Raw genomic sequence first — 86942 nt, 5'->3', positions numbered from 1 at the left:
CGCTCCGCGTGAGCGCTGCTGCTCGCTGCGCGAGCAGCTCACCCGCCTTGCTGCGCAAGGCGGGTGATACTCCGTTCGCTGCGCTCCCGGAGCTGCGGGGCCTGCGGCCCCGCGAGGGTGGCTTACGCTGCGCTCCGGCCACCCCAGGCCGCTGCGCGGCCAAGAGGCCGGCCCCGCTGCGCGGTGCGGCCAACGGGCCTTCGGCCCGGGCAGCGAGGAGGGGGTGGGTCGGTCTTGAGATACCTGGCTTGGCATCAGGTGATGCAGGGTCAGGGTTTCCGGAAGGTGGACCCTGCTCTTTGCTTCAAATATTCCTTCAGATGGACTCTGGAGTCAGGCCGTACTCCTGGTGTGGGGTGCCGCATGCTCAAGTGCGTCCGAAAATGCACCGTGAATCTGCGCCTATTTGATTTTCCTCTACACTCACAACTGTTAGAATTAGAGTGTCGGGAAGGGCGGCAACCCTTCCCGGAATCACTGGTGGAACGAAGGAGAAGAAGAATGCACCTCAAGCCGGTTGCTTTAGATGTCATCGCGGAGGCCCGCGATGAGGCGCACGCGGTCATGGCCACCCTCATGGCGCGGCTGGCGCCGGGTGAGCATGTGGTGCGGCTCGGAGTCGACATGGAAGGCCAGGAACGCCCCCTGAGTGCCACGGTGGCACTGACGGTGGAGGGTGACGGCGGTGCTGATGACCTGGTCGGTGCGGAGGCGAAGTACTTCGACAACTTCGTGTTCCTGCTGACCTGCGGGCTGGCACAGACGCTGTGCTCGGGGGTGCTGTATGTGCGCTCTGAGGGGGTGGGCGGGCAGGTCACGGTACGGGCATGGCATCTGTGCTGGGGTGCTTTGAACGAGTGCCCGTCGGCTGAGGCGGCTGAGCTGCTCGACGGCCGTGAGTCGGGCGTCTATGTAGACGCGTTCGGTCTGCATGCCGCTGATGACGGTGAAGAAGACGGGTGTGAGGCGGTGTTCCCGCCGGTCGCCTACACCGTCCTGTAGGGCCCTGCGTGGGCCCAGGTGGCTCCGGCTGCCCGGGCCCACGTTTCCCGCCCCGGTTGGCCCGCACGGGGCGCGGCAGGGTGCTGCGGATGGCGACCCGGCACCCTGCCGCACACCGCTCTCCTCCCCTGGCCATTGATGCCGGGAGGGGAGCGCAGCGGACCGTGCTGCACCGGGCGAGGAGCGCAGCGTCTCGCCCATGGCCTGGCGGGCGGCGCAGCCGCCCGCTTTTCCCTTGCCCGGCGCGCAGCGCCCCAGGGACACCCGCTCCGCGGGGGAAGAGAAGGCCTGGTATCGCTGTATTGCTGCGCCATTATGGGTTACTGCGCCTGGCTGGCTCTTTTTTGTGGTGAGCTGGGTTCTTGGGGCGTGGAAAATGTGAACTGGCGGGGAATGTGGATACGAGCGGGTCGGCAAACCCTCTCCGGCATTCCCCGCCAGCTGTTCACTGGTGGAACTGCTCTATTGTAAGGGAGTTGGTGGTCGGGATCTGCGTTGCGTGCAGCGTGAGGGAGTGTCGGTGATGAGCGGGGACGAGGCGTGGCGTCGGGTCCATGACGGTCGGTGGGTGGTGAGCCGGGCGTGGGTCATGGAGCGCACTGGGGCGTCGGCGGCCACGGTGAACCGCTGGTACGTCCAGCGTGAGCGCTATCCCGAGGAGCGCCGGTTCCCTCAGGTGGTGTGCACGGTGAACCGCACCCACTACTACGACCAGGAGGCCGTGGAGGCGTTCTGGGTGGCCTGGCAGGAAGACGTGGGCACCGGGCGGCTCGGGGCCGCGGGTCGGCGTCCGGGAGACGGTCGGGGCAACCAGGGCGGGGGCACCGGCCGCGCCCAGCGGGACCGGGCCGTGGCCCTCGCTCTCGCCGAGCTCCGCCAAGCCGGCGGGTACCGGCGCGGCATGGCCGCCCAGCTGGCGCGTGAACACGGTGGGGGTGAGCGTGCCTGGCAGCGCGCCATGACCGAAGCCCGGGCGCTGTACGAGCAAGAGCAGGCCTAGGAACAGGCCGAGCCGGCCCCACACGCTGCGCGCTGACATCCCCGCCCGAGCCGTCCCCGCCGTTACTGCCTCTTCGGCGCGCACGCCCCCACGGGCGTGCAGCGCGCAGGCCCCGCCGACGCGCAACCGGGACACACAGAGCGTTTTCATCCCCCGCCGCTCACCGCCCCGCCCTTCCCTTCCCTTCTTTTCTTCGGCCGGGACCAGCGCAAGGGGGTGTGCACAGGGGGATGTCGGGGTTCCCGACCACGGACGAAGCCATGTAGTGACCTGCGCTGATGCAGATCCTGGTGCGCAGGGACGCAGACCGTTGTCGGCGGGGTTGTGCGTGGGGTTACGGGCCAGGTCGGGGGCGGTGTTGTCGCATCGTGTCCGTGGTCGGGCCTCGGTGGTCGGGAGAGTGGTCGTGGCTGGCTGATGGCCTGCTTCGTGGGAGCGGCACTCAGCGGGTGGTGCCGCATGTACGGCGAGGGAGCCGGACCATGACGGACGTCAACGTGGGCAGTGGGGACCGGCTGGCTGTGGCGGTGCTGGTCCAGTACCGGATGGCCACCACCGAACAGATGCACCGCATCCTCTCCCCCGACGTGCGCATCGAGCAAACCCGGCGCCGGCTGACGAAATTGCGAGGTGAGGGCCTCATCGACCGCATCACGCTCCCCCAGGCCGGGCGGATGCGGGTGTGGCACCCCACCCAGTACGGAGCGCAGGTGGCGGTCGGCTGGCCCGAACTGCGCGGCCGACGCCCCCCACGCGCCTCCTACGACCAGACCGCGGTACGCCTGGGTGTCGCACACGGGCTCACCGTCACCGAAACCGGCCTCGCCTTTATGCAAGACGCCCGCCGCCGCGGCGACCTGTGCCAGCCCCTGGACTGGATACCGGAAGTCCACCACCCCCTCGGCGGCGGCGAAGCCGTCATCCCCGACGCCCTCCTCTACTACCGGCAAGGAGACGACGCCCCGGGCGGTGGGGCGATGCTACGCGCCTTCATCGAGATCGACCGCGCCACCATGGGCCCCGAACGCCTCGCCGCGAAACTCACCGCATACGCCCGCCTCCACGCCTACGCCCCAACACCGGCCGGGCGGCGCACGACGCTCGAACCGACACAGGAAGAATGGCGGCGACGCTACCCCCTCTTCCCCAGACTGCTGTTCGTCCTGGACGGCACCGGCCCCACCGGCATCACCACACGCATCAACGCCCTCCACACCGCCTCCAAGAACCCAGCAGTACTCGACCTGCTGCGCACCGTCCCCGCCCTCGCCGTGTCCATGACCGACCTAACGCGCCACAGACCAAGCGCACCGGTCTGGCATCCCATCACCAACCCCGACCAACACGTCAGCTGGACGCATCCTGCACATTCCTAACAATCTTGCGCAGCCAGGGGATGCGCACCCCAACCACGACCGGCACGACACCGCCCGCAGCAGTGCGCAGCCGACTGCGCCACACACCTGCGCAGCGCAATGCGCAAGGGATCGCAGCGTGCGCAATGGCCGCGGCGTACCCACGGGACATGAGCTGGCGCAACGGTGCGCCGACCCTCAGGCGCATGTCGTGAGGGATGCGAAACCCGGGCGCTGCGGCAGTATGCGTTCGTATCACGCAGGCGGTTTGTTGCGGCGTGTGTGCGCGGGCTCGTCAGGTGTCATCCTGATCGCTCGCGGTCAGCGCTTGACTCGGCTACGGACAGCGAGGACGGCCAGGACGGGCTCGGCTAGTCGGGAGGTCATCTCGGTGTAGGTGCCAGCGCAGGACCAGGAGCAGCGGGAGCTCCGGCTCGGTGCATGGATCAGCAACCAGCGCAGCCGAGCCGCGACCCTGACCGCGGAACGAGTCGAACTACTGTCCACCATTGGCATGCGGTGGGCCTGATGGTGGGCAGTACCGGCCACTAGTTCGGTCCTGCTGAACGCGTCTGCCGACCGTACAGGGAGCGTATCCCGGCAAGGAGCGAGCGGTGGTGGGTCCGTGAGTCGTTTTGCGCTGCCGCAACGAGTCGTTGTGCCTCGGCGTGAGGCACTCATGATGGGTCTGCCTATAGGGCTGCTCCCGTATCTAACGAGCTCGTGCACGGTAGGCGGTGAGGCGTCGGGCTCGTGATCGTCAATCATGGGTGTGTGGTGGGGAACGCGTCTCGTGCAGCGATCATCAGCGACCGGAGAATCACGGGCCTGTCGGCTGATGTGATCGCTGGACTCGTTGATGAAGTAGGCCCGTTGTGGCATTAACGGCACCAGACCAAGCTCGCGTCCAGGCCGCGGAAGCGGGCTGTGGGCGCTGGCGCCAAGCACCGGCTGGTGTTCGTCGACCGGCTCCTGGCCACGCTCGTGCATCTCCGCCACGGGGTCACGCACGACGTGCTGGCCTGCTGGTTCGAGGTGGATCGCTCCACCGTCACCCGCGCCATCGGCGAGGTGCGGCCGCTGCTCGCCGAGCGCGGCTGCACCGTCAGTCCCGGGGGGCGGTTGCGGACCCTGGCCGAGGTCGTCGACCACCTCGGCGCCGGCGGGAGGACCGGCATCATCGACGGCACCGAGATCCGGGTCCGCCGACAGGTCGCCGGACGCATGGACGGGGCAGGTTCATGTCCGGCAAGAGCAAGCAGAACGCGGTCAAGACCATGGTGCTCACGGACGAGGACGCCCGGGTGCTCTTCTGCAGCCCGACCAGGCCCGGCAGTTGCGTGGATATCACCCATGCCCGCCAGTCAGGGCTGGTCAGGCTTCTGGCTGAGGGACCTGCAGTAGAGATCCTCGCGGATGCGGGCTACCAGGGACTGGGTGCCCAGACCGGGGGTCGGGTGATCACACCGCCACACCGCCACACCGCAAGTTCAAGAAGAACGCCCCGGACTGGTACGAGGAGATGCACGAGCGACAGCGCAAGGCCCACTCCTCACGCCGTATCCGCGTCGAACACGGCATCGCCCACCTGAAGAACTGGCGTGCTCTGACCCGCCACCTCGGCCGCCGTGAGCACACCAGCGACATCGTCCAGGCCATCGCCGGACTGTTGTCCCATCAGCAGACCGCGGACCTGACATCAGCACGACCGATGTGAACGCCGATCCCCGCCGAGATTCTCGACGCCTCACCGCCTACCGTGCACGAACTTGTCTGGTGTACCGCTCGGATAATGGCAGTAATCCTGTGGGAGGCCCGCCAACTCGCAAAGTTTCACTCAGCCGAAGCACCGCGAAGCGGCCCCGGCTGCGTCGCGGGAGACGCCGCCGGGGCCGCGGGGATCGTCATCGGCGCCGGCTGCGCCGCGCTGGTAGCGGAGGCTCGGAGTTACAAGCGTCGGCCGACGGCCAGGTCCTCGTTGCCCGCCATGCGCAGGATCGCGCGCAGCATGATGGGCAGGCGGCGGTCGTCGAGGTCCTCCATGGAAGCCAGGGTGGTGATGCCCAGGCCGACCATCGACATGACCAGAGAGAGGAAGCAGCGCTGCCTTTCGTCCAGGCCGAGGCCGTAGAGGAGCCCGGACAGCTGCGGGAAGTCGGCGGCTCGGCCCTTGCGGCTGTCGACGACCAGGATCCGCTGGACCGCCGGCACCGACAGGACCGTCCGCTCCTCGACCAGGGCCTGCACGGCTGCCCGGTGGCGCCGGTGCCGGGTATTCCGCAGCAGCTCCGTGCAGAGCTGCTCGTACTCCGCCTCCGGGTCGGGAGCCTCAGCCGCGGCGGTCTCGGGCTCGCTGCTGGTCATACCGTGTCCTCCGCCCTGCGCTGGGCGAGGCGTGCCGCGGCCGCGCGAGCCCGAGCTACTCGGTACGCCTTATGCAGGCGGTTCTCCTCGTCGCATGGCAGGCCAGCGTGCGCGCCCTGCTCGTCGACGGTGCGGCACGTCGGGCAGCGCAGGCAGTGCTCCGCCAGCTGGTCGAACGCGGTCTGCACGGGCGTCCGCACGATGCCCGTACTGACGGTCTCGTAGTGGTCGCACAGGGCGGCCAGGACGCGGGCGAGGCGCCGGGCGTACATGACGCCGCCGCCCAGCCCGGCGAAGGTGAGCTCCGGGGCGCGTAGCTTGCCGCGTGCTTCACCGACGCAGGCCAGGGCAGCGGCACGGGTGGGTGCGTCCTCGGAGAGCCGTTCGGCCACCTGCTCGACCTCGGGCGCCAGCAGTTCGATGTGGCTGCGCAGCGCGGTGGTGAGGGTCTCCAGCTCATCACCTGCCGGCGTCGTCGTCTCCGGGGCGTCGTCCGGCCCCAGCACGCTGTGCGCGGTCTCGCGCATCGTGGCGACGTCCGGCCGGGCTTGGTGCTCTGCCGCCGAGGGGGGTGGGGCTGTAGCTTGTCGCACGTCGACTCCTTAACCAGTCGGCCAAGCCCCGGGGCCGTTCGCGCGGTCGCCGGGGCACGTGTCCGGCTATGGAATCGCCGAGCTACACAGAGTGACAGGGACGGTGCGTCCCACTTTTTCGACGCTAATCGTTGACCCCGAGGAACTCCGCCAACGAACCGAGCCCCGGGGGGTGGTTGGGGAGTGCCCACAGGTCCCGCACGATCGCCACCGCCAACGTGTGGTGTTGCATCCAGGTCGGCGCCACACGGCGCAGAGACTCCAGCGTCTTCACTGCCCCAGCCGCGTCCCCGATATCCGTGTAAGCACGGGCGACGTCCAGCAGCAGCCACGTCCGCCAGGACGGAGGGGTTTCCTTGCTGAGCCGCATCCCCTTGGCGAGCGCGAGCGCATCGTGAGGATGCCCATACTGGACAGCGAGCCGGACGCGCTCGATCCGGACAGAGGAAGGGCTGAACACGCTGACCATGCGGTTGTCGCTGCCCTCGGGGAGCTTGGAGACGCGAGCGGCCTCCTTCTCCGCTGCCTCCATCATCGCGGCTGCCCGGTCGTAGTCGCCGCTTCGTGCGGCCGACGTGGCGGCACTCATGGTGAGCGCACCCCAGACCTTCAGCCCGTCGGCGGTTGCGTCGTGGCCCAGGGCCTTCACGTCGGCGGCAGCGCGGATCGCGATGTGCAGCGCGTCCTCGAGGCGGCCCTGCCTCTGGTAAGTCCACGCCATGGAGTTGACGATCATCGGCAGCAGCAAGGGGTCAGACGACTGCCCAGCGGCGTCTATCGCCCGTTCCAGACTCGTCAGCGCGAGGTCGGTCTTCCCCATCCGTACCGCGACGTGTCCGGCGAGCTGGAGGGCTTTGCCCAGGGCGGCGAAGCCCGCGCGGCGGTCTTTGTCTTTGCCCCATGCTGTGGCGGTGCGGGCGTCAGAGATCAGGTCCGGGAGGGCCTTCATTACGGCGTCGAATTCAGCGGCGTGGTACTGCGTCCAGCCGTCGGCGATCTGCCCGCGCAACTTGTCCAGGGTGAAGTCCGCCTCGGGCGGCTCCGGTTCCGGCCCCCAAAGCACGGGCATAATCGCCCGCCGCACAGCCACGAAGCGCGGTCCGTCGTTCTCACCGGTTGAGGAGACTGCAGGTGGATCGCCCAGAAGCGTGGTCAGTTCCACGCCTAGCCCGTTGGCCAAGGCGTGCAGCGTGGGCAGCCGCGCCGAGTGTTTGCGGCGTTGCTCAAGCTGGCGGATTACGTCGACAGATACGCCGGAACGGGCGGCCAGTTCCTCCTGGGTCAGGGAGGCCAGCCGGCGCAGGCGTCGGAGAATGCGCCCGAGGTCGTCATTTGCCACGGTGTCACGGTACGCCGCCAAACCGGCGAGGGAGCAGGGGCCGGCAGGTTGGCCCGGACGCGACGAAGCGGCCCCGCCCTCCCGAAAGAGAGCGGGCCGCTTGATTCACACGCCGGTTCGGTAGTAGTCCTCCACGTCCTGCGGCGGCGAAGCCGCGCATCTGCTCCTCAGTGAGGCCGTCGAGGCTGGGGAGCTCCAGGAGCGCCAGCGCCTGGTCGGCGGGCGTGGTCTCGGTCTGTGTGCTACTCATCTGCTGTCCCTCGTGGCGTGCTGGTCGTCTGCTGTCCCTCGTGGCGTCTGGTCGGCGATGGCGGTGTTCGGGGCGCCTCGTCACCGGCCCATTTCCTAACTGCGCCCACAGTGGCTTGCGTGGAAGGAGGCCAGACTCCCCTTCCAACACCCCCGCGTCGGCGGGAAGGACGTCCGCCGCTGGTGGTGGAGATCGGCGCGGACGGAACACCCCCGCGTCGGCGGGGAGGACTTTGTCGGTCTCGACAAGCTGCCCGCCGTGAAGGGAACACCCCCGCGTCGGCGGGGAGGACCAGATCGTGCGGCCGTCGGCGTCCGGGCTGTGCGGAGCCGTCGAAGTCGTCGGGGATCCGGCGTCGGGTTCCTGCGGTGCGGATGGCGTAGCCCTGTTCCGTGGTGGCGGGGTGGACTACTGAGTTTTTCGTTAGTTCTGTGGTGTTTGAGAATGAATGGTCAGGCCGGTGTGGGCGAGGAAGGACCATGGGAGTTGCTCGCTGGAGCAGACGCGGTGGATGCCGCGTTCGGCTGCGTCGACGACATCGGCGAGGTGGTCGCCACCGAGGTTGGCCAACTCGCGGGTCTTGATGGCCGACCACAGGAGTTCGACCGGGTTGAGTTCGGGTGCGTAGGCCGGCAGCCGCTCGAGGGTGAGCCAGTCCTGCTCGGCCACCCAGGCCCGCATGCCCCGGCTCCAGTGGGCGGACAGTCCGTCCCATACCAACACCACCGGCTCGCCGGCGTAGAAGGTCCTGATCTGTTCCAGCACCTCGATCAGGGAAGTTGTGTCATAGCTGCCCGGCTTGAGGTGGAAGCACAGCCGCGGGCCGCATTCGGGGTCGGCGGCGTGGTAACCCAGCGCGGCGGCCATTCCAGCTCGTTTCCAGTTCAGCCGGTGCCGCAAGAGCGGAGTGCGGCCGCGGGGTGCGTAGGTGCGACGCACCTCGGGCAGCAGCGATACGCCTGATTCGTCGAAGAACACGATCCAGGCACGTTTCTTCACCGCCCCTTTTTGATGCGCGGCCACTCCTGGGCGACCCATCGGGCGATCTCGGACTCGTCCCGCTCGACGGCCTGGCGCCTGGGCCGCTGCAGACTCCATCCCAGCCGCCCGGTCAGCAGGCGCCATACCGAGGCGCGGGCCAACGTCACCCCCGTCACCCGCTCAACCACCACGCCGACCCGTTCCAGCGTCCACAGGTCCGCCTCGAACCCATGCGCCTGGGCGCCCTGCTCCAGCGCAGTCCGAACCGCTTCGAGCTGGGCGTCGTCCAGCTTGGGCGGCCGACACCGGTGGCCGGGCGCCGCCGCAATGCCTGAACCCCGCCCTGCTCCCACAGTCGTTTCCACCGGCGCACACTCTCCGGATGCACCCCCACTGCCCGGGCAACCTCGGATGATGGAAGTCTCTGCTCGAACAACTCGGCCGCGCGCATGCGACGGGCTTCGGCCAACTGCGGCCGCGTTCCAGGCAGAAAGGGAACATCAGCAACAGCATCCTGCGGCTTGGAAGACACACCATCATGCTCACACTGCTGAAGCCCCTGCACCCACGGAACTAACGAAAAACTCAGTAAGGCCGTGTTGGGGCTCGGGAGCAGAAGGCGCTCTGGTGCCTGACGGATGCGCAGCGGACAATCGGTGCACATTCTGTTGACCGAGGGGGCCGGCATGGGTGTTCTGTGGCCGCTTGAGCCTGCTACGGCAGCCAAGCATCGCCTCTACCAGCGGTATCTCGATGCGTGGTGGCCGATCCTGCTGCAGACGTCGCAGCGCACCGGATACAGCCGGCCCCGGGTGACACTGCTGGACGCGTTCGCCGGACCGGGCCGATACGAGGGCGGAGAGCCCGGTTCCCCGTTGTTCATCCTGGACCGGCTGCTGAACCACACCGCCGTTGACCGGATGAACCTCACTCCTCAGCGGGTGCACCTGGTTTTCATCGAGAAGGACCGGGCCCGTCACGAGCACCTTGTGTCCGAACTGACCGGCCGGTTCGGCAACTTGTCGGAGCTTCCGGTGCGGGTGGAGGTCCGGCGCGGGGAGGCGGGACGGGACAGCGTTGCGGTGCTGAGTGAACTGCATGCGTGGGGCCATCCCATTCTCGGGATCTTCGACAGTTGGGGCAGCGTGAACGTTCCGCTGGAGGTGACGCGCCGGATAGCCCGCAACCGTTCCAGCGAGGTCATCACCACTTTCGGGCCCAACTGGTTCAGCCGCCGGGAAGAGCTGAACGCCGATATCCTCGACACGGTGTTCGGCGGCCGTCAGCACTGGGTGCCTGCCGCGGACGAGGCTCGGCCCGATGAACGGTGGCGGGCGTGGCTGGGCACTTACCGCAGCGCGCTGCGGCGCGCGGGCTTCGCCTACCAACTGCAGTTCCGGCTGGTGCCGCGCACCGGACAGCCGCTGTACCTGGTGTTCGGCACTGGCAGCGACGCGGGCCTGAAGGCGATGAAGGAAGCAATGTGGAAGGTCGACGACCGCGACGGCGAAAGCTTCCAGGATCCCCGCACTCGCGGCGCCCAGCCCATCGGGCAGCTCGACCTCTTCCAGGCATTCGAGACGTGCGACCCGGAGCTGCTGGAGCTGGTCGCGCAACGGCTCGCGTCCGGTCCCGCCACGGTGGAGACGGTCGGGCAGTGGCTGCTGACCGAGACCTCCCGCTGGATGCCCACGCACGCGTTGAAGGCGGTGCGGCAGATGCGTCAGGACGGCTCCGTGGTGGTCCTGTCGTCGGGCAAGCTCACCAGCAAGAGCCAGGTGAGTTTGCCTGCTGCCGCCTGATGTCCGGCTGTCAAGCCGGGGCGCAGTCCCGGGCTTGTGGATACTCCCGCACCTGCAGGTCGGTGGGGAAGAGGGCGATGTCCTTGTGATGGGTCTTGTTCCAGCACGAGCCGAGCTGCTTGACGAACGGCGCCGTCCCGGACCGCCTGCACTGCTCGACAATGTCGCCAGCCCAGGCCAGGTCCATCGGCCGGGCTCCCGGGCCAGACTCACCTCCGACGATCACCCAATCGATGCCGTCAAGGTCCAGACCCGTGAGCGGGCCGAGCAGGGGCTCACACGACAGGAATCGCACCGCCGCTGGCACCAGCCGTAGATCGTCCACGCGCGGCAGTTCCTTCGCGCTCTCCACCGACACGCCCATCCACAGATTCCCCGGCCACTGGAGTCGGTCCGCCACCTGTCGTAGCCGCCGCGCCCGCTTGGTCAGGACCTGATAGGTGTGCTGCGGCGTCGACGCCATCACATCGAACACGCGCTGCACGTAGTCCAGGGGGACCCGGGCGTGGAAGAGATCGCTCATGGAGTTCACGAACACCGTGCGCGGAGTGCGCCAACCCAACGGCACCCGCAACGCCTGAGGATGCACGGTCAGCCCGAAACCCGGACCAGAGGTACGGGGATCACCGTCGCTTTGGTACTTCGCCGACCCCATCGCCTTCAGCCGCTTGGCGAGTGTGAGCGCGTAGCAGTTGTCGCACCCGGCCGACACCCGGTCGCAACCTGTCGTCGGATTCCAGGTCGCCTCGGTCCACTCGATAGAACTGCGGTCACTCACCGGTCCCCCTCCACCCTCACATCCAAGCCGCCTCGGCACCTGTCGTCGTCACGGTGCGCTGCCTAACGATGCCGTCCCAGCCGCAGTAGCGGGATGCGTACACGGGTATGCGACTGCTTCTGATACCTTTCCGAACTCTCTTTAATCGAACCTGAGTTTGAAATGGATGTCGAGGCGGTTCTACGACTGAGTCATCCGGTCGCCCGCAGTGCGGGCGAAGCAGTCTCAGTCAGGACAGCATCAGCAGCCTTCGATGAACGAGACATCGCAGATCGGGCTAGGCACGGTGGCGCGGAGTGGGGGCCGCCCATCATCTGTTGTCTTGGGAAGACGGGGGCGGAGCCGTGGGGGGATGCACCGGCCCAGGCCTGATGGGAGCTTCGGCGGGCATACGCCAAGCCTGGATCAGCTGACCGAGTCGGCGGGCTGGGGTCTCGCTGGGAATGAACAGGACAATCGCGACCAGGACGAGGGCGCCTGCCGTGAGAGTTCCGGTCATCCAGGCAGGCAGGCCGCCACGGGCCGCGGCGATGGCGAAACCGGCCGCCGCACCCAGCACACTGCCGATACGGGCCGCGGTGCTCACCATCGCCGCTCCCGGAAGGCTGTTCGGCGCAGCGTCCACGACAGCCTGGGGGTGGCGAGCAGGACTCGCAGGGTGAAGCGAGCACGGATGCGGCGGGTGGGGAGGGTGGCAATTTCGGCGTGCCATTCCTCGCGCCACCGTGCGCGTGTCGGGAGGGGAAGCAGCAGGGTGAGCATGGACAGCGTGCGTGTGGTGACTGCGGCGGTGGATGCGGGCTGGAGGACACCGGAGGAGAGGTCGTGCAGTTCGCGGCTCACGTCGGTCAAGCCTGCCGCGCGGGCCAGCGGTGCGATGACGTCGAGGGTTTCCCGGGCGACGTGATAGCGCCTGGTCGGGGCGACGAACGCGATGGTGCGCATGTTGTGCAGCCGGTCGGCGAGGCGGATGGCCAGCACGGCCTCCTCACGCGTGGGCTGGAGCCCCGTCGGCCTCGCCGTGCCGAAGTGGAGGGCGGCGAGGGGGATTGCGTTGAGCTTGGCACTGCGGACAGCCGAGATCAGATCGGCGACCTCCTGTCCGAAGTGCTCACTCACACGGCCCGGCGGGCAGGGACTGTCGTCAATGTCGTGCAGCAGAGCCGCGCAGATCACGAGGGCCGGCATGCCGATGTCGGCGACGATGGCGGCGACGGCGAGGCAGTGAGTGAGGAACGGGTCGCCGCTGCGGCGGGTCTGGCCCGCATGCCAGCGGGCGGCCTCATCGTGGGCGTGCTTGATGAGCGAGGTGTCGGCGTCCGGGTGGTGCTCACGGACGACGGCGAGGATGCCGCCCAGGGACGGGGTGACGGAGCGGCGCCTGCCCGGCCGGGGCGCTAACCGGCGCCCGGCCCTCATGACACTCCCCCGTCGGCGACCGGGCGGGCGGCCCAGCCCGGCAGGGGCTGCTTGCGGGCGCGGTAGACACGGGCGAGGGCATCCCGCGCCCGCTCGGCACCGCCCTCGGTGATCCGGTAGAAGCGGCGGCGCGGGCGGCCGGCTTCCTCGTGTACGGCAGGGTCTTCCCAGGTGCTGTCCACCCAGCCGACTTGTTCCAGGCGGGCAAGGATCGGATAGATCGTGCCCGACGGCAGCCCCGCCAGCTCACACAGCTCCAGGCCATAGCGCTCTTTGGCGGGGTCTTCCAGCAAGGCCCGCAGCACCAGTTGGGTCTGCAGGGTCATACGCGGACTACCCATACTCGTATTCTACATAGCCTGTATAAAGTCTGTCTAGAGGTGGGGATCGTGAACCCCAGCCAACCAGTGCAAGCCAAGCAACGCGGCACCCCGCGCTTCAGAGACGCTTCCTGCCGTTGTTGCGCGTCCTATGCTGGGCGGCTCCGCAGGCGCGCCGGTGATGCCAGCGTTGACACTGTAAAGATGATTGAGAGGAGGGTGTCATGACGGAAGAAGGGGCGTCAGGCATGCTGGCAGGCGCGGCGGTTGAGGCCTCCGGAGACCGGGGTATCGCCGCCGGCGGCGATATCGGCGTCGCAGTGACGGGCGATCACAACATCGTCCATCAGTATGTGATCTTTGGGGGCGGACGTACGGCGCCCCCGATAGGCGAGGACGGCGGCGCCACGTTCCCTGTCGGCGCCAAGGTTGTCGTGCCAGTGCTGATCGCTCTGGTCAACTGGGTGGGCCAGGCCGTTTCGGTGCACCCCGGCCGCCGTCTGGTGCAGTCCTATGTGGAACAGGCACTGAAGCAGCTCGGTGCGCCGGACGTGGTGGCTTACGGTGAGGAACAGGACGACGGGGACACGCTGCTTCTGTTCGCCGGAGCGGGGGATTTGCGGGAGGTGGGTGCCCTCCTGCTGTCGGTACTGGACCGGATGATGGGCGAGGACTGGGCCGGCACGGTTCCCCGGCCCGGCTATCTGCTGCCGCAGCTGCGCCTGCTTTTGCACGCGGGGTTTGGTGAATACGACGGTTCGCGTATCTCCAGCCCCTCCTTCGTCCGGACCCTGCGGGCACACGCCCAGACCACGGCCCTCAAGGACGCGTACGCGGGCGACGCTGCCGGTGTAGTGGCGCTGGTGACGGACGAGGCCTACGAAGCGGAGATCTATGGCCGTCGCTGCGGGCGTGGCCAGCGCTGGATTTGCTTCTCGCAGGACGTGGCGGGCGCGAGTCCGCTGCGCTTTTGGTCCCGTGGCGCGCTGGGCACCGGGTCGCCTGCGTAGGGCTGAGACCGGGTGGCGCTGGGAAATCAGCACGCAGCCATGCGACTACGCCTACTCCGAGGCCACCGTGCTGCTCGATGACGTGGCTGACCACGGCAGAAGCATGCTCCAGGCCGCCGCCGTGCTGGCCGACGAACTCCTTCACGCCTACGGCATCCCGGAGACGGGGCTGATCACCGCGGACGGGCAGCTGCGGACCATGGGCTTCACTGACCGCAACCGAGGTGCCCTCACGGTCTGGGCGAGGGAGCACGGCCTGATTGACGCAACGTAACGGCCCTTCGGCGGGACTGGAGCTGGGTGGCTCTTCCGTCCCCAGCCCCCTGCACCGTTGCGCGGCCCAACAGCTCGCCGAATGAGTGGCTTCCCGCCCTGTGTTGCCTCCTCTACACGGGGAGTTGGTCCGTCATCAGGTCCGGCTCTTCGGGCGCAACGGCAGCAGGTTGCAGCCCGGTGGCCTGCCGCCAGCCGCCGCCGATGTACCAGGAGTCAGCAGCGAGCGCTCTGTACAACGCGCTCTCCCAGCTGTTGGGGTTGGTGTGCGTCCATCCCTCGGCATGCGATGCAAGGAGGCGGCCAACTCCGTCCTCGTCGCTGCCGCCGGGCAGGGCGGCGAACATGAAAGAGAGGGTGGAGAGGTGGCTGCCGACCTGGAGGGCGTAGCGCTCGCTGAGGTTGAACAGGTCAAGGTGGGCTTGCAGCCGGGCGACGAACGCCGGGTCCCATGCAGAGGGAGCGTCGACGAAGAACCGCGCCGTCATCGGCGTGGTCGCGGTCTTCCTGACGAGACGTGCGGCGAGCCAGGGGGTGCCGGAGAACTCGTCAAAGTAGGGGTGCAGTGCCTGTGCGTCGGCGGCTGCCGGTGATGCGTCCGCCTTTCCGGTGTTGCAATCGCGGCAGGCGGGCACGAGGTTGGCGGGGACCACCGCGAGCAGGGGGTAGCTGCCCTTGGGGAGCTGGTGGTCGAGGGTCTCGACCTTGCCAATGCCGCACAGGGGGCAGAGGTCTTCGGCCGCGTTCTTGATGGCGTTGTAGATCTCGTGGCCGGGGGTGCCCTTTTTGGCCATGCGGTCGGTGTAGACCTTCTTGAGCTGCTTGCGGTCCGTAAGGTCGCTGGGGCGGGCTGCTATGTCGGTGAGGTCGTGCAGGGTGTGGTTCTTCGCTGCCGTCTCGTACTCCTCGCCGGCTTTGACGACGGCGTCCTCAAGGTTCTTCAGGCGGGACTTGGCCGCGGGCCGGGCGATGCTGATGCATGTGGTGTAGGTGGTGCGCACATCGAATGCGGGCAGTTCCATGCGGCGCATCAGTCGGTTCCCTCCGGTGCGTCGTCCATGCCATCGACTGTGGTGAGCAAGGCGCTCAGAACAAGCCGCGCCTCGCTGCCCAGCCGGTCCCCGAAGTGGGCGAGTACATCGTCGTAGGTGTAGCCCTGCCTGGTCAGGCGGCGCAGTTCCTGCAGGAAGCCTGCTTCTGCGACCTCAAGGCCGAAGACCTCGTGGGTGAGCATGCCGACGTTCTCGCCGTAGGTCTGGATGCGAGGTCTGGAGGCCCCGATGTGCCGGCCGTGGCGGCGCAGGATCCACACACAGTGGGCTGGAATCTCCTGAAGGACCACGGGAGAGTGCGTGGCAACGATGGCGAGGCCGTTGCGCTGCGCCAGCAGGTTCGACAGGGCCCGCATGAACGCGGCGAGCAGCGGCGGGTGGAGGTGGGCTTCGGGTTCATCGATGATCACCAGGGTGCGCTCGTCGACGTGCTCGATCAGCCGGGTCATCGTCAGCAGGACGATCTTGTGTCCGGAGCTGAGTCCGCGGAACAAGTTCTGCGCCCTGCGGGCGCGACCGTTCGGGCTGGTGGCGCGCTGGAAGTCCGCCAGCCACCCTTCCTCGAGGAAGCCGCTGCCCGAGTAGTTGAGCGTCTTGAGGGCCTCGATCCATCGAAGGGACCGTTCGCGGGTCATGCAGGCGTCAAAGCTCTTACGGAAGTCCCGGCGCAGGGCGTGGGGTGTCTTGAAACGGGGTGAGCGGGCGTTGTTGACGCGCAGGCCCACGTAGGACGCCGTGAACATGTCGTCGCCCTCGACCAGGGGGAATTCATCAAAAGCGCTGAACGAGACGGTGACGAGGTTGGCGAACGAGCGGCCGTCACGGCCGTATTCGATGACACGGCCCAGGTCGGGCTGGGGCTCTGCCGCGGCGACGGCTCGGGCCAGGCGGGACAGGAGGAAGGACTTTCCCACGCCGTTGCGGCCGGTCAGAGCGTGCACGTTGGTCGGGGGCTGGGAAGCGGGCTGGACCCGGAACCGCAGAAGCACCGGCTCAGTGCCAGGGGGTGTGGGAGGCTCGTAGGCGATGTCGAAGGAGACCCTGCGAAGGCCGCCATGAGCGATGCGGCGCCATTGGCCACGGACGGTGGCCAGCTTGATGCCACGCAGCAGCGACGTACGGGTGACGTCCGAAGGGGCCGTGCGCAGGATGTTCTCGTCGAAGGCCATGTCCCTCAGCGCGACGAGGACACCGTCGCTGGTGGAGGCGGAGGCCTCCTGGAGCCGCTCGTAGTAACTGTCGTCCTGGCCGAGCGAGAAGAAGCGGTGGTCCAGTGCGGTGAACCGGTCCGGCAGGGGAACCGTCAGATCCCCATCTGGGCCCATGGAGGTGTGACCGATCTTCACGGTACCGATCTCACGGGCCGCGCCGTCTTCCACCACGAACAGGGTGAAGGTGGTGCGGTAGCCGTAGTCATCCCACCTGTCGCGAACCAGCAGAGCGTCGGCGTTCCCACGCCATCGGTCCAGGGCCCCGTAGTTGATCACTTCGAACCGCACGCGTCGCTCCGCCCCCGTTTCATCCCACTGGCTGCCCCGATGCTAGACAGAGTCTGCACCAAGCCGGATCCCGGGGAGCCGTCGCGCTGGGCACCTCCCCACCCCGAAGGCCCCCAAGTCGCCCTCGCCGACGCGTGCCCGCACGTGGCCAACAGCTGGACGAGTAGCGCGCTTCATCGGCGAGCAGCTGGTGAATCTGCAGGCGGAGCGTGATGCGCTCGCGGCTGCGGCACAGGACCGGCGCTCCGCTCAGGCCCGCCAGGTCACGCTGCGCACCCGGTTGGTGATCGATCTCGACGGGCTGGACGGAGCCGACGGCTGCTATCCCAGGCCGTCGTGAGCAACAGCAGTGACCGCCCCATCATCGATGTCGACGTCGAGTCCGGTGATTTTACCGCGGAATAGGGCAGGCGACCCGTGTGCCGGATCACCGCACCGTCCACGCGCCGTGTGGTCTTGGCCCGCGGCAGCCCTACCAGTTCGCCTCCAATGACTCCTCGATGGACCGCGTCGAGAAGATCGCCGTCACTGCCGTCTTCACCGACGCGACCGGCGTGACATGGCTGACCGACGACAACTTCCTGTCGGAAATCTGACTGCCAACCCGGCGTATCAGCACGTTGATTGTGCCTCTGGGACCTGGCTCTCGCTCAACGTGAGGGGTGCGTTCGCTCCCCGTGACGTCAGGCCAAAGCCGATTCGAAGGTGAAGTCCTTTCGAGGGGCAGCCGGCCCAACGGGCTCCTCCCGTCCCGTCAGCTTCCCCGGGCCCGGCTTCGGCAGCATCGGTCAGGGCAGGGTGCAGTCGAGGGTGAAGGCTGCGACGGGGATCCCTTTGAGGTCTCTTTGTATCTGGGCCTGTTGTTGTTGGTGGCGGTCAACGGACTCGAGTGTGTGATGGGTGGCAGGGCATGATCGTCGCTTGGTGTCCGTCCAGCGGTCGCAGTCGAAGTAGCCGGTCAGCAGGATGCCCGCGGTTCGGGGGGTGTGCAGGTAGCGGTCGACGAGCTGGTGTTCCAAGGCCGTAGGCAGGCTGTTGTTCCAGCAGCCTTTGCACTCGATCACCAGCTTGACGGGATCGTGTCCGCTGCCCGGCGGAGCGGGGACCTCGATCTGGATGTCGGTGCGCCGGCCGGCAAGGCCCGGCCGGTCGAGCTGGACTTCACGGTTGACCACCACGCGGTGGCCACCGATGTCCTGTACGAGGAACACGGCGAGGATGTCGCTCAGATCCTCCTCCCAGCAGGGCCACCACTCGGCTTTGGTCGGGGATGCCTCCGATCGGTTCCACAGGGCGATGCTCAAGCCGTTGGGGCGGTGCAGGGCCTGCTGGAAGCGGTCGAGTGCCTCCAGCACGAGCGCCAGGAGGTGCCCTTCGTCCGTGACCCAGCGCCGTTGATGGGACTGCTCGGCAAGTGCCCGCAGTTGAGGCGGCGTTACGGGGGTGTGCCGGGCTTGTGCGGCTGCCAGGGCAGTGCGCCGGGCTTGGTGGCGCAGGCGCCACAGGTCTGTCTGGGTGGCCATCCGGCGCAGCAGGTGCGCTGCCTGCGGTGTGTTCTTGGCCTCCAGAAGCGGCGGTACGGACCGGATCAGCTCGCCGAAGTGGTCATCACCTCTCCAGCCGGAGCGCAGGGGCGGGTCCAGTGTTTCTGCCGTCGCATGTCGGGCGAGCGAGAGGTAGAGCTCGGCGAGGGCTTCCTCGTTCAGGCTGGCCAGCTGGTGTGGCTGCGTGTGGTGGAAGGCGGGGCGCTGGCCGAGCCGGTCGATATATGCCTGGGCGAGAGCGTCGTCGGTCAGACGCTGATGGACGAGCGGCCACAGGCTAGGCAGAGCCGGGCAGTGCAGAAGAATCCGGGCCGCCATGAGCCATCGGTTCCGGGTGTCGGGTGTCGCCGTCGGCCCCGACGGATTGCTCTCGAGGACCGATTGCAGGCGTGCGGGGGCGCTGGGGTGCCCGGTGAAGGCGAGGGCGCTGGTGATGCTCTGCCAGTGTTCGAGGTTGCGGTCGGGGTGGTCGGCCCAGGCGATGAGGGCGTCGACAATGTCTGGCTGCGCGTGGGCGCCGAGAGAGCGGGCCAGGTCGTGCGTGGTGGCGGGATCGGTATGGGGGTCGCGCAGCACGTCGTCGAGCAGCGGGAGCAGTGCCGGGCCGGCGTGTTCGGCGCAGACGGGCATGAAGGCGTCCCGGATGGCTTGGGCAGCAGAGTTGTAGGCGTGTGTGATGGCCAGGGCAAGGCTCCAGCCGGCCCAGCGATCGAGACGGTTCGGGGGGAGTTCGGCCGGGGTGCCCAGGACGGCGAAAGCGCTCAGTTCCAGCATCCGCACCGGATGGGCGTTCCGGCCGTGGGCCAGCAGCTCAGTCGGCAAGGGCGGCACGGTCGCAAGGACGTGCCGGGCGGCGGCCTTCAGCTCCGCATCGAGGCTGCTGCCCTGGGCCGGGCGGGAGGGTGTGTGCTGCGCCGCCAGCAGTAGCGGCTCTGCCCATAGGTGAGGGGGCTCGGTCCCGTCCTGGGTGCATCGCATCTGGTCGATGACAGCGCCCCATGCGCGGCGGATGGTCTCGGGGCTAGCGGTGTGGACGGCCCCCAGTGCTTCGCGCAGCCGTGCCTCACTGTAGGTGCGGCTGTCGTCCGGAGCGGTGTCGGTGTGCTGCTGTGGCTGCGGATCGGGGTCTTGGTCCCATCTTGCCGTGAGTTCTCGGAGGGTGGGATGGGCGGAGCGTGCTGCTTCGGCCCGGGCCTGCAGCTCAGGGTCGGCCGGTGGGGCGATGGATACGACGAGCCGGGCGAGTACGGGGGGCACGCCTGCGAGTTCGTCCCAGTGCTCCATCCAGTAGAAGGCGTCGTCATATGTGGTCAGGCAGCCGTGCGGGATGGCAGCCAGGATGCCGATGAACTGCCCTTCGCTGGTGTGGGTGAGTAGGTGATGCGTCACGGCGCGGCGCAGGGTGTGCTGTGCGCGCAGGGCGTCGCCCAGGGCTCTTTGCTCGGTGTGGCCTTCGAGGCTGTGCAGGACAGCGCTGTGGTGGGCCAGTGCGATGAGGGCCTCGCCGATGATGGTCTCAGGATGGGGCAGTCCGGGAAGGCTGTGGGTGCCCGCGAGGGTGACCGCGCGGCCGATCAGGGTGGTGGCCAGGACGATGCTGCGCCCGGGCGGCGGCTGTTGCAGCGTGTCGCGGGCCCACAGCAGGGCTTGGGCGGTCTGGGCGGCGGTCAGTTGATCGGGGATCTGCGAGCGCAGCATCCACGCGTGGCCGTAGTAGTCGGGGTCCGGATCGCGCAGGAAGTTGAGCAGTTCGCGCAGGGGCAGGTGGGTGGGCCACAGCCGGTCGAGGGCGGCCGCGACGACTTCCGCAGAGGGGTCATGGGCGGCCAGTTGTCTGATCCGGTCCACCGTCCGGGGATCCGAGGGACGGAAGTCGGCGACGGCCTGCAGGGCAAGGACGCGTTGCTCCTGAGACAGGCTGGCGGTCTCGGCGGCCTGGAGCAGGGCGTTGGTCAGCTCCGGGCGGCGGCAGCGTCGGGCTATGTGCAGCGCGATGGTCGTGGCGAGTCTGTCCGCGTCTGGTTGCAGGCGGGGCAGGAGTTGCTGGGGCAGTGTGGGGTGGTCGAGGCGGTGCAGGTTGGTGTCGTCGAAGTCGAGGGTGTCGTCTCGCTCTGCCAGGCTGAAGAGGGCGTCGACGACCCGGGCCCGGTCGGCGGCGGGCCGTGCGGGCAGGTCGGCCAGCAGCAGCACCAGCGGGTCATCACGCAGCAGGTCTTCGAAGAGGGTGCTGTCGCTGCCGCTGCGCCAGGCGGCCACTTCGCGGTGGGCGGGGTAGATGTGCCGGGCCGCTCCGTCTCCGACCCACAGCAGGCCGGCCTGGGCGCGCGGGTCGACCTGGTGGGTACGCAGGTAATGGGCGGCCAGGAATTCCTGGTAGCTACGGTGTGTGAAGGTCCATCGCAACAGGCCTACAGGTTCGAGCAGATGGGACTCGGTCAGCCGGCGCAGTTCGTCGGTCGTGCACGGGACCTGGTCGCCTTGCAGGCCGGGCTCCTGCCCGCCCTCCAGTTCGGCCAGGGTGATCTCCCCGCTGCCGGGGAGCTGCCGGGATTCATCGCTGAGCACGTTCTGGGCGCCGAACTGCATGGCCGCCGCGACGCGGGCGGCGATCGGCAGCAGGCGCTGGCCGGTGGGCTGGGCCCGCAGTTCGCGGATGTCGGTCGGACGCCTGCTCTCGGAACACAGCAGCCGGCAGGCTTGCTCGTAGGCATCGGCCGCCGTAGCGGGCAACGATCCATAAACACGGTGGTAGTCGAGCAGTTGCAGCAGCGTGACCGGAGCGATGGCCAACTGCATGAGGCTGCGTTCGCGCAGCACCGTGGTGAAGACTTCGGGATCCAGACCGTGGTCTTCAGCGGCGACCGCAACGTCGCTGGCGCTGAGGGGGGTCAGGATCATGTGCTGCACCTGAAGCCGCTCGGGCCAGTGCCGCGTGAGCGTGTCCTGCAGAAGGTCGGGCCAGCGCCCTGTACGGCAACTGAACCGCAACCTCACGCGACCTCGCTGGTCGGCTGGGAGCGAGTCGATCCAGTCGGCGATCAACCCGCCCACGGCAGGCAGGACGTTCAAGCCCTCATCGACGCTGTCCAGAAAGACCCACCACTCCCCCGGCCCCCGGGCCGCGGCGGCATCAGCCAGCGCCGACCTGACTTGGGACTCGGTCTGGCACCGCCCCAAGTTCACCCATCGCGGCGCAGCCTGCGCCGCCTCCAATGCCTGGCACTCCTGCAGGAGGGCCACTGACTTGCCAGCGCCCCGCTCCCCGAACAGCGCCAGCACCGGCACATCCCGCAGTTCCTCCAGCCGCCGGCCCTGGCCGCCCTCCCCCGCGGCGGGCAGGCTGGTCCAATCCCGTCGGAGTGCGGAATCCGCGAGCGGCACCGTCTTCCGCGCCCAGGGATAGACCACGCCGGGCATTGCTGCTGTCGTCACAGCCACCGAGCGTAGAGGGCAGCACTGACAGCGCAGGTGCGGGAGCGGACCCGGTCGTCATCCGTAGGCCAGCATGTACGGCCTTGAGCGGCCGTGGTCGGCCGCGCCCGCTCGGGCAAGTGGCTTTGGCCAGGTGCGCGTTCCAGAGCACCGACACGCTTCCGTTTGCCGCGGAACGGGAGCGCTCTCCCCCGCCTCCGGCGGGTCGAGGCAGTTGCCTCCTCGACTGCTAGTCGTGGTCGGTCTGTACGCCGGGGGGCCGGCAGTCGAGGACTTCGACGCGGACTTCGGCAGCTTGTTGTGCGGCCTGGTGCACCTGTTCTCGCTCGATCTGGTGCTGGGTGTGGCGGGGCGAGCAGCGTGGCCGTTCTTCGGAGTGCCACTGGTCGCAGTCGAAGAAGCCGATGAGGAAGATGCCGGCGGTGCGGGGGCGGCGTAGGTAGCGGGCGACCAATTGCTCGGCGAGGGCGGTGGGCAGGCTGCGGTTCCAGCAGCCTTTGGCCTCGATGATCACGGTGAACGGTTCCGTGTTGTGGGAGGGGTCGGCTGCCTGGATGTGTATGTCGGTGCGGCCTCCTCCGGCACCCGGGCGGTCGACCTGGACTTCGCGGTTGAGGATGATGCGCCGTCCGCCGAGGTGGTTCTTGAGCAGGCCCATGACGAGGTCGCTGAAGTCTTCCTCCCATGTCGGCCACATCGCGTTGTAGGCGGTTGCGGCGCGGCGGTTCCAGAGCAGGATGGCCATCCCGTTGGGGCCCGAGAGTGTGTCTTGGACGTGCTCGAGGGCCTCCATGACGACGTCCAGGAGCTGTGTCTCGTCGGTGATCACGCGCAGGCTGTGGTCGGCCGCCAGTTTCCTCAGCTGGTGCGCGGCCAGTGGCCGGTTCTGTTGCTGGGCGGCCTGGCGTGCTGTGTGGCGGGCCATGCGCCTCAGGCGCGCCGGGTGGAGGGTGGTGGAGGCGGACAGTTGGTTGAGGCAGTCGGCTGCTTGCTGGGTGCCTTTGTTCATGATCAGTCGGGGCAGGGTGTCGGCGAGGCTGTGAAGGTTGTCCTCCGGTGTGATTCGGTGGGGCACACCGGGCTCGTACTCGGGCCGGGGCCGATGGAGTTCCTCCCGTTCGCACAGGCGTGTGTAGAGGTCGGCGAGATCATCGGCGCCGAGTTCTGCCACGCCTGCGGGCCAGTGACCGGAGCCGCCGAGGAGCCCGCGGTCGATCATGGACCGGAACAGTTCGGGGTCGTCGAACGCCTGGCGGATGTGCGGCCAGCTCTCCGGCAGGCCGGCAGAAGACATGAGGCTACGGGCTGCGGTGATCCAGCGCCCCGGATCCGACCCTGACCGATTGTGGGGCGCACCTGCCGTCACGGTGTCGTTGACCTGGACGCGGGCAGATACATCTCCCAGGTCGGACAGGGTGATCGTCACGGCAGCCCAGGCCTCGTCACTGCGGCCGGGTGCAGCGGCCCAGTCCTGCACGACGGCGAGGGCGTCGACCTCATCGTGGGTATGCAGGAACCGGGCCAGATCAGTGAGCCGGTAGGGCTCAAGGCGGTCCAGGCACGCCGCGAGTGCGGTCTCGAAAGCGGAACCGGCATGGCGGGCGCACTGCTTGAACAAGCTGTGGCGCAGATCCTGATCCTGCACGGGGAGCGACATGGTGACCAGAGCGAGCGCCCAGCCCGCCCAACGCTCGGCGTCGTCTGCGGGCACTGCTGCTTCCCAGGAATGGGCCGGCACGAATCGGGCCGCAGTCAGTTCCGGTACGTCGGTCCACTCGGTGCCCCATGCCTGCACGTCGTGCGTCTTCCAGAAGGGGGCGGTGGCTAGGACATGCAGGGTGGCCCGGGTCAGCTGGGTGTGCAGAGCGCTGCCCTCAGGTGGGCATGACGGTGCCGCGGCGACCGCGGTGAGGGGGGAAACCTCTTCGGCAGGGCGGCCGTCACTGGTGCGATTGAGGTGGCCGAGGACCGTGCGCCAGGCAGAGCGGACGTGGTCCGGGCCGACCGTTTGCACATCCTCCAGCGCAGCGGTGAACTGGTCCTCTTCGAAGGTGTTGCGGCGCCGCTGCTCTTGCTCCCGGGCTTGTCTGCGGAGCTGCCATTCGGGGGGCGGAGCGTCCCACCAGGCAGTGGCGTCCCTGAGCTCCAGATCGGCCTGCCGGGCCCGCTCAAGGGCTTCGCGCAGCCGCGTGTCGTCCGGCCGCTGTCTGCGGTCGAAGAGCGGCTGCGCAGTACGCCGCACCTCTTGTGGAAGGTCCAGCCAGCGGTCGGCCCAGTACAGCAGGTCCTCCTCCGGGAAGAGCCCCACTTGCGGGGTGGTGAAGGTGAGTTCCAGGACCTGCTCTGTGCTGCTGTGGTGCAGGACGTAGTCGGCGAGACGGCGGCGCAGGTCGGGCACCTGAGTCAGCGAGTCACGCAGGTACTCGAGCGGAGCGTGCGAGTCGCTGGTATGGGACAGCTCCGGGTAGGCCGCCAGGGCGGCCAGCGCCCGACCGGCCTGCATCTCGCCAGGCGCCGGACCGTCAAGTGCCGTCCGGCCGATGAGGTCGATACACCTCGCCAGCAGCGCAGTAGCGGTCAGGGACTTGGGGCCTTGCTCTTCAAGCGCTGCGACGCACCAAACCAGAGCCTCGTCAGTGTCCTCTGCCGTGACCAGGTCCATGGCCCGCTCCAGCTCCGGGCGGTAGGCGAACGACCGTTGGACAGGACGCAGATCGAAGTACGCGGCCAGCAGGAGATGCTGCGGCCGCAGAAGGTCCAGTGCCGCTTCGACAACACCGGTCTTCGCGTCCGCCGTCAGAGCGCGCAGCCGTTCGACGACCTCATCTCCGTGCACGGTCTCCTCGGCGATCGCATGCAGGGCGAAGGAACGAAGCTGTGTCGACAGGGTGGTGTCCTCCGCGAACGACAGCAGGGCAGGCGTCAGCAGAGCCGACCGGCATTGCGCAGCGATCCACAAAGCCAGATACATCTGATCCGGGTCGGCGTCGCGGACCAGATACGGGGTCAGCTGTGCGGCCAGAGCAGGATGGTTCAGCCGCTCCAAGCGCCCGAAGTCGAGGCGGTCGAAGCCCTCATGGGGTGCTGCGTCCAGAAGCGCTTGGGCGGTCCGCTGGCGTGATGCAGCGGGCAGAGAACTCAGGTCAACCAGGAGAAGAACCCGTGGATCGTGGATGAGCAGGTCCTCGAACAACTGCGGGTCGTCGACCGCCAGCCGGGCAGCAATCTCCTCGTGCTCCGGCACGATGTGGCGTGCGAGGCCGCTGCCAACCCACAAGAGCTCGCTTCGTACGGCGGGGGCGATACGGTCGCGTACGTACTGCGCTGCCAGGTGTTCCTGATAACTGCGGTGGGCAAACACCCAGCGCCGCTGACCCACCGGTGTCAGCAAGCCGGATTCGGTGAGATGCATCAGCTCATGGCGCCGGCACTCAAGCTGCGGAGCAGAGCCGGGAATAGCGGGAAAAACCAGGTTATCTAGGTACATTTCACCCTGCATCACCCTCTCATGGTCGGCGAGAGCAGGGCTGTGGCTGAACTGCAGGGCTGCCGCCACCCAGCGGGCGACTTCTAGCAGGTGATCCACCGGCGGCCGTTCCTGGCGCTGAGCAAACCCCTGTGACCAGCTCTCCGTGCACAGCCTGCGGCAGGCCCGGTCATAGGCTTCGGCCACCGTCTTGGGGAGCTCTTCACCTTCGGCCTGGGCATCCAGCAGCGGGATCAGCGTGACGGGCTGCTCCGCCAGGGCCTCAAGACCCCGGCCGCTCACCTGCTTGGCGAATGCGGTCCCTTCCAGGCCGCGCTGCCCGGCCGCGCTCTCCACGTCCTGCCTGGTCAGAGGCTCCAGTGCCATCAACGCCACCTGGCTCGCATCCGGCCACAGCCCTCGCAACCCGCTCTCCAGCGTCTCGGGCCAGCGGGTGGTGCGGCAGGTGATCCGCAGACGCAGCCCTTCACGCTGGCGCGCCGACATCGCCCGCAACTGCAGCAGGAGGGCCGCGTCAAGGCCGGAGATGTCGCTCAGGCCCTCGTCCAGCCCGTCCAGCAGCACATACCGTGGCCCGTCTCCTGCCTCGTGCAAGTGCTGATGCAGGGTGCTGCTCGCGAAGGCGGCATCGATCACGTCCCGGCCCAGATGCAACAAGGGGGCAGTCGTCGCACCCTCACTGGTGAGCAGATCGTGCTCCTGCTCTAGAGCCACGGATTTGCCCGCACCACGCTCCCCCAGCACAACGACGACCGGCACATCCCGCATCTCCTCCAGCCGCACCAGGCTGCTGGTGTCCCGCTTGCCGTCGACTGGATCAGGCTGTGCGCCGACGCCATCGGGAGGCAAGGGCCGCAACGATCGTCGCCACGCGTATCGCATCAGCCCATTGTCCCGAAGAGCCGACGCGATCCACGGCCTCCGCCGCAGCTGCCAACTACTCCTGCTCCACGGCCACATCGCCCGGTACTCAAAGCCCTCCAAGGCCACGCACAGCGGCCCTGGCCAGGACCGTCCGCAGCACCCACTCCCCAGCCCCCTGTAGGCGTCGTTCTCACACCATCTGCCGCAGTCTCAACCGACTTGCAGACCGCAGTTCAGGCGAGCCCTGCTCCCGGAAACTACCTCTCAGACCATCTCAACGCATCCGCGGGACCGCAGGTCAGAACGGTACGACTACCGCAACATCGATGAGACCTCACAGCCTTCCCGCTCCACCCACTGCGCGAGCGCCGCCAGGCCCCGCTGGAGCGCCCGCTGCACCTTCCCCTGGCCCTTCGTCGCATCCTTGGCCGCTGGTGCGGGAGGCGGCGTCTCAGCGGGTGTGATGCCCAGCTGGGACAGCCGCTCCTGCTGCTCGGGCAGGAGCCGCGCCCAGAGGTTCGCTCTGTGCGGATGTGGGCGGCCTCTGCTCGCTGGAGGACCTTCGCGCGGACGTGTTCGACGTCGCGTCCGTGTGAGTGAGATACGTGATGGCCACGCCTACGGGATGATCGAAGTGGTCGTCGGAGAGCGTGTCCCACACCCTGTTACTGTCAGTGGAAATTCTGGTGACATTGTTCAAGCCGGAGTTGGTGACCCAGACCCCTGGATACGCGTTGGTGTAAGGGTTCTCCGCGATACCGAAGGAGGCGGCGTCGGGGCCGCCGACGGGAATGTTTGCGGCAACTGTGTTGGAATTCAGGTCGATCGCCGACACCTTGTCCGTCGTCGTGTTGGTGACGTAGACCCATCTGCTAGCCCATGGGTTGGTTACGACGCCGTAGGGGTCTCCGTCGATCGGGATGTGGTCGGTGACGGTGCCGTTGTTGCTGGTGTCGATCACCGAGACTTCGCCCTTGGCGGTGACGTAGGCTGTGCCGAAATCGCTGAACGCCACTTGGTGGGGGTTTCGGCCGACGTTGTCGATGGTCTTGATGACGGTGTCGGTGCCGGTGTCGATCTCCGAGATGTTGTTCGAATTCGGTCCGCTGTTGATGACGTAGACCCGAGTGCCGTCTGGACTCACTGCCACGCCTTCGGGGCTCTCGCCGACCTTGATGGTTTTGATGACAGTGTTGGTGCTAGCGTCGATCACTGACACCGTGTTCGAATCCCTGTTGGTGACCCAGACGCGGCTGCCGTCCGGGCTGACCGCCACACCGTAGGGCTCTTCCCCCACGTTGTCGATGGTCTTGATGACCGTGTCGGTGTCGGGGTTGATCACCGACACCGAGTGCGAGCCGGCGTTGGTGACGTATATGTAGGGATCCGGCCCTGTGTGGTCACGGGTCACGGGGGCGGCCGCCACACCGAGGGGTTCTTCACCGACGTGGATGGTGGTGTAGAAGCCGGGGTCGTCCGACGAGTAGCCGAGATTCCATACCGAAACGGTGTTGGATCCTTGGTTGGCGATATAGGCGTAGGGACGATAGTTCTGCGGGGAGTCGCTGGCGACGGCGGGTATGGCCGTGGCGAGTGGGACGGCCACCCCTGCAAGGACCGCAAGTGACGTCAAGGTCCGCAGCAGCGTCCGGCGGGTACCTCTACCGCTACCTTTGGCGTTGCGTCGTCGTCCGCTGTTGCCGGGCTGCGCCGGCTGCGATGTGGTGGTGTCCGACATTAAACGGCCTCCGGTGGTTTTGGCAGGTGGTCCTGGCCATCAACGCTACGGGGCTTGCTCGGCCGTGTGCGTCGTCCGACTGGTGGGCGGGCGTCGGCCGCACATGCCCGTGGGGTGTGGGTGGTGGTGGCCCGGTTGGAGGAGCCACTGTGGGCGGTGCGGGCCGTCTTGATGCGGTGCTGGGAGTCTGGGCCTTGACCAGGACCGCACGTGTCGCGGGCCGCAGGGTGATCGCCATCGACGGCAAGACGGTCCGGGGCGCACGGGGTGGCGGCTTCGCGGGCTCGCACCTGGTCGCCGCCCTCGCGCACGGGTCCGGGGCGGTGCTCGGCCAGGTCGCGGTGAGCGAGAAGAGCAATGAGATCCCCACCGCCCGGGAATTGCTTGAACTCCTCGACCTGGACGGCGTGGTCGTCACGATGGACGCACTGCACACCCAGCACGACACCGCGGCCCTGGTGACCAGGGCCGGGGGGAGACTATGTCCTGACCGCGAAGGCGAATCAGAAGTCGTTGTACGCACAGCTCAAGGCGCTCCCCTGGACTTCGATACCCGCCGTCACCGGGACGGACCGAGGACATGGACGCCGCGCCACTCGCACGATCAAGGTCGCGACGTGCCGGCATGGGTCGAGTTCGCCGGGGCCGGGCAAGTCGCCCAGCTGCGGCGCACCGTCACCGCAAGGGCGCGGCCGTCGCAGACGGCGGGGCAGCGCGCAGCGTCTGCCCCGGTACCGGGGCAGGCCGCCGGTAGGCCGCGCAGCGGGCCTGGCCGTGCTGTGCCTGCGCCATGTGCCCGGCCGCCGCTCCGGTGGGGAGAGCGGGTGTGGGGGCGCAGTCGCGCTGCTTGGCGGGCTCGGCGAGGGGCCCTGGCAGCTGTCGGCCGCGTGTGTCGTGCGGGGCGCGGGAGGCGGGGTCGTGTCGCGCAGGTGGCTGGCCGCGATTCACAACCACGGGTTGTGTCTGGTGTGGTCTTGGTGACCCGGCATGTTCTATGGCGCCGGGAAGCGCTGCGTCTTTGTGCTGCGAGCGCATGGGGACGGCCCCGTCCATCAGAGGATGGGGCCGTCGGTCAGCGCGTCCGGGGTACAGCCGGATCAGGTGTGCCGCGTCGTCACTGTGCCGCTGCGGTGGTGTTGCTGGCCCACAGGGCTCCGCCCCTGCCGGGACCGCCGTTGCTCTTGTAGATGACGAAGTTGCCGTCGTTCTGCATGACGGCCCAGGCGCCGGTGCTCTCATGGCCGTAGGTGTTGGTGTGCCACAGGAATCGGTTGCTGGCGTCGTAGATGACGAAGTTGCCGTCCTTCTGCATGACGGCGTACGCGCCCGGGTTGCCGTGGGTTCGGGAGGCCCAGATGGCCTTGTTGTCACGCAGGCGGTACATCACCAGGTTTCCGTCGCTCTGCATGACCAGGCGGGTGAGGTTTGCCTGGTACTGCCAGCCCGCTTTGAGGGTGGTGCCTCCGTCGATGACCCCCGGCGGGAAGTACCAGTTGGGGCAGTCACGAAGGATTTCTTCGCGGGTCATGGGTCGTTCATCCCAGCCGACTTCGCTGTACAGGCCGTCTTGTCCTTCTCTGGCGGGCTGACGGACGGTGTCGTAGGAGGTGGCCCAATAGTAGTGGCCCCACTTGGGGTCGTCGTAGTGGGTCCGCCACTTTCCTGTGTAGGCCTGCATCACCTGGCCGCGTTTGATCCAGGCGTAGGTGCCGGGCTTTACGTCGACATGGTAGGTGTCCGAAACGGTCTTTTGTTCCATCCAGGAGTGCTCGTACTTCGTCTCGACACCGGTTTTGACGATTGCTCCGACCTCCACCTTGAACGAGATGCCGAAGGTGTCGCTTGTGCCCGTTGTCTGGGACCAGGATATGGACTTGCGCTGAGGCGCGCTCATGCAGTTGGGGGAGAGGTTCGAGACCCTCCTCCAGTTGTCGATGTACGTCTTTCTTGTCAGGTCGCCACCGGGGCTCTCGCCCATGACGGGGCTGCCGTCTCCGAAGGTGCACTTGCCCAGCCCGGAAGTGCAGTCGGCCATGATCTGTTGTGTGGTGGGCCCCGGGTAGACATGATGGGCTTCGGACGGCGTCGCCGTCATTGCGACCATGCCAAGTACGGCAGTGGCCAGTGTCAGTGTCTTTCCGGTCCGCCTCCGCGCGCGACATCTTGGCATGTGCGGTCCTTACTATTCGACGGGGAGGTGGGCAAGCGGCCTTCGTCCGGTGCTTGGAAGATGCCAGCGCCCTGGGATGCGCATGAGGATGGCATAAAGAATGACCGAAACCAGAAGATGTCCTGGAGCGTAAAAAATGTTTACAGCCGGTCGTTGAATGGGCGGCTGCGGTGCTGTGGGTTTCTTCGGACGGCGGGAGTGGCGTCAAAGGTGGGTTCGGCCCGTGAAAGGACGAGCGGGCTGTCGGTGAGGACGACGTGGTGACCCCGGTAGAACGGGCCATGCGGGATGGCCGGCGGGCGCATCGGGCGGTGGGGCGGCTGGCGCATGGGGTGCCTGTGCGATACAGGCCGGGACTGGCACGTCTGTGGTCGTGACGGTTCGGTCGCTGGGCCGGTGGCCCCGGTCTCGGTATCCGTTGGGCCTACCCGGCGGTATTTCACGTGCTGGAGATTCCAGTGGCCGGGGTCTGGGGCGTTCGCCGCGTGACAGTGCCGGCGAGGCCTGGGAGCCGGAAGTCCGTATCCGTGCCGTCGCTTGCGTTCTGTCGCAGGCAGATGTCGGTGGGAGACGCTCTGGCCTTGTGTGCGGGCCCGCCGGCTTCGCACGAGCGGTGGTTCCGTCTTGGCAGGGCCCAGTCACGGTGGGGAGGGGGGCACGGGCGTGGCTCATGGCCTCTGGCGGGGGCGGAGGCGGTGGAGTTGGCGTTTTCGGGTTCGGGCCGTATGTGGGCGGGTTCTGTGCAGGCGGTCATGCCGACGAGGGCCGTGGGCTTTGTTCTGTGTCATCTTGCGTGCTCTGCCCGTTGTCACGGGGGGATGTCGGCGAAATTCACCGAGGTGAGTTTTTCGGAGATGGCCCACAGCTTTCGCGCCCTGTACTCGTCGAGGGCGTAGGGGCTCATGCGGGCGGGAGCCGGGTGGCCGCGCAGTTCCCCGCGTCCTCCCGGACCGGTGTAGCTGCCACCGGGCAGGGGCTGGGTGGCTGCGTAGAGGGAAGGCAGGGCACCCATCGTGTCGGACTGGGCGAACAAGCGGTTGGTGAGAGCGAGCAGGAGTCGCTGTGTGCGGTGTGCCGTTTGTCCCTGGAGGTTGGTGGCGGCATAGCCGGGGTGGACCGCGTGTGCCGTGACGGAGGATCCGGATTTCGTCAGGCGGCGTTGCAGTTCACGGGTGAAGAGCAGGTTGGCCAGCTTGGACTGTTGGTACGCGCGCCAGGGGTTGTACGAGGATTCGGACTGGATGTCTTCGAAGTTGATGTCAACGCCCGATGCGCGGTGGGCGTTGGAAGCGACGGTGACGACTCTGTCCGTGATGGACGGCAGCAGCAGGTTGGTGAGCGCGAACGGGCCCAGGTGGTTGGTGGCGAACTGTGTTTCGAATCCGTCGACGGTGACGGCGTGAGGGGTCGCCATGACGCCGGCATTGTTCACGAGAACGTCGAGGGGGCCTTCCCAGTCCGAGGCGAAGGCTCGTATCGATGACAGGTCGGCGAGATCCAGGCGTCGTACTTCGGTGCTTCCGGGCAACGTAGCCGCGAGGCGTTGGCCACGGATCACGCTTCGGACGGCGAGGACGACATGGCCTCCCGCCCGCGCCAGTTCACGCGCCGTGACGGCACCGAGGCCACTGCTGGCACCTGTCACGACGAACGTGGTGCCACTGAGGTCGGGCAGGTCGGCAGCAGTCCAGCGTTGAGCACGTGTCATGGGCGCAGCTTGTCACTGTGTCACGGGGGTCGCCCTACGTGGTTGCCCTGAGCGCAACAGCACCAGGTGCGACGTCCATGACGGGCGTGGTCGTTCACCGTCCAGGGGGTGCTTGATGCGGCGACCTGACAGTTCCTCAGGTTCGTTGGCCGGTGCGCCATGGCGTTTCGGCCGGGAGCAACGGTGGTGCTCCCAGGGGTCGGCGGCCGATGTCGGGCTGGTCGAAGGTGCCCGGAACGGGCAGCGTGCCCCAGCGGTTGATCGGCCAGGCCTTGACGATGGCGCGGCCGACGACCTTTTCGACCGGGACCATGCCGCGGTATCGGTCGGACTGGTGGTAGCGGGAGTCGAGGGAGTCCTGGCGGTGGTCGCCCATCACCCAGATGAATCCCTTGGGCACCTTCACTGTGAACTGGCCACCCTCACTGTCCACGCTGCACGGTGTGTTGCCTGGATAGACGTATGGCTCGTCCAGCGCCTTGCCATTGACCCGCACCGGGCCGGTGCCGTTGCACTCGACGGTGTCGCCGCCGACCCCGATCACCCGCTTGATCAGGTCTTTCTCCGACGCGGACGGCATCACGCCGATCCAGCTGAGCACCTTGTGCACCAAGGACGCATCGGGCACCGGCTCGTTGGCCAGCCAGGCGTCCGGGTCGTGGAAGACGACGACCTCGCCACGCTCGGGCTCGGAACCGAACCAGGGGGTGAGCTTGTCCACCAAGACACGGTCACCCGGTTGGAGCGTGTTCTGCATCGACGCGGACGGGATGGAGAACGCCTGCAGCAGAAACGTCTTGATCAGCAGCGCCAGTACCAGAGCGATGCCGATCAGCAGCGGCACCTCCTTCCACAGCGAGCGTGGCTTCTTTTGCCGCTCAGTACCGTCACCGGTCGGTTCCGGACCGCCGCTATCGTTGTGTTCCGTCACTGGGGCGTCCTCGTGTGCTGTCGAGTGACCTCACGGGCTGTCACGGTCCGGCGAAGGCCGGCGTGCCGCTCCGGCCGAGGTGCTGATGTCCGCCGGTTCCTGATCGTGCATCAACTGCTGTGTCAACGTTAGCTTTGCCGGCCTCGCTGCATGTGGAGGGGCGAGCTGCGCCTCGGGCGGCGGGGGGCGTATGGGTGTCGCGGCATCCACTCGTTGCCCATGGTTCGTGGGCACGGCGCGAGCGGAACCGGCTGGCCACGGCATGGGGCATCGTCAGCGACTTCGGCAGGGTCGGCTCGTCGATGCCCAGGTCGTGCAGGGCGCGCAGGGCGCCGTCCACCGGAGCGTCCATCACCTTCTCGTGCCACTGCGCCGCGATGACGGTCACTCGCAGGCCGCCTGCGTCGGCTGCGGACCGTTCCGGTGTGCCGTGGGCGCTCATGGTGCTCCCTTGTGTTCTCTCGCCGGGTTGTGGTGTGGGGTGCCGCAGGCCGGCACGGTGGTCGTGTCGAGCCAGGGCAAGTCGTGGCCCATCCGGTCCCGCTTGGTGCGCAGGTAGCGGAGGTTGTGCTCGCCGGCGCTGACCGGCATCGGCACACGGGCCTCGACCGTGATGCCGTGCCGGGCGAGGGCGTCGGTCTTGTCGGGGTTGTTGGTCAGCAGCCGCACGCTGCGCACCCCGAGGTCGGCGAGGATCCGGGCGCCCGCGCCGTAGTCGCGGGCGTCGGCGGGCAGGCCGAGTTCGAGGTTGGCGTCGAGGGTGTCACGGCCGCGTTCCTGGAGTTCGTAGGCGCGCAGCTTGGACATCAGGCCGATGCCGCGGCCCTCGTGTCCGCGCAGGTAGACCACGACTCCGCGGCCCTCTTGCTGGATGCGGGCCAGGGAGGCGTCCAGCTGGGGTCCGCAGTCGCAGCGGGCCGAGCCGAAGACGTCGCCGGTGAGGCATTCGGAGTGGACGCGTACCAGGACGTTTCTGCCGTCGCCGATGTCGCCGTGCACCAGGGCGACGTGTTCGACGCCGTCGACGGTGGAGCGGTAGCCGTGGGCGGTGAAGGTGCCGTGGGCGGTGGGCAGGTGGGTGGTGGCCTCGCGGCGGACGGTGGGTTCGCTGCTGCGCCGGTAGGCGATCAGGTCCTCGATGGAGATGATCGTCAGGCCGTGCTTGCGGGCGAAGGGGACCAGCTCGGGCAGGCGCAGCATGCGCCCGTCCTCGCCGGCGATCTCGACGATGGCGCCGGCCGGGCGCAGACCGGCGAGGCGGGCCAGGTCGACGGCGGCCTCGGTGTGGCCGTTGCGGGCGAGCACGCCGCCGGGCCGGGCGCGCAGGGGGAAGATGTGGCCGGGGCGGACGAAGTCGCCGGGTCCGGACACGCCGTCGGCGAGCAGTTGGAGGGTGGTGGCGCGGTCGGCGGCGGAGATGCCGGTGCTCACGCCGTGCGCGGCGGAGGCGTCGACGGAGACGGTGAAGGCGGTCTTCATCGACTCGGTGTTGTCGTCGACCATCTGCGGCAGGTTCAGCCGGTCCAGTTCGTCGCCCTCCATGGGGGCGCAGATCAGGCCGCGGCACTCGCTCATCATGAAGGCGACGATCTCGTCGGTCGCCTTCTCGGCGGCGATGACGAGGTCGCCCTCGTTCTCCCGGTCCTCGTCGTCGACGACCACGACCGGGCGGCCGGCGGCGATGTCGGCGACGGCCTGCTCGACGGGATCGAGCGCGGCATCGTCGATGTCACCGAAGGAGGCGTGGACCGGATCCGAGGGGACGGCGCGGAGTATGTCCGGTGCGGCGGTGGCGGGAGAGGGACAGGTGTTCATGGTGTTGCCGCTCCTTGCAGGGCAGGTGTGCGCACGGCACGGGATCGAAGCCACCAGTCGCGCAGGCCCCACAGGACGAGCGCGCTGTAGAGGGCGTAGACGAGGCCGGAGAAGGCGAAGCCGTTGGTGAAGTTCAGCGGGATGCCGACCAGGTTGACCAGGAGCCAGGCGAACCAGAACTCGACCATGCCGCGGGCCTGGGCGTACATGGCGACGACGGTGCCGACGAAGAGGCAGGCGTCCGGCCAGGGGTCCCAGGACAGGGTCGGGAAGGTGGTGAACAGCGTGGCGACGGCGATGGTGCCGAGGACGGTGCCGGCCAGCATGACGATGCGCTCGCGCCGGGTGGCGAAGCGGATGTCGAGGGAGCCGTCGGGGGCCTGCTTGCGGCCGCGGATCCACTGTGCCCAGCCCCAGGCGGCGACGACCATCACCACGACCTGCTTTCCGGCGCTGCCGGTCAGATGGGCGGGGGCGAACGCGGCGAAGAGAACGAGACTGGACAGGATCTGAGCGGGCCAGCTCCACAGGGAGCGGCGCCGGCCCAGGACCAGTGCGAGCAGACCGATGACGTTGCCGATCATGTCGGCCCACTTGATGTGCTGGCCGAAGAGGGCGAACGCCTCGGAGTTCAGCGTGTTCACCGGGTCGCCCCCTGCGCGTGGTCGCCCAGCATCCGCTCGACGTACTTGGCGATGACGTCCACTTCGAGGTTGACCGGGTCGCCGGGCTGCTTGTGGCCGAGCGTGGTCAGGTCGAGGGTGGTCGGGATGAGGCTGACCGTGAAGTGGCCGGGGCCGGCGTCGACGACGGTGAGGCTGATGCCGTCGACGGTGATGGAGCCCTTCTCGACCACGTACCGGGTGAGGTCGGCGGGCAGGGAGATCTTCACGATCTCCCAGTTCTGGGAGGGCTGGCGCTCCAGGATCTCGCCGGTGCCGTCGACATGGCCCTGCACGATGTGCCCGCCGAGACGGTCACCCACGGCCATGGGGCGTTCCAGATTCACGCGGGAGCCGGCCCGCAGGGCACCGAGGCTGGAGCGGTTCAGGGTCTCGGCCATGACGTCGGCGGTGAACTCCTCGCCCTCGTGGTCCACGACCGTGAGGCAGACGCCGTTGACGGCGATGGAGTCCCCGTGTTCCGCGCCCTGGGTGACAAGGGGGCCGCGCAGGCGGAAGCGACAGGCGTCGTCGAGGGTCTCGACGGCGGTGACCTCGCCCAGCTCTTCGACGATTGCGGTGAACACTTCTCAAGCCCTTGTGCGGGAAGCGGTGGGTCGGCCGGTCTCCGGCACGGTCGTCCCCGCCGGGAAGGCCACGGGCTGGTCTGCGAAGGCGGGGAGCGGCCGTAGGTCCTGTGCCGATCGTGGTGATCGCGCATCGGGCTCGTACGGAGCGGCTCTTCAGCGATCATCGCAACCGCCGCGATGAGGCATCACCCACCGATCGGCCCTCCTCGCGGGGGATCGGCTGATGGTGTGAGGGCCGACGGTGCTGCGGCTGCGGACCTGGTCCGGCTCGGTGGATTCGGCCGGTCGGGGTGGGTGCAAGGGCGGCGGCGGCGCGTTTCGCCGACGGGAGCGGTCCGGAGGTGGAGGCTCGCCGGAAGATCTCTTGCTGTTCGGTGGAGGCAGTTGCATGCCCGGTGCTCGATCCGGCTGCGGAAAGTCCGGCGCTCGCGCCTTCACGGTGACGGCCCTGGCGGGCTGCCTGGTCGGCCTGGTCGGCGGCGGTTTCCGGTGGTGCCTGCAGGAGGCGGACCGGCTGCGTGGAGACGTTGTGGACGCCGCCTCCGGACTGGGCGTGGCCGGCCTGCTGATTCCTGTCGCGCTCACCGCAACGGGTGCGGCGGTGGGCTGTCTGGTCGCTCAGCGTGCTCCGCACGCGGCGGGCAGCGGGATCCAGCACGTGGAGGCCGTGTGGCGGCAGGAGACCGGGGCGCACCCGGGATGGCTGTTGCCGGCGAAGTTCTTCGGCGGTCTCGCCGCGATCGGCTCGGGCCTGGTGCTGGGGCGGGAGGGCCCGATCGTCCACATGGGCGCCGCTGTCGGTTCGCTGGCCGGGCGCCACGGCCGGTTGGACGCCGAGGACGCCCGGCTGCTGCACACCGCGCTCGGCGGGGCGGGCCTTACCACGGCGTTCACCGCTCCCTTGGGCGGGCTGATGTTCGTCTGCGAGGAGGTGACCGGTTCGATCCGGCCCCGGCTGGTGCTGATGACACTGGTCGGGACCGTCACCTCGGTGGTTTGTGCCCGGTTCATGGTGGGTGGTGCGCCGGTGTTCGAGGTGCCCGGCACTCCGGCTCCGCCGGTGTGGATGCTGCCGCTGTTCTTGGTGCTCGGTGTGACGGGCGGAGCGCTGGGCGCTCTCTACAGTGCTCTGGTCGTCCGGATGCTGCAGTGGTGCGACCGGAGGCCGGCCCGGGTGCCGCTTTCGGTCCGGGCGGCCTGCATCGGAGCCGTGATCGGTGCTCTGCTGGCCGTCGACCCGCTGCTGGCGGGGGGCGGTGATCCGCTGAGCGAAAGCCTGCTGACGGGCGGGAAGCTCACGGCGGCGGCGTTGGCGATCTATCTCGCCGTCCGGTTCGTGGCGGGCCCGCTCAGCTACGCAGCCGCGACCCCCGGCGGGCTGTTCGCCCCGTTGCTGGCTCTGGGAGCCCTGTGGGGTGCCCTGGCCCACGCGCTGGTCTCCCCCGTCCTGCCGGCCGGGGCGGCGAGCTCGGCCGCGTTCGCCGTCGTGGGCATGGCCGTTCTGTTCACCGGGGTCGTACGGGCCCCGTTGACGGGCCTTGTCCTGGTGGTGGAGATGACAGGCGCCACCACTTTGCTGGTCCCCTTGCTGATCGCCTGTTTCGCCTCGGTGCTGACCGCGGACTGCCTGGGCAGCGAGCCCATCTACGACAGTCTGAGGCGCCGCATGCTGAACCATCCTTGAAGCCTCGCCGTGGCGCACTCTCCCCCGCCCGGCGACTTTGAGTAACCGTCAGTTCGCCCGAGTGCCGCGGTGGACAGCACCGTCAGGAGCGCGCAGAGTGGTGGACGTGACGTCGGTCGCGTCCGAGGGGATGAGCGTGACGTTATGCAATCGGGCATGTGTGGTGAGCGAGGAACCTTCCGCTCCCCCGGGATCGTTCTCCCGGAGGCTCAGCCCCGTGCGGCACCACCCGGCAGCGCTGAGGCGCCCGGCGCCGCCGAGGAGCGGGTGGGCCCCACCGAGGGGGCGCTCGTGAAACCCGTCGACGAGGCCGAGACCATGGACGGCCGTGCGGCCCGGCCGCTGCGGGGCTCGCGCGCGTGGACCGAGAAGACGGACACATGACCGGCATACCGTCGCCCCCGGCATCCGGCTCCTCCCCCGGCGCCGGCCCGGCCGGGCCCGGGCCCGGCCAAGTGGAGCGCAGCGCCACCGCGCCGGATGGGCGGCAGGCCGTGCCGGCGCAGACCGGTGGCGGCCAAGCCGGTGGCGGCCAGGCCGGTGTCTTCAACGTGGCGAACATGCTGACCATGCTCCGGTTGTTCTTGGTGCCGGCGTTCGTCGTGCTGATGCTCAGCCACGGTGGGGACGACCCGGCATGGCGCTCGTTCGCCTGGGCGGCGTTCGTTCTCGCCATGATCACCGACTTGTTCGACGGTCACATCGCGCGGGCGTACAACCTGGTCACCGACTTCGGGAGGATCGCCGACCCCATCGCCGACAAGGCGATGGTGGGGGCGGCGCTGATCTGTCTGTCGTCGCTGGGCGACCTTCCGTGGTGGGTGACGGGCGTCATCCTCGGCCGGGAACTGGGCATCACCCTGCTGCGTTTCGCCGTCATCCGGTACGGGGTGATCTCCGCGAGCCGGGGCGGCAAGCTCAAGACGCTCATTCAGGGTACGGCCGTCAGCATGTACGTACTGGCGCTCACGGGCCCGTTGGCGACCATGCGGTTCTGGGTGATGACGCTTGCGGTGACCCTGACGGTCGCGACGGGCCTGGCCTATGTGAAACAGGCCGCTGCTCTGCGCAGGCGGGCTCTCGCCGCACGCCGGACGGCCGCGACGGGCGAAGGGAACGGGTACTTCCCGGGCCGTCGCCAGGGTGCGCTGCCGGCGGTGAAAGGCCGTGGACGCCATGCGTAGTAACGAGGCAGGCCGGACGGTCGGTCCTCCCGGCGCAGGCGGGCAGTTTCACCATGCGGCGACGACGCAGAGTCTGGAGGAAGCATCGGTTTTCCGGCCGTGACGGATGCTGACGTCGCCCGCCGGTGTCATGCACTACGGGAGGTCTGATGTCGGATATCGCAGCCTCGGACACGTCGAAGCAGAAGAAACAGGGCAGACGGCACGGCAGAGGCTGGTGGCGGGCGCCGGTGCGGGTATGGGCGGCGGGAGTGGCCATCGTTGCCGGAGTGATCGCTCCGCCCTCCGCCCTGGCCTCACCCACCACTGCGCAATCCCAACCCGTGGCCTACGTCAGCAACGTCGTCGGCGGCAGCTCCAATCAAGATCAAGTGCTGATGGTCGACGCCGGCGCCGACAAGCCCATCGCTGCCGCTTACCCCGTCGGCAGCGACAGCGACCCCAACGGCGTGGCGGTAAGCCGGGACGGCACCAGGGTGTGTACCGCTGACAGGCTTGCGAACAGCATGTCGCGGATCCTGCCCGCCAGCGGCGACGTCGCCTCCGTAAAAGTCGGCAACAACCCCGTGGACGTGGCGATCAGCCCGGACGGCAACCGCGCCTACGTCACCAACAACCTCGACAACAACATGTCGGTGGTCGACATCGGTTCCGATTCGCCCTCTGTCGTCGAGACCATCCATGTCGGCGGGAGACCTCAATCCGTGGCGATCAGTCCGGACGGCAGCCGTGCCTACGTCGCGAACTGGCTCGACGGCACCCTGGCGGTGGTCGACACCACCTCCAACACTCTTGTCACCGCCATCGACCTTCAGCAGGGCCCCTACATGCCGCAGGGAGTGGCCATCAGCCCGGACGGCAAACTCGTGTACGTCACCAACCTCAATGGCACGTTGTCGGTGATCGACACCGCGAACAACTCCGTCAAGTTCACCCCGACCATCGCCGGCGGTGCCGACCTGGTGGACATAGCGGTGAGCCGGGACGGCACCCGCGCCTATATCGCCAACTTCGCCTGGGGCGATATCACGACGGTCGACCTCACCCGCAGCCCGCCGTCCGTCATCACCAGTGTTGAGGTCGGAAGCGAACCCACCGGTGTGGCGGTCACCCCGGACGGGTCCCATGTCTACGCCGTCTCCGGCGGCCTGAACCAACCAAGTACCCTCTCGGTGATCGACACCAGCACGTCCAAGGTCGAACCCATCCATGGCTTCGCCACCGCATTGGATGTGGCGATCGGACCGAAGCCTGGATGAGGCCTTGAGCTGCCCGCCGGCCGCCGTGCCCTGTCGGCGGGGGCGGTCGGAGCGGTGACGGGGTGACGTGCCGCTCCGCGGGGTCGTCGGTACCGGATTCCCCCGGGTCGCGTGCCGGCCCTTTCGCAGGCTGCCTTGCTGGTGACGCAGCCGCGCCCTGCCGCCGTGTCCCAGGGGTGTCCCTGGCCGGCACAACGCCGATCTGAGCCGGGTTCTGTCACTGCCCGTGCTCGCCATGCCCGGGGATGTGCGCTGACCGGCCGGGGCCGATCGGGGGAAGCCCGCACCAGACGGTGGAACGGCTGATCGTGTGACGATCGCGAGTCCGCCGACGGCTAACGTTTTATGTGAAAGACCTCGACAGCGAGGGCGTAACGCTCATGAGGGGCATGAGCAGCGTGTGCGGCAACCGCTCGCCTGGGTGTGAAGACCAGCGGTAATCAGTCCGAAGAGTAGACCTGCACCAGCATCGCCTTCCGCACATTCCCCACCTCAAGAATCACGTTTCGCGCATTTCGGGAATGCGTCGTTTCCGGCTTGTTTTCCTTCTCGGCATCTCACTGCCCGTCAGAGCAAGCGGGGGCGTTCATTCACGTCTTCGGCGTGGGGGCCCCCCCCCCCCGGGGGGGGGCCCCCCCCCCCCCCCGGCCCCCCCCCCCCCCCCCCCCCCCCGCCGGAATCCGCCGAGGCCCCCCACCACCCGATGGCACGGTGGTGGGGGCAGGGAAGGTCACCCCACGGGGCCAGGGCCGTCGTCGCTCTGATGAACCGGCTGCTGCTGCGCCGCCGACAGCATCGGGGCGTCAGAGCCGGAGCAGAGCTTGACGTCGCCGGTGTTCTTGACGTAACGAGCCGACACCCAAGCGTCCTTGTCCTTGACCTTGTTCCGCAGCTTGTACCAGAGATCGTTACCATCGATCGACTGACCATGAACCTTGCACTGCAGGCCGACCTGCGCGTTGTGGGGAAGTACTCCGAGCTCGGCGGAGTTCGTCGTGGGCAGCGCCCTTTCCTTGACGCCGACGGGACTGATGACCGTGCCGTACGGCTTGGCGGGGGCGGCGGCATCAGCGGCCAGTGCCGGGTTGGCGGCGATCAGTGAGCCGCCGATGACGGCAAGCACCGCGGCCCCGGACACCATGGCGCCACGCTTCGCTGAAATCAACATAGACAAAAATTCCCTTCTTTTCCGGATGGGCTGGGTGCCCGTGTCATCCAAGGAAACCCCAGCCGCTGGAGCCCACCTCTCCCCTGATCGGTTGAAATTCGAGGTGATGGAATATTCCCCTTTCGGTCTCGTAGGGAATTTCGGTCGCACGGGTCGGCGCCGCCCGGGGCAGGGGTGTGCATCCGGATGCAGGCGACGCGGTGGCATCGGTGGCATGACGGTGTGAGGGTGATCGTGCTTGCTCTGCTCCTCTCCTTTTCATCTCGGCAACAGGAGTTGCGATGCCCCTTCTCGCCGGTGTCACGCGTCGCACGCGACTGCGTGCAGTCACCGTGATCATGCTCTGCTGTGCGGCCGTGTACCCGACGCCGGCCGGTGCCACGGACGCATCCACCGAGGGCGACGCCGCGTTGCGTCATGAGCTCGACGCGTTCGTGAACAGCCCTGGGGGTCCGCCCGGGATCATCGCCGTGCTGCGCCGGGGCGGCGAGAGCCGGGTGCTGCGCGCCGGAGTCGCCGACCTGGAGAGCGGCCGCCCGCCCCGGGTCGGGGATCACATGCGTATCGCCAGTGCGGCCAAGGCTTTCAGCGGGGCGGTGGCCCTCAGCCTGGTCGACCGCCACGCGCTGCATCTGGACGACACCCTGCGCAGGCACCTGCCGCAGCTGCCGAAAGCCTGGGGCCGGGTGACGCTGCGGCAGCTGCTCAACCACACCAGCGGGCTGCCGGACTTCACGGAGAGCCCTGAGTACCGGGCCATTCTCACCCGCGACCCGCAGCACCGGTTCGACTCCCGCCGGCTGCTGGACTTCGTCGCCGACGAGCCCTTGCTGTTCCGCCCGGGCAGCCGGTACCACTACTCCAACTCCGACAACATCGCCGTCGCCCTGATGGCGGAGGCAGTCACCGGCAACCCCTACGAGCGGCTGCTGCACGAGCTGGTCTACCGGCCGCTGCACCTGCGCGACACGAGTCTTCCCCAGGGCAATCGCATGCCGAGGCCCTACCTGCACGGCTATGCGGTGGATCCGCCCATGCCGCCGGAGGACGTCAGCGAGCTGTTCAGCGCCTCCAGTAGCTGGGCTGCCGGAGGCATCATCTCCACGCCCGCCGACATGACCCGCTTCATCCGCGGCTACGCCGGGGGCGCGCTGTACGGCGAGCGGGTGCTGCGGGAACAGCGGCGGTGGACTCCGGGTGCCTCGAAGCCGGCCGGTCCCGGACGTAACGCCGTGGGGCTGGGCATCTTCCGCTATGCCACTCGGTGCGGTGTGGTCCTGGGGCACACCGGCAACACGGCCGGCTACACACAGCTGGCGGTGGCCACCCCCGACGGCCGCCGCTCTCTCACGTTCTCGGTCACCGCTCAGTTCAGTGACACCGTCAACCCGGAGGGGATGCGGCGCTTGCGTGGCATCCAGGAGGACTTCGTCTGCGCTCTCCTGCGCGACGGTTCCTGACACCACAGCCCAGGGTGCTCGGCCACGACGTCGAGGAGCGAAGACGCATCACCGCTGAAATCCGAGGCCCGCAGGAGCAGTCGGCCGTGCTGCGGCACAAGTGCAGCTTCCCGGACCACGTGCGAGGGGCGCTCGGCGCTCCGGACACCGTCTGCGGGAGCAGGCCGTGCCGACAAGGCAGGCGGAAAGGCCGGCAGGCGCCGGGCGGACCCGGGGCCGGCCTTGCGCCCATGCCCCCGCGGCAGCATGTGCGTGTGAGCTCCCGCCTGCGGGGGACAGCCGTCTCACGGGCACACGCTCTGCGCCCTCGCCGGGCGCTGCGAGCCCGTACGGCGCGCCCACCTGCCGCTGCCTGAGCACGGTCGGTTGTCCGACACGGAACCGTGCGATCGAGATATCGAGGATGTGCGCATTACGCTGCGTGGATTCCGAGAGGTGCCGCGCCGAGAAGGTGGTGACCTGCATGCCCGAGGCGGACGCGCCAAAAGCCCGCGAGGCCAGGCCGGAGCACCTCAGCCGGGTCGTCTTCATCGCTGCGGCGGCTGCGATGGGCGGTTTCCTGTTCGGCTATGACAGTGCGGTGATCAACGGAGCCGTCGTGGCGATCGGAGACCGGTTCGACGTCGGTTCCGAAGCCCTGGCCCAGGTCATTGCCGCGGCCCTCATCGGCTGCGCTGCCGGTGCGACGGTTGCGGGCCGGATCGCCGACCGCATCGGCCGTATCCGGGTGATGCAGATCGCTTCGGCGCTCTTCGCCATCAGCGCGGTCGGGTCGGCGCTGCCCGTCGCCCTGTGGGACCTGGCGCTGTGGCGCGTTCTGGGCGGCGTGGCCATCGGCATGGCCTCCGTCATCGCTCCCGCGTACATCGCCGAGGTCTCCCCGCCGGTGTACCGGGGCCGCCTGGCGTCCTTCCAGCAGGCCGCCATCGTCACCGGCATCGCCGTCTCGCAGCTGGTCAACTGGGGCATCCTCAACCTCGCCGACGGCGAGCAGCGCGGCAGGCTCGCGGGCCTGGAGGCTTGGCAGTGGATGCTCGGCGTCATGGTGATCCCGGCTCTGCTCTACGGGCTGCTCTCCCTGCTCATTCCCGAGTCCCCCCGCTACCTGGTCTCCGTCGGCCGGCACGCGCAGGCTCGCACGGTGCTCCGCGACGTCGAGGGCCGGAGGGTGAACCTGGATGTCCGCATCGCCGAGATCGAACAGAACATGCAGCACGAGGAGAAGCCCACCTTCAAGGACCTGCTGGGGGGCAGATTCCTCTTCTGGCCGATCGTCTGGATCGGCATCGGCCTGTCGATGTTCCAGCAGCTCGTCGGCATCAACGTGATTTTCTACTACAGCTCCTCGCTGTGGCAGTCGGTCGGCATCGACCCGGAGGGCTCGTTCCTGTACTCCTTCGAGACCTCCATCGTGAACATCGTCGGCACGGTGATCGCGATGCTTTTCGTCGACCGCATCGGCCGCAAGCCGCTGGCGCTCGTCGGCTCCGTCGGCATGGCCGTCGCGCTGGGTGTGGCGGCCTGGGCGTTCTCGTACAAGACCGAGGGCGAAAGCGATGTGCGGCTGCCCGATCTCCAGGGCGTGGTGGCGCTCCTGGCCGCCAATTGCTTCGTGCTCTTCTTCGCGCTCTCGTGGGGTGTGGTGGTGTGGGTACTGCTCGGCGAGATGTTCCCGGGCAGGATCCGTGCCGCCGCGCTGGGTGTCGCGGCCACGGCCCAGTGGCTCACCAACTGGCTGATCACGGTGACGTTCCCGCCCCTGTCGGACTGGGACCTGTCGGGGGCGTACGTGATCTACACGCTCTTCGCGCTGCTGTCGATCCCCTTCATCCTCAAGTGGGTTCCCGAGACGAAGGGCAAGGCGCTGGAGGAGATGGGCTGAATGCCGCCTGGGCCGACGGTGATCGGCTAGGCACCCCGCACGACCGGTTCGGCGCCGGCCGGCTCAGCCAGTTCGAGACAGCCTCGGGCGGCCTGTCCGGCCGGTGGATGCATCGGCGTGGTGAGGTCGTGGGGTCACAGTGCCCGTGCCCTGCCTGGTCACCGCTGCGGGGCTGTGGTCTGGCCGCGGTGGGCAGGCGTGCTTCATCCACGGCGCCGGTGGCCGAGTTGCATCACCTTGTGCCGAGGCGGGCGTGAGATCGCTTCAGCGACAGGTGCGGCGGGTAGAACAAGGTGAGATGTGGTTGTTCGGCCCGTACCCCCACAGTACGGGCCGAACCACCTGCAGTGAGCTGGTGCCTGGCGGACCTCCCCAGGCATCCGGGCACCGCTCACCTCTCTCTCGAACTGCCGAAGCGGGGCGGGCAGTTCGAAAACGGCGACAGGCCGTGCGGGGCGTCTCGCCCCGGCCTGAAGCTGCGGCCCGGAACGAGCCGTGCGGCGGGTGCAGCAGCGCCGGCCAGGGCTGGAAGGCCACGTCGCCCGCGCCGCATGGCCTCTCGTGGCCGCGGCTCAGAAGGCGAAGACGGCGTTGCCCTGAACTGCCGCCTCCCTCTCACACGCGTTGGCGAAGCTGCGCTGCCAGGAGACCCGCTGTCCCTGCCAGACACCCTCGATGCCGATCGTCACAGGTGCGTAGATCTTGATGCAGGCGTGGTCGCCGGCCTCGGCCAGCAGCGTGCCGAAGTCGCCGGCCGTCCGTCGCAGCTCCTGGCACGCGGGGCCGGGCGCGGGGTGGGTGCCTGTGGGGCGGGGGGCGCAGCTCAGGGTCGTCGCCTGATCGATGGTGCCGAAGCCGTCGGCCCGCGTGCTCGTGATCACCAGAGCGGAGGGGGCGTAGAGGCTGCCGGGTTCTGCGTGCGCGGACGGGGCGGCGCCGGTGATCGCGGCGGTGGCGAGCACGGTCGCTGCGAGTCCCGTGGATTTGCGCATCTGTTCTTTGCTCCTTGGCAGACGAATCGGATCGACGTGGAGTCTGGCGTGCACGGGTCAAGCCCGCTATCCGGCCCGACGTGTTCTGGACGCGGTCGTCCTGCAAGAAGTTGAAAGTGTGTGTGCCCAGGTGGCAGGGGAGTTGAAGAATTCGTGAAGAAGTGTATGCGACCCCAGAGAGAGTGACTCGATCTAGTCTTTGCAGAAGTAAGCCCTTTCCTTTTGGTGCAGGTTGGCTGAATCCGCACAGGAAGGAGCCGGCCGGGATCGCCGGGGCGTCGTGTTCGATCCCGGCCGGGCCGGAAGCGCGGGGCCTTCGACTGCCCCACGCCGGCCTGCCGCCCTGCACGAACCGCGGCGAGGCCCGGACGGAGAAGGAGGGCGGTGGCGGACGACTCCTCCGATCGGGATGCGGGCCCTTCGGCGAGCCTCGGCCCGGCCGGCGGGCCGGCGACAAAGCTGCGGAGCCTCGGGCGGCGGAGTAACGTCTATGAGGATTACGGTTCTCATCACGGCGCGTGAATTTTTCCGGAATCGACCCCGCTGCGGACGGCACTGCAGGACCGGGTGATATATGTGCTGAGCCCCAGGAGCAGCATCGGCGAGGTAATCAGCGGGCACGAGTTCCGTAGCCTTCAGGCGCAATGCGTGCTGCGCCTTTTCATCCTCGGGATGGTGTGTGTCAACATATCCGAGACCACCGTCACGGGCGTCAGGTGGATCGTCTCGCTGACGGTGACGTGCCTGTACGGGGCGTGGCTGATCCTGCTGGTGGCCAGAGTCGTGGCGAACCGGGCCCTCCCGGGGCAAGTGCCCTGCATCGTCATCGACACCGCCGCACTGACCTCGATCCTGATCGCCATAGGCGGTTTTCAGGAGTTCACCATATCGACTTCAGGATTCGGCTACCTGGATTACGCATATCTTCTTCTTCCCATCCTCGCGGCCTTCCAGATAGATCCGCGCGCGACGCTTTTCGTGTCGATCGCGGAAACCGGTGCGTGGCTGTGCGGGGCAGGATTCACGACGATCGACCCCGACTGGACGACCATCGGACGTTTCGTGGTGTTTTCCGCTGTCGTCGGCCTGGCGTGCGTGTTCATTTCCGCGATCAACCGATCCAGGGTCTCGGCCATAGCGGAACTCGCCGAGGCCCGGGCACAGCTCCTCGAGGAGAACGTCGTCATCGAGGAGCGGGAACGACAGGTGCTGTCCGAGGCCATCCACGACGGGCCGTTGCAGACCCTGCTCGCCACGCGGCAGGACGTCTCCGAGATACGCGAGCAGCTCGACGCGGTGCCCGACGGGCCGGACACCGCAGAGCGCGTCGACCGCAACCTGCAGGTGGCGGTGTCCGATCTGCGCACCGCCATCCGTGGCCTGCACCCCGCCGTGGCCCAGGAGGTCGGCCTGGTCGAGTCCTTGCGCAACCTCGCGGACACATCGGCGGCGAGAGGGGGCTTCGCCCTGGAATTCCACGACGGCCTGCCTGCGGCGGTCCAGATCCCCGCTCACGTGCAGAAACTCGTCATCAGCGCGGCACGCGAGTTCCTGGAGAACGCGGTGCGGCACTCCCGGGCGCGAACCCTGCGCGTCGCCCTGGCGCTCACCGCAGACATGCTGCACCTGGAGGTGAGCGACGACGGTGTCGGGGCGTCCGCCTCCCAGTTGCGCACCAGCCTGCAGCAGGGACACATCGGCATCGCCTCCCAGCGGACCCGGATCGAAAGCGCGGGCGGAGGCATCACGATGCAGGGCAGCGAAGGGCACGGCGTGACGGTCGTGGTGACCGTTCCGCTCCGGTGACCGCTCACGGCACCGGGTGGTGCGCGAGCGGGCGGTCGGCGACCGGCCGCGGGCCGTCGACCGCCCGCGGGCGGTTGTCGAGGAAGCGGACCGGCCGTGACTCGCCGGGGCGATATGTCCCCGTAGTCGTCCGGCGGAGGCGAGACTGGGCGAAACGGCCGTCGCGGAACCCGGCGGGCCGAGGGCTCTGCCGATGAACCTGTGGGAACCGTTCTGGGCTCGCGGACCCGCAGGCTCGCCGGCGCAGCGCTCCGCAGGGGAAAGCGACGCGGCGCTCCGGCTGTCCGGCCGGCAGGTGCGCGCAGGCCGCAGTCCGCTCCATTGGAACCTCATGCCGATCGAGACACCAGCACATGCGCGAATTCACTGGCACTGCATCGAGAAGGCTCGTGGCCGGAGGTCTGCTGTGGGTGTCGTTGGTCCAGATGCTCGTGGTGAACAACTTCGTTGTCCTGCCTCACGCATCGAGTCAGGACCTGGAAGCCGTCATCATCTCGGCGCTCGGGATCACGCGATGCCGCGACATCGCCGGGATCCGGTTCTGCTCCCCCTGGCACGAAGCCGCTGACATCGCCTGGATCGTCGGAGGGGTCTGTGTCTTCCTGGGAGCGGTGCTCAACGTGGCCGCGTTCCCGCCCGGCCGGCTTCGGAAGTGGACCTTCGCAGTGCTGGCCGTCAGCGGACTGGGACTCGTCTCCAGCGGCTTCAACCCCTACAACCTGCGCCCGCTCGCGCATCTGCTCTCCGCCGGGGTGTGCTTCACCGGTGGGGCGGTGGGCGTCGTGCTGCTGGGGCACATGCTCCGCCGGGCCGGCCACCATCCGTACTGGGGCATGACCGGCATCGTGTGCGGCGCGGTGTCTCTGGTCGCCGCCCTGGTCACGGCCATCAGGCCCGATCCACGGACCCAGGGTGTGTTCGAGCGGACATCGGCGTGGCCCAGCATTCTCTGGATCATCGGGACGGGCGTGTTGTTCGCCTGGACCGCGTGGCGAGCGCGGCGGAGCAGCCCGCCACTCGGTTCAGGGCCGCCCGAATCTGCATGACGCAGCACGCGGATGCACTGGACGTGACGGTGTGGCCGGCGGCCTGCCGACTCATCGATCGTGCGCCGAGCTCGATCGGCGCTGCTGTAAGAAGGCTTTACACCGTCGGCACGACCGCGATCCGTTGCAGGCCGGGGGCGACGCGCATGAGGGCGCTTGCCGGGTGGGAGCCCGACTCCGGTCCGCCCGGCACCCAGCTGCCCGGGCAGGTCGCGCACGGGCGGCCCGGGACCCGTGACCGGACCGGCAGCTCTGCCGGTGTTCACCATCGTCAAGCGGCTGGACCGGTAGGGGTGTAGGGCACCGCGGACGCCGTACCGGCCGCCTGTGACGAGGATCTGACCTGCCGTGTGCCGGTGTCGCCGCGGGCACGAGCCGGCACTGCCGGCGAATCGGTACCGGGCAGGAGAAGTCCCCGAGATCCGGCCCTCGGTGATGCCCCATCAGTCGGCAGGAGGCCTCGCCCGGGAGGGTCCCGGGCGGGCAGTCCGTGCGCCCTGCGTGAACCGTGCGCGATTTGACCATGAGGGCTCCGTGCCGTAGGTGATGCCAGCCGACGGCATCGGAAGGAGCCTTGGTGCATGCGGTGAACGACGCTCTGGACTTTCACGACCGGGGACGGTTCGGCCCTGACAGCGACCCCGTCCAGGGGCTGGACCGTCGCCCCTGGTGGCTGCACGACCATTGCCTCGTACGGGAACTCCGCAGTGATCTCGACTCGTGCACGGTGCTGGCGCGCAAGAAGGAAACCCACGACGAAGTCATCGTCAGGTTCCTCTTCGCTTCGTCGTTCTCCGACCTCGCCGCCGTGCGGCGGGTGCAGGCCGACATGGCCACGTTGCAGGTCCTGGACGATCCCCGCCTGGCTCGGGTGATCGGCTGCCGCGTCAGCCACCATGGCGTCGCGGTGATGAGCGAGCTGGTGAGGGGGCGGTCCCTGGCCGACCTCCTGGAGTCGGCCGGGCCGCTGCCCGTCGAGGCCGCCGTCTGGGTGGCCGTGCAGACCCTGTTCGGTCTGGGCGCGGCTCGGCAGGTGGGGGTCGGTCCGAGGCACCTGGAGGCCCGGCATGTGGTGATCTCGCCGGGAGGCCGGGTCAAGATCACGGAATGGGCTTTCGGCCATGAGGCGGGCACGGCGCGGCGGGGACAGCTGCACACGGACGCCTGGGCCGTGGTCTCGATGCTGTTCCACTGTCTGACCGGGCGCATCCCCCCGGCGGACCCTGCGCTGGAGGCGGACCGATGGCCCCTGCTCGGGGACATGGACCGACAGCCCGAGCGCTTGCTGTGGGAATGGTGCGTGGGGCTGACCCGTGCACGGGCTCCGGTGCAGGCCTGGGAGGCCGGGGTGTTGTTGAACGGGTGGGCGGCCGAGGTTCTGGGAACGGGCTGGGAGGAGCGGGCGCGCAGCCACCTCGGCGCTCATGTCGCGCCCTGTCTGCAGCAACAGCCCCGCCCCAGGGCATCGGGGCGCCGGCGGGCCAAGAGGGGCGGCTACGCGAGGTTTCGCTCCGTGGGCTTGGTGACGGCCTGTGCCGTGGTGCTGGCGGCGGTGGCCGCCGAGTGGTGCGGGGGCCGCCCCGGCTCCTCGCCTCCGGGCCGGAAGGAGCGGGCAGCGGCCAGTACGCCGACAGCGGAGGTCACCTTCGCGCCCTCCCCTGCCCGTCGCGCCGAGAAGCCCCAAGCGCCTGCTGCCGCACCGTCGCCTTCGGTCACCGCCGTTGCCCTTCCCTCACGGAGCAGCGCTGCGGGGGACACCGTGGATTTCGGCAGACGCAGACAGTCCCTCCGGCCGAGCACCTCGCCCACCGCGCGCGTCAGTGCGTCCGCTGGAGCTTCCGCCGACGCGCTGAAATCGCTCAATGTCACCGCACTGAGTGTGGGGGACGACGGCGTGGCGACAGCCGAGGTCGCGATCGTCGCGACGTCGACCCGGCCCTTCACCGTGACGGTCACCTGGCACACTCCCACGGACGCGTCGTCCTCCGACTCGCCCGGACCGCGGCAGGCGGCCTATGTCATCTCGCTGTCGGGTCGCCTCACCTACGACTTCGCCCTGCAGCACCAGTTCCCTGACGGGGTCTGCCGCATCGGCGTCACAGTGCTCGGCCAGCCGGAGCCCGACCTGCGCTCGGCGTACCGCTCGGCCACCGGCTGCTGAATCGTCTCCCGCCTCACCTCGGCGGGCGCCGGGCGAATCCCTGCGCGATGCCGGCCACTACCACTGCAGGCGCGGGGAGGTGAGATTGCGTTCGGGGGCGTGAGGGTCGATGTTGGCGTCGTGCAGTGCCTGGACCAAGGCTGTTTCTCCCCCCGTCTTCGGATCGGCGGCCTCGGCGAGCAGGCCGTCGGTGAGTGCGGCGCAGCGGTGCTGCCCGAAGCTCATGCCGATCTTGCCGGCGCGGGAATCGTCCGGTTCCCAGGCGTAGGAGACGCCCGGGGCGAGAGGGGACGTGAGCACAGAGGTGGCGGTGCCCTTGCCGGGCAGGTGCGCCAGAGCGGCCCCCAGCTCGGGCACCGCGCGCCAGGCGTCGTGACCGAGGTAGACCACCAGAGCGTCCCTGCGCGGATACATCCAGGGAGCCGAGACGATCTTTGCGCGGTACCGTACACCCCGCCCGGCGAGCAGGAGCAGGCATGCCTTCCACGCGGCGGCGGCTGCGTCGGGGTCCGTCAGATGGACGTACAGGCGCAGCAGGGGGCCTGCGGGGGGAGGTCCGTCGGGGCCGTCGGCGAGGTAGAAGCCGGGTGACAGGGCAGGTCGCAGCGCCGGCAGGCGAAGCCGGACCGGATCGCCGGCCCGGGGGTGTTTCGGGGCCTGGACGTTGTCCGGGGCGAGCTTGATCCGCAGGGAGCGGAGGTCGACCAGGATGTCGCCGGAACCCTCCAGGCGTCCCGCGTACCGGCCGGTGTTCGTGGTGTACCGGTGGGGGGTGGCCGCGGCGAGCTGTTCCTCGAAGGCGTGATCGCGAAGGGCGCGGGGGCGCTGCTGCCGGGAGTCGCGGCCGCTGTGGAAGGTGTCGTAGAGCGTCGCGCTGAGCTTGCCGCGGAACACGGCGAGGTTCTCCGACCGAAAGTGCCTCTCCCCCACCCGGAAGGTGGTGGTCTCGCCGGTGGAGGTCACTTCCACTGCTGTGAGCGCCTGCCGTACACGGTCTGTGATCTGAAGGGTTTCGGTGGTCACGCCGCCATCTCCTTGCTTGAGGTGTGTGCACCGATCCCGGTGATGGCCGAAAGCTGCCCGGAATCGAGCAGGAGTGTCCGGGCGATGCCTGTCTGGGCCTTCTGCACAGCGGTGAGCCGGGAGCGCTCCTGGCAGCCGGCCATGACCCGGTCGAGCAGGTGCCATCCGGTGTAACCGGCGGTGCGCACGCCCAGTTCGGGGTCGGTGAGCGGCCGGTTGTCCGTGTAGCCGGCCCAGAAGGCACGGATGAAGGGCATTCTGCGGTCCATCTCCCGCCCCCAGGACCTCATGAGCGTTTCGCTGTCCGCCGGGGAGTCGGTGACCCCTGCGGACACGGCGCGATATATCCACTCCCCCACGAACGATCCGATGTCCTGGGCGGGGTCGGCGCAGCCGAATTCCTCCCAGTCGACCATGCACACTGCGTCGTCCGCGCACAGGAACTGATCCAGCCGCAGATCGCCGTGGATGGGTGTGGGCGTTACCTGGTGGGTGCGGTGGTGCAGGGCGTCGACGGCAGCGGCCAGGGTCGTGTCGCGCTGGAACAGCCCCCACAGCTCCAGCAGTGCTCCACTGGCCTGGGCGTAGGCTTCGGCGCTGACCGCTTGCCGGGGGTCTGTCAGCCACGGCTCTCGTGGTTCGTGCCGCGCACGCCGGTCGACCGACATGCCGTGCAGGCGGCCGACCACCTTCCCGGCCTCACGGGCGAGGTCCTCGGTGAAGGCCGCGTCATCCGCCAGGTCCGCCGCGTTCCGGGCCCCGCCGAGCTGTTCGTAGATCACGATCCCCGACGGCTCGTCCCACCCCAGACATCGGGGCGCGGGCACCGGGGCACGGCATGTGCCGTTGAGTTCCTCGAACAACACGGTGCGACGCAAACGCTGTTGTGCGTCCGGTCCCTGGATCCTTTTGACGAAGATCTGCGCACCGGTGGTGGTACGGCCCGACCAGTTGTCGTTGCGCCCGTGGAAGGAGTGGACCGTCTCGGGCAGCAGGGAACCCAGCCCGTGGCCCGCAACGGCACGGCGGACCTCAGGGACGCCTTCGAGATCGACGGGCAAAGGTGTCTGCCGTGTGGCCATGGGTCTCAGCCTTCCGCTCGGTCCCCTCCAAGGCTGCCGCCCGGCCCGGCCGGGCAGTGCCCCCTGAACGGTGGAGCGGGCGGTGGGCATGGGACAAAACCGCACCACTGGCCCCCACCGGGACCCCCGGCCGGTCCCCGGATCGTCGGATCCCGGCTTTCGTCACCGCACGGCACAGTGGGATTCGGCCTTCCCGCCGGGTGTTCCACAGGTGACGGTCCGCTCCGGTTCGTTCACCGCTTCGGCCTCGCCCCGGCACAGGACGAGAGGGATGTGTGATGTCGCAGAGCCCGGCACTCGGCACCGAGACCATGGCGATGCGCGCCGCCGAGAAGGTCGTCGAGCGTGTGGCATCACGGCTGGCCCAGCCCAGTCACATGCAGGCTCTCGCTTCCAGGGCCGAAACTCGTATCGAGGCGGCCTATGGCTACACGGTGTGGCATCCGCTGAGTCTGGCGACGGGGTTTCCCGGCCCGGCTCTCCTCTACGGCGAGCTGGCCCGCCGTGATCGGGCGTACCGTCCGGTGGCCCACCGGCACCTGTCCCGTGCCGTGCAGGCACTACCGGAACCGGCCGGGGCCGGGCTCTTCCACGGTCCGGCTGCGCTGCTGGCCGCAGCGCAGACCTGCGCCGGCCCCGACGGCGACTACGCCTCCCTGCGCGCTGCCCTGGCGCAGTCGGTGGCCTCGATGCAGCTGCGTCGTCTGGATGCGGTGCGTCGAAGAACTGCTCAGGTCACCACCGTGTCCGAGTACGACCTGTTCAACGGAGTGTCCGGGACGACGCGCCTGCTGCTGGACAGCTTCTTGGACCCGGCCGAGAACACCGCCGACGTGGCCCGGGCGGTGGCACAGTCCCTGCGGTATCTGATCGCACTGACCCGCCCCGCCCCGGTGCACGGCCGGCAGGTGCCCGGATGGTGGCTTCCCGCCTCCGATCTGTTCACCGAGCGGGACCGCGGCCTCTACCCCGAGGGGTTCTTCGACACCGGTATGGCGCACGGCATCACCGGGGTGCTGGCCGTGCTGTGCTCGGCGCTGGAGTACGGGCACGAACTGCCCGGCCAGCGCACGGCCATCAGCACCATCGCCGAGTGGCTCTCCCACTGGCTGCCCACCGGCCCCCACGAGCACTGGCCCGACCGTGTCGGGTTTCAGGAACAGGTCACCGGCAGTCTCCGCAGGAGAACCACCGTCCAGTCCGCGTGGTGTTACGGCACGCCCGCGGTGGCGGTGGCGCTGTACCGGGCGGGCAGGCTGCTGGACGAACCCCGCTGGCGTCAACGAGCCGTCGCCACGCTGCGCATCGACGTGGCACGCCGGCAGGAGCGGTGGGGGCTGGACGGGGCCACGATGTGCCACGGGTTCGCCGGTTTCCTCCAGACGGTCACCCGGGTGGCCCGCGACTGCGCGGACGCCGAACTGCTGGCAGGATGCCACCGGATCGCAACGGCCGTCCTGGCCGAAACGGACGAGGACGCCCCCTTCCTGTTCCGCCACACCGTGCGCAGCGGCAACCCCGACGCACCGGTGAGGGAACGAGCCGACCGGGCAGGCCTGCTGGAAGGCGCCGCCGGTGTGGCATGCGCGCTGCTCGACCTCACCCGGCACCCCCTGCCCACACCTGCCGACCGGCCCTGGGACCGGTGCTTCGGCCTTGCATGAATCAGTGAACCGGTGGAAAGGACGCCGAGCTGATGCGGTGGTACGCGGCGCAGGGCAGGACCGGACAGGCAGACCGACCGCCGCCCACGCACATTGCGGGCGGCGGTCGGAGAACAGGGCACTGATGGCAGCGGACTGTTCCGCGAGGTGACATCTACACGGCAGCCGGCTGAGGGATCTGGAGCCGGGCCTGGACGAGTTGGGCCAGGGCCGGTGGCGCGCCCAGCCCGGGATGAGCGTCGAAGGAGTGGTCCGCCAGCTCGAAGCCCTTGCGCCAGACGGGGTCGGGCACTTCGTGTCCATCGGCCCGCAGTTGCCGGACATTGCGTTGCATGGCGGGCTTTTCCCACATCACGCGATGCATGCTGGGAAGAAAGATCACGGGCTTGGGAGAAGCCAGAACGATGGCGGGGATCAGCTCATGTGCCAGGCCGTGGGCGGCAGCCGAGAGCGTGGCGGCGCTGCACGGCAGCACGAGAATCAGGTCCGCGTTCATGGCGAGCTTCATGTGTCCGGCCGCGAATGCCTCCTCGGGGTTCGAGGCATCGACCAGTTCATCGGCGACGTGGCGCAGAGCCTGCGCTGTGACGAAGCGTGTGGCGCCGGCACTCATCACCACGGTCAGATGGCATCGCATCCTCGCCCGTATCGCGATGAGCACCTGGGGCAGGGAGAGCACGGCGGCGGCACCGGTCGCGCAGATGAGCACCCGAGGGGTGTCCTTCTCGGCAGCGTGCTGGTCGGAGGTCTTCACGGCATGGGTCCTTGCAGGTCGGGGCGGCGGAGTCGCAGCATGCGCTTCCGCCGCCTTGGGGCGAGCCGTCAACAGATTTCGCGGGTCCCGAACAGCGAGGCATCGGTGTCGGCGTCTTCGAGATTCGACTCGGCGTCGAGCTCCTGCGGGCTCACATGGATGTCGTAACCGACGAAAAGATCAAACGTGTCCATTGCGCGTCTTCTTTCGCTGAGTAGTGCTTCCCTGCGAAGGGAAACCGAGTGGGTCGAGGAATCCGCTTCGAGCTCTCGCCGTCCACGGCCTCACACATCCAGAGTCGGCGAACCGTGCCGTGCCGGGCATACACCAGCCGGCCGATCCGCCGGGGGATGTGCCGCGAGGGCGGTGCGCACGCCGATGAAGCAGGTGGATCCGGGCCGGATCCCCCGCCCGGCCCCCGGATCGTCGGACCCCGGTGGGCGCGGCGGCCGGACAGAGTGGGTCTCAGCCGGTCCTGCCCTGTGCACGGTCACCGGAAGCGCCGGCTTCATGGCTGCCGGTCCTGGCCGCGCTTTCGACGGTCCCTGCGGTGCTCGCCGGAGGGCGCAGGCCGCGAGGCCTGTCCCGGACGGCCGCAGCCATCAGCGACCGGTGGGACACAAGACAGAGAGGTATCCGTGATGTCGCCAACCCCGACACTCGACACCGGCACCCTGCCGGCCAGGGCCGAGAAGATCATCGAGGCGGTGGCCGTCCGGCTGGCCCAGCCGGACGATGTCGTATCCGTGGCCTGCAGGACCGAGACCCGTATCGAGGCAGCTCTCGGGGTGCCGGTGTGGCATCCGCTGAGTCTGGCGACGGGGTTTCCCGGCCCGGCTCTCCTCTACGGCGAGCTGGCCCGCCGTGATCGGGCGTACCGTCCGGTGGCCCACCGGCACCTGACCCGTGCCGTGCAGGCACTGCCGGAACCAGCCGGGGCCGGGCTCTTCCACGGTCCGGCTGCGCTGCTGGCCGCAGCGCAGACCTGCGCCGGCCCCGACGGCGACTACGCCTCCCTGCGCGCTGCCCTGGCGCAGTCGGTCGCCTCGATGCAGCTGTGGCGTCTGGATTCGATGCGCCGCGGGAGCGCGCGGCTGGCTTCGGCATCCGAGTACGACCTGATCAGCGGAGTGTCCGGGACGACGCGCCTGCTGCTGGACAGCTTCTTGGACCCGGCCGAGAACACCGCCGACGTGGCCCGGGCGGTGACACAGTCCCTGCGGTATCTGATCGCACTGACCCGCCCCGCCCCGGTGCACGGCCGGCGCGTTCCCGGATGGTGGCTTCCCGCCTCCAGTCTGTTCACCGAGCGGGAGCGCGTGCTGTATCCCGAGGGGTTCTTCGACACCGGTATGGCGCACGGCATCACCGGGGTGCTGGCCGTGCTGTGCTCGGCGCTGGAGTACGGGCACGAACTGCCCGGCCAGCGCATGGCCATCAGTACCATCGCCGAGTGGCTCTCCCACTGGCTGCCCACCAGGTCCCGTGAGGCCTGGCCCGACCGTGTCACCTTCGAGGAGCAGGTCACCGGTGCTCTCGACGTCCGGGCGCATCAGCAGTCCGCGTGGTGTTACGGCACGCCCGCGGTGGCGGTGGCGCTGTACCGGGCGGGCAGGCTGCTGGACGAACCTCGCTGGCGTCAACGAGCCGTCGCCACGCTGCGCATCGACGTGGCACGCCGGCAGCAGCAGTGGGGGCTGGACGGGGCCACGATGTGCCACGGGTTCGCCGGTTTCCTCCAGACGGTCACCCGGGTGGCTCGCGACTGCGCGGACGCCGAACTGCTGGCAGGATGCCACCGGATCGCAACGGCCGTCCTGGCGGAGGCGGATGAGGATGCTCCCTTCCTGTTCCGCCACACCGTGCGCAGCAGTCTCCCCGACGCGCCCGGGAAGGAAAGGACCGACCGGGCAGGCCTGCTGGAAGGCGCCGCCGGTGTGGCATGCGCGCTGCTCGACCTCACCCGGCACCCCCTGCCCACACCTGCCGACCGGCCCTGGGACCGGTGCTTCGGCCTGTCGTGAGCCGTCACGGCCTGCCGGTGTCACTGTTCCCCGAGCCTGTCGCGGATGAAGGAGAGGCCATGTTCAGCGTGTGCGATCCGACAGCACGGCAGCGTGCCGATGTGCCGCGCCCGCCCGTCGCGCCGGGTGGCCGGCCACACCCGTGGGCCGAGAAGGTGACGGGTGCACGGGGCAGGTGCCGGCCGGGCCGCGCCGGGGACGCCGCCACGACGAGGGTGGTCTTCGCCGAGTACGGCAGGCGGGTGCAGCTGCTGTGCAACGGTTTCCGGCTGGCGCTGGCAGCGATGCTCGCCGTGACCGCCGTCGCCGACACTCCCCCGGGCGGCTGGGCGCTGCTGCTGACGGTCATCGCGGCGTATGCGGCGTACACGCTGGGCGGACTGCTGTGGTGGTGCACCCGTGCCCCGCGCAGGTTCTGCGTGCCGGCCGATGCGATGTCCGGCGTGATCGACGTCGCGGCGGTGTTTCTCCTCCTGCAGCTCTCCCACGGCCCCAACCTCTTCCTGCCGTTTCTCTTCGTTCTTCCTCTCTTCTGCGCCTTCAGCATTCGGCTGAGCACGACGGCGATCACCCTGGCATGCAACGCGGTCGCCTTCGTGGCGGCTCTGGTGACCGATCCCGCCGCGGTCCGGGAACTGACCTGGCTTCGTCTGTGGATCTTGGTGTGTGCCCATCTGGTGGTGTGCACGTTGGTGTTCGTGCTGTCCGCGGCGCACCGCAGCAGGATTTTCCGTATCGGTGAGCTCGTCGGTGTGCGCTCGGATCTCCTGGCGCAGGTGGTCGGAGCGGAGGAACGCCAGCGGAAGATCATGGCCGAGGCACTTCACGACGGGCCGCTGCAGTCGATCCTCGCCGCGCGTCACGACCTGGAGGAGTTCGCCGAGACCGGCGAGCGGTCCGCGCTGAGCCGGGCGGACGACACGCTGACGCAGGTCGCGAAGGATCTGCGGCACGCCACCTACCAGCTGCATCCGGCGGTGCTGGAGACGGCCGGTCTGGCCGAGGCGATCAGGTCACTGGCGCAGGCCGCCCGGGAGCGCGGCAGGCTGCAGGCGGAGTGTGATCTGGCCGAGGTGCCCCGTACCCACGACGTGCTGCTGTTCGGCGTGGCACGGGAACTGGTGGGCAATGCGGTGCGGCATTCCGGTGCTTCCCGCCTGCACATCACGCTGGAAGAGACGGACGACTGGCTCTGTCTGACCGTGACCGACGACGGCAAGGGCGTCGAGAGGGCGATGCTGCGTGACCGTCTCGCCCAGGGCCACATCGGTTTGGCGTCCCTGCGGGTGCGCGTGGAGGCGGCGCACGGGCGGCTGGAGTTCCTGCCGGTTGCCCGCGGCACGTCGGTACGGGTCAGCCTTCCCCGCCGCCGAACCGTCTCCGCCTGCGGCCCCGGCGAAGAAACACCCTCGAACCGCACCGGCCTTCACCACTCCGGGCACTGTAGGTGACCAATCCGTCGCCCTGTGTTGCCGACCGGGCGGTGGTCGACGATGCGGCGAGCGCGGATGCGCGCCACTTCGCCGAGGGGGACGATTGAGGCAACACAAGAACCCTCACCCCCTTTCGTTGCGGGGTGACTCACTTGGAACCGCGGCCCATGACGAATGCGACGGGAGAACCCGGGACCCTTCAGCGTGATTATGCGCTCGCCACCGTTTTGCGCCGGGTCATCGAAGGGTGGGGAGCCAATACCGGGCTCGCCTACCTGCTGGCCGACGACGACCGGACCCTGCGTGCTGTGATCATCGGAGGAGCCCCGCCGGCGATCTTCACCATGCCCGAGCAGATGGACATCGACGCGCCTTATGCGACAACCACCGCCTTCAGTACGGGGGATGTGGCATGGGCGGGCTTCACCGCCCCGGCCGCGTCCGACCTGCCGCTCGCCAGCCGCGTCCCCTTCCCGTACTCGGTGGTCTCCGTTCCGGTCGGCACGCCCAGGCGCCGATTCGGCGTTCTGACACTGATCTGGGTTCCTCCACGCTCCGACTTCCCCAGCGAGCCGGAGGTGACCGGCCTGCTGGATGAGGCGCACAGCCTCGGCCGCACGCTGCAGACCCTGGCCGACCGGCAGATCTCCATGCGCAGCCGGGCCAAGCCCGCGCTGCTGCCCATCTACCATCGCAAGCCGCTGGCCTCCGGTGCCGCCGGCGTCCGCTGGGGGCTGCCGGACTTCGTCGGTTCGACCGAGGTCAGCTTCATGTACCAGGTGCATCACCTGGCTGCCGAACTCAACGAAGCCGCCGGCGTCGGTGACGTCATGGCGGTGGCCCGGTCGCGGATCGCGGCACCCTTCGGGGCCACGGCGCTGGTGATGAGTCTGCTCAAAGAGGGGCGGCTGTGGGTGGCGGGCCACAGCGGGTATCCGACCGTGGCACTGAGACGCCTGCACGGATCGACGGCGGACGCCCACCGTCCTGACGCCGACGCGCTGCTGAGACAGACACCGCTGTTCTTCGACGACCGCCGCAGTCTGCTCCGGTCGTATCCGACCGCCGTGGAGGACGAGCTGGAGGCCAGCGCCTGTCTGCCCATCACCGTCAGCGGCCGGCCGGTGGGGGTGTGCATCCTCGGTTTCGACCACCCGCGGGGGTTCACCTCCGAAGAGCGGGCGGTCTCGATGATGATGATGAACCTTCTCGGCTCCGCCCTGCAAAGGGCGAGCCTGGACGAGAGTTCCCGTTCCCTCGCCGAGAGCCTGCAGAAGAAGCTGCTGCCCCGCATCCTGGCCGAGGTCCCGGGCATGGTGACCACGGGCCGCTACGTACCGGCTCCCACCACGGCCGGTCTCGGCGGCGACTGGTACGACATGCTGCCCCTGGCCGACGGGCGGGTCGGCCTCGTGGTGGGCGACGTGGAAGGACACAGCATCGAAAGTTCCGTCGTCATGGGCCAACTGCGCAGCGCGGTGCGCGCCTACGCGGCCGAGGGACATCCGCCCGGCGCTGTCCTGGGACGGGCCAATCACCTTCTGTCCGAGCTGGACACGGACCTCATGGCCACGTGCTGTTTCCTCAGTCTCGAGGTCAGCAGCGGCTCCGGCGAAGCGGCTCTCGCCGGCCATCCCCCGCCCCTGGTGCAGGCCGCGGACGCAACCGTCGACACCCTACGGCTGCCGGTGAACATTCCCTTGGGCGTCGAGACGGATGCCACGTACGCCACTGCGGAAGTGACGCTGAGCCCGGGCAGCTTGCTGATGCTGTACACCAACGGACTCACGCAGTCCCACCCCACCGGTACGACCCGTGAAGCACAGGCCTCGTTGGCGTCCGCGAACAGGCTCGCGGACACCTCGCTCGAACGCATCGCCGACCGCCTCGTCGACGAAGCGGCCCTCAGCGGGGCGCCGCGAGACGACGTCGCGTTGCTCCTGGCCCACTACGAAGGGCCGCAGGCCGGGCCGCGTCACCACACATCCCGGATGAGCTGTCAGCGCCACGATCTCCATGCGGTCAAAGATGCCCGGCAGTTCGTGCGCGAGAGCCTGCACTCCTGGGGCCTGGACGAGGTGAGCGACAGCATCGAGCTGGTGACCTCGGAGATAGTCACCAACGCGTTGATCCACGCCGACAGCGACGTCGATCTTCGCCTTCGGGAGTACCCCGATCACCTGCGCCTGGAGGTCCGGGACGCCGACCCCGCCCCACCGGTGCCGGCCTCGATCCTGGCGCTGGAGGAGGAGAACGAGTACGCGGAGCACGGAAGAGGACTCGTCATCGTGGAAAGTCTCTCCTCCGACTGGGGAAACTCGCCCAGTGGCCGGGGCAAGACCGTGTGGGTCGACGTGGAGACCTGACGCCGCTTCGGACGGCCCCGCCCTGCGGGCAGGCCGCCACGCGTTGCTGTTCCTCGAATCCGCCGAAGGCGTCAGTGATGCTCACGAGGGCTCCATGGCTTGCCCGGGGGTGCCGCGGCCGACCGCTGGACGCGGGCGGGCTCCGGGCGTCCACGCTGGGCGGGGGGTGCCTTTGCGGGCCGTCGTCCGGCCGCCGGGCCCGGCGGATCCTGGCACTAGTCGGCCGGGCGGCGTGGCGCCGGCACGGCGCCTTGCCGGGCACCGGCTTGGGCCCGGCCCAACTTCTGCGCCCGCCTGCCGGCCAGGCGCAGGTCGGTGGTGGCGTAGACGATCCTGCGTGTTCTCAGGCAGATGACGGCATAGAGCCTGCCGATGCGCTGCACCCGGTACGGCTGAGCCATCGCGACCTCCCGAAAGGCGTCGGAAACGCACAGTACGGGAGATTCTCCGGACATGGACGTCGGGGTTGCGGCCGGCGCAACGCTCTTTTGCCGTTGCAACCAGGACAACCGGCCATTGGAGCCGTTCTCGGTGTGTTCCTACGCTGTGGCCCGGTGATGCGCTCGGGGGCGCGTGCGCAGCCGGTCGAGGGGCGGAGTCGAGTGTGGCGTTCTCTGGAGCATGGCATGGTGAGTGTGGCGGATGTGCTTGGCCTGGACGTCGTGGCGCGCAGCGCACCCCGGGTGGTCGCCGGCAACGACATGCTCAGCGCACCCGTGCAGTGGGTTCACACCAGTGAGCTGATGTGGGCCGGCCGGACGTGGCAGGCCCGGCAGCTGCTGCTCACCTGCGGGGCTCCCTTCCCCCCGGACGACGCGGAGATCGACTCGCTGTTCGCCGCTCTGGCCGAGGCCGAAGTGGCGGCTGTGGTGGTGGCCCTGGGGCGTCGTTACCCCCAGGTGCTGCCCGTGGGCCTGGTCGACGCGGCCGAGCGGCATCGTGTCGTGCTGGTGACGCTGGAGCCCGAGGCCGATCTGAACGAGATCGCCGAAGCGGTCAATCTGGCCATCGCCGAGGAGCGGTGGGCCGCACTGACCGCCGCGGAGGACGTGCACCAGGTCTTCACGGAGCTGGCGCTGGAGGGCGCCAGTCCGTGGGAGGTGGTACGGCAGATCGCTCTGATGGCGGGCCGTCCGGTGGTGTTGGAGAACCTCGCTCACCAGATGCTCGCCTACGCCTCCGCCAACGAGGATCCGGCCCGCCTGCTGGCCGGATGGGAGAAGCGGTCCCGGCGGATACCGGCGGCCCCTGCAAACGGCACGGCTGTGGAGGACGGCTGGCTGACGGCCACCGTGGGTGCGCGGGGCAAGGACTGGGGCCGTCTTCTTCTGCTGCCCGCCGCCTGCGGCGCCCGCGGGACGGGCAAGCCGGTCTCCTCGGAGCTGCCCTCGTTGATCCTGAGAAGGGGTGCGCAGACTCTGGCGTTGAACCAGTTGATCGGCTCCGGTGAGGAGTACGTGGAGCGGCAGGCGCACGCGGCCCTGCTGCAAGGTGTGCTGACGCACTCCCTGACCACCAAGGAGGTCGCGCTGCGTTCCTGCGCCATGGGTCTTCCGCTGGAGGACACTCAGCTCGTCGGCCTCGCGGTGCAGCAGCACGGCAGCAGCCGGCCCTCGCGCTCCGACACGCGGTGCCTGGAGGAGCTGGTCGTCACCGTGCTGCAGCAGCACCGCATCCGTGCGCTGGTGGCGGCACTCGACAACGGGGCGATAGCGGTGCTCATGACGGTGGAGGAAGCCGATGCGTTGAAGGTGGTCGACTCCTTCTCCCGCACGGTCAGAGCCCGGACGAAGGAGTACTTCGGCCGCTTCGGCGCCCGGGGCGAGCGTGAGCGGCACGGCCAGGTCGTCATCACGGTGGGCCCGACGGTCGCCTCCATCCACGAGGCACGACGCAGCCTGATGTGTGCCTTTCAGACACTCAAAGTGGCGTTGCGCAGTCACTACTCCTTCGGTAAGGCCCCCTACATCCGGCCGCAGGATCTGCGGCTCACCGGCCTGCTGCGGCTCCTGCACGACGACAGCCGTCTGCAGACCTTCGTCGAGAACGAGATCGGCCCGCTGCTCGCCTACGACGCCCGGCACGGCACCGACCTGGCGTCGGTGCTGACCCACTATCTCGATTCCGGACGCAACAAGACCGCGGCAGCCGAGGCCGCCCAGCTCTCCCGCCCGTCCCTGTATGAGCGCCTGGAGCGGATCGAACGCATCCTCGAGGTGAAGCTGGATGACCCTCGCTCCTGTCTGAGCCTGCAGGTGGCGACCCACGCGTTGCATGTGATCAGGCAGCTCAGCGCCATCTAGGGCCCGTTGTCACCTCGGTCCCTGTCCCGATCCGAATTCTCTGCCGGCCCGAGAGCACGTGGCGGCAGGGTCGCCACCTGAAGGACGGCAACGATGAAGCATCCACGTACCGGACACCTGCCCTCGCCGTCCACGGTCAAAGGCCCGCACGGGGCCAGGAGGGTGGTCGCCATCACCGCACTGCCCGCGGAACACGTGTGGCCCGGCTCGGTGTGCGCACCGGGCAGTGACCTGTTCGTCGGGTCGGCGAAGGACTGGTTGTTCACTCTGGGCCCGGGCAGATGGCGGCATGTGCCCTTGCTGCACCGCCGGCCGGTGCTGCTCGCCCGCTTGGTGCGCTTCCATCTGGAGGCGGGCATGGCGGGCGCCACCGTGAACAGCCGCACCGCCCGGGACGAACTGGAAGGCCTCGACCTCGACGACGGGGACGTCGAGGAGTTCGTCGATCTCAGTGAGCAGGAGTACCACCGGCTGCAGACGCTGACCCTGCAGGTGCGCGTCGTGGAGAGCGAACTGCGGCGGGAGCGCGGCAGGGGCCGGGCTCAGGTGACCCGGCACGCCTGAGGGCCCGGCCGGGGCCGGTCAGGGCGGCCTCCGGCCGGGCGGCTCGAACGGGCCGGCCCCGCCCGCTTCGTTGCCGCTCGGGCCCGGCAACGAGGCGGTGTCCCGCGGCGGGTGAACACGTCTCAGACGAGTACCGCGCCGCTGCACCCGGGAGTGGTGCACGGACGTGAGGTGGTCACCATCGACGAGCGGACCCTGCGGGCGGGTTCCGCGTAGCCCATGGCGTAGGACAGTTGCGCCGCGCAGCGCTGGGTCGCGCGGATCACGGCGTCCTCCTGCGACGTGACCCGGTCGGGGTGGGCGGGGACGCTGACCGCGGCGACCATGCGGGTGGTGAAGTCCCGCACGGGTGCGGCTATGCCGCCCAGCCCGTTGCGGTATTCGCCGCCCAGGTGTGCGTATCCGGCAGCGCGGATCTGCCGCAGATGCGCCAGCACCTGATCGAGGCCGGCTGTGTGCGGTACGGCCGGGGTCTGGTCCCATGTGCTTCGCACGGCGGGTTCTGCGCTCTCACTCATCAGAACCCGTCCGGGGGCGGTGTGCAGGGCCGCGGCGGCCGTGCCTTCCTTGACGACACAGCGGCCTTGGAAGGCCACGGGCTCCGCCACCAGGACCGTGACGCCGGAGCCGCGCAGCGCACACAGGTAGGCGGGCCGTCCCAGCGAGGCGGCCAGCTCCTCCAGACAGGGCCTGGCGGACTGCACCAGCTGGCTGTCCCGGGTGGCTGCCGCCAGGTCGAACAGGCGCCAGCCGCACCGATAGGCGAGCGTTTCGGGGTCACGCTCGACCAGGCCGGCCTGCAGCAGCCCGGCCAGTGCTCGTGAGACCTGGCTCTTCTGCCGCTGGCACAGCTGCGCGATGCGGTTGACACCCAGACCGAACTGGGTGACCGCTTCCTGGCTGCACAACGCCTCCAGCAGTTCCAGGTCGCGGCGCAACCCGTGAGCCATCCGCACGTTCATAACGACCTCGCTTTCCGGTCCGCCACCTGGCAAACAGCAGGACCCGTCGTCGTCGGGAAGCGCTCGCCTGTCGGACGACGTATGGCTGCCGGCACCGACTGGGCGGCCCGGCGGCGCTCGTGACGCCTGGCGAAGAGGCCTTGAGCGGGCCGCGCACCTTTGCCGATGCGGCGGCTCCGCGCGAAGGCAGCAGCCCGTGGTGGCGGCGACGGTGGTGTCCGTACGAGACCCGCCCGGCCGAGCTCTTCGTCATCGAGCGTAGGGTGACCAGCCGCTCGGGCAGCGGGCCGGCCGGCGGACAGGGGTGGTGGTTCAACGGCTGGGCCGACCGGCGGAAAGCTCCTCCCCCACCCGGTGGAGGCGTTGTCCGCGGCGCCGGCGCACGGCACGCGCCCGTGCCGACACCAGGCGCCGCTCGCACACCGTTTCCCGGGCGGCACCGCCTTCGCGCGCACCCGGTGCGACGGGATCGGTCAGGGCCTCCTGGCCGTGCTCGGAGGGGGGTTGAGCCACCAGGAGGCCCTGCCGGTTGCTCCGCGCCATGGCAGTCACCTGGGCAGGGTCGCTGTCCGGGTGGCGGAACCTGGCGCCGCGGCCGGGCGGATGACGGCCGGCCGCAGGGAGCGATCAGGGGGCGCAGCGGCGCTGCGAGGGGGACACGGGTCGTTCGGCCGCCCTGAGGCTGCGGTGCGCGGGCGGTGGCCCCTGCGGCACCACGCATCGCCCATGGCCTTTCAGGGATCCGAGGTCCACTGCCATGCCCACGTCGGCCCGAAGTCTGCGCACCCTTGTGCCTCCCACTGTGCAGCTTGGCGAGCTGTGTCCTGTCCGGCGTCAACATCGAACATCGCGCTTCGCCGAAGATGTGCACGAGGATGCCACGCGAGAAGGCCGGCACCGCAGCACAGCCGCAGGTGTAAGACTTCTTGACACCTGTCGCGCCAGCCGCGAGCCGCGAGGAGTCGGCCTGTCGCGAGGACCGTTGCACAACGGTACTCCCGATCGTTGCACCGGTGTGCCGCATGCCGACGCCTTGTCCCAGGAGGGGACTCCCCCGCCCCGCAGGCCGTTCGTCCTGGCCGCCATGGGAGGTGCCGGGGGAACCGTCATGCTGGACCAGACCGTTGTCGCCGTCGCCCTGGATCCGATGGCCCGGGCACTGCACCTGACGACGTTCACGATGCACAGCGTGGTGCTGGTCTATGTGCTGTCGCTGTCGTCCCTCACCCCGGTCGGCGGCATGCTGGCCCGCAGGATCGGCTTGGTGCGCACCTTCCAGTGGGGGGTGGTGACCTTCGTCCTCGCGTCCGCGAGCTGCGGGCTCGCACCGGCCGGGGGCGCGGCGGAGGCGTTCATCCTCACCGCCCGCTGTGTGCAGGGCGCGGGGGCGGCGCTGATGCTTCCGGTGGCGACCACGATGATCACCGACCTGTACACCGAGGAGGAACGCGGCCGCGCTCTGGCGATCTATGCGGGACTGGCACAGATCTTCTTCGTGTTCGGTCCGCTCATCGGGGCAGTGCTGGCCGAGTCGTTCGGATGGCGGGCGGTCTTCCTCGTCAACGTTCCGCTCAGTGGTGTGATCCTCTGGCTGGCGGCCCAGGCGCACATGCGCAACACCGCGGCGGGCGGGTCGCTGTCGGTGGGGCATGTGCTGGCCATGGCTTTCGCGCTGGCCATGCTGGTCCTGGGACTGTACGGCTGGGGTATCTGGGGGTTTGCGGACCTCAGGTCGTTCGCGGCGCTGATGACGGGTGCGGCGGCGTTGGTGTTCGCCGTGCGGCTGACGCTGCGCTCCGCGCACCCGGTGGTGGATCTGCGCCTGCTGGCCATTCGGCGCTATGCGGTGGCGGTGACGCTCACCTTCTCGGTGCAGGCCGCGCAGATGATCGTTCTGGTGCACGGTGCCGTGTTCCTGCGCCAGTCGCTGAATCTGTCGCTGCTGGCCTCGGGCCTGTGTCTGCTTCCCCTGGTGATCTCTCTCACCGCGGGGACGTTCGCCTCCGGATACCTGCTGGACTCCTTCAAGTCGGTGCGGGTGCCCGCGCTGTGCGGGCTGGTGGCTGCCACGGTCGGGACGACCGCGTGGACGGCCGCGCTGTCCGCGCACGACTACCTGTGGCAGATTCCGGGGATGGTCCTGGCGGGTGTGGGGCTGGGTCTGCCGATCCCCGCTCTGAGTGCGGAACTGATGGGTGTCGTGCCCCGGGACAAGACGGCTGATGCGTCCGTGCTGCGGCAGATGCTGCGTCAGCTGGGCGGCGCCTTCGGCCTGGCGGTGGCCGGAGGGGTGGTGCTCGCCGTCAACGACGACAGACTGGACGTGGCCGGTGTCGTGAACGTTCCGGCGGCGCGGGCGGGTTTCGTTCTGGCGAGCGGTCTTGCGGCCGGAACGTTGGTGTTCGCCGTCTTCGCGCTGCGCGGCCCCTCCACGTCCCAGCCGGGTGGCGCACCGGACGGCACGTGACGCTGTTCCCGGCGGGCCGGGTCCGGGGGAAGAACAGCTCGTTCATGGCGTTGCGGAACTTGCCGTGGGATTTCGCGTCCGGTCGCCGGGGCGGGCCTGGCGCGCAAGTGCGGCAGCCGTTCGAACCAGGGGCCGCGCGAGTCCGGTTGAGGAGTGCAGTTGCCGGCCGGCTGTCCCGCGACCGGGTGCCGGTCCGCTCGGGCCGGCGTCGCTCCCGTGCCGGACCATCGCTCGAGCGCCTGGACCGCATCGTCATCGGATGGGAAACGGATGCCCCGGCCGGCGATCATGTCCGGTTCGTCCTGCCGGCCCGTGCATGCCGTCCCAGGGTGCCGGCCACGTGGCGCCGGCAGGGGCCGGGGTGAGCGGGTCGGTGAGCGGGGTGCGCCGTGCCTGCGGCGCGGCCCCGCCCCCGGGGGCGGGGCCGGTCGCCCCGTGCATCAGCGCCCGGCGCACCGCGCCCCGGTGATTGAGGTAGACCTGTTCCGGGTCGGTGGCCGCAGGGTTCACCCCCGTCAGGACCACGATCACCAGTGAGCCCGCGTCGTGCCGGGGGATCTCCTGGCGCAGGACGGCGTCCGTCACGCCCGCGGCCACCCCGGCCTGGGCCGGGCCCAGGGTCATGTCCCGGTGCCGTCGGCTGGTGAGGGGGCCCGCGCCGAGGAAGACGATCACGGGGGGCGGTGTGATGTCCGGCGGCACGGCGGTGGCGCCAGGCCTGGGAGGCGAGAACGGCGTGGTGAAAGCCGCCGTCCGGGGCGGGCGGACGCATCCGGGCCGGCAGCCGGTGATCGTGGTGACGTGGGCGTCGTTCGGACTCTCGCCCAGGCGGGCTTCCCCGACGTTCACGTCTGCACCTGCTTCATCCGGCGCCGACCTGTCGCTGCGCGCGTCTGTCGCGCAGGAGGTCCCTGGCCAGGAGCAGGTCGGTTTCGGTGAAGCCGAGCGCGTCGAACATGACCCGTGCGTCGCGGGCACCGATGCCCGCGGCGCCCGCCAGGAGGGTGACGGCGCGGGCCCTGGCCAGAGCGCTGCAGTCGTGTCCTGCCAGCAGGCCGCTGTCCATGAGCGGTGGCACGATGACCGCCGGTGAGCGGGGAGGACGTCGATCGGGTGCCGGCATGCGACGCGTTCCTTCGGGGGTGGGCGCTGAGCAACGGGTGCTCACGCTATGAGTGGCCGGGACAAGACCTCAACGAACTGTTGTTCTGGCTGCAACCACGCGTGTGAGACCTCCGGGTGTGCGACCGGCTGTCCTGCCGCCGGGCCCGGTCCGGGCAGGTGCGCCACTGCTCCACCGCGCGGCTGCCTCCCGGATGGCGGATGCTGAAGGTGAGGTGCCGGACGTCCGCGACAGCGCGTGCACAGGAAGTGGTGGTCGCATGTCTGGAATGACGGCGCGAGTGCGCGTGGTCGTGGTGGACGACCATCCGATCTACCGGGAAGGCATCGCCCGCGGGCTGGCCCTGAGCGGTCAGATCGAGGTCGTCGCGGAGGCAGCCACGGGACGGGAGGCACTCACGGCGATCCGGGCGGAGAAACCGGCCGTGGCCGTGGTCGACTACCGGCTGCCCGACCTGGACGGCATCGCGGTCGTCCACGCCGTCCACCGCGACGACCTGCCCACACGGGTGATCATCCTGTCCGCGACGACGGAGAGCTCGGTGGTCTTCCGGGCCATCCAGGAGGGGGCTGCCGGATACCTGGCCAAGGAGTCCCGGCGCGCCGAGATCGTCGACGCCGTGATGAAGGTGGCCAAGGGGCTCACGGTCGTGCCGCCCGAGCTGACCGGCGATCTGGCCGCCCAGATCCGTATGCGGGCCGCACGCGACACCCCGGTGCTCACCGAACGGGAGCGACAGGTGCTCCATGCGTTCGCCCGGGGCCTGAGCATCCCGGAGACGGCCAAGGAGCTTGTCCTGGGCGCCAGCACCGTCAAGACACACGCCCAGAAGCTCTACGAAAAGCTGGAGGTCTCCGACCGGGCCGCCGCGGTGGCGGAGGCGATGCGCCGCGGCCTGCTGGAATGACCGCCCACCCGCCCACCGGCAACGCAGCGGGCACGCGGCGGGCGGCGCGCCCGTCGCATCGCCTCACCCGCGCCGCTGTCAGGCGAGCCCCGGGCACGTGACCGGGGCCGGCAGGGCCGGACGGCAGTGGCGGCTGGGCAGGCAGTGCGTGGTGACGGTGTTGAGCATGTAGCTGTGCTGCGACTCGCCGGCGATGTCGGCGGCGTTCGTGTACACGTCGTATCCGGTGAACAGGGCGCGCGGGTCCATGAGGTTCGTCTCTCCTTCTCGCAAGGGTCCGGCCTTCTCGCAAGGCTCCGGCGGCAGCGCCCTCCCGAGGGGATGAGGGCCGTTGCCGAAGCGGTCCGAGCCGACCGCCCGTACAGGTCAAGGCTGTCATCCGTCCCTGGCCGGGTGGTCTCCCCCGGGCGGACGGCGCAGGGGGCGAGCCTGATCCGGTGCCGCGGTCGCCCGGGCGGCCCTGCCGGCCGCGCAAGGGGACGCGTGCGGGCCCGCAGGGCGCCTTGCGCCGTCCACCGGCCGTTCCCCCGTCCGGTCCATCGGCCGACGGTCCTGTCCCGACCACAATCGGGTGCAGCGGACGAGAGGAGCATCTGTCATGCCCGGTCGCATCATCACAGCCGTCCAGGTCACGTATCACTTCGTGGAGCGCATCGGCCGCCACCTGCAGGCCGCTCCGCTTCTCGGAGGGCCCCACCCCCGTCAGCCGAGCGGCGCCGCACCGCACGCGGATCACGCGGCGACGAGCCGTCCTGCGACCTGACCACTGCGCCCCGCGCCCGCGCCCGCCCTGCGCCGCCCTCGTGCAGGGCTCCCTGCCGACAGCCGGGGCTTTCTGACGCCCCGTGAGCGCGGGAAGGCACATCATGACCACCGGCACCCCCCCCGGATGAGGACGACACCTGCCCGCCGGCCGTGCTGGACGAGGCCCACACCGGCGACATCCGCGGCGCGCCGGGCACCCGTCCCGGGTGGCGGCCGGGGCGAGCGGCGTGGACTGCCGTCCTGGATCAAGACGCTGCCGGCCGCCGCCGGCCCATCGACCGCGCAGGGCGCTCCTCGTGGCGGATGCCACCGCTGCGAAGCCTCGACCCGCCCGTGAAGTCCACCGGCCGCGCGGTGGGCATGGGCGCGCTGTGTGCGTACCTGCTCGTCGTATCGGCGCTGGTCGTCTTCAAGATCGTGCGGGTGGCGAGCGGCCCACTGACCGGCCCTTGCGGGCCGACTCTTCCTGGCCGCACACCGGGCGCTGTGACATAAGTAACGTCCCCCCTGCGACCGGCCGAATGGGGGGCTCCCGGTCACCGGAGCCGGGCGCAGCATGGATACAGCAAGGAACAAAGGGCCGGTGTCCCTGCGGCGGCTGACCCTCCCCCATAAGGAGCCCACGATGGACACTCACAAGATCTTCGACGGATACGACCTTCACGTGCGGAGCGAGGAACTCCTCAGCGACCCCCGGACGACCTCCGCAGATGCGTGCAGCTGGATCACCTGGGGCGGGCCGGCTTGCCACCGCCAAGCAGTGCGCGGCCCCGTCGGGGACCCGGCGCCCAGGCCCGAAACGGGCTGATCGGGGATCCCCCCCCCCCGGCCTCGTGTCCCGCACCTGCGGGGCGATGGGGGGCAGTTGCGATGGACACAACCCGGACTGTTGCCCGAATCCACCACTTTCTACCTTGAGGGCCCCGGGCGGTCGTCGAAGGGGACTGGAGATGATCGTGGCAGAAGGCACTCTTACGAAACCCGTGTGGGAACGCGTTGCGCTGTGGATCGACGCAAGCCATGACGCGCTCCGCGCGGCACGCCGGGCGTGCAGTCACCTCGCCGGGAACGCCCGGTGGCCGCGGGAGGCGCAGGAGGATCTGGTCCTCGTCGTCTCCGAACTGGTGACCAATGCCTGCCGGTACACGGACGGGCCGTGCAGGATGAGCCTTGAAGTGTCCGCGGACACGGCGGTGGTGGAGGTCTGGGACACCAGCTCCGACCTGCCGGCCCTGCCGGAGGCGCTTCCGGTCGAGCCGTGCGCCCAGAGCGTGACGTGCGGCGGGTACGGACTGGGCATCGTCGCGGTGCTGGCCCAGTGCATCGAGGTCCTGCCCCACGAGACGGGCGGCAAGACGGTCCGGGCGGTCGTCGTCCCTGACGGCGCCGGCCCGTCCGCGGCTGCCACCTGACAGGCTGCGGTGGCTGGGTCTGGTGCCGGTCCGCAACGGCTCACGCCACCCAGGTGCGCGGCCCCCGGCCCGACGTGCCCCACCGGGAAGACCGCCCCGGTCGGCTAGCCTTCACTCGCCTCGCCCGACCGTGTGTCACGGCCCGGCGCCTCGTCAACCGTTCGGCCGGCCCGCTTGCCCCTTCGGTGCCGGCCCCTGTTCCACCGAGGCCAGACCTGCATGCCTGAAGCCGACCGCTCGGCACCCCGGACCGGCCTGACCCCCACCGACGTCACCCTCATGGTGGTGGGCATCGTCCTGGGCATCGGGGTGTTCAAAACACCGTCGCTGGTGGCGAGCCACACCGGCGACACCACGGTGTACCTGGTGCTGTGGCTGCTGGGTGGCCTGTTCACGCTGATCGGTTCCGTGTGCTACGCCGAACTCGGCAGCGCACGCCCCGACGTCGGAGGGGAGTACGCGTTCCTGCGGGCCGCCTACGGGCCGAAGGTGGCGCTGCTGTTCGCCTGGGCGCGCTGCAGCGTCATCCAGCCCGGTGCGATCGCGGCCGCGGCCTTCGTCCTGGGCGACTACATGAGTGTGCTCCGGCCGCTGGGGACGTACGGTCCGGGCCTCTACGCGCTGGTGGCCGTCGGCGTGTTCACCTGGGTCAACTGCCTGGGCACCCCCTTGGGCAAGCGGGTGCAGAACGTCGTCGAAATCCTCGCCCTGCTGTGCATGGCGGGGATCATCGTCTGCGGCATCGTGGCGGACCCCGCGCCGGCGCCCGCCGCGGCAGCGCATACGCCTTCCCTGAGCCAGGTGGGTGTGGCGATGATGTTCATTCTCCTGACCTACGGCGGCTGGAACGAGGCGGCCTATCTGTCCGGGGAACTTCACGACGCCGGACACCACATGGCGCGTGCCCTGATGGTCGGTGTGCTGATCGTCATCGCGGCCTGCCTGGCGATCAACGCGGCCTATCTGCATGTGCTGGGCCTGGACGGCATCCGCAGCAGCGACGCGGTCGGCGCCTCCATGATGCGGGCCGTGGCCGGTGACACCGGTGCGACGATCGTGAGCGTTGTCGTGGTGCTCGCCACCCTCACCACGCTCAACGGGCTGATCATCACAGGATCGCGCTCCTCCTACGCGCTCGGCCGGGACGTGGCCGTGCTGCGTGCGATCGGCACCTGGAAGGAGCAGGGCTCGACCCCCGCCCGCGCGCTCGTCCTGCAGGGTGCGGCCTCGGCCGTGCTGGTGGTGCTCGGGGCGGCCACACGCGAGGGGTTCCAGGCGATGGTCGACTACACCGCCCCGGTGTTCTGGTCGTTCATGCTGCTGGTCGCGCTGAGCCTGTACATCTTCCGCCGGCGCGAGAGCGGCGGCGAGAGCCACTACCGGGTGCCGCTGTATCCGCTGACGCCGGCGCTGCTGGCGCTGGGCAGTTGCTGGGTGCTGTGGTCCAGCCTGTTCCACGCGGGATGGGGCTCGATCACCGGTGTCGTGGTCCTGGTCCTGGGCACGCCGTTGCTGCTGGCCAAGGAGGCCCGCTCACCGGCGTCCTGAGGGAGCGTCGCACCCGCGTGATCACCTCCGGGCCAGGACGGCTGCACGGGCCCGGCCCTGGCTAGGCACGAGGGGGAAGGCTCGCCGTGAGGCGGTACAGGCGGGTGATCTGCTCGTGGCTGCCGTTGTCGTCGCTGACGAGCAGCAGGCGCAGGTGTCCTTGCCGCGTCCGGCCGGTGACCGTCATGCCCTCGATGTTGTCCAGGAGGGGGTTGTCCTGCGGCTGAAGGGCTCGCGCCCCCAGGGAAGGACAGGTGCCGAGATCGGCCATCAGCGTCTTGGGCACGAGGGCGGCGGAGGAACGGCTGGTCAACGACGTGATGGTGCGCACGTCCGTGGCCTTGGCCGGGTCGGCGAGGTAGAGGCGCACCAGGCTTCCGCGGCGGGAACTGTAGCCCCGTTCGACGACCAGGAGGCGTCCGTCGCCGGTCGCCGCGATGTCGGAGATGTCGAGGCCGGCGTCCGCGCGATATCCGTACTGCCGTGCCGGCCGCCACCGGTCGGCCGCGGCATCGTGGTCCCAGGTCTGCAGGCGCCGGACGGTACTGCTGTCCCCGGTGATCGCGCCTTCCATCGACGCGATCAGCGTGTGCCCCGCCGGGTGAACGCTCAGCCCTTCGAAGGTCCGGTTGGCCCAGGCCGGTCCGCGGGGATACACCCGCAGATTCCCCGGCACCTCCAGCGTGTCCAGGTGGCTGCCGTCGGGCGCGTGGCGGGTGATGGACGGCTCGTTCTCCGAGGCGATCAGCCGGGAGCCGTCGGCCTGGACGACCAGGGCCTCGGAGTCCAGGGTCCGGCCCGTCCGGTCGGTCAGCCGCACGAGCGACGTCGCCCGGGACAGGTCTTCTGACAGCTCCAAGAGTGTGGAACGGTCGGAGAGGGCGGAAACACGGCCGCCTGCGGGATCCACCGCCAGCGCCGACAGTCCGCTCACCTGCCTGCCCGAGACGGTGCTCTTGTCCAGGGCGTCGGAGAAGGACGTGATGCTCACGCGCGGCGAGCACGGATGCGACACGTCCTCGGCGTGAGCCCGGGGGGCGGTCAGGCACATGGCGGCAAGCGCGGCGCAGGCCAGTGCGGCAGCGACCGCCGTGCGGCTGCGACGCGCCCCGGCGTCCGTCGTGAGCATGCTTCCCCCTCTTTTTCCGGGGCGATCGGCCACCGGCCGGCCCGCGCGCCTCGCCCGCTGCGTCCAGCGCACGTCACGGGCGCGCCGGGCGGACGGTAAGCAGGGCCCGGCAGGTCCTTCAACGCGTGGTTGCCCTGGGCGCAACCGGGGACGTGCCCGCGCAAGGTGCGGCTGCCGGGGCACGCGGCGGGCGGTGCGGGCTCGGCTGTCCCTTCCCGCGCAGCGGCAGCGCCCACCCCCGCGAGGGCGGGCTGGGAACGCCGGGGGCGGCGTCGCTGCCCGCATCGAGGCGTACCCGGGTCATCGCGGCTCGCCGGGGCCGCCGGGCGCGAGGGCGTCTGCCGCACAAGGCGCGGTGCATCCTGTGGTCGCTCGTGCGGGGTGCCTCAGGTGGTGAACGCCGGCGGCCATACCGAGGCATCCAGCAGGCCCAGTGTGTAGCCGCGGGCGACGAGGGCCGGACGGGAGGGGGCGTCGAGCAGAACACGAAGCCGCCGCAGATGGTAGTCGAGTGCCTGCCGTGAGACGTTCAGCGCGCTGCTGATCTGGGCATTGGACTCCCCTCGCGCCAGCGCCAGCAACACCCGCTGCTGGATGGGCGCCAGGCGGGGCACCATCGGGTGCTCCGCGCCGAGGGGAACCATCAGTGTCAGCAGCCTCACCGGCCGCCGCGCCGACCGTGCGACGGCGAGATCGACGCGGACCATGCGCAGCGCACCGCTCGCCGTGCGGCACCGCAGCCGCAGACGGCCACGGGTCGAGCGTCCCCTGGCCAGCGCACGCCACAGGGCCAGCAATCGCTCGGCCTCGGCCGGCGGCAGGGGCGCCAGGTGGTCGCGCAGGTCGCTGGCCTCCAACGCGGCGACGGTGGTGGCGAGAAGCTCAGCCGCTCCCGGGCTGGCCCGCTCGATGCTGCCGCTGAGCGACAGGGTCAGCGACGCCGCCCCGGAGCGGTCGCGCAGCGCGAACAGGTCCTCCTCCATACGCGCCTTCACCTGCAGGGTGCGCGCGTGGTCGGTGACATCGACGTATATCCCTGCCACACACCCGCCGGCCGGACCGGCCAGGGGAAATCGGTGACCGACCGCCTGTCCCGTCCCGCCGCCGGGCCGCAGGAACGACAGGCGGTGACGCATCGGCTGTGCGCAGGCCATGACTTGGCGGTCCAGGGAGCGGAACCGCTGCACGTCCTCGGGCGGGACGACCTCGGCCAGGCTGCGTCCCACGATCTGTGTCGGCGGCGCGCCGTACAGGTGGGCGTACGCCTCGTTCACCCACAGGTACCGCTCGTCCGCGTCGCGGATGAAGGCGGCCGCGGGCAGGTAGGCGGCGAGGGCGGCATACCGTTCCCGCTCCAGTGCTGCGGCCGTGGTGTCGACGGCCAGGGCGGAGATGCCCACGACCCGGCCTGCTGCGTCGCGGCGCGGGCCGGCGGCGACATCGAGCAGTCTGCCGGCGCTCTTCGCCCGCCAGCGGACCGTCCGGCCGGCCAGAGCATGGCCGTGCATGACGGTGTCCAGGGCGGGCGGCTCCAGGCGGTCCGGGCCGTGGTGGTGGACCTCAGGCATCCGCCCGGCCGGGTCACAGCCTCGTGCGTGCCGTGCCGCCGCCCCGCCCTCAGCGGTGATGCGCAGGCCGGGGTCCGTCTGCCACCAGGCCAGCGGCAGCATGTCCAGCAAAGGCATCCATGACTCGTCCTGTGCGCGCATCGCTCTCTCATGTGGTGTGGGTACGCCGAGAAGGAGCCGGACGGGCGAATTCGCCCCCGCCCCGGGCCGTTTCCTGCCTCATCAGCAGCCCTCCGCCGTGGAAGTGCGCCCCGTTAAGCCAAGGGGAAATATCGCATCGGCCGGCGCACCGTAATGTGCGCCGGAGCGCCTGCGTAAACTTCTCGCCCGCAAAATTGGCAGCGTGTAAAGCGGACTTGGCGTGAGGCCGGGATGGGCGGGACGGCGCAAGTGCGGTCCGGTCCGGGCAGGGCCCCGGGCACCCGCCCGGGGCTCGGCCGCCGTGCGGGCACTTTCCGGCCGAGTTGACATAGGCATGAGGACGCCGCCCGGTGACCGCAAATGATCAGCGGCGTCGGCATGTGGCATGCACCCGCCCGGGTCCTGAACGGATCGCGCTCCGGCGGGTGTCCGGTCCTGCGTCGTGGCCGCATCGCGCGACCTGGGGCCCGCGCGCCGGACCCACCCCCCGGATCACCGGACGTGTCCATATCCGCACCCACGGTCACGGCGTGCGGTGACATCGGGCGGCACTCCAGGTAGGAGTGGGCCCCGCCCCGGGACGGCATCGTCCCGGGCGGTCCACCCCGGGGTGACGCCCCGGCCTGCCCCGTCCATCGGAAATGAGTGCATGCACCCCCTCACCTCCCCCCTCCCCCGCCCCGCACCGCAGCCGCCCTGCCTCACCCACCTGTCGGACGCCGAGTTGATGACGCAGACAGCGCGGAGCAGGGGCGCCACCACCGGCTTCGCCGTCGTTCTGCTGGCCCGGCACCGCACCGCGATGCGGACCTACGCGCGGCTGTGCGCGAGGACCCCGGGCACCGCCGCCCGGCTGGAGGCGGCCGCGGCCCGCGGCGTCTTTCGTGAACTGCTGCGCTACGATCTGCCCCCGGTGGCCCGGCCCCGCCTGGTGGTGGCGGTCCGCGAGGCGGCGGAGCAGCTGCTGCAGGCTCCGCACGCCGCCCTGTCGGCCTCCTTGGAGCGGGCCGCCCTGGCCGGTTCGGTACGTCCGGCGCCCCACCGCGCTCTGCTGGCCCGGGCGTTGAGCGAACTGCCGCCCGACGCCCAGTGCCTGCTGTGGCACCGCGAAGTGGAGAAGGAGGACTGCGCCCGGATCGCCCCGCTGCTGGGCATGGAGGCCGCAACGGCCGCCACCCGGGCGGCCTACTGCCGCGGTCTGCTGCTGAGCCGGTGCACGGAGCTGCACGCCAAACTCGCCCCCACGCGCGAATGCACCCGCTACACCCGCCTGCTGGAGGCCTCCTGCGGGCGCCGCACGCCGGCCGACGTCCATGCCCACTGCGTGCGGTGCTCGCACTGCCGCCACGCGGCCGAACAGTTCGACCAGAGCGACGGCCGTCTTGCGCTGCTGCTCACCGAGGCGGTGCTCGGCTGGGGGGCCGAGGACTACCTCCGCCTGCGCCGCGCCGCGGCCGCACAGCGCCCCGGCGACCAGGACGGGCCGGCGCGCACCACCGCCCGTCACGCCGCCCCGCGCTCTCGGCTCCGCGGCGGCATCGCACGGGACGCCGCGAGACGATGACGTGTTCTTTGCGGTACCGGAAGAACACGGGTGTCAAAAAGAAACCGGCTTTTATGACAGCGTGACAATTCCCGAGACCCGTACGCCGCCTGACGATAAATCAGTTCGCATTTCCGTCAGACATTTTGCAATTCCTTGGTGTTGTATCGGCTTTGGTCACGTGAGCCTCATGAGCACAAGACGGTGCCACCGGCCCGCCGGCCACGGCGGTTTTCCGGTGTGTCACTTTCCCCCCAACTTGTGAGAGGCGTCGATTGATGACGATCAACCGCATCGCGCGTCGTGGCGGACGCACCGTGAGCCTGCTGGCGCTCGCGGTCGGTACTGTCGCTGCCACCGCCCTGCCCGCCGCGGCCGAGGAGGACCGGGGGCCCACCCGTGAGCAGATCATGGCGGACTGCGAATCCGGCGAGGGCCAGTGCACGTTCAACGACCCGAAGGTGGGAAAGGCCTACCTCGGTGAGCGGCGCCCGGTGTCGGATCTGCTGTTCAACTGCTCCTCCTCCCCCGCCTCGCAGTCCATCACCTGGTCCGACACCGTGGGCTCCAGTCACTCGACGGGAGTGTCGGTCACCACCGGCGGGGGCCTGGCGGGCATCTTCACCGCCAGTGTCACCGCGACGTACAACTACACCTGGCAGACCTCGCACACCGAGAGCAGCACGGCCACGGTGACGGTGGCGCCGGGCGAAGTGGGATGGATCTCCCGGGCGCAGCTGATGCGGCAGGTGTCCGGCACCTGGCAGACCCATTACGAGGACCGCAAGTGGGGCCACTACTTCTGGTACGTGCCGGATGTGATCACGAGCCCGGCGCCGAGCGGAACCGACGGCAGGCGCAGCGCGGTGATGGTCGATTCGCGCAAGATGACCGCCGAGGAGAGGGCGTCCTGCTCCTCCGCCGCCGGCACGGACCGGGTGTACCTGCAGGCCCGCTGAGCGATGGCCGGCCCGTGGCGAGGGTTCTTCCTGCCGCGGGCCGCAATCCGGCGCAGCGGTTTGGTGCGACGGTGATGAAGGCGAGCTCCCCGTCCTTGCCGGGGGCGGGGAGCGGCGATCAGTACAACGGCAGGCGGGCCGAGGGGTTCTCGGCGCCTACTCGACCTGCGGGAGAGCCGACCGCAGGACGGCGCAGCAGCCCAGCCCCACCAGGAGGGCGACGGCGGGCAGGGCGAGGGTGGCCTGGGTGGCGGCGGTGAGCGCGGCGCCGATGCGGTCCTGGAAGAGGAAGACCGTGCCGGAGCCGTCGAGGGTTGCGCCGGCCCGGCGGGCGAGGTTGACGACGCTCGGTGCCGTGCCGGCCACGGCACCGTGCAGAGGCCGCGGGGTGATCGCGGCGAGCGAGGCGGAGACCAGCCCCAGGCCCAGGCCCGACACGAGCAGGGGGGCCGCCAGCGTCTGCAGGGCGACGCCCTGGTGCACGAGCGCTGCCAGAGCGGCGGCGCCCGCGATCAGCAGCGCGCCGCCGGCAGAGGCGGTCCGGCCGGGGGTGCGGGTGCCGGACGGCTTGCCCGCCCGGCCTGCGGTCAGGCAGGACAGAGCGATCACGACCAGGGTGATCGCCGAGGTGGTCACCGGGCTGAAGCCGAACCGGCTCTGCAGGCAGATCATCAGCGGCAGGGACAGGCTGCCCAGGGCGGCCCCGAAGGCCGCGCTCACGGCGCAGCCGCCCTCCTGGCGCCGACGCGGGGACGGGCAGGGCGGCTTCGACGCGCCCGCGGGCCGGCCACGGTGGCGGGCGGGCGCGCCGGCGCGGTCACGAAACGGGCGAGGCGTGCCGGGCCGCACCGCTCCGGGGCCGCCTGCTCCGGGCGCCCGCGCCGGCCGCGGCCGGCGCGGCGAGGCTGGTGTCCTCGTCCGGCCTGCGGTGATGCTCGCATACGCAGTGATCACAGCAGTACTCCTCGGTACTGGCGGATGCTCGCGTTGCGGCGAACCATCCCCGCCGACGGCCCCCTGTGACGAGCTTGACCGGTCTGCCGCGGCCGGGGCATCCCCCGGCCGGCCCACGTGGCGGGGGAGGTTCGCTGACGTCTGCGGCGCGCTCGGGGGCCGGTGCCGGTGACCTGGCGGGACGCCGGGCCAGCCGGTGCGAAGGCCGCTTGCCGGCAGCGGGGGCGGTGCCCGGGTGAGCCAGGTGCCCGGGGGCGGGGTCGGCGGAGGACGGGTCCGGGCCCCCGGGGGGGCGGGGGGGTCAGCCGACGTGGACGCGGGGGCGGCGCGCGCGGTCGGGTTCCGCCTTGCGCAGCACCTCGCGCGTCACCGGGGCGACCTCTCCCTGGCCGAAGAGGAAGAAGCGCAGGAAGTTGGCGAGGGGGTCGCCCTCGGTCCACTGGAAGTAGACGTGGGGGATCCGGCCGGTGAGGTCACGCACGTGCAGCAGGAAAGCGGCCAGGGCGTGGGAGACCGAGGCGCTGGGCAGCGTCAGGACGCGGTAGCGGGCGTGCCTGGTCTCGCCGTGCACCGTCAGTTCCGACTCGAACTCCGAGGGGTCGGTGACCTTCACCTCCAGGAAGACGACGTCGTCGGTGAGGCGGACGTCGTTGTCGGCACGGATCTGCTCGATCTTGTCGCGGTAGGCGGCGGGGTCCCGGTGGTCCGGCCCGAGGGCGATGAACCGCACCTCGCGCGAGGCGAGATCCCTCACGAACTCTTCCGCCGTGTGATCCAGCCGGACCTCGCTGACGCGCAGTTCGAAGGAGCGGGCGAGGCGGGAGAGCAGGGAGACGGCCATGATGGCGGTGATGAAGCAGGCGCCGATCACCAGACCGTGCGGGCGTTCGATGACGTTGACGACCGTGGTGTAGAGGAAGACGGCGGAGATGACGGCGAAGGCGTTCCTCCAGCGCCGCTGGCCGGCGGTGCGGGCGGCGATGGTCACCGCGACGGCCGCCGAGGTGATCAGGACCAGCACGCCGGTGGCGTAGGCGCCGCCCTGGGCGTCCACGTCCGCGTCGAAGATCCAGGTGACGAGGAAGCCGACGAGGGTGAAGATGAGGACCATGGGACGCACCGCGCCGGCCCAGTGCGGGGCCATGCCGTAGCGGGGCAGGTAGCGGGGCATGAGGTTGAGCAGGCCGGCCATCGCGGAGGCGCCGGCGAACCACAGGATGGCGATGGTCGCGATGTCGTAGGCGGTGCCGAAGGTTGTGCCCAGGTACCGGTGCGCCAGGTAGGCCAGGGCGCGGCCGTTGGCCTGGCCGCCGCTTTCGAACTCCCGTTGCGGGATCAGCAGCGTGGTGACGAAGCTGGTGGTGATCAAAAACGCGCTCATGATCAGCGCGGCTGTGGTGAGGAGTTTCCTCGTGCCGCGGATCCGGCCCGCCGGTCTTGCTTCGGTGTCCCGGGCATCGCCGCGTACGTGCGGCATCACGGCCACGCCGGTCTCGAAGCCGGACAGGCCGAGCGCGAGTTTGGGGAAGACGATCAGGGCCACGCCGATCATGAGGAAGACGTTGGAGTGTTCGGCGCTCAGGGCGCGTTGCCAGTCGGTGACGAGGTGCCCGTGCTCGGCGACCTGCCACAGGCCCGCGCCGACCACGATCGCGTTGAGGGTGAGGTAGGTGCCCACCAGGGCCACCGCCACGCCGGTGGCCTCGATGAAGCCCTTGAGGAAGACCGCACCGAGCAGGGCGATCAGCACCAGGGTGACGAGCATCTGCTGCTCGCGCAGTGCGTTCAGGTGCGGGTTGTGCAGCAGGTGGGTGGAGGCGTCCGCGGCGGACAGGGTGATGGTGATCAGGAAGTCGGTCGCGGCGAAGCCCAGCAGGGTCAGGACGAAGAGTTTGCCCTTCCAGAACGTCAGCAGCCGCTCCAGCATGGCCACCGACCCCTGCCCGTGGAAGCTTTCCTGGGCCACCCGCCGGTAGACGGGCAGAGCACCCGCCAGGGTGACGATCACCAGCACGATCGTCGCCACCGGCGAGAGCAGACCGGCGGCGAGAGCGGCGATGCCGGGCTGGTAGCCGAGGCTGGAGAAGTAGTCCACCCCGGTCAGGCACATCACCCGGTACCACGGCTGGCCGGCGTGCGGGGGCTGCGGCCGCTGGGCGGGTTTCGCTTCCCCCGGGCGGCCTGTCTCGGCAAGCCCCTGCAGCATCCAGGCCCGCAGGCGTCGACGCGGCTGCTGCTGGCTGGCCATGTCCTGCTCGCTTCCCCGGGCATGCGGCCCGGCGCGGCGTCCGCCCGTCCGGGCGGCCGGTGAGAACCGCACGGGCACCGCACACGCCGGCCACCGGCTGCGCCGGCCCACGGAAGCGGGGCCCGCCGCATCAGGCTGGTTTCCTCCCAGCCTGCCCGCACGGCGGGCACCGGCCAAGCCGGGCAGGCCCAAGCGGGCGGCACCGGAAAGCGGCACGGCCCGCCACCGGCCACAGTCGCTCACCGTGCGGCACACCAGCCGTCGGCGTCCCGCACGGGCGGTGGCCGGGCGGGACGCCGCCCGCGGCAAGGGCCTGCGGTGGCGCCGGGCCCAGGACGGTTCTCCTGCCGCGCCTGCGGGAGGTCACCTCGTGGTGTGCTCCTGCTGACGAGCGTGGACCGTGTGGGCACCGTGCCGGGCTTGGGTGCGGTGGGCGGTGCCGGCGGTGGCATTCACCGCTGCCGCCGGCGGGGCGGCCAGTGCGACAGCTGCCATGAGGACGGCCGCGCGGGCCAGTGCCCGTGACCACCACGGCCGCCGGCCGGCGCGGCTCAGCGGTGCCGTGGCCGTGTCCGGTGCGCGGGCGGCTGTGGTCGACTGCATCCGTGCCCTCCTGGACAGGCCACGGCAGGACGGGCTGCCGCGGTGGGTGGTGTGATCCCCGGGGGCCCTGCTCCGGGCGGTTGCCCCGCGCCTTCAGGATGGGGTGCCATCGGGCGGAGCGGAGCCGGCCGATCAGGGGGCAGGCAGGGCGAATTGCGCGCCACGGGACGCTGAGCCGGAGCGGTGCGCGCCTAGGGCTTGGGCACGGACCCGACCGTCACGCCGAAGGGATCCTCGCCCACCTTGACGGTGGTGGACACGCTGTTGGTCCCCGTGTCGATCACCGACAGCCGGTCCGTGGAGGCGTTCGTGACATAGACGCGGGTGCTGTCCCCGTTCACGGTCACCCCTTGCGGGTTGCCGCCGACATCAACGGTGCCGGCGACGGAGCCGGACGCCGTGTCGATCACCGATACGGTGCCCGCGTCGAAGTCGGCGACGTAGGCGTTTGCGCCATTGACCAAGGCGGCCGCCACACCCAGAGGGAATGCACCGACCTTCATGGAGGACACATCATGGGTACCGGTGTCGATCGCCGAGACCGTGCCCGCGTTGGAGTTGGTGACGTAGGCGGCGTCCGGGCTGACCGCTACGCCTTGGGGGAAGTCTCCGACGTCGAGGGTGGCGGTGACGGTGTCGGTGTCGGTGTCGATCACCGACACGGTGTCCGATCCGGTATCGGCGACATAGGCGCTGTCCCCCACCGCCACGCCCCGCGGAGCGGAGCCGACGTCGATGGTGTCGGTGACGGTGTTGCGGGCGGTGTCGATCACCGCCACGGTGCCGCCGGCACGGGTGACATAGGCGTGCGAGCCGTCCGGTGTGAGCGCCAGCCCCCGGGGGCCGGGCCCCACGTCGATCGTGTCGGTGACGGTGTTGCGGGCGGTGTCGATCACCACCACGCCGCCTCCGGTCAGGGTGACGTAGAGACGAGAGCCGTCCGGCGTGAGCGACACGTTCTCAGGGCTGCCACCGGTGTCGACCGTGTCGGTGACCGTGTGGGTGGCGGTGTCAACGACCGACACCGTGCCCGAGCCGACATTGGCGACATACGCGAGCGTTTGGGCTTGCGCGTGGGCGGGAGTGACCACGATGAGCGGGATGACCACCGCGACCAGCCCCGCCGCGCACGCGCGCAGCCCACGACTGATCCGGCCGCGGCGACGGCCTGAGCCCTCACCGCCTCGCTCCGCGCGCTCGGCTGTTCTCGGCACTGTGATCACCCACGTCCCGGCTTCGGACGAACGCCACGTGCTCCCGCGCCCCTGGCAAAGGGGGCCACCGCGTGTCCGGTCAGGGACGTCCCTGGCCGGCCGCGTCATCGGTGGTCATCGCGCCGCCGCTGAGCGGCGTGACCGCCCGGCGTTCACACAGCGCCGACCGTCAAGGTCATGGTCACGAGTCTATGCCCGCGGCCGGCTCCCGGCCTGCGCGGCCAAGCGTCCCGCCCGCGGCGGCGCCGGCCCCGCAGGACGCGTCAGGTTCCCCCCGGGGGGGCGAACTCGGGGCTGGTTCTTCCCCGTTGATCGGCCCCGGCTGAACAGGTGGGTGCTGCCGGCACCGGGCGGTGAAGGGCTCACAGGCACCAGGCACGTCCCCCGTCCCGGCGCGATTGCTCCACCCACAGCAGCGGCAGCCGTCACCCCTTCAGCCCGCCGATCGGCGGGTTCTGCCGGCGAGCCATGACCGCGAGCATTTTCGGTAACGCCGCAAGAACCGCAGCGGCCGGGGCGCAGGCGGGGGCCGATGAGGACGCCACTTCACAGGAACGCAGTTCCGATCCAGCCGAAAAGGTAAAGATTTCATGTTCAAGCAGTCCACCTCCGGCCCGAAGGCCGCCTCCTCCCGCCGCGGCAGGGCCCTGATCGCCGGGCTGGCCACCGCCGGTGCTCTGGGCAGTGGCATTGCCATGGCCCCCCTGGCGCTCGCCGACTCGTCGAATCCGCCGGCCGCCGCCGGCCAGTCGTCTCCTCCGGCCGCCGACGGCGCATCACAGACGCCGGCCGCCGGCGAGGACGTGCGCCCGCAGGGCGACAGCAACGGTTTCCACGTCTACAACGTCAGCGGCCAGCTCGCGAAGCTGGAGTCCTTCAAGTCCGGGGATGTCGAAAACGGCGGGGCGACGGGGAAGGAGGGCTGGGAGAACGCGGAAAATGATCTGCCCGAGGTGGGTGACGTCATGAAGCCCGCCGCCGACGCCAACCACTGGGAGCTGCCGTGGAGGGCAGCTCGCTGGGGTGAGGGACAGCTGACCTACCAGATGATCGATTGGGCGTCCGACAAGCCCGCCGGCAAGGTCATTGTCAATCTGCACAACAACCTCGTCCACCAGGGGTGGGCGGATTGCAAATCCGTAAAGAATGACGGCAAGACCGAGAACCCTGACATTCAGTGCAAGGTCGACGGCGACAAGATAATGATCGGGGACAAGCCCGGCACGGTCATCGAGATCGGGGACGGCAAGGGCCAGAAGCAGGCGGACGTCCTCAGGCAGCTGTGCGACAAGAACGACGTCAAGTGCTCCTTCGATGCCACCAAGAAGCCGGTTCAGTTCCATCTGCCGACCCATCAGATCGGCGCAAGCGTGACGAATTCCAGCAAGAAGGACGGCCCCAGTTCGAGGATCGAGATCAAGGACGTTGTTTCCGAGACGAACAGCCTCGGGATCCGGCTCCAGACCGAGGCCGGCCTCGGAAAGCTCGTGAGCATGCAATTCGAGGAGTCGTTCGGGTATCAGCTGACCAAGCAGCATGAGTTCACTCATTCGATAGACACGCCCGTCCCGGCCCGTACCAGGGTCTCCGTATGGGCGACGGAGCCGATGCTCCGCGCCACGGGAACCTTCACGGTCAAGTTCGGCACGACCAAGTGGATCCTCCACGACGTCCACTTCGACAATCCCGACAAGAACGGGAACGCCAACTTCACCATTCAGTACGACAAGCTCCCGAAGGACATGCCCGTGACCGAGGGCTTCGTCCCTCCGGCCGAGATCGCCGCCGCCACCACCCCGAATTCGTGACGGAGCCGGTGCGCGCTTGCGTGGCCGCGCGAGGCTCGGACCGCCGGCGCTGAGCAGCCGGAAAACCGCTTCGACGGCCCGTGGGCGGCGGACGCCGAAAGGGGCCGGACCGAGGTGGATCGCTTTCCACCTCGGTCCGGCCCCTTTCGTACGGTGTGCGGCGGTGCCCCCGTGCGGGCTGCAGCCGCCGGCGGCGAGCCGGTGTCACTCGCGGCGGGAGGGGCGGCGTCGTAGGCTGGCCTACGAGAGGCGTCTCACCCGCACGGGCCGTGTTCCGGCATGCCGATGCCGGGCCTTTCGGTCTCGCCCCCTGTGGTTCTGCCGGCCGCGGCGGTCCTCGTGCCGCGCCGGCGTGGGGTGTTCCGGCAGGGTTCGTGCCGCTTTCCAGTCCGACGCACTGCGCACCCCCCGGGGTGCCTGCGAGGTGGTCACGATGCCCGATGACGCGGGATGCGAGCAGCCGGGGCGCGTGGGCGCCGGGCGGGGCGGCGGGGACCGGCAGCCGTGGCGGAGGGGGTTGCGGGCCAGGGCGGCGAACCTGGCCGTGCTGGGTGCACTGGTGGCGGCGGTGTCCGTGACCGTGCCTGCCGCTGCGCAGGACGAGCGGGTCCTGGCCTATGTCACCAACGTCGTTCCGGGGACCGTTTCGGTCGTCGATGCCGCCACCGGCAAGGCCGTCGGCGATCCCGTCGATGTGGGTGAGGAGCCCGCTGGTGTGGCCATCAGCCCGGACGGCGAACGGGTCTATGTGACCAACAGCGCCTCCGGCAGCGTGTCGGTGATCGACACCGCCACGCAGGCAGTCCTCGGTGATGCCCTCAAGGTCGGTGCCCAACCCGCCGGTGTGGCCGTCAGCCCGGACAACTCCCGCGTCTACGTCGCCGATTCCGGCTCGGACACGGTGTCGGTGATCGACACGGGCAAGGGGGAGAACGGCGAAGTGGTCGACTCCGTCTCCGTCGGCGACTCACCCCAGGGTGTGGCCGTCGGCCCGGACGGCGCCGAGGTGTACGTCACCAACACAGGCGGGGGCAGTGTGTCGCTGATCGACACCTCCACCCGCCAGGTCGCCGGTGAGCCCATCGACGTCGGCGGCACGCCCTGGGGGGTGACGGCGTCGGCGAAGAGGGTCTACGTCACCGACGCCACGGCCTCGGGGACCGTGAAGGTGATCGATGCCGCCACCCGCCAGGTCGTCGGTGAGCCCATCGGCGTGGGCAGCCAGCCGCGCGGGCTGGCCCTGACAGCCGACCCGGCCCGCTTGTATGTCGCCAACTTCGCGTCGAAGAGCGTGTCGGTGATCGAGGTCGGCGAGGACACCCCCACGGTCACGAGCCTGACCGTGGGCAGCCAGCCGCAGGACGTGGCGCTCACTCCGGACGATTCCCGCGCCTGTGTCACCAACACCGCCTCCGGCAACCTGTCCCTGATCGAGAACACCACTCCCCCGGCCGTTCAGGGTGAGCCGGTGGCCGGCGGTGGGACCCCGGTCGATGTGGCGATCGGCAGCGTCCCCTCGGGCTGAGTCGGCGGCGGGCCGCAGACGCGGACGCCCACACCGCCTGCGGTGCGGGCCGGTTCGGCGACGGCGGCCGTCCCTGGTGTCCGAAGGGGTGGCGTTGGCGGGCACAGTGACGGCGCGTCGAGGGCCGGGGAGGTGGCGCTCGCGGCGGGTGCGGCGGCCGCCGGGGGCGGCGCGAGGGGCCAGGGGGGGCCGCTGCGGGCCGCCTGTCGCGGGCCGAGGCCGTTGAGCGCAGA

Annotated in this window: 71 protein-coding genes and 2 pseudogenes; 35 read left to right on the top strand and 38 right to left on the bottom strand. The window is 69.6% G+C overall.

Annotated features, from left to right (window positions below):
* Positions 1 to 501 precede the first annotated feature (501 nt).
* From ACIGAQ_RS30125 to ACIGAQ_RS30095, 7 genes and pseudogenes are all read left to right on the top strand, one after another.
* Entirely contained in the window at positions 502 to 1002 is a 501-nt protein-coding gene (locus ACIGAQ_RS30125) for a hypothetical protein (protein ID WP_399788416.1), read from the top strand.
* A 589-nt stretch (positions 1003 to 1591) separates the two neighbouring features.
* Entirely contained in the window at positions 1592 to 2002 is a 411-nt protein-coding gene (locus ACIGAQ_RS30120; RefSeq protein WP_399788413.1) for a hypothetical protein, read from the top strand.
* Positions 2003 to 2484: 482 nt separating this feature from the next.
* Positions 2485 to 3378, top strand: coding sequence for a replication-relaxation family protein (locus ACIGAQ_RS30115; RefSeq protein ID WP_399788410.1), 894 nt, complete (start codon positions 2485 to 2487; stop codon positions 3376 to 3378).
* Between the two features lie 376 nt (positions 3379 to 3754).
* Positions 3755 to 3886, top strand: a complete 132-nt coding sequence (locus ACIGAQ_RS30110; protein WP_344543744.1) for a helicase associated domain-containing protein — start codon at positions 3755 to 3757, stop codon at positions 3884 to 3886.
* A gap of 398 nt (positions 3887 to 4284) precedes the next feature.
* A pseudogene (locus ACIGAQ_RS30105) lies at positions 4285 to 4398 on the top strand (transposase family protein); the annotation flags it as partial.
* A 200-nt stretch (positions 4399 to 4598) separates the two neighbouring features.
* Entirely contained in the window at positions 4599 to 4949 is a 351-nt protein-coding gene (locus ACIGAQ_RS30100; protein WP_399788406.1) for a transposase family protein, read from the top strand.
* Complete coding sequence (locus ACIGAQ_RS30095; RefSeq protein ID WP_399788497.1) at positions 4880 to 5074, top strand: hypothetical protein; 195 nt, start codon at positions 4880 to 4882, stop codon at positions 5072 to 5074. The genes ACIGAQ_RS30100 and ACIGAQ_RS30095 overlap by 70 nt, the downstream gene beginning before the upstream one ends.
* 230 nt (positions 5075 to 5304) lie before the next feature.
* On the opposite strand, the gene ACIGAQ_RS30090 is transcribed toward ACIGAQ_RS30095, so the two are convergent.
* From ACIGAQ_RS30090 to ACIGAQ_RS30065, 6 genes are all read right to left on the bottom strand, one after another.
* Complete coding sequence (locus ACIGAQ_RS30090; RefSeq protein WP_399788403.1) at positions 5305 to 5721, bottom strand: hypothetical protein; 417 nt, start codon at positions 5719 to 5721, stop codon at positions 5305 to 5307.
* Complete coding sequence (locus tag ACIGAQ_RS30085; RefSeq protein ID WP_399788400.1) at positions 5718 to 6314, bottom strand: DUF6415 family natural product biosynthesis protein; 597 nt, start codon at positions 6312 to 6314, stop codon at positions 5718 to 5720. Before ACIGAQ_RS30085 ends, ACIGAQ_RS30090 begins: the two co-directional genes overlap by 4 nt.
* Before the next feature lie 124 nt (positions 6315 to 6438).
* Positions 6439 to 7653 (bottom strand): helix-turn-helix domain-containing protein, encoded by a 1215-nt coding sequence (locus ACIGAQ_RS30080; RefSeq protein ID WP_399788394.1) that lies wholly within the window; start codon positions 7651 to 7653, stop codon positions 6439 to 6441.
* 673 nt (positions 7654 to 8326) lie between these two features.
* Positions 8327 to 8902: a transposase gene (locus ACIGAQ_RS30075; RefSeq protein WP_399788391.1), complete on the bottom strand. Its 576-nt coding sequence runs from the start codon at positions 8900 to 8902 to the stop codon at positions 8327 to 8329.
* Positions 8899 to 9099 (bottom strand): winged helix-turn-helix domain-containing protein, encoded by a 201-nt coding sequence (locus ACIGAQ_RS30070; protein WP_399788482.1) that lies wholly within the window; start codon positions 9097 to 9099, stop codon positions 8899 to 8901. The genes ACIGAQ_RS30075 and ACIGAQ_RS30070 overlap by 4 nt, the downstream gene beginning before the upstream one ends.
* Positions 9057 to 9335, bottom strand: coding sequence for a helix-turn-helix domain-containing protein (locus tag ACIGAQ_RS30065; RefSeq protein ID WP_399788479.1), 279 nt, complete (start codon positions 9333 to 9335; stop codon positions 9057 to 9059). The genes ACIGAQ_RS30070 and ACIGAQ_RS30065 overlap by 43 nt, the downstream gene beginning before the upstream one ends.
* A gap of 187 nt (positions 9336 to 9522) precedes the next feature.
* Here ACIGAQ_RS30065 and ACIGAQ_RS30060 point away from each other — a divergent pair, with 187 nt between their 5' ends.
* On the top strand, positions 9523 to 10686 hold the full coding sequence (locus ACIGAQ_RS30060; protein WP_399788389.1) for a three-Cys-motif partner protein TcmP: 1164 nt from the start codon (positions 9523 to 9525) through the stop codon (positions 10684 to 10686).
* 10 nt (positions 10687 to 10696) lie between these two features.
* Here the strand turns inward: ACIGAQ_RS30060 and ACIGAQ_RS30055 are convergent, their stop codons facing one another.
* From ACIGAQ_RS30055 to ACIGAQ_RS30045, 3 genes are all read right to left on the bottom strand, one after another.
* The gene (locus ACIGAQ_RS30055; protein ID WP_399788386.1) at positions 10697 to 11464 is read right to left on the bottom strand and encodes a DUF5131 family protein; all 768 of its coding nucleotides are present in this window, start codon (positions 11462 to 11464) and stop codon (positions 10697 to 10699) included.
* Between the two features lie 582 nt (positions 11465 to 12046).
* Entirely contained in the window at positions 12047 to 12883 is an 837-nt protein-coding gene (locus ACIGAQ_RS30050; protein ID WP_399788383.1) for an HD domain-containing protein, read from the bottom strand.
* Entirely contained in the window at positions 12880 to 13209 is a 330-nt protein-coding gene (locus tag ACIGAQ_RS30045) for a PadR family transcriptional regulator (protein WP_399788380.1), read from the bottom strand. Before ACIGAQ_RS30045 ends, ACIGAQ_RS30050 begins: the two co-directional genes overlap by 4 nt.
* A gap of 218 nt (positions 13210 to 13427) precedes the next feature.
* Here ACIGAQ_RS30045 and ACIGAQ_RS30040 point away from each other — a divergent pair, with 218 nt between their 5' ends.
* Both ACIGAQ_RS30040 and ACIGAQ_RS30035 read left to right on the top strand, forming a co-directional pair.
* A complete protein-coding gene (locus tag ACIGAQ_RS30040; protein ID WP_399788377.1) occupies positions 13428 to 14213 on the top strand; it encodes a hypothetical protein in 786 nt (261 codons plus the stop codon).
* Between the two features lie 82 nt (positions 14214 to 14295).
* The gene (locus tag ACIGAQ_RS30035; protein ID WP_399788374.1) at positions 14296 to 14487 is read left to right on the top strand and encodes a hypothetical protein; all 192 of its coding nucleotides are present in this window, start codon (positions 14296 to 14298) and stop codon (positions 14485 to 14487) included.
* Positions 14488 to 14599: 112 nt separating this feature from the next.
* Here the strand turns inward: ACIGAQ_RS30035 and ACIGAQ_RS30030 are convergent, their stop codons facing one another.
* Both ACIGAQ_RS30030 and ACIGAQ_RS30025 read right to left on the bottom strand, forming a co-directional pair.
* Positions 14600 to 15517 (bottom strand): HNH endonuclease, encoded by a 918-nt coding sequence (locus ACIGAQ_RS30030; RefSeq protein WP_399788371.1) that lies wholly within the window; start codon positions 15515 to 15517, stop codon positions 14600 to 14602.
* On the bottom strand, positions 15517 to 17037 hold the full coding sequence (locus tag ACIGAQ_RS30025) for an AAA family ATPase (RefSeq protein ID WP_399788368.1): 1521 nt from the start codon (positions 17035 to 17037) through the stop codon (positions 15517 to 15519). Before ACIGAQ_RS30025 ends, ACIGAQ_RS30030 begins: the two co-directional genes overlap by 1 nt.
* 190 nt (positions 17038 to 17227) lie before the next feature.
* Between ACIGAQ_RS30025 and ACIGAQ_RS30020 the strand changes: the two genes are divergently transcribed.
* Both ACIGAQ_RS30020 and ACIGAQ_RS30015 read left to right on the top strand, forming a co-directional pair.
* Complete coding sequence (locus tag ACIGAQ_RS30020; protein WP_399788365.1) at positions 17228 to 17377, top strand: hypothetical protein; 150 nt, start codon at positions 17228 to 17230, stop codon at positions 17375 to 17377.
* A 79-nt stretch (positions 17378 to 17456) separates the two neighbouring features.
* Positions 17457 to 17633 (top strand): hypothetical protein, encoded by a 177-nt coding sequence (locus ACIGAQ_RS30015; RefSeq protein WP_399788362.1) that lies wholly within the window; start codon positions 17457 to 17459, stop codon positions 17631 to 17633.
* Between the two features lie 192 nt (positions 17634 to 17825).
* Here ACIGAQ_RS30015 and ACIGAQ_RS30010 read toward each other — a convergent pair whose 3' ends face one another.
* The 3 genes from ACIGAQ_RS30010 to ACIGAQ_RS30000 all read right to left on the bottom strand — a co-directional run bounded on the left by ACIGAQ_RS30010 (position 17826) and on the right by ACIGAQ_RS30000 (position 27997).
* On the bottom strand, positions 17826 to 22013 hold the full coding sequence (locus tag ACIGAQ_RS30010; RefSeq protein ID WP_399788359.1) for an NACHT domain-containing protein: 4188 nt from the start codon (positions 22011 to 22013) through the stop codon (positions 17826 to 17828).
* A 229-nt stretch (positions 22014 to 22242) separates the two neighbouring features.
* Complete coding sequence (locus tag ACIGAQ_RS30005; protein WP_399788356.1) at positions 22243 to 26382, bottom strand: hypothetical protein; 4140 nt, start codon at positions 26380 to 26382, stop codon at positions 22243 to 22245.
* A gap of 433 nt (positions 26383 to 26815) precedes the next feature.
* On the bottom strand, positions 26816 to 27997 hold the full coding sequence (locus tag ACIGAQ_RS30000) for a YncE family protein (protein ID WP_399788353.1): 1182 nt from the start codon (positions 27995 to 27997) through the stop codon (positions 26816 to 26818).
* 86 nt (positions 27998 to 28083) lie between these two features.
* Between ACIGAQ_RS30000 and ACIGAQ_RS29995 the strand changes: the two genes are divergently transcribed.
* Positions 28084 to 29289, top strand: coding sequence for an ISAs1 family transposase (locus tag ACIGAQ_RS29995; RefSeq protein WP_399788476.1), 1206 nt, complete (start codon positions 28084 to 28086; stop codon positions 29287 to 29289).
* Here the strand turns inward: ACIGAQ_RS29995 and ACIGAQ_RS29990 are convergent.
* The 7 genes and pseudogenes from ACIGAQ_RS29990 to ACIGAQ_RS29960 all read right to left on the bottom strand — a co-directional run bounded on the left by ACIGAQ_RS29990 (position 29217) and on the right by ACIGAQ_RS29960 (position 35975).
* The gene (locus ACIGAQ_RS29990) at positions 29217 to 30206 is read right to left on the bottom strand and encodes a hypothetical protein (protein ID WP_399788350.1); all 990 of its coding nucleotides are present in this window, start codon (positions 30204 to 30206) and stop codon (positions 29217 to 29219) included. The genes ACIGAQ_RS29995 and ACIGAQ_RS29990 overlap by 73 nt on opposite strands.
* A gap of 874 nt (positions 30207 to 31080) precedes the next feature.
* On the bottom strand, positions 31081 to 31980 hold the full coding sequence (locus ACIGAQ_RS29985; RefSeq protein WP_399788347.1) for an oxidoreductase: 900 nt from the start codon (positions 31978 to 31980) through the stop codon (positions 31081 to 31083).
* A gap of 136 nt (positions 31981 to 32116) precedes the next feature.
* Positions 32117 to 32911, bottom strand: a complete 795-nt coding sequence (lepB, locus tag ACIGAQ_RS29980; RefSeq protein WP_399788344.1) for a signal peptidase I — start codon at positions 32909 to 32911, stop codon at positions 32117 to 32119.
* Positions 32912 to 33176: 265 nt separating this feature from the next.
* A pseudogene (locus ACIGAQ_RS29975) lies at positions 33177 to 33353 on the bottom strand (6,7-dimethyl-8-ribityllumazine synthase); the annotation flags it as partial.
* Positions 33350 to 34726, bottom strand: coding sequence for a bifunctional 3,4-dihydroxy-2-butanone-4-phosphate synthase/GTP cyclohydrolase II (locus tag ACIGAQ_RS29970; RefSeq protein WP_399788341.1), 1377 nt, complete (start codon positions 34724 to 34726; stop codon positions 33350 to 33352). The gene ACIGAQ_RS29970 and the pseudogene ACIGAQ_RS29975, both read right to left, overlap by 4 nt.
* Positions 34723 to 35370 (bottom strand): nicotinamide riboside transporter PnuC, encoded by a 648-nt coding sequence (pnuC, locus tag ACIGAQ_RS29965; RefSeq protein WP_399788338.1) that lies wholly within the window; start codon positions 35368 to 35370, stop codon positions 34723 to 34725. Before pnuC ends, ACIGAQ_RS29970 begins: the two co-directional genes overlap by 4 nt.
* Positions 35367 to 35975 carry a riboflavin synthase gene (locus ACIGAQ_RS29960; protein WP_399788335.1) on the bottom strand — a complete coding sequence of 203 codons (609 nt, stop codon included), beginning with the start codon at positions 35973 to 35975 and terminating at the stop codon, positions 35367 to 35369. The genes pnuC and ACIGAQ_RS29960 overlap by 4 nt, the downstream gene beginning before the upstream one ends.
* 391 nt (positions 35976 to 36366) lie before the next feature.
* Between ACIGAQ_RS29960 and ACIGAQ_RS29955 the strand changes: the two genes are divergently transcribed.
* The 3 genes from ACIGAQ_RS29955 (at position 36367) to ACIGAQ_RS29945 (ending at position 40105) form a co-directional block, all read left to right on the top strand.
* Positions 36367 to 37662 carry a ClC family H(+)/Cl(-) exchange transporter gene (locus tag ACIGAQ_RS29955; RefSeq protein WP_399788332.1) on the top strand — a complete coding sequence of 432 codons (1296 nt, stop codon included), beginning with the start codon at positions 36367 to 36369 and terminating at the stop codon, positions 37660 to 37662.
* Between the two features lie 380 nt (positions 37663 to 38042).
* Positions 38043 to 38846: a CDP-diacylglycerol--glycerol-3-phosphate 3-phosphatidyltransferase gene (pgsA, locus tag ACIGAQ_RS29950; protein WP_399788329.1), complete on the top strand. Its 804-nt coding sequence runs from the start codon at positions 38043 to 38045 to the stop codon at positions 38844 to 38846.
* Positions 38847 to 38995: 149 nt separating this feature from the next.
* On the top strand, positions 38996 to 40105 hold the full coding sequence (locus ACIGAQ_RS29945) for a beta-propeller fold lactonase family protein (protein ID WP_399788326.1): 1110 nt from the start codon (positions 38996 to 38998) through the stop codon (positions 40103 to 40105).
* A gap of 730 nt (positions 40106 to 40835) precedes the next feature.
* On the opposite strand, the gene ACIGAQ_RS29940 is transcribed toward ACIGAQ_RS29945, so the two are convergent.
* Positions 40836 to 41273 carry an SH3 domain-containing protein gene (locus tag ACIGAQ_RS29940; RefSeq protein ID WP_399788323.1) on the bottom strand — a complete coding sequence of 146 codons (438 nt, stop codon included), beginning with the start codon at positions 41271 to 41273 and terminating at the stop codon, positions 40836 to 40838.
* Between the two features lie 281 nt (positions 41274 to 41554).
* Here ACIGAQ_RS29940 and ACIGAQ_RS29935 point away from each other — a divergent pair, with 281 nt between their 5' ends.
* Together ACIGAQ_RS29935 and ACIGAQ_RS29930 are read left to right on the top strand one after the other, a co-directional pair.
* The gene (locus ACIGAQ_RS29935; protein ID WP_399788320.1) at positions 41555 to 42733 is read left to right on the top strand and encodes a serine hydrolase domain-containing protein; all 1179 of its coding nucleotides are present in this window, start codon (positions 41555 to 41557) and stop codon (positions 42731 to 42733) included.
* 463 nt (positions 42734 to 43196) lie between these two features.
* Positions 43197 to 44615, top strand: a complete 1419-nt coding sequence (locus ACIGAQ_RS29930; RefSeq protein ID WP_399788317.1) for a sugar porter family MFS transporter — start codon at positions 43197 to 43199, stop codon at positions 44613 to 44615.
* A gap of 572 nt (positions 44616 to 45187) precedes the next feature.
* Here the strand turns inward: ACIGAQ_RS29930 and ACIGAQ_RS29925 are convergent.
* The gene (locus tag ACIGAQ_RS29925) at positions 45188 to 45607 is read right to left on the bottom strand and encodes a subtilase-type protease inhibitor (protein WP_399788314.1); all 420 of its coding nucleotides are present in this window, start codon (positions 45605 to 45607) and stop codon (positions 45188 to 45190) included.
* A gap of 576 nt (positions 45608 to 46183) precedes the next feature.
* Between ACIGAQ_RS29925 and ACIGAQ_RS29920 the strand changes: the two genes are divergently transcribed.
* The 3 genes from ACIGAQ_RS29920 (at position 46184) to ACIGAQ_RS29910 (ending at position 50620) form a co-directional block, all read left to right on the top strand.
* Complete coding sequence (locus ACIGAQ_RS29920; RefSeq protein ID WP_399788311.1) at positions 46184 to 47413, top strand: sensor histidine kinase; 1230 nt, start codon at positions 46184 to 46186, stop codon at positions 47411 to 47413.
* Between the two features lie 353 nt (positions 47414 to 47766).
* Entirely contained in the window at positions 47767 to 48459 is a 693-nt protein-coding gene (locus tag ACIGAQ_RS29915) for a DUF998 domain-containing protein (protein WP_399788308.1), read from the top strand.
* Between the two features lie 586 nt (positions 48460 to 49045).
* Positions 49046 to 50620: a hypothetical protein gene (locus ACIGAQ_RS29910; RefSeq protein WP_399788306.1), complete on the top strand. Its 1575-nt coding sequence runs from the start codon at positions 49046 to 49048 to the stop codon at positions 50618 to 50620.
* Between the two features lie 57 nt (positions 50621 to 50677).
* Here ACIGAQ_RS29910 and ACIGAQ_RS29905 read toward each other — a convergent pair whose 3' ends face one another.
* Together ACIGAQ_RS29905 and lxmK are read right to left on the bottom strand one after the other, a co-directional pair.
* The gene (locus ACIGAQ_RS29905; protein WP_399788303.1) at positions 50678 to 51643 is read right to left on the bottom strand and encodes a T3SS effector HopA1 family protein; all 966 of its coding nucleotides are present in this window, start codon (positions 51641 to 51643) and stop codon (positions 50678 to 50680) included.
* Entirely contained in the window at positions 51640 to 52815 is a 1176-nt protein-coding gene (lxmK, locus tag ACIGAQ_RS29900; RefSeq protein ID WP_399788300.1) for a class V lanthionine synthetase subunit LxmK, read from the bottom strand. The genes ACIGAQ_RS29905 and lxmK overlap by 4 nt, the downstream gene beginning before the upstream one ends.
* Positions 52816 to 53003: 188 nt before the next feature.
* Here lxmK and ACIGAQ_RS29895 point away from each other — a divergent pair, with 188 nt between their 5' ends.
* Positions 53004 to 54389: a lanthionine synthetase C family protein gene (locus ACIGAQ_RS29895; RefSeq protein WP_399788297.1), complete on the top strand. Its 1386-nt coding sequence runs from the start codon at positions 53004 to 53006 to the stop codon at positions 54387 to 54389.
* Positions 54390 to 54543: 154 nt separating this feature from the next.
* On the opposite strand, the gene ACIGAQ_RS29890 is transcribed toward ACIGAQ_RS29895, so the two are convergent.
* Positions 54544 to 55143, bottom strand: a complete 600-nt coding sequence (locus ACIGAQ_RS29890; protein WP_399788294.1) for a flavoprotein — start codon at positions 55141 to 55143, stop codon at positions 54544 to 54546.
* A gap of 68 nt (positions 55144 to 55211) precedes the next feature.
* Positions 55212 to 55337, bottom strand: a complete 126-nt coding sequence (locus tag ACIGAQ_RS29885; RefSeq protein WP_399788291.1) for a hypothetical protein — start codon at positions 55335 to 55337, stop codon at positions 55212 to 55214.
* 447 nt (positions 55338 to 55784) lie between these two features.
* On the opposite strand from ACIGAQ_RS29885, the gene ACIGAQ_RS29880 reads away from it, so the two are divergent.
* The 3 genes from ACIGAQ_RS29880 to ACIGAQ_RS29870 all read left to right on the top strand — a co-directional run bounded on the left by ACIGAQ_RS29880 (position 55785) and on the right by ACIGAQ_RS29870 (position 60966).
* The gene (locus ACIGAQ_RS29880; RefSeq protein ID WP_399788288.1) at positions 55785 to 57167 is read left to right on the top strand and encodes a lanthionine synthetase C family protein; all 1383 of its coding nucleotides are present in this window, start codon (positions 55785 to 55787) and stop codon (positions 57165 to 57167) included.
* A gap of 215 nt (positions 57168 to 57382) precedes the next feature.
* Entirely contained in the window at positions 57383 to 58618 is a 1236-nt protein-coding gene (locus tag ACIGAQ_RS29875) for a sensor histidine kinase (protein ID WP_399788285.1), read from the top strand.
* A gap of 149 nt (positions 58619 to 58767) precedes the next feature.
* Positions 58768 to 60966, top strand: coding sequence for a SpoIIE family protein phosphatase (locus tag ACIGAQ_RS29870; protein ID WP_399788283.1), 2199 nt, complete (start codon positions 58768 to 58770; stop codon positions 60964 to 60966).
* Positions 60967 to 61181: 215 nt separating this feature from the next.
* On the opposite strand, the gene ACIGAQ_RS29865 is transcribed toward ACIGAQ_RS29870, so the two are convergent.
* Positions 61182 to 61367, bottom strand: coding sequence for a hypothetical protein (locus tag ACIGAQ_RS29865; RefSeq protein ID WP_399788280.1), 186 nt, complete (start codon positions 61365 to 61367; stop codon positions 61182 to 61184).
* A gap of 234 nt (positions 61368 to 61601) precedes the next feature.
* On the opposite strand from ACIGAQ_RS29865, the gene ACIGAQ_RS29860 reads away from it, so the two are divergent.
* Positions 61602 to 63269 carry a PucR family transcriptional regulator ligand-binding domain-containing protein gene (locus ACIGAQ_RS29860; protein ID WP_399788277.1) on the top strand — a complete coding sequence of 556 codons (1668 nt, stop codon included), beginning with the start codon at positions 61602 to 61604 and terminating at the stop codon, positions 63267 to 63269.
* Between the two features lie 93 nt (positions 63270 to 63362).
* Positions 63363 to 63833, top strand: a complete 471-nt coding sequence (locus ACIGAQ_RS29855; protein WP_399788274.1) for a hypothetical protein — start codon at positions 63363 to 63365, stop codon at positions 63831 to 63833.
* 122 nt (positions 63834 to 63955) lie between these two features.
* On the opposite strand, the gene ACIGAQ_RS29850 is transcribed toward ACIGAQ_RS29855, so the two are convergent.
* Positions 63956 to 64783, bottom strand: coding sequence for an IclR family transcriptional regulator (locus tag ACIGAQ_RS29850; RefSeq protein ID WP_399788271.1), 828 nt, complete (start codon positions 64781 to 64783; stop codon positions 63956 to 63958).
* A gap of 1120 nt (positions 64784 to 65903) precedes the next feature.
* Between ACIGAQ_RS29850 and ACIGAQ_RS29845 the strand changes: the two genes are divergently transcribed.
* Positions 65904 to 67262 (top strand): MFS transporter, encoded by a 1359-nt coding sequence (locus ACIGAQ_RS29845; RefSeq protein WP_399788268.1) that lies wholly within the window; start codon positions 65904 to 65906, stop codon positions 67260 to 67262.
* A 252-nt stretch (positions 67263 to 67514) separates the two neighbouring features.
* On the opposite strand, the gene ACIGAQ_RS29840 is transcribed toward ACIGAQ_RS29845, so the two are convergent.
* Both ACIGAQ_RS29840 and ACIGAQ_RS29835 read right to left on the bottom strand, forming a co-directional pair.
* Complete coding sequence (locus tag ACIGAQ_RS29840; RefSeq protein WP_399788265.1) at positions 67515 to 68111, bottom strand: formaldehyde-activating enzyme; 597 nt, start codon at positions 68109 to 68111, stop codon at positions 67515 to 67517.
* Between the two features lie 13 nt (positions 68112 to 68124).
* Positions 68125 to 68385, bottom strand: a complete 261-nt coding sequence (locus ACIGAQ_RS29835) for a hypothetical protein (RefSeq protein ID WP_399788262.1) — start codon at positions 68383 to 68385, stop codon at positions 68125 to 68127.
* A 259-nt stretch (positions 68386 to 68644) separates the two neighbouring features.
* Between ACIGAQ_RS29835 and ACIGAQ_RS29830 the strand changes: the two genes are divergently transcribed.
* Positions 68645 to 69292, top strand: coding sequence for a response regulator (locus tag ACIGAQ_RS29830; RefSeq protein ID WP_399788259.1), 648 nt, complete (start codon positions 68645 to 68647; stop codon positions 69290 to 69292).
* Between the two features lie 78 nt (positions 69293 to 69370).
* On the opposite strand, the gene ACIGAQ_RS29825 is transcribed toward ACIGAQ_RS29830, so the two are convergent.
* Positions 69371 to 69541: a hypothetical protein gene (locus ACIGAQ_RS29825; RefSeq protein WP_399788256.1), complete on the bottom strand. Its 171-nt coding sequence runs from the start codon at positions 69539 to 69541 to the stop codon at positions 69371 to 69373.
* 1499 nt (positions 69542 to 71040) lie between these two features.
* On the opposite strand from ACIGAQ_RS29825, the gene ACIGAQ_RS29820 reads away from it, so the two are divergent.
* Positions 71041 to 71469: an ATP-binding protein gene (locus ACIGAQ_RS29820; protein ID WP_399788253.1), complete on the top strand. Its 429-nt coding sequence runs from the start codon at positions 71041 to 71043 to the stop codon at positions 71467 to 71469.
* A 219-nt stretch (positions 71470 to 71688) separates the two neighbouring features.
* Entirely contained in the window at positions 71689 to 73017 is a 1329-nt protein-coding gene (locus ACIGAQ_RS29815) for an APC family permease (protein WP_399788250.1), read from the top strand.
* Between the two features lie 61 nt (positions 73018 to 73078).
* Here ACIGAQ_RS29815 and ACIGAQ_RS29810 read toward each other — a convergent pair whose 3' ends face one another.
* Positions 73079 to 74146, bottom strand: coding sequence for an esterase-like activity of phytase family protein (locus ACIGAQ_RS29810; protein ID WP_399788247.1), 1068 nt, complete (start codon positions 74144 to 74146; stop codon positions 73079 to 73081).
* Between the two features lie 386 nt (positions 74147 to 74532).
* Positions 74533 to 75831 (bottom strand): PAS domain-containing protein, encoded by a 1299-nt coding sequence (locus ACIGAQ_RS29805; protein WP_399788244.1) that lies wholly within the window; start codon positions 75829 to 75831, stop codon positions 74533 to 74535.
* A 751-nt stretch (positions 75832 to 76582) separates the two neighbouring features.
* Between ACIGAQ_RS29805 and ACIGAQ_RS29800 the strand changes: the two genes are divergently transcribed.
* Together ACIGAQ_RS29800 and ACIGAQ_RS29795 are read left to right on the top strand one after the other, a co-directional pair.
* Positions 76583 to 77419, top strand: coding sequence for a hypothetical protein (locus ACIGAQ_RS29800; protein ID WP_399788241.1), 837 nt, complete (start codon positions 76583 to 76585; stop codon positions 77417 to 77419).
* A 257-nt stretch (positions 77420 to 77676) separates the two neighbouring features.
* Positions 77677 to 78357 (top strand): hypothetical protein, encoded by a 681-nt coding sequence (locus ACIGAQ_RS29795; RefSeq protein ID WP_399788238.1) that lies wholly within the window; start codon positions 77677 to 77679, stop codon positions 78355 to 78357.
* A gap of 156 nt (positions 78358 to 78513) precedes the next feature.
* Here the strand turns inward: ACIGAQ_RS29795 and ACIGAQ_RS29790 are convergent, their stop codons facing one another.
* The 4 genes from ACIGAQ_RS29790 to ACIGAQ_RS29775 all read right to left on the bottom strand — a co-directional run bounded on the left by ACIGAQ_RS29790 (position 78514) and on the right by ACIGAQ_RS29775 (position 83271).
* Positions 78514 to 79077: a hypothetical protein gene (locus tag ACIGAQ_RS29790; RefSeq protein ID WP_399788235.1), complete on the bottom strand. Its 564-nt coding sequence runs from the start codon at positions 79075 to 79077 to the stop codon at positions 78514 to 78516.
* A gap of 535 nt (positions 79078 to 79612) precedes the next feature.
* Positions 79613 to 81559, bottom strand: a complete 1947-nt coding sequence (locus tag ACIGAQ_RS29785) for an amino acid transporter (protein WP_399788232.1) — start codon at positions 81557 to 81559, stop codon at positions 79613 to 79615.
* Between the two features lie 363 nt (positions 81560 to 81922).
* A complete protein-coding gene (locus ACIGAQ_RS29780; protein WP_399788229.1) occupies positions 81923 to 82162 on the bottom strand; it encodes a hypothetical protein in 240 nt (79 codons plus the stop codon).
* A gap of 191 nt (positions 82163 to 82353) precedes the next feature.
* Positions 82354 to 83271, bottom strand: a complete 918-nt coding sequence (locus ACIGAQ_RS29775) for a hypothetical protein (RefSeq protein ID WP_399788226.1) — start codon at positions 83269 to 83271, stop codon at positions 82354 to 82356.
* Positions 83272 to 83966: 695 nt separating this feature from the next.
* Between ACIGAQ_RS29775 and ACIGAQ_RS29770 the strand changes: the two genes are divergently transcribed.
* Together ACIGAQ_RS29770 and ACIGAQ_RS29765 are read left to right on the top strand one after the other, a co-directional pair.
* Positions 83967 to 85184: a hypothetical protein gene (locus tag ACIGAQ_RS29770; protein WP_399788223.1), complete on the top strand. Its 1218-nt coding sequence runs from the start codon at positions 83967 to 83969 to the stop codon at positions 85182 to 85184.
* A gap of 433 nt (positions 85185 to 85617) precedes the next feature.
* The gene (locus tag ACIGAQ_RS29765) at positions 85618 to 86709 is read left to right on the top strand and encodes a hypothetical protein (RefSeq protein WP_399788220.1); all 1092 of its coding nucleotides are present in this window, start codon (positions 85618 to 85620) and stop codon (positions 86707 to 86709) included.
* The last annotated feature ends 233 nt before the right edge of the window (positions 86710 to 86942 follow it).

The sequence above is a fragment of the Streptomyces sp. NPDC085932 genome, from assembly GCF_044540525.1.
Lineage (GTDB): Bacteria > Actinomycetota > Actinomycetes > Streptomycetales > Streptomycetaceae > Streptomyces > Streptomyces levis.
This window is presented reverse-complemented; position numbering and strand designations above follow the sequence as displayed.

What these genes read in the sequence shown, in the direction of transcription:
- ACIGAQ_RS30120 (WP_399788413.1), top strand. Translation starts at nt 1,592, where the DNA reads ATGGAGCGCACTGGGGCGTCGGCGGCCACGGTGAACCGCTGGTACGTC.
- ACIGAQ_RS30050 (WP_399788383.1), bottom strand. Translation starts at nt 12,883, where the DNA reads ATGAGGGCCGGGCGCCGGTTAGCGCCCCGGCCGGGCAGGCGCCGCTCC.
- ACIGAQ_RS29895 (WP_399788297.1), top strand. Translation starts at nt 53,004, where the DNA reads ATGTCGCAGAGCCCGGCACTCGGCACCGAGACCATGGCGATGCGCGCC.
- ACIGAQ_RS30045 (WP_399788380.1), bottom strand. Translation starts at nt 13,209, where the DNA reads ATGACCCTGCAGACCCAACTGGTGCTGCGGGCCTTGCTGGAAGACCCC.
- ACIGAQ_RS30030 (WP_399788371.1), bottom strand. Translation starts at nt 15,517, where the DNA reads ATGCGCCGCATGGAACTGCCCGCATTCGATGTGCGCACCACCTACACC.
- ACIGAQ_RS29780 (WP_399788229.1), bottom strand. Translation starts at nt 82,162, where the DNA reads ATGCAGTCGACCACAGCCGCCCGCGCACCGGACACGGCCACGGCACCG.
- ACIGAQ_RS30060 (WP_399788389.1), top strand. Translation starts at nt 9,523, where the DNA reads ATGCGCAGCGGACAATCGGTGCACATTCTGTTGACCGAGGGGGCCGGC.
- ACIGAQ_RS29770 (WP_399788223.1), top strand. Translation starts at nt 83,967, where the DNA reads ATGTTCAAGCAGTCCACCTCCGGCCCGAAGGCCGCCTCCTCCCGCCGC.
- ACIGAQ_RS29955 (WP_399788332.1), top strand. Translation starts at nt 36,367, where the DNA reads ATGCCCGGTGCTCGATCCGGCTGCGGAAAGTCCGGCGCTCGCGCCTTC.
- ACIGAQ_RS30065 (WP_399788479.1), bottom strand. Translation starts at nt 9,335, where the DNA reads ATGCGCGCGGCCGAGTTGTTCGAGCAGAGACTTCCATCATCCGAGGTT.
- ACIGAQ_RS29855 (WP_399788274.1), top strand. Translation starts at nt 63,363, where the DNA reads ATGAAGCATCCACGTACCGGACACCTGCCCTCGCCGTCCACGGTCAAA.
- ACIGAQ_RS29935 (WP_399788320.1), top strand. Translation starts at nt 41,555, where the DNA reads ATGCCCCTTCTCGCCGGTGTCACGCGTCGCACGCGACTGCGTGCAGTC.
- ACIGAQ_RS29825 (WP_399788256.1), bottom strand. Translation starts at nt 69,541, where the DNA reads ATGGACCCGCGCGCCCTGTTCACCGGATACGACGTGTACACGAACGCC.
- ACIGAQ_RS29870 (WP_399788283.1), top strand. Translation starts at nt 58,768, where the DNA reads ATGACGAATGCGACGGGAGAACCCGGGACCCTTCAGCGTGATTATGCG.
- pgsA (WP_399788329.1), top strand. Translation starts at nt 38,043, where the DNA reads ATGACCGGCATACCGTCGCCCCCGGCATCCGGCTCCTCCCCCGGCGCC.
- ACIGAQ_RS29995 (WP_399788476.1), top strand. Translation starts at nt 28,084, where the DNA reads ATGTGGTGGTGTCCGACATTAAACGGCCTCCGGTGGTTTTGGCAGGTG.
- ACIGAQ_RS29970 (WP_399788341.1), bottom strand. Translation starts at nt 34,726, where the DNA reads ATGAACACCTGTCCCTCTCCCGCCACCGCCGCACCGGACATACTCCGC.
- ACIGAQ_RS30090 (WP_399788403.1), bottom strand. Translation starts at nt 5,721, where the DNA reads ATGACCAGCAGCGAGCCCGAGACCGCCGCGGCTGAGGCTCCCGACCCG.
- ACIGAQ_RS29830 (WP_399788259.1), top strand. Translation starts at nt 68,645, where the DNA reads ATGTCTGGAATGACGGCGCGAGTGCGCGTGGTCGTGGTGGACGACCAT.
- ACIGAQ_RS30115 (WP_399788410.1), top strand. Translation starts at nt 2,485, where the DNA reads ATGACGGACGTCAACGTGGGCAGTGGGGACCGGCTGGCTGTGGCGGTG.
- ACIGAQ_RS29815 (WP_399788250.1), top strand. Translation starts at nt 71,689, where the DNA reads ATGCCTGAAGCCGACCGCTCGGCACCCCGGACCGGCCTGACCCCCACC.
- ACIGAQ_RS30100 (WP_399788406.1), top strand. Translation starts at nt 4,599, where the DNA reads ATGTCCGGCAAGAGCAAGCAGAACGCGGTCAAGACCATGGTGCTCACG.
- ACIGAQ_RS29850 (WP_399788271.1), bottom strand. Translation starts at nt 64,783, where the DNA reads ATGGCTCACGGGTTGCGCCGCGACCTGGAACTGCTGGAGGCGTTGTGC.
- ACIGAQ_RS29865 (WP_399788280.1), bottom strand. Translation starts at nt 61,367, where the DNA reads ATGGCTCAGCCGTACCGGGTGCAGCGCATCGGCAGGCTCTATGCCGTC.
- ACIGAQ_RS29845 (WP_399788268.1), top strand. Translation starts at nt 65,904, where the DNA reads ATGCTGGACCAGACCGTTGTCGCCGTCGCCCTGGATCCGATGGCCCGG.
- ACIGAQ_RS29885 (WP_399788291.1), bottom strand. Translation starts at nt 55,337, where the DNA reads ATGGACACGTTTGATCTTTTCGTCGGTTACGACATCCATGTGAGCCCG.
- ACIGAQ_RS30040 (WP_399788377.1), top strand. Translation starts at nt 13,428, where the DNA reads ATGACGGAAGAAGGGGCGTCAGGCATGCTGGCAGGCGCGGCGGTTGAG.
- ACIGAQ_RS29925 (WP_399788314.1), bottom strand. Translation starts at nt 45,607, where the DNA reads ATGCGCAAATCCACGGGACTCGCAGCGACCGTGCTCGCCACCGCCGCG.
- ACIGAQ_RS30095 (WP_399788497.1), top strand. Translation starts at nt 4,880, where the DNA reads ATGCACGAGCGACAGCGCAAGGCCCACTCCTCACGCCGTATCCGCGTC.
- ACIGAQ_RS29785 (WP_399788232.1), bottom strand. Translation starts at nt 81,559, where the DNA reads ATGGCCAGCCAGCAGCAGCCGCGTCGACGCCTGCGGGCCTGGATGCTG.
- ACIGAQ_RS29835 (WP_399788262.1), bottom strand. Translation starts at nt 68,385, where the DNA reads ATGCCGGCACCCGATCGACGTCCTCCCCGCTCACCGGCGGTCATCGTG.
- ACIGAQ_RS29810 (WP_399788247.1), bottom strand. Translation starts at nt 74,146, where the DNA reads ATGCTCACGACGGACGCCGGGGCGCGTCGCAGCCGCACGGCGGTCGCT.
- ACIGAQ_RS30005 (WP_399788356.1), bottom strand. Translation starts at nt 26,382, where the DNA reads ATGCGATACGCGTGGCGACGATCGTTGCGGCCCTTGCCTCCCGATGGC.
- ACIGAQ_RS29765 (WP_399788220.1), top strand. Translation starts at nt 85,618, where the DNA reads ATGCCCGATGACGCGGGATGCGAGCAGCCGGGGCGCGTGGGCGCCGGG.
- ACIGAQ_RS29795 (WP_399788238.1), top strand. Translation starts at nt 77,677, where the DNA reads ATGACGATCAACCGCATCGCGCGTCGTGGCGGACGCACCGTGAGCCTG.
- ACIGAQ_RS29940 (WP_399788323.1), bottom strand. Translation starts at nt 41,273, where the DNA reads ATGTTGATTTCAGCGAAGCGTGGCGCCATGGTGTCCGGGGCCGCGGTG.
- ACIGAQ_RS29945 (WP_399788326.1), top strand. Translation starts at nt 38,996, where the DNA reads ATGTCGGATATCGCAGCCTCGGACACGTCGAAGCAGAAGAAACAGGGC.
- ACIGAQ_RS29805 (WP_399788244.1), bottom strand. Translation starts at nt 75,831, where the DNA reads ATGCCTTTGCTGGACATGCTGCCGCTGGCCTGGTGGCAGACGGACCCC.
- ACIGAQ_RS29990 (WP_399788350.1), bottom strand. Translation starts at nt 30,206, where the DNA reads ATGGTCGCAATGACGGCGACGCCGTCCGAAGCCCATCATGTCTACCCG.
- ACIGAQ_RS29985 (WP_399788347.1), bottom strand. Translation starts at nt 31,980, where the DNA reads ATGACACGTGCTCAACGCTGGACTGCTGCCGACCTGCCCGACCTCAGT.
- ACIGAQ_RS29800 (WP_399788241.1), top strand. Translation starts at nt 76,583, where the DNA reads ATGACGCAGACAGCGCGGAGCAGGGGCGCCACCACCGGCTTCGCCGTC.
- lxmK (WP_399788300.1), bottom strand. Translation starts at nt 52,815, where the DNA reads ATGCCCACCGCCCGCTCCACCGTTCAGGGGGCACTGCCCGGCCGGGCC.
- ACIGAQ_RS29930 (WP_399788317.1), top strand. Translation starts at nt 43,197, where the DNA reads ATGCCCGAGGCGGACGCGCCAAAAGCCCGCGAGGCCAGGCCGGAGCAC.
- ACIGAQ_RS30125 (WP_399788416.1), top strand. Translation starts at nt 502, where the DNA reads ATGCACCTCAAGCCGGTTGCTTTAGATGTCATCGCGGAGGCCCGCGAT.
- ACIGAQ_RS29880 (WP_399788288.1), top strand. Translation starts at nt 55,785, where the DNA reads ATGTCGCCAACCCCGACACTCGACACCGGCACCCTGCCGGCCAGGGCC.
- ACIGAQ_RS29915 (WP_399788308.1), top strand. Translation starts at nt 47,767, where the DNA reads ATGCGCGAATTCACTGGCACTGCATCGAGAAGGCTCGTGGCCGGAGGT.